Raw genomic sequence first — 112,985 nt, 5'->3', positions numbered from 1 at the left:
AGTTGACTGACAGTTAACACACTTATAATTCGGGCCATTGACGGTGCCATCAAGAGCGCCGCAATCACGCCCTACGGGCGTGGCGCGTACTAGCCATGCACTCCCATAGCGCGAGTGCGAAGGTCCCCGCAGCGGGCGCCGCGCAGTCCTAACCAAAAAGTGTTCCTTCCCGCCGCCGCCGGCGCCTTTGTGCTGCGCGTCGCCTCGGCTCGCGCCGAAAAAAGGCACGCCCACGGCCGGCCGGACCAGGAACGCCCCGAGTCGCAACTGCGGAAGTATTACAGATGCAAAACAGAGGATCGACACCCCTGGGTGCCGTTGGACCGAGACTGAGCCTGCTGGCGGCTTGCGCCATCCTGGCTCCAGCCATGGCGCTGGCCGGCCCCGGCAACGACTACGACGCCTTGATCGCCAGAGCGCGCGCCGGCGACTACGAGCCCGCGCTGGCGATGCTGCGCCAGCAAGGTCCGGCCGGCGGCAGCCGCGCCATCTACGACCACATCATCATCGCCGGATGGGCCGGCAAGCCCGCCGAAGCCGTCGCCGCCTACGAGCAATTGCCGCAAGGCGCGGCGCTGCCCGGCGACATCCAGCTTTCCGTCGCGCGCGCCTACCGCGACCTGCAGCGCTGGCCCGAGGCGCTGGCCGCGTACCAGGCGGGCGCGCGCCGCCATCCCGGCCAGTCCGCTTTTCGCGCCGGCGAAATCATGACCCTGGCCGATGCCGGCCGTTACCCCGAGGCGCGCGAGGCCGCGGCGCGCTGGCTCAAGCGCCATCCCCGCGATGTCGACGCCCGCCTTGCCCTGAGCTACGTCCACGCCCGCCAGGGCGAGCCATATGAAGCGCTGCACCAGGCCGACCTGGCCCTGGCCGCCGCGCCCGGCACCCCTTACGTGTTGCGCGAGTACATCTGGGCGCTGCAGCGCGCGCGCATGGCGGACGTGGCGCTGGAGCTGGCGCGCCGTCACCAGGATCTGTTCGACGCTGGCCAGATGCGCGGCTTCGAGGCCGACGCGCTGGCCCAACAGGTGCGGCTGGCGGCCATGCCCACGCGGTCGGAAGCTGAACGTTTCGTGTTGGCCGACAAGGCTTTGGCGCGTTACGACGAACTGATCCCCGTCTGGCAGCAGCAGGAAGACGCCCGCGCCGACGCGCTGCGCGCCCGTATCGACCGCTTGCACGCCCTGCACGTCCGCGTGCGCATGGCCGATCTGGTCCGCGAATACGAAGCCCTGCTGGCCGAGGGCGTCACGGTGCCGCGTTACGCCTTGAACGACGTGGCATCGGCCTACCTGTACGTGCGCCAGCCCGAACGCGCCCGCGACATCTATCGGCAGGTCGCGGCCGACGACGCCCTGCGCGGCGACGATGCCGAGCAGCGCCTGGCGACCGAGACCGGCCTGTACTACTCGCTGGCCGAGGGCGAACAGTTCAACGAGACCAGCGCCGTCACCGAAGGCGTCGAATCGGGCTACGCCCCCTGGCTGTACTACAAGGGCCAGGCCACCCGCATGCCCAACGACCTGAACCTGGAAAGCCGCCAGACCCTGGCGTCGGCTCGCCTGCAGGCCAACGACACCGTCGCCGCCCGGCAGCGCCTCGAAGAGATGGTCGAGAACGCGCCCAACAACTCCGGACTGCGCAGCGACCTGGCCACCGTCTACCGCGCCCAATCGCTCCCCCGCGCCTCGGAGGTCGAATTGAAGATGGCCGAGACCCTGGCCCCGCGCAGCCTGGGCGTGGAGAACGGCCAGGGCTTCACCGCCCTGGACTTGCAGGAATGGCGCCAGGCCGAAGCGCTGTCGCAGGACACCATGGCCCGCTCGCCCGAAAACCTGACCAGCCGCCGCCTGGCGCGCGAATGGGAAGTGCACAACAAGGCCGAGCTGCGCATCAACGGTTACCGCGGCCTGGCATCCGACAGCCCGGTCACCGGCAGCGGCGACTTCGGCATCGACGCCGTGCTGTACTCCGCGCCGCTGGACTACAACTGGCGAGTCTTCGGCGGCGGCGGCTACGCCTCCGGCGACTTCGAGGAAGGCCGCGGCAACTACCGCTGGCTGCGCACCGGCGTGGAATGGCGCGGCCGCGACCTCACGATCGAAGGCGAAGTCTCCACCCACGACTATGGCCACGGCGTGAAGCCGGGCGCGCGCCTGTCGGCCGCCTACGACCTGGACGACCATTGGCAGGTGGGCGGCTCGGGCGAAATCATGTCGCGCGAAACGCCGCTGCGCGCGCTGACCAGCGGCATCTATTCCAACAGCCTGTCGGCCTACGTGCGCTGGCGAGCCGACGAGCGCCGCGAATGGACGCTGGCGCTGTCGCCTTCGCACTTCAGCGACGGCAACAACCGTTGGGCGCTGGGCCTGGCCGGGCGCGAGCGCGTCTACACCTCGCCGCACCTGCTGGCGGACCTGGAGTTCGAGGCGTCCACCCAGCGCAACAGCCACGACAACAACGTGCCCTATTTCAATCCGCGGTCGGACCTGATGCTGCTGCCCGGCGTGCGCCTGACGCACACCCTGTACCGCCGCTACGAAACCGCCTGGGAGCAGATCGGCACCCTGGGCGCAGGCGCTTACACCCAGCAAGGCTACGGCACCGGCGGCGTGATCGCGCTGGGCTACGGCCAGCGATACCGCGCCAACGACGTCCTCGACATGGGCGCCATGATCACCGGCACCAGCCGCCCGTACGACGGCGAACGCGAGCGCGAACTGCGCATCGTGTTCGACCTGACGTACCGCTTCTGAACCCGGATCCGAGTAACGCCATGATGCTTAAAACCCATACCCGCCTGATTCTCGCCGGCCTGCTGTTGCTTGCGATCCTGGCGCTGACCGCCTGCGCCAAGGACATCCCGGTCTACACGCCGCCGGACCAGCGCCCGCTCGCCCCCGCCGAACAGCCCTGGGTGCAGGGCCAGTTCCTGGCCCTGGCCTACCACGACGTGGAAGACGAAGACCCCGACCAGGGCTTTCTCAGCGTGCGCACCGACCGTCTGGTCGAACAGCTGGCCTGGCTGCGCGCCAATGGCTACCAGGCCGTCACCGTGGATCAGATCCTGGCCGCGCGCCAGGGCGGCAAGCCGCTGCCCGAGCGCGCCGTGCTGCTGTCCTTTGACGACGGCTACCGCAGCTTCTACACCCGCGTGCTTCCCATCCTGAAAGCCTATCAATGGCCCGCGCTGCTGGCGCCGGTCGGCGTCTGGATGGACACGCCGGCCAACCAGCGCGTGGACTTCGGCGGCAGCCCCGAAGACCGCAAGCGCTTCCTGAACTGGGACGAGATCCGCGAGATCTCGCGCTCGGGGCTGGTCGAGATTGCTGCGCACACCAATGCCTCGCACTACGGCGCGCTGGCCAATCCCCAGGGCAATACCGAGCCCGCCGCCGCGATCCGAGCCTACGATGCGCAGACCCGCCGCTACGAGACCGAAGCGGAGTTCGACGCGCGCATGGGCGGCGACGTCGCCGCCATCACCGAAAAGATCCGCCGCGCCACCGGCAAGAAGCCGCGCGTCTGGGTCTGGCCTTATGGCGCCGAAGGCGGCTCCACCCTGCGCATTACCGCCGAGCACGGTTATCAGCTGGCGCTGACGCTGGAGGACGGCCCGGGCCGCGTCGGCCGCCTGATGTCCACGCCGCGCCTGCTGCTGTCCAGCGACCCGACGCTCAAGCCCTTCGCCAACAGCGTGGTCGGCATGGAAGCCCAGCCCTTCATGCGCGTGGCGCACGTGGACCTGGACTACGTCTACGACCCGGACCCGGCGCAAACCGACCGCAACCTGGGCGAGCTGGTGCAGCGCATCCTCGACATGCAGATCAACACGGTGTTCCTGCAGGCCTACTCGGACCCCGTGGGCGACGGCCTGGTGAAGTCCGTCTACTTCCCCAACCGCTGGCTGCCTATGCGCGCCGATCTCTTCAACCGCGCCGCATGGCAGCTGCACAACCGCGCCAACGTGATGGTCTACGCCTGGATGCCGGTGCTGTCCTTCGACCTGGATCCCGCCCTGCCCCGCGTCACGCGCTGGCAGGAAGGCCAGGCGCAGCCAGAGCCGGATCCCGACCAGTACCGCCGCCTGTCGCCGTTCGACCCGACCGTGCGTGCGCGCATCGGCGATCTGTACGAGGACCTGTCCCGCTACGCGATCTTCGACGGCATCCTGTTCCATGACGACGCGCTGCTGTCGGACTTCGAAGACGCCAGCCCCGGCGCGCTGGCCGCCTACCGGGCCGCGGGCCTGCCGGGCAGCATCGCCGAACTGCGCGCGGATCCGGACACCCTGCAACGCTGGACCCGCTACAAGAGCCGCGCGCTGGTGGACTTCACCGCCGAACTCACGCAGCGGGTGCGCGCGGTGCGCGGCCCGCAAATCAAGACGGCGCGCAACATCTTTGCCGAACCCATCCTGAACCCCGGCAGCGAAACCTGGTTCGCGCAGAACCTGGACGACTTCCTCGGCGCCTATGACTGGACCGCGCCGATGGCGATGCCGCTGATGGAGAACGTGCCCGCCGGCAAGGAGAACGCCTGGCTGGACCGGCTGGTCGATACCGTCGCGCAGCGCCCCGGGGCGCTGGACAAGACGGTATTCGAACTGCAGGCCCGCGACTGGCGCACCGGCCCGGGCCGTCCCGAAGCCACGCCGGTCGACACCGCCGTGCTGGCCGGCTGGATGAAGCGGCTGCAATTGCGCGGCTCGCGCAGCTTCGGCTACTACCCCGACGATTTCTCGCAAGACCAGCCCCGGTTGCAAGGCATCCGGCCCGCCATTTCCGAAGCCTGGTATCCGATCAAATGATAGACCGACTGATTGCCCTGCTGATTCTCTGCGCGGTGCTTGGCGCGCCCTTCGGCTTCACCCTGATGCTGACCGGCGAAGCGCTGCTGGGCTTCGTATTCTTCTACCCCCTGTTCATGTCCGGCATGTGGATGGCTGGCGGCATCTATTTCTGGTGGCATTGGGAGCGGCACTGGAAATGGGGCAAGGACAGCCAGCCGCCGGCCCTGGCCGGCAATCCGCTGGTGTCCATCCTGGTGCCTTGCTACAACGAGGCCGACAACGGCGAAGAGACGCTGCTGGCGGCGCTGGGCCAGAACTATCCGCACATCGAGGTCATCGCCATCAACGACGGCTCCAGCGACGGCACCGCCGACATGCTGGACCGCATGGCCGCCGCCCATCCGCGGCTGCGTGTGGTGCACCTGGCGCAGAACCAGGGCAAGGCCATGGCGCTGCGCATGGGCGCCATGGCTGCGCGCAGCGAGTACCTGGTCTGCATCGACGGCGACGCCATGCTGGACCCGGACGCGGCCGCCTACCTGGTGGCGCCGCTGATCGACAATCCGCGCGTGGGCGCCGTCACCGGCAACCCGCGCATCCGCACCCGCTCCACGATGATCGGGCGCATCCAGGTCGGCGAGTTCTCTTCCATCATCGGGCTGATCAAGCGCACCCAGCGCGTCTACGGCCAGGTGTTCACTGTATCCGGCGTGGTCGCCGCCTTCCGGCGCGCGGCGCTGGACCGCGTGGGCTACTGGAGCCTGGACATGATCACCGAGGACATCGACATCAGCTGGAAGCTGCAGCGCGACCACTGGTCGATCTTCTATGAGCCGCGCGGCCTGTGCTGGATCCTGATGCCCGAAACCCTGCGCGGACTGTGGAAGCAGCGGCTGCGCTGGGCCCAGGGCGGCGCCGAAGTCTTCCTGAAGAACCTGCGTTCGATCTGGGTCTGGCGCCACCGCCGCCTGTGGCCGCTGATGGCCGAGTTCTGCCTGTCCACCGCCTGGGCCTTCGCCTTCGGCGTGTCGGTGCTGCTGTGGGCCGTCAGCCAGGTGGTCACGCTGCCCAACAACATGCAGATCGCCAGCCTGATGCCGCCCGCCTTCACCGGCATGATGCTGGCCGTGGTCTGCCTGCTGCAGTTCGTCGTCAGCATCCTGATCGACCGCCGCTACGAGCCCGGCCTGGCCCGCTCGCTGTACTGGGTCATCTGGTATCCGCTGGCCTTCTGGATGGTGAGCCTGTTCACCACCCTGGTCAGTTTCCCCAAAGTCATGCTCCGCAAGCAGGCCCGGCGCGCGCGCTGGACCAGCCCGGACCGGGGCATCAAATCACCGGACGCAACGTCATGATCATCACCACGCAACGTTCCCGCGCAGGCTATCTGTTCGACCTCGTCCTGACCGCCGTCGGCTGGTTCGCCTTCGTCTATCTGTTCGGCGCCGGCATCCTGGCGATCCTGCGCGCCGCCGCGGGCGGCCCCGATGTCTCGCTCTGGCCGGTGTTCCTGCCCACCGTGCACACGCTGTGGGGCTATGCGCTGCTGGCGCTGATCAACGCGGGCGTGCTGGTGGGCTGGGCCGTCTACAACCACCGCAAGTTCGCAGGTAAGGACCGCCGCAAGCCCATCAAGCCGGTGGGCGACCGCCGCGTGGCGGCCAGCTTCGCGATCAGCCCGGCGCAGCTGATGCAGGTGCGCTCCGCGCACACCTGCGTCGTCCACCACGGCGCGGCCGGCGACATCACCGGCATCGACATCAGCCGCCCCCGCCTGAACGCGGTGCAGGCCGGCTGATACGGGCCCTGCCTGGCGCTGTGAGCCTCCTGGCTTGACGGCGCCAGGCCCGGCGCCCGCCTTCAGCGGCGCGCCTTCTCCACGTTCGGCAGCAGGATCGCCACCACGCCCAGCAAAGGCAGATAGGCGCAGACCTGGTACACATAGCCGATGCTGGTGGCATCAGCCAGCTTGCCCAGCGCCGCGGCGCCCACGCCGCCCATGCCGAAGGCAAAGCCGAAGAACAGTCCGGCGATCATCCCCACCTTGCCCGGCACCAGCTCCTGCGCATAGACCACGATGGCCGAGAACGCCGAGGCCAGCACCATGCCGATGATCACCACCAGCACGCCGGTCCAGAACAGGTTCACATAGGGCAGCAGCAGCGTGAACGGCGCCACGCCCAGGATGGACACCCAGATCACGATCTTGCGGCCGATGCGGTCGCCTACCGGTCCGCCCACCACCGTGCCTACCGCCACCGCGGCCAGGAACAGGAACAGGTAGAGCTGCGCCTCGCGCACCGACAGCGCGAACTTGTCGATCAGGTAGAACGTGAAATAGCTGTTCAGGCTGGCCAGGTAGAAATACTTGGAGAACACCAGCACGCCCAGCACCGCCAGCGCGCCCAGCACCTGGTTGCGCGACAGCCCGTTGCCCGCGCCCTCGCGCCGCGCGCGCGGCTTGAGCAGGACGCGGTTGGCGCTGTACCAGCGGCCGATGCCGGTCAACACCACGATGCCGAACAGCGCCGCCAGCGAAAACCAGGCCACGCTGCGCTGCCCGTGCGGGATGATGAAGAGCGCGGCCAGCAGCGGCCCCAGCGCCGAGCCCACGTTGCCGCCCACCTGGAACAGCGACTGCGCCAGGCCATGGCGTCCGCCGGAGGCCATGCGCGCCACGCGCGAGGATTCCGGGTGGAACACCGACGAGCCCGTGCCCACCAGCACCGCGGCCACCAGCAGCCAGCCGAACGACGGCGCCATCGACAGCAGCAACAGCCCCACCAGGGTGAAGCCCATGCCCACCGGCAGCGAGTACGGTTTGGGATTGCGGTCCGTATAGAAACCGATGAAGGGCTGCAGCAGCGAGGCCGCGAGCTGATAGACCAGCGTGATCAGCCCGATCTGCGCGAACGACAGGCTGAATGAATCCTTCAGCATGGGATAGATGGCCAACAGGATCGACTGGATCATGTCGTTCATCAGGTGCGCCACGCTGATCGCGCCCAGCACCTTGAAGGCAGTGGATGGGTCCGAGGAAGCGGCGGACGGCGGGACCGGATTGGCGTCGGCGACGCCGGCGGCGGAGTTCTGAGGGGGATTCATGGGCGATGGACGCAAGTAATGGGGATGGACATGTCCAGCGCCACGCCGGACCAGTACCCAGTGTAGGAATCCGGGACGGAACCGATCTGCCAATTTTCGTCGCTCAAGTGACAAAATATGGTGACAAAATACGCAAACCAGCCCTGAGCCGCCCAACTCATCCTTATGCCGGAAGTGACACGCATGCCCGCCCGACTCCTTTTGCCCGACCCCGCCCGCAGCGTCAATCCGCAGGACTACCAGCACCGGCCGCGCGCCGTGACGGCCATGGCCAAGGAATTCCTGCCAGGCACCCGCACGGGCACCCACTCGCATCCGCGCGCGCAACTGGTCTACGCGGTCGAAGGCGTCATGCGCGTCACCACGCCCAGCGGCTTCTGGGCCCTGCCGCCGCTGCGCGCGCTGTGGGTGCCGGCGGGCGTGCCGCATGGCGTGGACATGGTGGGCGCGGTGTCCATGCGTTCGCTCTATCTCGAAGCCGAGACCGCCCGCGGCTACTGGCCGCAATGCCAGGTGGTCGAGGTCGGCGGCTTGCTGCGCGAGCTGATCCTGGCGCTGACCGCCGAACCCATCGACTATCCGCTGGACGGCCGCGCCGGGCAGGTCGCCGCCCTGCTGCTTTCCGAGCTGGCCGCCGCACGCGTCGCGCCGCTACAGATCCCCTGGCCGCGCGACCGGCGTCTGCAGACCATCTGCGCGGCGATCCTGGACGATCCGGGGCTGCAGCGCGGCATCGAGGACTGGGGCGACGAAGTCGGCGCCAGCGCCCGCACGCTGATCCGCCTGTTCCAGGCCGAACTGGGGCTGAACTACCGGCAGTGGGTCCAGCAGGTCCGGCTGGCCGAGGCGGTGTGCCGGCTGTCGCAGGGCGTGCCGGTCGCGCGCATCGCCGCTGACCTGGGCTACCGCAGCGCCAGCGCCTTCTCGGCCATGTTCCACCGTGCGCTGGGCGCGCCGCCCCAACGCTACCTGAACAATGGCTGACGCCTGCAACCGGATTTGCCGTCACTCGCGACGCAATTCATGTTTAGTTACTGAAACCTTATGACCCTCTGGGCGGTCCATCGTGTTCTGCCCTAGAATCGCCTGCAATGAGCACCCCCCAGCAATCCTCCGCCACCCCGGGCGGCAAACCGGGCCTCCCCTGGAAACGCATTCTCGTCAAGGCGGGCGTAGCCGCCGGCGGCGCCGCCGTGTGCGGCGGCATCGCGCTCGGCCTGGCGCTGGCCCTGGCCTGGCCCAGCCTGCCCGACCTGCACGCCATGACGGACTACCGTCCGCGGGTGCCGCTGCGCATCTATACGGCGGACAAGGTCCTGATCGGCGAGTACGGCGAAGAGCACCGCAACGTGCTGCGCTTTGACGAGATCCCGCCCGTGATGCGCCAGGCGGTGCTGGCAGCCGAGGACGACCGCTTCTACAGCCACGGCGGCGTCGACTGGATGGGGGTGGCGCGCGCGGTCGTGACCAACCTCGTCAAGGGCTCCAAGAGCCAGGGCGGCAGCACCATCACGATGCAGGTGGCGCGCAATTTCTACCTGTCGTCGGAAAAGACCTATTCGCGCAAGTTCTATGAATTGCTGCTGACGTTCAAGATCGAATCCGAGCTCTCCAAGGACCAGATCCTTGAGCTCTACATGAACCAGATCTACCTGGGCCACCGCGCCTATGGTTTCGCGGCCGCCTCGCGCACCTATCTGGGCAAGCCCCTGTCGGAAGTCACGCCGGCCGAGGCCGCCATGCTCGCCGGCATCCCCAAGGCCCCGTCGCGCTTCAACCCCATCACCAATTTCCCGCGCGCCGAGATCCGTCAGCACTACGTGCTGGGCCGCATGAAGACGCTGGGCTATCTCACGCCCGAACAGGCCGACGAGGCGCTCAAGCAGCGCCTGACGATTCGCGGCGCGGACGGCGCCAGCGCGCGCGGCTTCGCGATCCACGGCGACTACCCGGCCGAACTGGCGCGCCAGCTCATGTACGGCGTGTTCCAGGAACAGACCTACACCAAGGGCATCGACGTCTACACCACCATCGATTCCAAGGACCAGGAAGCCGCCTACCGCGCCGTGCGCGACGGCGTGCTGGACTACACGCGCCGCGCCGTGTATCCGGGCCCCGAGGACCAGATCGACCTGCCCGAGGGCGTCGAAAAGGACCCGGCCGCGCTGGATGAAATCCTCGACGGCGTGCAGGAAAAGACACCTGACAGCGAAGACCTGCTGACCGCCGTGGTGCTGGCCGCCAGCCCCACCGAAGTGACGCTGGCGCGCAGCGCGCGCGACATCATCACCATCAGCGACAAGAAGGCGCTGGCAGTGGTGGCGCGCGCGCTCAACCCCAAGGCCAGCGACAGCCAGCGGCTGCGCCGCGGCTCGGTCGTCTACATCCACAAGAACGGCGACAGCTGGGAAATCATCAACATGCCGACGCTGCAGGCGGCGCTGGTCTCGATGGTGCCCCAGGACGGCGCCGTGCGCGCCATGATCGGCGGCTTCGACTACAACCGCGGCGGCTTCAACCGCGTGACGCAGGCCTGGCGCCAGCCCGGCTCCAACATCAAGCCCTTCGTCTACGCGGCGGCGCTGGAACGCGGCCTGACCCCGGCCACGCAGATCTCCGACCAGCCCTTCATGCTGACCGCGGAGCAGACCGGCTCCAAGGCCTGGCAGCCCAAGAACGACGGCAACAAGTACGAGCCCATGCTGACGCTGCGCCAGGGCCTCATGCGGTCCAAGAACATGGTGTCGATCCGCATCCTGCAGGCCATCTCGCCGCAATATGCGCAGGACTACCTGACCCGCTTCGGCTTCGACAAGTCGCGTTGGCCGGCCGTGCTGCCGCTGGCGCTGGGCGCGGGCGGCGCCACGCCGCTGCAAGTGGTCAACGGCTACAGCGTATTCGCCAACGGCGGCTACCGCGTCACCCCGTATCTGGTGGACCGCGTCACCGACCGCTCGGGCAACGTGCTGATGCAGGCCCAGCCTGTCGTCGCCGGCGACGCCCTGGCGCGCGCCATCGATCCCCGCACCGCCTGGGTCATGGACGACATCCTGCGCGGCGTCACGGTCAGCGGCACCGCCGCCCGCGCGCACCAGGTGCTCAAGCGCAACGACATCGGCGGCAAGACCGGCACCACCAACGAGGCCGTGGACGTGTGGTTCTCGGGCTTCACGCCCAGCCTGGCCACCACCGTCTGGATGGGCTTTGACCAGCCCAAGTCGCTGGGCACCAACGAATTCGGCAGCGGCCTGGCCCTGAGCACCTGGCTGGACTACATGCAGCCGGCCTTGAAAGGCGTGCCCGAAGCCAAGCCCGCGCCGCGGCCGGACGGCCTGATCGTGGACAACGGCGAATACTATTTCTCGGAATTCCCGCCGGGCCAGGCCGTGGCCTCGCTGGACCTGTCCTCGGGCGACGCGTTGACCGATTTCCTGAACAACAACCGTTCGACGGACGGCGTGGACACCTCGGTCAAACCCCTGCCGCCCGGCGGCGGCGCAATGCCGCAAAGCAGTCCGGCCCAACCGCCGGTGGCCCTGCCGGTTCCCGTGGCCCCCGCGGGCGGCGCGCCGGCAGGCAACGCGCCGCCTGCCATCCCGCCCATCCCCGTGCCGCGCGTGGACGCCGACACGCCCGCCCGCGCCAGCGCCGTCAGCGGTGCCGGACCGGTGGCCGCCCGGCCGCTCTGACCGCGGCCGGCGACAGCCGCCGGGAATCCAGGCCTGGCTATTCCTGCTCCGCGAGTTCGGTCACGACCTCGCGTGGCCAGGCCCGCAGGGATTCCAGGTCCAGGAAGGTGAAGTAGCCGGATTTCCAGCCCTCGGTATCGATGTGGTAGACGTTGCCCAGCAGCAGCGGCGCCGGCACCGGCGTGTGCCCGGCCACCACTGCCCGCACCCCGCGGATGCCGGTGCGGTCCATCTGCCGCAGGCGGTCGCGCGACCACTGGCAGGCGGCGCTGGTGCGCCGGTAGCGGTCCTGCAAGGCGGATTCCAGCCGCGGCCAGAACAGCACCGGGCAATCCGCGTGCAGCAGCCCCACGGCGCCGTCCAGGGTTTCGACCTCGATGGCAATGGGCAATTGCGCGAAAGCCTCGGCAAAGACCTGCTGGCGATCAGAAGGCAGGTCCAGGAACCAGCCGCCGCCGTAGCCGCGCCAGTTGTCCACGTCCACCTGCCCCGTGCGCACGTGGCGGATCGCGTAATCCTCGTGATTGCCCTGAACCGCGTGGAACCACGGCCGCGCCAGCCACTCCAGCGCGGCCTCGCTTTCCGGCCCCCGGTCCACCAGGTCGCCGACCGAAAACAGGCGGTCCCGGGACGGGTCGAAGCCCAGCTCGTCCAGGCTTTCCTGCAGGCGGGAAAAATGCCCATGCAGGTCGCCCACCGCGAAATCGCGGCCTAGCTCGTTGCGCGGGACTTTGAGAAAACGCTGCTCCATGATGATCCGGGGGCTACCACTGGTTGATGCTCGATCCCTCTTTTTAACCCGCTTTCACGCCGCTCCGCCTGTCCCCCTTTGCCGCGCCGTGGTCAAAATTTGGTTACGAGAATCGATATTATTCGCGATAATATTCAGTTTTCCCCAATCCGCGCCTGCAAGGGCCCCGCCCTCCCCCATGACTGCCGCGTCCACCATCAAAACCTGGTATCTGGTCCATAAATGGACCAGCCTGGTCTGCACGATCTTCCTGCTCGTCATCTGTCTTACCGGCTTGCCGCTGGTGTTCCACCACGAGATCGAACACTGGCTCGACGACGGCAAGCCGTTGTCCGACGTCCCTGCCTCGACCCCGCGCGCCAACCTGGACAAGCTGGTCGACAGCGCCCGCGCCATGTATCCGGGCGAGGTCGTCGACTATCTGTTCTTCGATCCCGACGAACCTCAGGTCTATGTGGGCATGGCGAAAACGCCCGGCGACGGCCAGGTGTCCGGCCACGCCGTGCGCATGGACGCGCGCACCGGCGACGTGCTGCTGGACGGTCCGCTGTACACGGAGGACAAGTTTTCTTTCATGGGCATCATGCTGGCGCTGCACGTGGACCTGTTCGCGGGCCTGCCCGGCGAGTTGTTCCTGGGATTCATGGGGCTGCTGTTCTGCGTCGCAATCGTGTCCGGCGTGGTGCTCTACGGCCCCTTCATGAAAAAGCTGGAATTCGGCACGGTGCGCGCCTCCCGCTCCACGCGCCTGAAGTGGCTGGATCTGCATAACCTGCTGGGCATCGTGACGCTGGTCTGGGCCTTCGTGGTGGGCGTGACCGGCGTGATCAACGAACTCTCCACGCCGCTATTCCGCCTGTGGCAGTCCACCGAACTGGTGCGCATCCTGGAACCCTACAAGGGCCAGAACGTACCCACCGAGCTGGCCTCGGCCCAGGGCGCCGCCGACACGGCCAGGAAGGCCCTGCCCGGCAACGAGGTGTCGTTCATCGCCTTTCCCGGCAATGCCTTCGGCAGTCCCCACCACTACATCACCTGGATGCGCGGCGACACGCCGCTCACCTCCAAGCTGAACACGCCTGTGCTGGTGGACGGCAAGACCGGCGAACTGACCACCGTGGCCAAGATGCCCTGGTACCTGACCGCGCTGGAACTGTCGCGGCCGCTGCATTTCGGCGATTACGGCGGCATGCCGCTGAAGATCATCTGGGCGCTGCTGGACGTCATTACCATCATCGTGCTGGTCAGCGGCCTCTATCTCTGGCTGGCCCGCCGCCGCGCCACCGAGGCGCGCATCGCCGAACTCGTGCGCAAGCACCAGGCCGCCGCCATCCCGAAAAGGACTCCCGCATGAGCAAGACGGCCCGTGGTTTCATGTTTGTCTGGGGCGCGCCGATCCTGCTGGGCGTGCTCAGCGTGTTCGGCCTGCTGGCCGCGTTGCTGGGCACGGGAGGCTGGCACTGGGCGTCCTGGATCGCCCTGGCCATCCTGCTGGCGGTCATCGTGCGCTACTGGGTATTCCCGCTGCAGCGCTAGGCGCGACCGCCAGTTCCGTGCCGGCGTGCGGCATTATTTGCCGAAGGTCTCGGGGTCCGGCCCCAGGCGCGCGCCTTCCTTGATGCCGTCGATGGCGGCCATGTCGGCCGCCGACAGCTCGAAGTCAAAGACGTCGATGTTCTCGCGGATGCGGGCGGGCGTCACCGACTTCGGGATCACGATCAGATCGTGCTGCAGATGCCAGCGCAGCGTCACCTGGGCGGGCGACTTGCCGTGCTTCCTGGCCAGCTCCAGGATGACCTTGTCCTTGGCCACGCCGCCCTGGGCCAAGGGGCTCCATGACTCCGTCGCGATGCCGTGCTTGGCGTGGAAGGCCCGCAGCGCCTGCTGCGTGAAGCCTGGGTGCAGTTCGACCTGGTTCACGGCCGGCGTCACGCCGGACGCGTCGAGCAGCCGCTCCAGGTTGGCCTGGGTGAAGTTGGACACGCCGATCGAGCGCGCGCGGCCGTCTTCCTTCATTTCGACCATGGCCTTCCAGGCGTCCAGGAACTTCGTGCTGCCGGCCACGGGCCAGTGGATCAGGTACAGGTCCACGTAAGCCAGGCCCAGCTTTTCGAGGCTCTCGTCCATGGCCTTATGGGCCTCGTCGTAGCCGTGCCTGTCGTTCCAGAGCTTGGTCGTGACGTACAGATCCTTGCGCGCCACGCCGGCCGCGCGCAAGCCCGCGCCCACGCCAGCCTCGTTGCCGTAGATGGCCGCAGTGTCCACCGAGCGGTAGCCTGCCGCCAGCGCCTCTTTCACGCTTGCGGCGGCCTGATCGTTCGGCACCTGCCAGACGCCCAGGCCCAGCTGGGGAATCTTGCCGCCGTCGTTCAATTGCATTGCCGGTACTTTCGCCATAAGACCCTCCGTAGCTTGCGACGCGACGTCCGCGCGGCGAATATGCGCCGGGTCGCGCAACCAAGGGGCAGCCAGGCTTCATCCTTGGTTGAGACAGTAAAGAACGGGCCCGCCAGGCTGCGCCCGAGTCACCATGCCGGATTGAAAACCCCCGGGAGAGGTCTAAACATCCCAGGGGTCGTGAGGCCGATATTACCCCCAGAGCCGCAAAATCCCTGAATCCCCTCTGCCAAAGCAGGCGTTTCCGCCCCTGGGCGCGGTGCTGCGACAGAATTGCAGCCTGTGGCCGATAATGCGCTTCCGACGGCCCGACGGCCCATGCATCCCCCCAAGACCATGAACGCTCCTGACACGCGGCCCGCGCGCCGCGGCGGCTTTTCCACCCTGCGCACGCTCTTTCCCTATCTCTGGCCGCCCGGCGAGACGGGCCTGAAAACGCGGGTGATCGCGGCCCTGCTGTGCCTGTTCGCGGCCAAGGTGGCCACGGTCTATGTCCCCCTGCTGTACAAGCACGCCATCGACGAGCTGGGCCAGGGCGCCCCGGGTTCCGTCACCGTGCCGCTGGGCCTGATCCTGGCCTATGGCACGGCCCGGGTGCTTTCGCTGCTGTTCTCGGAACTGCGCGACGCCATCTTCGCGCGCGTCGGGCAGCACGCCATCCGCGCGGTTGGCCTGCAGGTCTTTCGCCACCTGCATGCGCTGGCGCTGCGCTTTCACCTGACGCGCCAGACCGGCGGCCTGAACCGCGCCATCGAGCGCGGCACCAAGGGCATCCAGACCCTGCTGTCGTTCCTGCTTTTCAGCATCCTGCCGACCTTCTTCGAAATCGGGCTGGTCTGCGTGGTGCTGTGGAAGATGTTCGACATCTGGCTGGCGCTGGCCACGGGCGCCACCGTCACGCTGTACATGGCGTACACGCTGCTGGTCACGGAATGGCGTGCCAAGTTCCGGCGCCAGATGAACGAAACCGACTCCGAGGCCAACACCAAAGCCATCGAGAGCCTGCTGAACTACGAAACGGTCAAATACTTCGGCAACGAGGAACACGAAGCGCGCCGCTACGACGCGTCGCTAAAGCGCTATGAACGCGCCGCCGTGCGCAGCCAGGTCAGCCTGTCCATCCTCAACATCGGCCAGGCCGCCATCATCTCGGTGGGCCTGACCCTGGTCATGTGGATGGCCGCCACCGGCATCGCCGAAGGCCGCTACACGCTGGGCGATTTCGTGCTGGTCAACACCTACCTGCTGCAGCTGTACCAGCCGCTGAGCTTCTTCGGCTTCGTCTACCGCGAAATCAAGCAGGCCATCATCGACATGGAGCGCATGTTCGAACTGCTGGGACAGGACCGCGAGGTGGCCGACCGGCCCGATGCCCAGCCCCTGCGCGTGGCGGGCGGCGCGGTGGAGTTCCGCGACGTGCATTTCGGCTACGACGCGCGCCGCCCCATCCTGAAGGGCGTCAGCTTCACCATCCCCGCCGGCAGGACCGTGGCCGTCGTCGGTACGTCCGGCGCCGGGAAATCGACCATCGCGCGCCTGCTGTTCCGCTTCTACGACGCCGACGGCGGCGCGATCCTCATCGACGGCCAGGACGTGCGCAACGTGACGCAGTCCAGCCTGCGCGCCGCGATCGGCGTCGTGCCGCAGGACACCGTGCTGTTCAACGACACCATCCTCTACAACATCGGTTACGGCCGCCCCGGCGCCAGCGAGGAAGAGATCCAGGCGGCGGCGCGCCTGGCCCATATCCACGATCTGATCATGGCCATGCCGGACGGCTACCAGACCATGGTGGGCGAACGCGGGTTGAAGCTGTCCGGCGGCGAGAAGCAGCGCGTGGCGATCGCCCGGACCATCCTGAAGAACCCGCCCATCTTCCTGTTCGACGAAGCCACCAGCGCTCTGGACACCCACACCGAACGCGAAATCCAGGCCAATCTGCGCGAAGTCAGCCAGGGCCGCAGCACGCTGATCATCGCCCACCGCCTGTCCACCGTGGCGGACGCGGACGAGATCATCGTGCTGGCCGAAGGCCGCATCGTCGAGCGCGGCCGCCATGCCCAACTGCTGGCGCAGGACGGCATCTACGCCGGCATGTGGGCCCGCCAGCAGCAAAGCGCCCTGACCGGCTCGCCGGATTGACAAGCCCGCGCCCCTGTCCGAACATCGCACCCTTTGATTTCCAGGCCCACCATGCAGGATTCAGCCCCCGTCCCCGCCGTCCGCGTCTGCGCTTCCTCCGACCTCGCCAACGGCGGCCTCGGCGTGAAGATCCCCGTGTCAGATGCCGCCGGCCGCACCACGGCCTTCTTCGTGCGCTACCAGGACCGCGTGCACGGCTATCTGAACCGCTGCGCCCACGTGGGCGTGGAACTGGATTGGGAAGGCAGCTTCTTCACCCGCGCCGGCGACCTGATCATGTGCGCGCGCCACGGCGCCACCTACCAGCCGGACACCGGGCTATGCGTGGGCGGCCCCTGTAAGAACGGCCGCCTGACCGTGCTGACGGTCGAGGAACGCGAGGGCGCGGTCTACTGGCAGCCGGCCGGCAAGATCCGCCCTTTGGAAGATACGCCCGCCTAGGGGGCTACGCTCAAGCAAGAGACTTCAAGCCCGCGCCGCCGCCGCTTCAGCCGGCGCCTGCCGCTCCGCGTAGCGGCGCGCCAGCACCGCGCAGACCATCAGCTGCATCTGGTGGAAGATCATCAGCGGCAGCACTACCACGCCCATCTGCGAGGTGCCGAACAGCACCGTGGCCAGCGGAATGCCCGAGGCCAGCGACTTCTTCGAGCCGCAGAACACCAGCGTGATCTCGTTTTCCTTGGACAGCCCCAGCTTGCGGCTGCCCCAGGTCGTGACCAGCAGCACCGTTCCCAGCAGCAAGGCGTTCACCAGCACCATGGACGCAAGGTCGATGGCCGGGAACGCGTGCCAGATACCCTGCGCCACCGCCTCGCTGAACGCCGTGTAGACGGCCAGCAGGATGGAGCTGCGGTCCACTTTCGACAGCGTGCGGTTGTTGCGCTGGGCCCAGGCGCCGATCCAGGGCCGCAGCAGGCTGCCCACCGCGAACGGCAACAACAGCTGCAACAGGATGCGGCCGGCGTCGGCCAGCCCATGGCCTCCGCCCTGGCGGTGCAGCAGCACCGCCACCAGCAGCGGCGTCAGCACGGTGCCCAGCAGGTTGGAAGCCGTGGCCGCGCAGATCGCGCCCGGTACGTTGCCGCGCGCCATGGAGGTAAAGGCGATAGACGACTGCACGGTGGAAGACAGGGTGCAGACGAACAGCACGCCCAGCCACAGCGAAGGCGTCAACAGGCCGGGAAACAGCGCCCGCAGGCCCAGCCCCAGCGCCGGAAACAGCAGGAAGGTGCAAGCCAGGATCAGCGCGTGCAGGCGCACGTCCTTCACGCCAGCCACGATGGCGTCCGTCGACAGCCTGGCGCCGTGCAGAAAGAACAGCAGCGAAATGGCGATGTTGCTGGCCACGGTCATGAACGCCGCGCCCTTGCCCACGGCAGGGAAAAAGCTGGCGAAGACCACCGTGGCGATCAGGATGAGCGTGAATTGGTCGGGCAGGAAGCGGCGCATGGCAAAGATTTCCGTAGGGATTGCGGAAACTATAGGCACGGCGCTTGCCATCGTGAAGCCCACTGGGTACTTTAACTGTCATCGGACTTTCCTATGACCAGGCCGCTATGCTCAATCCCTTGTGGCTCAAGACCTTCGCCGCGGCCGCCGCCGCGCCCAGCTTCACCGAGACCGCCCGGCGCCTGGGCCTGACCCAGCCCACGGTCAGCGAACACATCCGCCAGCTGGAACAGGCCTTGAACCGGCGTCTGTTCCAGCGCGACACGCATTCGCTCGCGCTCACCAGCGACGGCCGCAGCCTGCTGGTGCATGCGCAGATCATCCTGGACGCGCACGAGCGGGCCGAGCGCCTGTTCGACGCGCCGCGCCTGCGTGGGCGCGTGCGCCTGGGCACCTCGGACGATCTGGCAATGGGACCTCTGCCCGACGTGCTGGCCGCCTTCCGGCTGGCCCACCCGGAGGTCGAACTGGACCTGACCATCGGCGTCACCAGCGAGCTCTACAAGCTGCTGGACGACAACGGCCTGGACGTCATGATAGGCAAGCGCCGCAAGGGCGACCGCCGCGGCCAGACGCTGCACAAGGAAGCCCTGCTGTGGCAGGCCAAGGAAGGCCTGCGGGTGGCGCCGGACGAACCGCTGCCGCTGATCCTGCTGCGCGAACCCAGCGTGACCCGCGGCCTGACGCTGGACGCGCTGGCCCGCGCCGGCCGCAGTTGGCAGATCGTCTGCACCAGCACCAGCTATGCGGGCTGCCAGGCGGCCGCCCGCGCCGGCCTGGGCATCACGGTGCAGCCTTCGCACCTGTCCACGCTCGGCCTTGCCGCGCCAGCAGGCGCCGCGCAACTGCCCGCGCTGCCGCAGGTGGAATTCATCGTGATCTCGGCGCCCGCGCCCAACAAGCCCACGCGCGCGCTGACCGAGATCCTGATGCGCAGCACGCTGACTTGAGGCCTTTGCTTATTGCGCCGCCGAGCGGGTGTGCTGCACGCGGCCTTCCAGCGGCTGCGGCTGCTTGAGCAGGTTCAGGATCGGGCACCATTGCTCCACCGCCTCATGCACGGCGCGCACCGCGCTCTCGTCGGCCGGCGACACGATGTGCGCGGTATAGCGGATGTTGTGCGGAAAGAATGGCACCTGCTCATAGCCCGGCTTGCCGCCGCGCGGGTCCAGGTCGCCTTCGATCTCCACCTGCAGCGACTCCAGCGGCAATTCGAGTTCGGCCGCCTTGATCAGGAAGATATGCGTCAGGCAACTGCCCAGCGATCCCAGCAGCAGCTCGGGCGAACTCGGTCCCAGGTCATAGCCCGCGAAATCCGCGGGACTGTCGCTGACCACCTGGTGATCTCGGATCCGGATTCGGCGCACGCCGCTGCGGCCTTCGGCGCTGACCTGTGCGCGCAATTTCACCGGCGTCACGGTGTGCGGATCGCGCGCGTTGCGCGCCAGCACGGCCTCGCGTTTCTGGCCCAGATATTCGTTCAACGTACTCATGTTGCAGACCTCGCTTGGGGTTGATATGTGCTTGAGCAAGCGCCGCAGTCAATGTTCGCGGCGCATATCCGGAATGGCGATGGGCGCACGATCCATCGCCTGCAATAGTTGGCCCAGCCCGCGGGCCGTCGCTCCCTCCATCCGTCCTCCCGGCCCACAGACATCGTCCGCGCTGGTCCACGCCGGAGCCGCGCCTGGCAGGCGGCGCGCGCGCAGCCAGCCCTGGCGGTCGACCATGAACTGCGCGCCCACCAGCTCGTCAGGAGACACGCCGGCTGCCAGCGCATAGGCGTTCCAGGCCTCTACGCCTGCCGCCACGCAATCCGCGTCTACGCGCTGTGTGTGGCCACGCGTCAGCGCCACGGTGAGCAGGCGTGGATCCTGCGGTTCCTCGGCCGCGCCCTGCGCGTAGGCCATCACACGCAGGGGCAAGCCGCGCAAGCCGCTGAGCCGCGTCGCCCGGCCGTCGCGGCAGGCAAGCGCCACGACGGGTGCGGCGACCGCCGGCATGCCGCTGCCGCCGCTGACGCCATAGGCCCGCAGGCGCAGATAGTCCAGCACCTGCCAGATCTCTTCCGTGTTCAGCATTGCGCCAAACGCCGGCATCGCGGGGTTGGCCGCCGGTTCCTGGCCGCCCTGCGCGATGCGCCAGTGCAGCTCGCCTTCGAGCCTGTTCTGGAACAGGGCCGGTCCCAGCACGCTGGGCCACACCGGCAGGCTGGCCGCGCGCTCGCCCCGCCCATCTGCCGCCGCGCCGTGGCATGCGGCGCAATGCGCCTGGTACAGCCGTCCGCCCTGCAACAGATTGGCATCGGAAAACGGCAACGGCGACCGCTGATAGGAAGAACTGTGCGCCTCGACCAGCAACATCCGCGGGTTCGGCCAGTCAGCCAGCAGCGCCAGCGCGACGGCGGCGCCCAGCCATGCCAGCCGGCGGCGCTTGGCGAACAGCGCGCCGCACAGCAACGCCAGCGCCGCCGCCGACTGCGCCAGCGCCAGCCAAAGCTGGCGCCACGTGTGCGGGCTGACGGGCAGGTCCGGGTCGTAGCGCCACGCGAATGGCCAATACGCCAATGCCGGAGCCTGGCCCAGCGAGCGCCAGACCGCGGCGCCCAGGGCCAACGCCAATGCGGCCAAGCCGACCGTCAACAGCGCCGCCATGCGCCGCCGGGCCCACCGCGCCGCGCCAGCGGCATCCGCCGGCCGGCGTTGCACGATGCTCACCACGTCGCATCCAGCCCCAACAAGGCCAGCGCGCGATGGCGCAACGCGGCCAGGCGCGGATCGCCGCGATGCCTGGGGTACGGCAGGTCGTTGACGATTTCGTCCTTGATCCGCGCCGGCCGCTCGCTCAGCACCACGATGCGCGTGGCCATGAACAGCGCCTCCTCCACATCGTGCGTGACCAGCAAGGCCGTGTAGCCTTCGCGTTGCCACAGGTCCACCAGTTCGGACTGCATGGCGATGCGGGTCAGCGAGTCCAGCTTGCCCAGCGGCTCGTCCAGGATCAGGATGCGCGGATCGTTGACCAGCGCCCGCGCCAGCGCGGCGCGCTGCGCCATGCCGCCGGACAGCTGATGCGGATAGGCCTGGCTGAACGCCTTCAGGCCCACGCGCTGCAAGGCCTCGTCCACCCGGCTGCGCTGCGTCTTCAACAGCCCGCGCGCCTGCAGTCCCAGGGCCACGTTGTCCCAGACCGTGCGCCACGGATATAGCGTGGGGTCCTGGAACACCACGATGCGCGAAGGCGAAGGCCCCGTGATCGGCTCGCCGTCCGCCAGCAGGCCGCCCGCGGCGGGCGGCTCCAGGCCCGCCACCAGGCGCAGCAGCGTGGACTTGCCGCAGCCGCTGGGTCCCAGCAGCGCCACGAACTCGCCCGGCTTCACGTCCAGGTCTATGCCGTCCAGCACCGGCAGTTGCGCGCCGTCCAGGTCGAAGTGATGGTTCACGCCGCGCACGGCCAATGCGGCGCCGGCCGCATCCCGCTTGTCAGGCACCGCTGCCGCTACCATTTCACGACTCCCTTCTGCCAGGCCAGGAGGCGGTCGCGCCCCAGGAACAGCAAAGTAATGAGGCCCGAGAACACCAGCGCCATCACGATCAGCGCGCCGTACATGTTGGCGTAGGACGCCCAGCCCTGGGCCCATGACAGGTACCAGCCCAGCCCGGACTTCACGCCCATCATCTCGGCCGCCACCAGCACCGAAAACGAGGCGCCCAGGCCCATGAACAGGCCCACGAAGACCTGCGGCAAGGCCGCCGGAATCGCCACGCGCAGCACCAGGAACCACTCATTGGCGCCCATGGTGCGCGCCACGTCGTAGTAGGCCCGGTTGACGCCCGCCACGCCCGACCAGGTCAGCACCGTGACCGGAAACCAGGTGGCCAGGGCGATCAGGAAGACCGCTGCCGACCAGCTCGACGGAAAGAAGAAGAACGCCATAGGCAGCAAGGCCGTGGAAGGCACCGGCCCCAGGAAGCGCAGCACCGGATGCACCCAATAGCCCAGGCCGCGCGACCAGCCGATCGCGACCCCGGTCAGGAAACCCGCGGCCGCGCCCAGCAGAAAGCCGTTGGCCAGCAGCCAAAGCGAATTCGCCAGACTGTCGGCCAGCCGCTTGTAGTCGGAGACGTAGACTTCGATCAGCGACTGCGGCGGCGCGAAGAACGGGCTGGGCAGCAGCGCCAGCTTGGCCGTCGCGATCTCCCAGGCGCCCACCGCCACGGCCAGGGCCGCGAGCCAGGGGCCGGCGCGGTGCAAGGCGCGCACGGCGCGCAACTGCCCCGCCCCCGGCGCCGCCGCCAGTAACAGCAGCAACGCCAGCGCCAAGGCCGCCGCGCCGAATTCGCGCGTGTAGCCCCAGGACGAGAAGCCCACCTCGACGTTCGGCCATGCCAGCGTCACGCCGCCCACGCCCGCCCACAGCGCGGCGGCGGCGATACCGGTCTTCCACAAGCGCCAGTCGCGCGCGGGCCGATTCACGCCCGCGGCCGGGGCGTGCAATACGTCAGCCGAGGACATTGGGCACCACCGCTTGCGCGTATTTGTTGACGTCCAGGCCCGCGCTCAGCACCTTGATCGTCTTCAGGTCCCGGGCGTAGCCCACGATCTCTTCGCGCAACGCGGCGCCCGTCGAGGCATGGCCATGGCTATGGCTGCGCAGGATCGCGGCCACGCGTTCGGCCGGCACCTTGCCGGGCACATACGGCGCGAAGATGCGCGCGGTCTCGTCCGGGTTGGAAGCCGTCCAGCGCTGCGCGTCGATCACCGCGCGCGCAATGGCCGCGGCGGCCTCTGGATCCTTGCGCACCAGATCGCCGCGCAGGCCCAGCACGCAGCAGGTACGGTTCTCGTAATCGCCCTCGATGTTGGTGGCGATCTCTCGCAGCTTGTTGTCCTCGCGCAGCGTGTAGATCAGCGGATCGTCACCCGCAATGGCGTCGACCTCGCCCTTGCGCAGGACTTCGCCGAACAGGTCCTGCGGGTACTGGCGCCAGTCCACGGATTCGGGATCGATACCCAGCTGCGCCACGCGGATCGCGAAGAAGTTCTTCACCGGACTGGCCTGGTCCGACACGGCCACGCGGCGTCCCTTCAGGTCGTTGACGCTCTTGATCGGCGAATCCTGCGCCGTCAGCAAGCGCATGCAGCCGCCATGCGTGCCCACCGCCAGCTTGACGTCGAAGCCCTGCTCCAGCGGCTTCAACCAACGCAGCGCCATGCCGATGCCGCCATCGGCGTGGCCGGTGGCGATCGCCTCCAGCAGCTGGTCGGTGGAGCCGCTGAAGTTGATGCGTTCGACCTTGAGGTTGTACTTGTCGAAGAAGCCGCGCTCCAGCGCCACCGACACGGGCGATTGGCAGACTGCGGTCTGGCTCCATGCGATCTTGAACGTGCGCGGTGCGGCGTTGGCGGCCAGCACGCGCGAGCCCAGCATGCCCAGCGGCGCCGCAAGGCCTGCGGCGCCTGCCGCGCGCAGCAGCGCACGGCGCGAAATTCCCCGCGTGGAGATGGCGCGGGAATGGACGTTCGTATTCATCAACCTTCCTTTTGAGCAGACTGTGAATGGCGATGATTGCCATGCGGCATCATCGACCTGCGCTCAGGGGTTAGACAAATACAAAGTCGGGATAACAATATGGGCGACGCATGGCCGCCCAGGGGCTGGACTATTCGGGCAAGTGGTCCGGAACGCCGTCCTCGTCGACCTGCTTGACGCGGTCCAGCGCGTTGCGTGCGGCCGACATGGCCTCGACCGTGCTGCGGAAGCGTCGGCTGATGAAGATCTCGAAAGCCTGGGTGTCGGGCTCGGCTTCCTGCTGCACGGCGTCATCCGGTGGCGCTGGCGCATCGGCCTGGGCTGCCGCTTGCGCGTCCCGTTCGGCCTGGCTCTTTTTCTTCGGCAACCGCCGCGTTTCGATGAAAGCGCGCGGCGGCACGCGCCCCTCGGGTTGGGTCGCGTACGCGAGCACCGAAAATCCGTTGATGATCTTCTCAGCCATTGCGGTTCCGTGTGGCCGCGCCCAAAAAAGCGCGGTTCCTTGTTACCGACTACGGCCCGCCGCGGGAAAACTTAAGCCAGCGCCGCCTGGCGCGCACGCACGTAGGCCGCCACCTGGGCCAGCACGTCGGACAGGTCCGCCTGCAGCGGCGCGAAGCCGGCGTTGCGCTCGCGCGTGGCTTCGTCCATGTACAGCGGACGGCGGATCTCCACCTGCAAGCTGTGCCGATTCAAGGCCGGCTGGCCGATCTGCGCGATCAACTGCACGCCTTTGTAGGGGTCGTTGCGCGCCACGGTGTAGCCCTTGCCGCGCAAAGCGGTCTCGATCAGGGCGATGAACTCCGGCTCGCAGGTGGTGCCGTCGCGGTCGCCCAGCACAAAGTCCGCCAGCGGATGCTCGCTCTTGCGGCCCAGGCGCTCGTAGGCGTCGTTGGGCATCGAGTGCAGGTTCAGGTGCCAGACCGCGCCAAAACGCTGCCGCACCTGCTGGATCGCCTGCGACAGCGCCGCGTGGTAAGGCTCGTAATACGCCTGGATGCGGTGGCGCACTTCGGCCAGCGTGAGCTTGCGGTCGTAGATCGGCGTGGACCTGTCCATCCTGCGCCAGATCAAACCCTTGCCCAGGCGGGTCTTCTCGCCCGGGTCCAGCGGCTCGGGCCAGGGTTGCGCCAGCAGCTCCGGGTCCAGGTCCTGCAGCGTGCGGTTGGGATCGATATAGACGCGCGGAAAGTTCGCGGCGATCAGCGTCGCGCCCAGGGCCGGCGCCGCCGACCACAATGCGTCCACGTGCGTGTCCTCGCCCTGGCGCAATTGCGCCAGGGTGGCCGCGGCGCCGAAATCGTCGGGATAGCGCTCGCCGCTATGCGGCGAATCGCAAACGAGCGGCAAGCCCGGGCCCGTGGGCTCGTGTACGGAAACAGCGTCGAAGTCGGCGTGGGTCATCGTCAATCAGCCTGAATGTTGGCAGTCTTGGCGACATTGGCGTAGCGCGCCAGGGCCTGCTGGATCTGCGCCTCGAATTCCTGGGGCGTGGTGCGCACCAGCGTACCACCCACTTCCTCGGCCTTCTTGCGGAATTCCGGATCGTCCTGGGCCGCGCGCACTGCCTTGTTCAGGCGTTCGATCACGGCCGGCGGGGTGCCGGCGGGCGCCACCAGGCCGAACCAGCCGCCCGTACCCATGTCGGGGTACCCCAGCTCGATGTAGGTCGGCACGTCGGGCAACAGCGGCGAGCGTTCGGCGCCCAGCACGGCCAGCGCGCGCAGCTTGCCGCCCTGCACCTGCGGCAGGGTCGAGGACAGGTTGTCGGTGATAGCATCCACCTGCCCGCCCATCACGTCATTCAACGCCGGACCCGCGCCGCGGTACGGCACGTGCAGCAGCTTGATGCCGGACAGCATCATGAAGTTCTCGATGTTCACATGGCCCAGCGAGCCCACGCCCGGCGAGGCGAAGCTATAGCGCTCCGGCTGTTTTTTGGCCAGGGCCACGAACTCGGCCATGTTCTTGGCCGGCAAGCCCGGATTGATCGCGAAGATGCTGGGCACGGCGACCACGTTGGCCACCGGCACGAAGTCCTTCACCGGGTCGTAGTTCATCTTGCGGAACACGGCCGGGTTCGAGCCGTGCGTGCTCATCGTGGCCATGCCGATGGTGTAGCCGTCGGGCGTGGCGCGGGCCACCTGCTCCATGCCCATGGAACCGCCGGCGCCGGCCTTGTTCTCGACCACGATGGTCTGCTTCAGGTCGCGGCCGGCGTACTCGGCCACCAGGCGCGCCACGATGTCGGTCGAACCGCCAGCGGCGAACGGCACCACCAGCTTGATGGGGCGGGCGGGATAGTCGGCAGCTTGGGCGATGCCGGCAAAGGACAACGTGGCGAACATGCCGGCGAGCGCGAAGCGCGCGGACCGGCCCAGGAGGCGGCGGGACATGGGGGATGACTCCGAAAGTTGAAGGTCAGTCGACAAGGCCGCCAGTGTCCGAACTTTACGATCCCCTTTCAAACGACTATATTGCACGGCTTCATTACCAATGGTCATGCTAGATGCGACTGCACTCGCCCTCCATGTCCGAACTGCACGCCTTCGTGACGGCGGCACGCCTGGGCAGCTTCACCCGCGCCGCGGAGGTCTTGTGCGTCACCCAGGGCGCCGTCAGCCGCGCCATTTCCCGACTGGAAGCGCATTTCGGCCAGCCGCTGATGCATCGCAACGCCCATGGCCTGACCCTGACTGAAACCGGACGCCGCCTGTACGACGGCACGCTAGGCCCGCTGCAGCAGATCGAGTCGCTCAGCGCCGGATTGCGCGCCAATGACCGTCGCCTGCGCCTGACGCTGTCGACGGTGCCGACGCTGGCCAGCGCCTGGCTGGTGCCCCGCCTGTCCGACTTTCATGCGCGCCATCCGGATATCCATCTCAGCTTCGCGGCCTACCGCCGCAACGAAGATTTTTCGGGTGAGACGCCCGATGCCAGCATCCTGTCCGGCATGCCGGAGCAATGGCCGGGCTGGCAGGTGGACTACGTGATCGGGCGCGAGTTGGTCGTGATCTGCCACCCCGCCCGTCTGGCGGCCCGGCGCGCGCAGGGACTCTGGGACACGCCAGCCGGCCTGCTCGGGGAACCGCTGCTGTATCACTCGAATGGCATGGACAACTGGGCGCAGTGGCTGGCCGCCGCCGGCGTGCCGCGCGCCTCGGTCCAGCTGTCCAATGGCTTTGACCAGGTTTCCATCCTGGTTCGCGCCGTCATGGCCGACATGGGCATCGCCGTGCTGCAGCGCTGCCTGGTCCGCGACGACCTGCAGGCCGGACGCGTGGTGGCCCCGTTTCCCGACCTGCCCATCCGCATCGACCGTGGCTACCATCTATGCGCCCCGGCCCAGCGCCGCGACCATTACGCGCTGGCTTGTTTCCGGCGATGGCTGCTGGAAACCGCCGGGCAGGATCCCGACGTGATCGCCGCCAGCCCAGGCTGAGCGCCTAGCCTGCGGACACAACCGGTTGCCGGCGTCCGGCGCGGGAATACTACAAAATGAAAACGGGCTCCCGATCTGGAGCCCGCTGCGGGGGTCTGCGCCATGCTGCCGGCGCGGTCGAAAATGCTCAGGGTGCGAGCTTGAACCCGAGGTCCACGCCCCATTTGTCGGTCTCGCGCAGCCATTTCGCGCCGCAATTCAGGCAGCGGAAATGGTCTTCACGGCTTTCTTCACGGCCTTTCTGCGTGGGATTGGTGAACCCCTGGTGTCCCAGATGGGCATGCGGCGCAACGCCTGCAAGCCCGGGGTTAATGCGTTGGCAAGCCAGGCACATAACGCTCATTGGTGCTTCCCTACAATTTTAGTAACTAAATTGTAAGGGATTCCACCAATACTTTTCTATCGAATCAGGCCCCTAAATCCAAAAAATATTGTTAACGCCACAATTAAACAACAGTGGGCAGGGCCGCCAGGCAGGTTGCCAGGTGATACGGAGAGGTCGACGGCATGTCCTTGCGCACCACCGCTCCTTCCGCGTCCAGGCATTCGTACCAGCCGCCGGGGTGCAGGAAACGCGCGCGGAACATGGACAGGCCGGCCTCCAGCGCGGGCAGGTCGCCCAGCACGCCGAGCACCCGCAGGTACTCGGTCTGCGCCCAGATCCGGCGCGTATCGTCGATCACGGCGCCGGACTCGTCCAGCGACGCCACCACTCCGCCCGCGTCCACACCATGGCGGCGCGACCAGCGCACAGCGCGCGGCAGCGACTCCGTCAGCTCCAGGCCGTCGAAAACCTCGGCCGAGCCTTGCACCAGCGACAGCCACTCGAACTGATGCCCGGGCTCCAGCCGGTTGCCGGTCGAGCCTTGCCGCTCTTCCGCGATGCACTGCGAGGCCGCATGCACGAAGAAATGGCTGATGCCTTGCGCCAGGCCGCGCAGGCGCTGCGCGTACAGCGCCGGCTCCGCGACCTGGGCTGCGGCCAGGTAGGCCTCGGTCAGATGCATCATGGGATTCTGCGCGGGCGCGCGCAGAGGCTGGCTCAGGTCGGCGCTGAGCGCCGCGTGATACAGCCCGTCGGCGGTCTTGAAGCGCGCCTCGATGGTCGAGGAAGTCGACAGCATGAGCTTGCGCGCATCGGCATTGCGGCTGCGGCGGAAATAGGCGGCGCAGGCCAGCACGATGAACGCGTGGGTGTACAGGTCCTGCGTGTCATCGAGCGGATGCGCCGCGGCGTCCACGCTATAGCGCCAGCCTCCGTGAAGCTCGTCGCGGAATACGCGCCGCAGCGATTCGAACAGCACATCTGCATGCGCGCCCGCAGCGTCGCCCGGCGCTTCCGAAAAAACGTAGAGCTGGCGCGCGCAAGCCATGGCGCGGTAGCGCTCGACCGGCAGCGCGACGCCCGTCGCCGCGTCCAGCGATTCATAAGGCAGACCCAGCGCGCCATTGAAACCCTGCCCCATCCAAAGGGGCAGGACAACGGAATCAAAATGGTCGCGGAATGCGCGGATGTGTTCCGCAAGTGAAGAGTTGGTCTGTGCGGCAGTCATCTTGGAACGGCGCATACCCAATGAGGGCCCCAGATTTTGGAGCAGCAACGATAACCGAAATTTTCGTCGCAAACCTTTGAGTATTCTCCGAAGCGTCATGCTCACACAGACCGGTCCCGCCGATCAGCTCCGTCCAGGGCGTGGCGCCCTATCGGAAGATGTTTTCCTCTACCCAGTTCTGCGCGAATACTTCCGCGCGATCGCGTGCTTCGTCCAACGAAGCGCAGTTGCCCAAGTGGGAAAACGCGGCATCCACTTCGGTGCCGCCCTCGGCCGTAACCGTCAGCAGTACGCCATATCCGCCGGTATCCATGGCCGCTGTGGAAACGTCGATCAGAACTTCCTGGTCACGATGCTGCATGTGCTACCTCCCAGTCGGTTACCTAAACGCGTGAACCACGCGTGACGTTGCGGGGGCAGAATCCCCGCGCAAATGAATAGACCTGCAAACGTCACGCAAGTTCATCTTACTGGCGACTCGTGGGTCGCGATACGTCGAAAAGCAGCCAAATCGCGCATTCCGTCTCAGGAAATTCCCGTAGCACGGCCCTATTGGTCGCGAACTCGCGAAATACTGCGAAAACATTCGCAAATTGTGTGGAAATCCCCGCGCCAAACGGTCAAGACGCGGCGAAACGCGGAGGGCGGCCCCGGGCCGCGCCTGCTGTCGACATAATTGGATTTTGCGGGTTAGCGCAAATGGATGGCGCCCGGCTCTTCCATGCGCAGGGCGAGCTTGCCCTTCTCGGTGATCAGCCAGCGGCCGTCGGCGTCGGCTGCAATGCAACGCAACGTCTCCAGCGCCTGCGCCACGTGGGCGGGCACTTCAGTCTGGGCAGCGCCGGGCTCGCAATTGTCGGCCACGATGCGCAGCCAATGTCCCAACTCGCCTTTCTCGAAACGGTGCAATGCCATGCGGTGATTCTCTCTTGAATACCCAACGATAGCATGTTGCCATGCCCCGCCCTGGCGACCTGTAAAAGTCGCTAGGCAAGCAGCTTGGGCAAGGACGACGCCAGCAGCGCCACGCCCGAAACGGTCAGCAGGCCCAGCACGATGCGGCGAAACGCAACGTCGCTGATGCCCACGTAGACGCGCGTGCCCCACAAGGTCGGCACCAGCATCGCCGGCACGATCACCGCAAAGAGCGGCAGCATGTCGCGCGTCACCACGCCGGTGTAGACATAGCTCGCCATCGTCACGACCAACATCGACAGGTTGAAGTTCTGGATCACCGCGCGCTGCACGTCGCGGTCAAAGCGACGCAAGGTGCACCACAAAGTCGGAATGACGCCGGTGAAGCCGCCTATGCCGCCCATGACGCCGCCCATCGCTCCCACCACGCCGTCGGCCCATCGTCCACCCGCCGTGATAGGCGGCAAGCGCGTCGCGAACAGCATCACCGGACACCAGACCGCCAGCAGTCCGCCGACCAGCGCCTTGAACATCAGCGGATCCAGATAGGGCAGCAGCTTGACGCCCAGCGGAATCCCCAGCAATCCGCCCGCCACGAAGGGCAGCAGGTGCGCCATCGTGAATCCGCGGCGCATCGTGAACGCGGCCAGCAACTGGCCGGTCAGCGAGCCGAACACCACCATGGCGGCAGCGAGTTTCGGATCTATCGTCCAGGCCCAGAACGACATGGCCACCATGCCGAAGCCGAAGCCCGAGAGGCCCTGCACGAAACCGGCGGCCATGGCGCCCGCCGCGACCAGCACATATAAGGAATCCATACCCGCCGCACGCCTGCAAGAGAAGCCGGAACGATTCCGGCGCTCGACATTCTAGAACGCGCCGATGGCCGGTTTCGCGCCTGCGGCGTACTGACGGGCTAGGAAGCCCGCAGCGCCAGCGGCCGCTTCAGGCGCGTCGCCGCCGCCGACGCCGCCACGCTGGCGCCGATCAGGGCCAAGCCCAGCGCCAGGTCGGCCGAGATGCGCTCCTGGAACACCAGCGACGACACGATCAGCCCGATCACCGGCACGCACAGCATGGCGATCGAGGTCGCCACCGGCGGCATCTTCTGCGTCATGCCCAGCACCACGATGAAGGTCAGCGCGGTAGCCAGCGGACCGGTGTACAGGATCACGGGCCATGCCTCGGGCTGCGCCAGGAAAACGGGCGCGCCATCGCGCATCCACGCCAGCGCGGCCAGCGGCAGCGCCGCGATGGCGGTCTGCCAGGGAATCATGTCCGCGCCCAGGCGGATATGCCGGTAGCCGCGCAGCTGGATGATATTGCAGGCCCACGCAAAGGACGCACCCAGCAACATGGCCAGGCCGACCACGGTGTGCGCCTGCCAAGGGCTGAACGCGGGCGCGACGATGACGGCGATGCCGGCATAGCTCAGCCCCGTCGCCAGCCATTGCGCCATCGACAGGCGCTCCTTCAGGATCAGCGAGGACAGCGGAATCACCCAGATGGAAGTGGCGTAGGCGATCACGGACGCGCGTCCCGGCGCCACGTATTGCATCGCCCATAGCGCCAGCGCCGTGAACGCCCCCATCTGCAGCAGCGCCACACCCGCCACCAGCGGCATTTCCTGCCGTGTCGGCAGGCGCAGGCGGCCCAGCATGCCCAGCACCAGCGCGCTGATCAGCGCGGCCGAGCCGAACCGGCTGGCGGCCAGCCACAGCGGGCTCATGTGCGTCAGCCCCAGCTTCATGACGGGCCAATTGCCGCCCCAGATGGCGACCGCGCCGACCAGCGGCAAAAACCTGCCCAACGTGCTCTGCTGACTCATTACTGCCCAATCTACTGCTTGAATATTCCGCGCTTTGGCACAATTACCAAATGATGGAATAGTCTATAGGGTTAACCCCAGCATATTTCACTGCATTCAAGGGAGATACCCGTCATACTCAGCACAGATGAATTGCTGAATGACCGTAACTGGGTGACTTATGCCGGAAATCAACCTGGATGCCACCGACATCCGTATCCTCAACGAACTCCAGCGCGATGCGCGGCTGACCAATGTCGAACTCGCCGCGCGCGTGAACCTGTCTGCCTCTCCCTGTCTGGCGCGCGTGCGCCGGCTCGAAACCGAGGGCCTGATCGACCGCCGCGTCACGCTGCTCAACGCGCGCAAGCTGGGCCTGAAGGTCAACGTATTCATCCAGATCTCGCTGGACAAGCAGCGCAAGGCGGCGCTGGACGTGTTCGAACGCGAAATCGCGGTCCTGCCGGAAATCATGGAGTGCTACCTCATGTCGGGCGACGCCGACTACCTGATACGCGCCCTGGTGCCTGACGTGGACGCGCTGGAGCGGCTGATCGTCGAACACATCACCCGCATCCCGGGCGTCGCCAGCATCCGTTCCAGCTTCGCCTTGAAGCAGGTGCTGTACACCACCGCCGTCCCGCTCGCGTGAAGCCCGCGGCGGCAACTTGCGGGATCCGTGGCGCCCCTCCACAATGAAAGCGCCGCGCCCCGCGCCGGCGCCCCTCCCATCGCCTAGCAAGGAGAACACCATGCCTGAAACCGACTGGTTCCCCGGCGGCACGCTACCCGATCGTCAGGGCTACTTCGAAGTGGAATTCGAAACGGGTCAAACCGAAATCACGCGCTACGGCCTGCTCGGCTGGGAGCCCGAACAGGATCGCGGCCGGATCAGACGCTGGCGCGGCCTGGACCCGGACATCGAAGCCGCCGAAATGCAGCGCGAGAGCTCGGTGCGCAACAACGGCGACACGCTCATGGGCTGAAGCGCCGGCAGACGCGCCAAACAAAAACGCCGCGGAGAACATCCGCGGCGTTTTGCTTGGCAGGCCCGTTCAAAGATTCAGTTTGGAGATCTTGGTACCGGCCAGGGACACGCCTGCCATCAGGCCGCCGTTGTTCATCACGAAGCCGACGATGGGTTGTTGTGCCGTGTTGGTGTCGATGCGGCCGTTGGCGCCCACATTGACAACCGCAACCGTCGCATCGGCGCCCACGGTCCAGCCGCTGCTGTTGCGGAACTTGGCAAGCGCCTCATCCGTCATGAACAACAGCACCATCGCCTTGGACTGCGCCCCCGCCTGGAAGCCGACGGAACCCGCCGTGGTGCTGTAGTAGCCGGCGGTGGAACTGCCCACGCGCAGCACGCCCTTGCCATGCTCGGCCCCGATGATGAAGCTGCCGCTCAACACATCAGGAAAAATCAGCACGCCTCGGGCGCGGGCGACCAGTTCCCTGGACTGCGGCGACGCTTGATAGAGCTTGCCCAAGGTGGCGTCGGCCGCACTGTTCAACGATTGGCGCTGTTCGGTCGCGGTGGCCTCTGACTTGGAACTGTTGGTGGTGCAACCCGTGAACATCAGGCCGGCCACGCCGATCGCCGCGGCGGCCAGGCCGACACGACGCAAGACAGGAAAAGTATCAAACATGGAACTCTCCTTTGTTGTTGTCACCCTACACCAATGTACCGGGCAAATCCGCCAGCGCAAAGCACGCGATTGTGTGAAAAGAAACAAAACCCTGCCTGCCGCTGCGGGTCCGGCCCGCCGCTACAGAATGCCGTAGCGCGGTTCGCCCGTGGCTTCGTCCACCGACACGATGCCCGACAGCACCAGTTCGGCGTGGCGTCTTGCCGTCCCAGGATCCTCGAAGGTCACGAAACGCGGCAGCGACCAACGCCGCTCGAATTCGCCTTCCACCCTCCGGCACACCGCTACCTCGATCGCCAACATGCCGGTATCCAGCCGGATGACCTGACATTCCACCTCGAATCCATCAATATGACGCTGTGGCCACGCGCCCATTCCTTGCTCCTCGAAATTGTTTTTCCCGGCCGCAATATGCCAAAAAATTTTTGGCTTGAAAAGTAATGTTTTCAAGGAGTTATGAAGTACTAGAGCAGGTAGTGCGAACGCATCTTGAAGCTCATCCAAATGGCCGAAAATCGGTCCAAATCCTGGCCTTTCGCGCTCGCCGCAAGAACGGTGCGAGCAGCATCTTTCAGCCGCCCGGCGGACGTATCCATTGCGCGTCCCACAAGCCTTCGCCCCGCTCCAGAGCCGCGCCCAAGGCCTGTTTGCTGCGCTGCGCAACCGCCGCCAGCAAGGCATTGCAGACGGAAAAGGCCGCGGTATAGGAATCAAAAGGCGACGCGCTGGAACTGCGCGCTATCAGCACGTGGTGTGCCGAGGCCGCGGCGGGCGCCGACGCCGAATCGGTGATCAGAATCACCTTGCCGCCTCGCTGCCGGAAATACTGCACCGCCTTGGCCGCGGCAACCGAATAGCGCCTGAAGGTAAACGCCAGCAGCACGTCGGCCTCGTCGATCCAGAGCAGTTGGTCTTCCAGGAACAGCGGACCGGCGGCGACCATGGGCTTGACCGAAGGCAGGCACAGGTTCAAGTACAGCGCCACGTGGCTGGCCAGCGGCGCGGCCTGGCGTAGCCCCAGCACATGCACCCGCCCCTTGCGCTGCGTCAGCAGTCGGACGGCAGCCTCGAAGGCGGCCACGTCGATCGACGCGTAGGTCTCCTTCAGGTTGTGCTGGTCATGCAGCAAGGCGTTATGCAGGCAGGCGCGCGCCGACGGTTTGTCCGAGCCCACCGCGTCCGCGCGCTCGCCGGGCGAGGCCAGGCGCGCCGTCACTTCCGTGCGCGCCTCCACCTGGGCCTGCGCGTAGCTTTCGTAGCCGAGCTTGGCCAACAGGCGCACCACGGTGGAAGCGCTGGTGCCGACCTGCCTGGCCAGCGCCGTCGCCGATTCCAGCAGGCTTTGCGGATAGCGCGCCTGCATCTCCTCGACCAGCAATTGTTCGCTCTTGCTGAGCTTGCGGCCGTAGCCGGCAATACGTTGGTGCAGGTTCATCCTTGCATGGCCCTAGGTGATAACCCCAAATTTCACAATACACATTGCATCTTATATTGCTGCCTGCAATCTTCATTGCAAATTAGACCAAACCCGCAGTCACCACAAGAGAATTCCATGAAGCATCAATCGCAGGGACCGTCCTCGATCCGCCGCAGCCTGATCCTGGCCGGTCTGGGCGCCGCCTTGCTGCCGCTGGCCGCGCGCGCCGACGCCTATCCTTCGCGCCCCATCACGCTGGTCGTCCCCTTCCCTGCGGGCGGCTCCGTCGACCTGATCGGCCGACTGTACGCGGACGCCCTGGGCAAGGCGCTGGGTACCAGCGTCATCATCGAGAACCGCGACGGCGCGGGCGGCGCCATCGGCAGCAAGCGCGTCGCGCGCGCCGCGCCGGACGGCTACACGCTGGTCGCGTCGTCGCAAAGCTCGCACCTGGCCAATCCGCTGATGCGCAATGACCTGGGCTACGACCCGATCAAGGACTTCGTCTCGATCTCGCAGCTGTCGCGCACGCCCAATGTGCTGGTGACCAATGCCGCCGTGCCGGCCCGCAACCTGGCGGAGTTCGTGGCGCTGCTGAAGGCGCGCCCCGACCAGTTGCACTATGCCACCGCAGGCATCGGCAGCATGGGCCAGCTCAACGCCGAACTGCTGAAGAACACCCTGCAGCTGCAGGCCGTGCACGTGCCCTATCGCGGCGGCGCGCCGCTGATCAACGCGCTGCTGTCCGACCAGGCGCAGTTCGCGCTGGACAACCTCGCGCCCTTCCTGCCCCACATCCAGGTCGGCAAGATGCGCGCGCTGGCGGTGGCCGCGCCAAAACGCCTGGACTCCCTGCCCGACGTGCCGACCTTCGAGGAACTGGGTTACCCCGTGCTCAATTCCATGTCGTGGATCGGCCTGGCCGCGCCCGCAGGCACGCCGCCCGACATCGTCCAGAAGCTGCTGGCCGCCGTGCGCACCGCCGCCACCGAGGACGGCATGCCGCAATCCCTGGAAAAGGCCGGCGCGCTGCCCCCCGAGAACCAGACCCCGCAACAGTTCACCGCCATGATGTCCGAGCGCCTGGCGTTGTACAAAGACCTGATCGACCGCGCCGGCATCCGTCCTGAATAGGCCCTACTCCCATGAAAAATCCCGCTTTCGAACCCGACACCGCCCCGCTCGAAGTCCTGCCGCGCGATCTCTCGGCCTATCGCGAGGGCAATGTCGGCATCCCCTACGTGCACCGGTTCGAGTCGGGCCGTCCCGGCCCGCACGTGCTGATCAACGCCATCACGCACGGCAACGAAATCTGCGGCATGGTGGCTGCGACCCATCTGCTGGACTCGGGCGTGCGCCCCAAGATCGGCACGCTCACCGTCAGCTTCGCGCACGTCGAAGCCTATGAAGCCTTCGATATCGAGAACCCCTACGAGAACCGCCAGCTCGTCCACAACCTGAACCGCATCTGGTCCGCAGCCATGCTGGACGGCCCGGAAGACAGCCCAGAACTGCGCCGCGCCCGCGAGCTGCGTCCGGTGCTGGACGCCGCCGACTTCGTGCTGGACATCCATTCCACGCGTGCGCCGGTGCAACCCTTCTGGGTCTACACCGAGATGGACCGCAACACGGCGCTGGCCAGCGCCGTCGGCGTGCCGCAGGTGCATCTGGTGATGCCGCCCGACCTCTTCCCCGGCACTGGCGTCATGGGCTACGGCCGCCACGGCGATCCGCACTCCGACAGCAGCGGCTCGCTGGTGGTCGAATGCGGCCAGCACTTCGCGCAATCCGCCGCCGACCTGGCCACCGACGTCACGCTGCGCTTCCTCGCGCACACGGGCCTGATCGACATGCCTGCCGGCACGCCGCCCCCGCCCGCGCCGCAGCGCTACCGCCTGCTCGAAGTGCATATGGTGAAGTCCGAGGACTTCACCTTTACCCGTCCGGTGATCGGCTTCGAAACCTTCGCCAAGGGTGAACTCATCGCCATGAACGGCACCGAGGAAATCCGTTCGCCCTGCGACGACTGCACCATCTTCATGCCCACGCGCATGCCCATCGTGGGTCGCGAAGCGGTGTACCTGACCGTGGCGATCTGATCGCCATCCGCAAGCGTCTGATCGGGATCCGTCAAAGGTCCGGAATCAGGCGCTTGCCCAGGCTGATGACCTCGTCCTGCTGAAAGCCCAGGGTCGCGTAGAAGTCCTTCACCGCAATATTGCCCGACCGGATCAGCAGATTGATCTTGGGGCAACCCATTTCCAGCAGCCGGCGCTCCACCGCCTGCATCAGTGCGGTGGCATGACCGCGGCGCTGATGCGCGGGCGATACCGCCAGGTAATTGATCCAGGCGCGATGGCCGTCATAGCCGCCCATCAGCGTCGCGACGATCGCGCCGTCCGCCTCTCCCACCAGAAACAGGTCCGCCTGCACCGCAAGCTTGCGCGCAATATCCTTGCGCGGGTCGTTCCATGGGCGGGTCAGGCCGCAGTCATGCCACAGCTGGATGATGGCCGCTTCGTCGGTCGAATGGTAGGGCCGGATGGCGAGGTCTTGCGCACTCATGCTTCGTTCCTTCAAGGATGGCAACGAAAGCCTTGCGATACGCCTCGACAGCGGGACCAGCCAGAAACAGAAAAGCCACGAGGGGTATCGTGGCTTTCAGGATATGGCGCCGATGGTTTGGCGCCGGGACGTGACCAGCCACTCAACGTAAGCGTCGAGTGATTCGTCGGTAGGCTGCGCCAGACATTGGCGCGAAATGCTTTGCGTTCATGAGGGCAAGCATACACGAGGCGGCGAAGCGCAGCCAACGTCAGGACGCGTCAGGCGCCTCCAGCGTGCCTTCCATGACCACCACGGCCTCGCCCGCCACGCCCGCCCATACGCCATCGGCGCGCGGTTCGGCGTGAGCCAGCAGCACGCTGGCACGTCCCATGTCCACGCCCTGCTCCACCCTCAGGCGCATTGCGCCGGCGCCGCGCTGGGCTGTGCGCAAGGCCGTCATGGCCGCCGTAGCGCTGCCGGTCGCGGGGTCTTCCGTCATGCGACCGGTGAACATGCGGGCCTGGACATCCGCCCCGCCCGCCCCCGTGTCAGTGGTGTAGGCATAGATGGACTTTGCGCCGTCCAGCGGCAGCAGGGCCGCGTAGCCCGCCGGATCTGGCACCGCCCGGCGCAAGGCGTCGCGACTGGCCAATTGCACCACCAGGAAGATCAGGCCTACCGACGCCACCTGCGGCGCATGCGTGGAGGTATCGATGTCCGCAGGCTCCAGGCTCAAGGCCCGCGCAACCGCGGCGGCCGGCGCCTCGCTGGCGCGCGACAGCGGTTGCGGCGCAAGCAGTTCCGCACCCGCCGCGCCGTTTGCGCCTGGGCGCAGCGCAATGCGCACCAGTCCCGCCTCCTCCTCAAACGCGAAGGCATCCGGCACGGTCAGGCCCGAGGCAGCCATTTCGCGCGCCAGCACCACGGCCGTGCCCACATTGGGATGTCCGGCGAACGGCACCTCGCGGTCGGGCGTGAAGATGCGCACCCAGGCCGTATGGGCAGGATCCCGCGGCGGCAGCACAAAGCTGGTTTCGGAATAGTTGAATTCGCGCGCGATGCGTTGCATCTGCGCCGTGCTCAGGCCCTGGGCGTCGAACACGACCGCCAGCGGATTGCCGCCGTACGCTTGGCTGGTGAACACATCGGCGGTGACATAACGGTAGCGCATGGAACGTCCTCTCAGGCCACGCGGACTGCGCGGCGACCCGGGAAGTGTGCGGGGCCGGCGCGCGGCCCACCAGACACAGAGGCGATGAATCGGGACCGTAACAGCGGGTGGATCTGGCATAGACTATGCTGGCCCGGCGCTTTCCGCCCCCCAAGCCGGTGCATGACGATTTGCGCTCACCAGGAACCCGCCACATGTCCACGGTACGCACCTACTTCCAGAACCGCCTGCCTGCAGGCGAACTTGCCAGATTGATGCGAGTCCAGGAGCCGTTCTTTCTGGAGAACATCGTCGACATCGACGAAACCGCGGCAGCGCTGCAGGCGCTGTGCCGCGAACATGGGCTGACCGTGCGGACGGTCAAGCAACCCTATAACGCCAGCGTGTCGGGCTGGGATCTGGCCAGCTTTCTTCCCGCCTGGTTCGGCGCGCTGGCCCTTGGTTTCTTCGCCGCCACTACGCCGGGCGGGCAGCGTACGGACGTCACCCTCAAACTGCGCAGCAACAGCTTGCTCGAAGTCTGTTTTTCCCGGCCAGCACCCCATCCCGGCGCCGCCTTGCCTTGATCCGCGCGGGGTGTGCCTTGCATCAAGGTAGCGTCCACTCAGGCCTAGTACAATGTCCCATATATGGGGACGCTAAACATGAAAGACAGTGCCAGACCCGCAGAGGCGCTTACCGTCGAAGCCGCGATAGGCTTGGCTGAAAATTGGGCCCGCGCGCATCACGCGGACGCTGATCGAAGCAGGAAGTTCGCCACCCAATGGCATGGAGACGCCAGCCCCGATGACAGGCAAGGCGACGTGCTCCTGAGGGATCTCGCCTTCTTTTTCCAGGCCGCATCCAACGACGCCGCCTACTGGCGCTCGGTCGGAGACTTCACCGAGGAAGCCACCGGCCCCTGGGGAGTCCAGGCGCTGAAAGCCTTGGCCGGCCTGAACCTCATCGGCCTGGCGGCATCCCTAATCCTGTTCGCGGCGCGCGACAGCTCGGCCTTCACGGCAGGCGCAATCAGCGCCTGCGCCTTGTTCCTGGCCGGGCTGCTGCTGGCCTATCCGGCGCTGCGGCTCACCCGCATTTCCCGCTCCACGGCGAACGCCGCGTCGGCCCTGCAAAGCCGCGAAGCGGGAGCCGCGTCGACCTGGGAACAACTGCGGTCCGCCAACGTCGGCAACCCCAACGTCGGCCGCAAGGAACGCAAGATCGCCTTGCGCCTGGCCGCCATCATGGCAGCCACAGCCACGGCGGGCTGCGCGCTGCTGATTGCGACAGTGTGGTTCTAGCGGGTAGCCCGACGTCCGGCTACGCCACTGGCGTAACCGCCCTCCCCGTCGTAAAGAACGACACCAGGTTCCGCATCGCCAGCTCCGCCATCTGGCGGCGCGTCTCGTGCGTGGCGCTGCCGATATGGGGCGCCAGGATCACGTTCGACAGGCGCCGCAGGGGGCTCTCGCCCAGCGGCTCGCTTTCGAACACGTCGAGCGCGGCCCCCTGGATGATGCCGTTGGCCAACGCATGGCACAGGTCGGCCTCATTGATCACCGAGCCGCGGGCGACGTTGACGACCACCCCCTCCGGCCCCAGCGCACTCAACACGGCGGCGTCGACGATGTGGCGCGTTGCCGCCCCGCCGGGACATGACAGGACCAGCACGTCCACATGGCGGGCCATGGCAGGCAGAGAATCAAAATGCCGCCACGGCGTATCCTGGGGCGTGCGGCCGAAGTAGCTGAGGTCCACTTCGAACGGCACGAGCCGCCGGACGATCTCTTTGCCGATGCGCCCTAAACCGACGATGCCGACCTTCCTGCCCGCCAGGCTCGCCCCCAACGGAAAGGGCGAGGCCTCCCATGCGCCCGTGCGCACGAAGCTGTCGGCCGCAGGCAACTGGCGCAGCAAGGCGAGCAACAACCCCACCGCCAATTCAGCCACGGCCTTGTTCAACACGTCCGGCGTGTTGGTCACGACGATGTTCTTCTCACGCGCGCGGTCCAGCGCGATGCCGTCGTAGCCGACGCCGTTGGTGGCGATGATGCGCAGCCCCGGCAAGCGATCCATCAGCTCGGCGGAAATCCGGTAGTTCGAGCGCGTGACGATGCCGCCGATCGCATCGGCCTGCGCAGGATCGTTTTGCAGCGCCGCCTCGTCGATCAACGTGAACCTCGAGCGGAACTGCGCTTCCACCGACTCGGGAAAAACCCCTACCTTGAGCAGAGGGGGAAACTTGCCGTCCCCCTTGCCGGAGACATTTGCTGCTGCCTGGCGCGCTTGGGCCAGTTCATGCTCGATCATGGATTTCAACCTCGACGCTATAACATACGGAAAATTGGCGCGATAAGCCTGCAACCATCGCAGCCGGGTTCGTAGCGGTTCGTGCGATCTTCAACCTGAAGTTTCTCCTTTCAGGGCAATAGGCCCATCGCATCATGGACATCAAGTGCATGCAGAGCTTCGTCGCAGTCGTCGAAGCCGGTTCATTCGCCGAAGCGGCGCGCAAGCTCGATCTGACCTCGGCCGCCATCGCCGCGCGCATCAAGGCGCTGGAGATGGACCTGGGCGTGGCGCTGGTCAAGCGCTCGGGGCGTTCGGTCCGGCCCACCGAGAGCGGCATGCGTATCCTCGAAGGCACCAAGGCGGCCATCCGCAACATCCGCGATCTGCGCGCCATGGCCATCGACGGCGACCAGCCGGGCGAATTCCGCATCGGCTGTTTCGTGTCCGCATTGACGAACGTGTTGCCGCCGATACTGAAATCGCTGTACCGCAAGCATCCGGACGCCTCCGTCTTCGTCACGCCCGGCGGCTCCATAGACCTGTGCGGCAAGGTGGTCAACGGCGAACTCGACGCCGCCATCGTGGTGGAACCGCAGTTCGCGGTGCCCAAGAGCTGTCTCTGGCAGCCGTTCATGGAAGAACCTCTGGTCGTCGTCGCGCCGTCCCATCTTGCGGACCAGGACGCCCACACCCTGCTGTCGACCCAACCCTTCATACGCTACGACCGCAACATCTACGGCGGCCAGCTGGCCGACCGCTATCTGCGCGACCACCAGATCTGGCCCAAGCAGCGGCTGGAGATCGACGGCCTGCTCGCCATCGTCGCGCTGGTGCATGAAGGCCTGGGCGTTGCGCTGATTCCGGACTGGTCGTCCATGTGGAAGTCGCTCGACGTGGCGCGCATCCCGCTGCCCAACCGTGCGCCCGTGCGCAGGAACGGCCTGATCTGGAATACCCGCGGCCATCACGCCAAGATGGCCGCGTCGATATCCCAGGATGCCCGGACCCTCTTCGGCAACATGGAAGCACGCCGGGCAACGCCGTAGCCCTACTTCGACTTGCCCGGCACGCCGCGCAGGAAGTCGAAATCCACGCCCTTGTCGGCCTGGGTCACCGTATCGAGGAAGAGCTTCTTGTAGCCACGCTCGGCCGTGGGCGGCGTGACCGGCTGCTCGCGGCGGCGGCGGTCGAGTTCTTCGTCCGACACCAGCAGGGAGATCTCGCGCCGGCTCACGCTCAGGCGTATGCGGTCGCCGTTCCTGACATAGGCCAGCGGCCCGCCTATGGCCGCTTCCGGCGTGACATGCAGCACGATGGTGCCAAAGGCGGTGCCGCTCATGCGGCCGTCAGAGATCCGGATGATGTCCTTCACCCCCTGCGACGCCAGCTTCTTGGGGATCGGGATATAGCCCGCCTCCGGCATGCCGGGCGCGCCCTTGGGACCGATGTTCTTCAGCACCAATATGTCCTGCGGCGTGACGTCCAGGTCCGCGGCATCGATGCGGCCCGCCAGGTCCTCGGCGTTCTCGAACACCACGGCCCGGCCTTCGTGTTCCATCAGCCCGGCATCGGCGGACGACTGCTTGATGATGGCGCCTTCGGGGGCCAGGTTGCCCCAAAGGACGGCTATGCCGCCCTGTGGATAGATCGGGTTCTGCCGCGTCTTGACCACGCTTTGCGGGAACCCCGGCCCCGCGCGTTCGATCTCCTCGCCCAGCGTCCTGCCGGTCACGGTCAGCGCGTCGAGCTTCAACAGCGGCTTGAGTTCGCGCAGCAGCGTGGCCATGCCGCCCGCTTTGTGGAAGTCTTCCATGTAATGCTGGCCCGAAGGCTTCAGGTCCACCAGCACGGGCGTCTCGCGCCCCATACGGTCCAGCGCCTGCAGATCCAGGTCCAACCCCAGCCGGCCGGCGATGGCGGTCAGATGGATGATGCCGTTGGTGGACCCGCCGATGGCCAGCAGCACGCGCATGGCATTCTCGAAGGAATCCGCGGTCAGGATCTTCGAGACCGACAGGCGCTGCCTGGCGATCTCGACGGCCTGCGCGCCCGTGAGTTCAGCAATGCGCATCCGGTCAGCCGTGACGGCGGGCGGCGTAGCGCCGCCAGGCACGGTCATGCCCAGCGCTTCGGCAATACAGGCCATGGTGCTTGCCGTACCCATGACCGAACAGGTGCCCACGCTGGCGACAAGCTGGTTGTTGACGTCGGCGATCTCCTGGCTGTCGATCTCCTCGGCGCGGTACTTGCCCCAGTACCGGCGGCAATCCGTGCATGCGCCCACCCGTTCTGAACGGTGCGACCCCGTCAGCATCGATCCCGTCACAAGCTGGATCGCCGGTATGTCCGCCGACGCGGCGCCCATGAGCTGGGCGGGCACGGTCTTGTCGCATCCGCCTATCAGCACCACCGCGTCCATGGGCTGCGCGCGTATCAGCTCCTCGGTGTCCATGGACATGAGGTTGCGCAGGTACATGCTGGTGGGAAAGGAAAAGCTCTCGTGGATGGAGATGGTCGGGAAATCCATCGGCAGGCCGCCCGCGAACATGATGCCGCGCTTCACGGCTTCCAGCAGCTGCGGCGCGTTGCCGTGGCAGGGGTTGTAGGCGCTGCCCGTGTTGGCGATGCCGATCACCGGCCGGTCCAGCGCGCCGTCCGTGTAGCCGGCGCCCTTGATGAAGGCCTTGCGCAGGAACAGCGAAAAGCCGCTGTCGCCGTAGCTGGTGAGGCCTTTGCGCAGGCCGCCGGCCTCGCCCTGCGACGCCTCGGTGTTTTTCTTGCTCATCTTGTTCAAGCTGCTTCCAGTTAATTTACGGTGATGCCGCCGTCGCGGATGACCTTGGCCCACTGCTCGATTTCGGCGTTCAGGCGCGCCTTGGAGGCTTCGACGTCGAGCGCGTCGGCATAGACGCCTTGCTGCAGCAGCTGGGCCTTGGCATCGTCCTTGGCCAGCGCTGTGGTCAGCGCCTTGTTGATCTTGGCGACGATGGGAGCCGGCGTGCCGGCCGGCGCCATCACGCCAAAGAGCGAACTGACGTTGAAGCCGCTGAAGCCTTGCTCCTCGGCGGTGGGAATGTCCGGCAACATCGAGACGCGCTGCGGCGTCAGCACGGCCAGCGGACGCAACTGGCCGGACTTGATGAAGGAGATCGCGGCGGGCACCGTCTCGGTCATCGTCTCCACCTGGCCGCCGACCAGGTCGGTCATGGCCGGGCCGCTGCCGCGATAGGCCACGTGCACGATGTTGACGCCCGCGATCTGCTTGAAGAGTTCCATCGCCATGCGCTGCGGCGCGCCCGCGCCCGACGAGGCGAAATTGAGTTTTCCGGGATTCGCCTTCGCGTAGCTCACCAGATCGGCCAGCGATTTGATGGGCAGCTTGGGATTGACCACGGCCACCAGCGGCACAAAGCCGACCACCCCGGCGGGCGCGAAGTCCTTGCGCAGGTCGTAGGGGATGGTGTCCTTCTCCAGGGTCGCCATGACCGAATGCGAAGTCAGCGCCCCCATCAGCAAGGTATAGCCATCAGGTTGCGCGCGCGCCACTTCCGCCGCACCGATATTGCCGCCTGCGCCGCCGCGGTTCTCGATCACGACCTGGCCGCCGATCTGCTCGCTCAGGCGCTGGCCTACGATACGTCCGATCACGTCGGTCGCGCCGCCAGGCGGATACGGGATGATCAGGCGGATGGGCTTGTTCGGATAGCTGTCGGCGGCCTGCGCGGATGCATGGCCAGGAACGGTGAAAGCAGCAGCCGCGATGAAGGCGGCCGCGGCGATGTGAATGCGCTTGCGCGCGCCATTCTTACAGAACATTTTTGTCTCCCGATGCGTTCTTATGGCTTGAAAGCTCTAGGCGCATGTTCGCAAACTCCCGCCTGCGAAAAGAGAAAAAAATTTATGTTCTGTCAAAAAAATCCGTGAGAGTCCTAGGACGTATGGATGAGGAAAATCCGGGCTGTACTTCGGTTTGGTGAAGTAGAGTTCTTGAGTCGCCGGCGTCCGGACTGCGGGATTCCGATGCTCGCCCCGGTGGGGCTGCGCTTCGGATCCCTCCGTCCGGACACCGGCTCACGGTGTCTACCCAGGAACGTGGTCTGAAGCCACCGCATCAGGCGACTGCCAGCCGAGGACCCCGGAGCCATCCGAAGCGCAGCCCCGCCGGGGCGAGCATCGGAATGGCGCAGGGCAGCCTCGGCGGCTAAAGAACCCCGACATCCGCGAGCTCGAAGCCCTGCCGCCTCGGTTTTGTGAGGCTGGGTTCTTTTATGCGGCAGGGTTCTTGAGCCGCCGGCGTCCGGTCTGCGGGATTCCGATGCTCGCCCCGGCGGGGCTGCGCTTCGGATCCCTCCGCCCGGCCACCGGCTCACGGCATCTGCCCATGAACGGCGGCTGAAACCAACGCATTAGGCGACTGGCAGCCGAGGACCCCGGAGCCATCCGAAGCGCAGCCCCGCCGGGGCGAGCATCGGAATGGCGCAGGGCAGCCTCGGCGGCTAAAGAACCCCGACATCCGCGAGCTCGAAGCCCTGCCGCCTCGGTTTTGTGAGGCTGGGTTCTTTTATGCGGCAGGGTTCTTGAGCCGCCGGCGTCCGGACTGCGGGATTCCGATGCTCGCCCCGGCGGGGCTGCGCTTCGGATCCCTCCGCCCGGCCACCGGCTCACGGCATCTGCCCATGAACGGCGGCTGAAACCAACGCATTAGGCGACTGGCAGCCGAGGACCCCGGAGCCATCCGAAGCGCAGCCCCGCCGGGGCGAGCATCGGAATGGCGCAGGGCAGCCTCGGCGGCTAAAGAACCCCGACATCCGCAAGTTCGAAGCCCTGCCGCTCCGCGACAGTCTGCGTCAGGCCAGCGCCTCTTCATCCTTCAGGATCTGCATGGCCTTGCCCAAGGCGACCTGGTAGCGCCGCTGCTCCTGGGCGACGCGGTCCGGCGTCCATTGATAGAAGCCCTTCAGGGAAGGCGACTTGACGCCTATGTTGCCCTGCTCGACCAGCTCGCGCATGAGCGCGCTGGGCCTGTCGTCCGTACGCAGGTGCGGATACATCGTCGCGGCCGCCGCGCAATGGATGTCGATGCCGGCCAGATCCTTCTGCAGCAGCGGGCCGGCCGCGATGTAGCGGAATCCGAACCCGTAGCGCACGGCAGTGTCCACGTCCTCGGCGGACGCGAAGCCTTCCTCGACCAGCGCGATCGCCTCGCGCATCAGCGCATGCTGGATGCGGTTGGCAAGAAACCCCGGCACGTCGCGCTTGACCTGCACCGGCTTCTTGCCGGTATCGCGCATGATGCGGCTGACTTCCTGCGCCATGGCTTCATCGGTAGCCTCTCCGCGTATCACTTCCACGGCGGGCACCAGATGGGCCGGCATGAAGTAATGCAGACCCACCATGCGTGCGCGGGTCTGCAGGCCCTCGCCGATGGCGCTGATGGGAAAGCTCGACGAATTGCTGGTCAAGGGAATCGAAGCGGGCGCCAGCTGTTCCAGGCGAGCGAATACGGCACGCTTGGTTTCCAGCAGTTCGGGCACGCACTCGACCACGATGCGGGTATCGCTCCAGTCGATTTCTTCCATGGTTGCGCTGGTGACGATGCGCCCGGCGTCCGCCTGCCCGCCGATCATTTCGCTGGAGGCGTTCACGCGCCGCGTGGCCGCCGCGCGCGCCGCCGCGTCGGGCTCCACCAGCCATACACGCCAGCCGGCCGCATGAAAACCGGCGGCGACGTCGGCCCCCATGGTGCCCGCGCCCAGCACAATTGCCTGATCCATCTGTTCCGTCCTTTTGGTAGTTGGGGTATGTGGTACTCAGAGCGCCTGCGCGGCCGGCGCCGGCAGGTACATCGGCTTGCCCGCTACATCGAGTTCGACGCGCAGGATGCTGGCCGAACTGGACTCGGTGATGTAAAGCGTGCGGCCCGCGGCTCCCCCGAAGGCCAGGTTGGTGGTGTGCAGCCCCTCGGGAGACTGGATGCGCAGAGCCGGCTGGCCCAACGGATCCATGCACCAGACGGTGCCCAGACCCACGTGGGCAATGCACAGTCCGCCCTTCGCATCCAGCGCCAGGCCATCCGGGCCGCCGCCGCCCGACATCTGGATGAACGTGCCCACCTTGCCGACCTGACCGTTGCGCAGCAGCGGCACCTTCCAGATCGCGTTGGCCCGCGTCGCCGCCACATACAGCGCGTGCTCGTCCAGATCCATCACCAGGCCGTTGGGGCTGGGTATGCAATCAAGCAGGCAGTCCAGCTTGCCGTCCGGCCGCAGGCGGAACAGGCGGCCAGTCGGATCCTGCCAGCCGGTCATGCCCTGGTCGGTGAAATAGAGATCCCCCGCCTGCGAGAAGAACAGGTCGTTCACGCCCTTGAAGCGCTCGATGTTGTAGCGCTCGAGCACCGGGCGCACCTCGCGGCGCTCGAGGTCGAACTGCATGATGCCGTGCTTGTAGTCGGCGATGAAGATGCGGCCGTCGCGATGGAACTTCAGGCCGTTGGGCCAGCCGTCGTACTGTACGAGCGGCTCGAATTCGCCACGCGCATCGACCCGCAGGATGCGGCCGTTGATGACGTCCACGCAATACAGCAGGCCGTCTGGCCCGAAGGACGGCCCTTCCAGCAACGAGCGCGGCGGATTGCCCTGCGGCTGGCCAGCGACCCACTCGTTCAGGTCCTGGCCCTGCCACTTCAGCTCGTCGGGCAGCCGGGCGTATACGCTGGCTTGAATCCTGGGGACGGGATCGTAGAACATGCAGGTCTCCTCTGATTTACCGGACGGGAATCTATGCGCCCCGTTTCGAGCGAAATTCTAAGGAGAGCCGAGCATTTAAGGAAATGAAATATATCGAACGAGTCTTTCAATAAAACCGATCGTTGATTCCTGCCGTCGCGACGCCGCCGGCGTCTTGCCGCCAGGGGATTCACGCCAGCGTCCGCGCGGTGGACCCGGCCCACGATACGATGACGCGTCCCCTACCTGTTGCTTGCCGCCAAATGCTCCGTGTTGCCCTCCGCGCCATTCTCGTCCTCGTCATCGCCGGCGCCGCCTTGGTGCTGCTGCGAGGTACGGGCGGCCCCAAGCTGATCCACAGCGAAGATTCGCAGTTCGGCAAACTGCTCGTGTTCGAGGAAAACGGCGAGCGCTGCATGAACTTCAACTCCATGCACGACGTCGGCCGCCAGACCTGCATGAGCCTCGAGCATCCCGGGCAGCTGGTGTTTTCCTACACGCGCATGATGATGACCGCGCTCTACATTAATCCCAAGCCGCGCAACATCCTGATCGTCGGATTGGGCGGCGCCACACTGCAAAAGACCCTGGCCGCGCTCCTGCCCGATACCGTCATCGATACCGTGGAAATCGATCCCGCCGTGGGCAAGGTCGCGGCGGGCTACTTCGGTTACCAGGAAGGCCCCGCGCAACGCCTCTTCCTGGAAGATGGCCGCGCCTACATCGAACGCGCCCATCGCGACGGCCTGCAATACGACATGGTGATGCTGGACGCGTTCGACGTCGACTACATCCCCGAACATCTGATGACGCTGGAATTCCTGCAACACGTGCGCGGCATCCTCGCGCCGGGCGGCGTGGCGGTGGCGAACACCTTCACCGAGAGCCAGCTCTATGCACGCGAATCGGCGACCTATGCCGCGGTGTTCGGAGAATTCTTCAATCTGCAAACGGGCAATCGCGTCATCATGGCGGTCAACGGTGAACTGCCCGGCCGCGATCAGCTTGCCCGCAATGCCAAGGCGCTGGATGCCGTTCTCGGGCCGTTGGGCGTCAATACCGAGGAAGCCCTGGAGATGTACTCGCGCCGACAGGCGATTGCCGACGACGCACCCGTCTTGCGCGATTGAGCCTGGACGGCGCGCTCACTTCACGGCGGAGTTGCCACCATCCGCATAGAGCGCGGACCCGGTCACGAAGCTTGCCATCGGGCTGGCCAGGAACAGCGCCGCCGAGGCGATTTCATCGGCGCGCGCAATCCGCTTCATGGCATGCAGGCCGGCCGCCCAGTCCTTCTGCTCCTGGCTCCCGGCCATCTCGGTGTCCACTCCCCCAGGCAAGAGCGCATTGGCGCGGATGCCTTGCGCGGCATAGTCCGCAGTAATGCCCTTGACCAAGCCCATCAGCGCGGCTTTGGACGTGCCGTAGGCCGTCATGCCGGGCAGGCCCACGCTCGTCCCCACAAAACTGGACACGAAGACCAGCGCGCCGCCGCCCCGCTCCAGCATGGCCGGAATCTGATGGCACGCGCCCAGGAACGCCGCCGTGAGATTGACGCTCAGCGTATGCTCCCATTCTTCCAGGGCAACTTCCGCAAGCGGCTTGAAGGGCCCGATGGTGCCGGCATTGTTTATCGCGATGTCCAGGCCGCCGAACTCGCGCTGGGCGTACTGCACCGCCAGTCTGTGCGTGTCCGGCAAGGCGACATCTCCCGCAGCAACGCAGGCCCGCCCGCCGGCGCTCCTGATCTCATCGGCCACCCGCTCCAGCAGATCACGGCGTCTGGCCGTCAGCACCAGCGCCGCGCCCTCGGCGGCCAGGCGCAACGCCACGGCGCGCCCGATACCCGAGGACGCGCCCGTGACCAAAGCCACTTTTCCAGCAAGAGATAAAGACATCGGCGCTTGCTCCAGACATGAATGATGCCTGCATCCTACGAATGCGAACGCGCCTTGTCCTCCCGTTTATTGCTGCGTTTGCGTATGCCCCTGATCGCAGGCGCTAGCGCTCGCAACTCCAATAGGGGCAACCAGACCGGCTGATGACCGCCAGCGCGAGTTCACCTGGCCGCCGGAGTATCGCCTTCAAGGCCGCTGCCTGCGCCCGCAATTGCGCTGAATCGGTCCGGTACATTCCCCTCGTGTCGAGCAGGAAGTTCATCTTCAAACGTGTCTGGCGCGCCTTTTCAGGATCGAGCTCAGCGGCGTCTTTTTGAAAGACCGCGCCATAGAGCCGAGTCTGAAGTTCGCAGTACTGGTCTGCCGCGGTCAACGCCTCCTGCGCAGCGGCAGCCGGGTAGAGTTTCCGCAACCCTGCGATCTGCGCATGGCAGCGTTCGTATTGCTGCGGCATGAACCTCGCCAACAAGGCTAGATCCCTGTCGCCGGGTTTCGCGCAACCTCGCAGGTCCGGCGTTTGCGATCCGTCGCGCACAGCGGCGGACAACGCGCCGGCAATGCACTCATCCAGCGACGACGCTTTCCACAGCGCCCGATCCGAGCCCAGCAATCCCATTTTTCCCAGCGTGCGCCCAAACTGCGCGGCGGCAAGCTGTTCCTGCATGTCGCGATCATGACTGCCGAGCGTCACCGCAACCAGCGCTGCGGCGCCGAACATGCCCGTCGCGGCCAGGACCACCGCCGCCATGGTGGGCCGCAAGCGCTCGGCATACAGCGCGATGCCCGCGAGCAGCGCTCCCGACAGCAAGCCGCCCAGGTGCGCCGCGTTGTCGACGTCGAACGCGAAGCCCGCGCCGAAGGTCAGCACCAGGCTGAACAGCAGATTGCCGGGCGGGATGTGGGGCCGGCCCATACGCCGGTCATGCAAGCCGTAAACGATCGCGGCCCCGAAAATGCCCAGGATTGCGCCAGACGCCCCGCAGCTCAGGAAAAACTCGTCGCGATGCCATAACGCGGTGACCAGGCTGCCACATAGGCCCGACAGCAGATACACGCCCAGGAACACCCCGGAACGCATGCGCGCCTCCAGGATGATCCCCAGCGACCACAGCGCCAGCATGTTGATTGCCAGGTGCAGGAAGCCGATGTGCAGGAACATGCTGGTGAACAGGCGCCAGTATTCCCCGGACAAGGTCAAGGCCGGTACGTTGCCGCCCCAATCGATCAGGAACGAGGTTTGGCTCAGGCTCTCGAACGCGCGCGAGTCTAAAAATCCCGCCACGCCGTACACCGCGACATTGCAGGCAATCAGCAGAAGCGTGATCTTGCTGGCGAATATTCTTTTGAGCAGGGGCGTGCGTTGGAATGGAGGCATCAAATAGGCATATCGAAGAGTGGGCTTTATCTTAACCAAGCAGCGCGCCATGCTGCAGAAGGCCGAGGTAAGCGCGCCATGCATGGGTGCAGCAAACGATTCAGCCGCCAGTCTTGGGCGCCGGTTCCTCGTTGCGGCATCCCGCGTATTGATATCGGCCCGGCTTGCCGAGCTTTGCCGTAAATGTGCAGGGCTCACCGGAATACGCGTGCGTGGCCTGCACTTTCAAAACATTGCCGGCGACGAGTACGCTCTGCTTGCCCTGCCCGCAGCTCCAGAAGGTGGTCGAGAGTTCCTCGAAGGTCTGTTCCGCAACGAGCTTGGCGGGACGGCCTGCGGCCGTGGAAGCGCCCCATTGAATCCGTATGCGGCAGCTGACGTGCTCGAACCCTACCTCTTCCACGACGATCCGGTACGCGCCCGTGGCCGCGCCGTCGGTCCAGCGGCCGCCCTCCACCACACGCGAGATCGACGTGTCCGCTTGCGTTTCAGCGACAGCGCTGGCCGCCTGTAGCGCCAGCAAAAGGAGCACCGCAAGACTTCTCATGACTTTCATCCGCATACCGCCTGGAGTTATCACTGACCGTCAATCGCACCGCAATTGCGCTGCCGCGCACTTATACCATTCAGGCGCGTAACCGATCGCCGTCATACGGTCAGCGCAATCACCAGCGCGAGAACGGCGATCGTCATCAAGGCCCCTGCGATACCGGCAGACGGCCGATAGTCCGGCCCCGCGCCCTGCTCCTTGAACTGGAACGGCCGCGTCCAGAAGACGAACAGGCTGCCAGTGAATGCAGCTAGCGCCAACACGCTCCACAAGACCACGTACAGCACCGGCACTTCCTCCCACTCCACGTTTCCAATCTGGCGTTTAACGAGGTTCCGCCTGCCGCGCCGCTGCCTTGCGGGCGTTTCGCACAGCGACATGGCTGCAGTAACGCGTGAAGTCCTTCTTCGCCAATGCCAGATAGAACCCGGTCAGGACCATCGCAGCGCTGGCGACGTAAGCGTGCAACCACAGATGGGCGGAATACTTGAGCATGCCCGTCAGCAGGTAGAGATTCATCGCACCGATGCCGAGCAGCAGGACCATCAAAATCCAGCGCGCCCATTCGCTGCCCCGATACAGCCAATACAGCAGCAGCGCCGGGATCACCAGCCGTTGCGCCGGTCCGAATTGGCCTCGCAATGCATCCAGGATATCTGGGCTGCAGGTCACAATGATGCCCAGCAGGCTGATAAACCAAAAGCGGCGGCCGTCAGGCATGCGACGACGCGCCTTGTTCTTCACGGCATTCTGTTGCGCCATTTCTTTTCCTAGTCGAAGAGCGTCCCAGTGTACCCATTCGGGTTCGTCAATTTGACGCCGCAAAAAGAAATCAAATACGCTGCGAGGATGATTACGATAAGAACCTCCCGCCCCGACGAAGGCGCGCGCGCAGTCGAAATCTGGCGCAGCGCAGTAGACGCCACGCACGACTTTCTTTCACCCGAGGATCGCCAGGCCATCGACGAGATGGTGTGCGGTTTTCTCCCGCAAGTGCCGCTCTGGCTTGCGGTCGACGCCCGCGACTACCCCCAGGGATTCATGCTCATCGACAACGGCCACATGCAAGCGCTGTTCGTCGATCCCGCCTGCCGCGGAACCGGCATAGGCGCCGCGCTGGTGCGGCACGGCCTATCCCTCCATCCCAACATGACGACGGACGTCAATGAACAGAACGGCCAGGCGGTGGGCTTCTATGAAAGGATGGGCTTCAAGCGCACGGGCCGTTCGCCGCTTGATGATCAAGGCAGGGCCTACCCGTTGATCCATCTGGAGTATCGGAGCTGATCGGAAAAAACAAAGCCACCTGCGGGTGGCTTTTTCCATGGCTGACACTTTGCCGCCGTTTTACGCCGGCAGTTTTTTATCAGCCATTGGCATAACGCGCTTGCACCGCGCTCGCTGAAATCAGGCCAACAAAAATGAAAAGGCCGTCAGTGATTTCTCATTGACGGCCTTTGGAACTACTGGTCGGGACGGCGGGATTCGAACTCGCGACCCCTTGCACCCCATGCAAGTGCGCTACCAGGCTGCGCTACGCCCCGAAAGAAAAAGAGTATAGCAGAACAAAAAATTGTTTGCACGCATTCGTGCAAAAAAAGTGCTGAATACTCAAAAAAATTTTCGCGCTGCGTTCATCGATTGCATCAACCGCATGCGCATCGATGATTGCTGCGCGAGGTACTGCTCAATGCAACGCGCGGCTTGCGCCGCGCGTTGCTGGTACTGCGTTCAAACCATATGGGGAAGACGATGCGCCGACGATCAGGCCGCAGGGCTGACGTTGCTGGCGCTTGCGCCTGCTGCGTTTGCCGCCGTGCCCAAGGCTTCGGCCAGCATCGTCGAGACGTTGCCAAGTTCATTGCGCAAGGCTTGCATCTCGGCGCCCGACAGGCGCACTGCCGCGTCCTGATCATGCGGCACGTCGCGCGCATCGCCCAGGCGATTGCGCGCGCCGCTGATCGTGAAGCCTTGCTCATACAGCAGCGAGCGGATGCGGCGGATCAGCAGCACTTCGTGATGCTGGTAGTAGCGGCGGTTGCCGCGCCGCTTCACCGGCTTGAGCTGCGTGAATTCCTGTTCCCAATACCGCAAGACATGGGGCTTGACGCCACACAGGTCGCTGACTTCACCGATGGTGAAGTAACGCTTGGCGGGAATGGGCGGTAAGGTAACGGTGGATTCGGTACGTGTCATAAGGGGATTTTATGCCGCGATGCGTCAGGTGCCGATAACAATTGCCGACAAAGCGTATCACTCCTCGGCGTCGGGTGCTGCGGGCGCGGCCTGTTCCACCACGCTCTTGAGCTTCTGGCTTGCGTGGAAGGTGACCACGCGGCGCGCGGCGATGGGGATGGTCTCGCCGGTCTTGGGATTGCGGCCAGGGCGCGGCGGCTTGTCGCGCACCTGGAAGTTGCCGAAGCCGGAGAGCTTGACGGAATCACCGCGCGCCAAGGCGTCGCGGATTTCCTCGAAGAAGGTATCGACGATGTCCTTGGCTTCGCGCTTGTTCAGGCCGACCCGCTCGAAGAGCAGTTCGGCCAGTTCAGCCTTGGTCAGAGTGCGCGGCTCGGCAGCAAGCATACTGTTCCCCATGGTTCAAGCGCGTTGGCGAGCGCCGTGCGCAGCCACCAAGGCTTCCTTGATGCGTGCCAGGCAATCCGCCACGCGGGCCTCGTCCAGCGTGACCTCAGTGTCCTGTAGCCAGAAACGGAAAGCAAGGCTTTTCTCGGTGACGGGCTCGCTGCCGTGGGCCTTCTCGCGCCACACGTCGAACAGGCGCGCGTCCTGCACCACCGACAGTTGCGGATCCGCCTTCACGACCGCGGCGACGGTGTCGAGCATGGATTGCGCCGACACGTGGGCATCGACCCACAGCGCCAGGTCGCGCACCACGATGGGCTGGCGCGAGAGTTCGCGCACTTGCGGCAGTTCGCCTTCGGACAAGGCTGCGGCGTCCAGTTCGAACACGACGGGCGCATGCGCCAGGTCGGCCTGCTGAGCCCAGCGCGGATGCAGTTCGCCGATCCAGCCGACATGCTTGCCGTCCAGCTCGATGCGGGCGCTGCGGCCCGGATGCAGGGCGGGATGCGAGGCGGCTTCGAAGCGCAGGCGGCTGCCTCGCGCGCCGAACAGCGCCTCGACATCCATCTTCACATCATAGAAATCCACCTGGCGGGTCGCCACGCCCCACTGCTCTTCCACGGCCGGTCCCCAGGCCGCGCCAGCCAGCTTCATGGGCTGGCGCACGCCGGCCACTTCCAGCGGGCCGTCCTGAACGGACGCATCGCGCATGAACACGCGGCCCAGTTCGAACAGACGCACGCGCGTCTGCTTGCGGTTGGCGTTATGGCGGATGTTGGCGATCAGGCTGCCGATCAGGCTGGAGCGCATGACCGACAGATGGCTTGCAATCGGATTGACCAGGCGCACCGGCGTTTCGTTGCCGGCATAGTCGCGTTCCCAGTCGGCTTCAACGAAGCTGTAGTTCACGACTTCCTGGTAGTCCTGCGCGGCAGCCAGGCGACGCAGCGCATGGGCGCCACGACGGATTTCCGGCTGCGAGAACATCTTGGCGCGCGCCATCGGCGGCTCCACGGGGATGTTCTCGAAACCGTAGATACGGGCCACTTCCTCGATCAGGTCTTCTTCAAGCTCCAGGTCGAAGCGGTAGGAAGGCGGCGTGACGATGAAGTCGTCGCCCTCGATCTTGAAGTCCAGCCCCAGGCTGCCGAAGATCTTGGCGACTTCGGCTTGCGTGACGGGCACGCCCAGCACGCGGTGGCAACGCGCCAGGCGCATGCGCACGGGCTCGCGCTTGGGCAAGTTGATGATCTGGTCATCCAGCGGACCGGCTTCGCCGCCGCAGATGTCAATGATCAGGCGCGTGATGAATTCGATGTGCTCGGGGATGGTGGCGTAGTCCACGCCGCGCTCGCCGCGGTGGCTGGCTTCCGAGCTGAACTTGTAGCGGCGCGCGCGGCCGGCGAGCGACTGCGGCCACCAGAACGCGGCTTCCAGATAGATGTTGCGAGTGTCGAGCGTGACCGAGGTGGCTTCGCCGCCCATGATGCCGGCCAGGCTCTCCACCTGATCGCCAGCGACCACCACGCCCACCGTCGAATCCAGCGTGACGGTCTGGCCGTTCAGCAGTTCGAGCGTTTCGCCTTCGCGGGCCCAGCGCACGCTGAGGTCGCCGCGGATCTTGTCCAGGTCGAACACGTGCGACGGACGCCCCAGTTCGAGCATGACGTAGTTGGAGATGTCCACCAGCGCCGATACCGAGCGTTGGCCGGCGCGCTCCAGGCGCGTCTTCATCCATTCGGGAGTCGCTGCGCGGGCGTTGACGCCGCGGATCACGCGGCCGCCAAAACGGCCGCACAGATCAGGCGCCTCGACCTTGACCGGCAGGCGCTCGTCCAGCGTGACCGGCACAGCGACAGCGGTGGGTACCGACAGCGGCGCACCGGTCAGGGCGGCCACTTCGCGCGCCACGCCCAGGATGGACAGGCAGTCGGCGCGGTTGGGCGTCATCTTCAGCGTGAAGAGCGTGTCGTCCAGATTCAGCGCCTCGCGGATCGACTGGCCCGGCGTCATGTCGGCGGGCAGTTCCAAAAGGCCTGCATGGTCTTGCGACAGTCCCAGTTCGCGGGCCGAGCACAACATGCCCGAGGACTGCACGCCGCGCATATTGGCCACGCCGATCTTCATGCCGCCAGGCAGCTCGGCGCCGACGCGCGCGAGCGGCACCTTCAGGCCGGCAGCGGCGTTGGGCGCGCCGCACACGATCTGCAGCAGTTCGCCGGCGCCGTCGTCCACTTTGCAGACGCGCAGCTTGTCGGCGTCGGGATGGGGCGCGATTTCGACGATGTGGCCCACGACCACGCCGCTGAAGGCGGGCGCGGCGGGCACGGTGTCTTCGACTTCCAGGCCGGCCATGGTGAGCCGGTGTGCAAGTTCATCGGTGGCGATGGCGGGGTTGACCAGCGTACGCAGCCAGGATTCGGGAAATTGCATGATCAGCCGTCTGTTATTCGTTGAACTGGCGCAGGAAGCGCAAATCGCCTTCGTAGAACTGGCGCAGATCGTTGACGCCGTAGCGCAACATGGTCAGGCGCTCAAGTCCGGAACCGAAGGCAAAGCCGATGTAGCGTTCGGGATCGAGGCCGAAGTTGCGCACCACTTGCGGATGCACCTGGCCCGAGCCGGAAATCTCCAGCCAGCGGCCGCGGTTCGGCCCCGAGGTGAACATCATGTCGATTTCGGCGGACGGCTCCGTGAACGGGAAGAACGACGGGCGGAAGCGCACGGCCAGGTCGTCGGTTTCAAAGAAGCAGCGCAGGAAATCGGTGTACACGCCCTTCAGGTCGGCGAACGAAATGTCCTCGGCGATCCAGAGCCCTTCCACCTGGTGGAACATGGGCGAGTGCGTGGCGTCGCTATCGACGCGGTAGGTGCGGCCCGGTGCGATGACCTTGATGGGCGGCTTATGCATGCGGGCGTAACGCACCTGCATGGGGCTGGTGTGCGTGCGCAGCAGCAGCGGCTGGCCTTCGGCGTCCTGCATGTCGACGTAGAACGTGTCATGCATGGAGCGCGCAGGATGGTCCAGCGGGCTGTTCAAAGCAGTGAAATTGGTCCAGTCGTTTTCCACTTCGGGGCCGTCGGCCACGTCGAAGCCTATGGAACGGAAGATCTCTTCCACGCGTTCCCAGGTCCGGATCACCGGATGGATGCCGCCCGGCGCGCGGCCGCGGCCCGGGAGGGTGACGTCAATGGTTTCGGATGCCAGGCGGGCGTCCAGTTCAGCCTGTGCCAGCGCGGCGCGCCGCAGGTTCAGCAGCTCTTCGACCCTTTGCTTGGCCTGATTGATCCGGGCGCCCATCTCGCGCTTCTGCTCCGGGTCGAGCTTGCCGAGGGCTTTGAGCAGCACCGTCAGCGCGCCTTCCTTGCCCAGGAACCGAGCCTTTGCATTTTCCAGCGCGGCGGCATCGGAGGCCGCGGCGAAGCGTTCTTGCGCCTGGGAGACCAGGTCGTCAACCGTTTGAGTCATGAAATCCAGCCTTCAAAACGCAAACGGGGCCATTACAGCCCCGTTTGCAGCGATGCGCGATGAGTTAAAGCGCGATCAGGCAGCCAAGGCAGCCTTGGCTTGCTGCACGATGGCGGCAAAGCCGGCCTTGTCGCGCACGGCCAGGTCGGCCAGAACCTTGCGGTCGAGTTCGATCGAAGCCTTCTTCAGGCCGGCGATGAACACGCTGTAGCTGACGCCATGTTCGCGGACGGCGGCGTTGATACGCGTGATCCACAGAGCACGGAACGTGCGCTTCTTGTTACGACGGTCGCGGTAGGCGTATTGGCCAGCGCGCATGACTGCTTGCTTGGCAATACGGAACACATTACCGCGGCGGCCACGGTAACCCTTGGCGGCGGCAATGACTTTTTTGTGACGTGCGCGGGCGGTTACGCCGCGTTTGACGCGAGGCATAGTAGATCTCCCTTAGATCAAGCGAAAGGCATCATGGCCTTGACGGAGGCCACGTTGGAGTCATGGACCGCTGCCGAGCCGCGCAGTTGACGCTTGGCCTTGGTGGTCTTCTTGGTCAGAATGTGGCGCTTGAACGCCTGACCGCGCTTGATGGAGCCGCTGCCGCGAACCTTAAAGCGCTTGGAGGCGCTTTTCTTGGTTTTCATCTTGGGCATGTTGATTCCCTAAACTAAACACTCATTGTTGATATGCATGACGCCAGGTGCTTGACGCATGGACGGCCGATGAAACCTTCCATGGCGGCAAAACTTGGAGACCTGTTGCCACTTCTTGGGGGTACTTCCGGGACACTTCTGGATTACATCCGAAGCATTTCCGGGGTACGTTCCGCCAGCATTGCTGCCAGGCGGATTCTCCCCAGAAACAGATCAAATCTGATCCAGATCCGGGAAAGCCTTTGATTATATGGTGATTTCCCGCATTTTGTCGAGCCAGCCAGCCGGCAAAGCGCAACCCCAGGGGCGGCGAACGCCACAGAGGGGGTTTCATACGCCCGGCCGCCGGTACTGCACCGCCTGGGCAATGTGGCGGGCCCCCAGGGCGTCCTCCCCTTCCAGATCGGCGATCGTACGCGCCACCCGCAGCGCACGGTGCATGGCGCGGGCCGACCCCGACAGGCGGCGCATGGCCTGTAGCAGCAAGGCCTGGCCTTCGTCGTCCAGGCGGCAATGCTCGTCCAGTTCCGCCCCCGCCAGCGCGGCGTTGGGCTTGCCCTGGCGGGCCTGCTGACGCTGGCGGCAACGCGCCACGCGCTCCCGGACCGGGCCGGACGCCTCCCCCGGCGGCTTGCCCATCCATTCGGGGTCGGATGGCGGCAAGGCCACGTGCAGGTCGATGCGGTCCAGCAACGGGCCCGATATCTTGCCTGCATAGCGCGCCACCTGATCCGGCGTGCAGGCGCAGGGCCGCCCGGGATGCCCGCGCCACCCGCAAGGGCACGGGTTCATGGCCGCCACCAACTGGAAACGGGCGGGAAACTGCGCCGCGCGCAGCGCCCGCGCGATGACCACCCTGCCCGTCTCAAGGGGTTCCCGCAGGGCCTCCAACGTACGGCGGCTGAACTCTGGCAACTCATCCAGAAACAACACCCCATGATGCGCGAGGCTGATCTCGCCCGGACGCGGACGACTCCCCCCGCCTACCAGCGCCGCCGCCGTGGCGGAATGGTGTGGCGCGCGGAACGGGGGCTGCCCCACGGGCGCGTCGGACAAGCCAGCCAGCGCGGCAACGGCGGCCACTTCCAACGCCTCGCCGCGCGCCAGCGGCGGCAGCAGGCCCGGCAGGCGCGCCGCCAGCATGCTCTTGCCCGCTCCCGGCGGCCCTATCATCAACAGGCTATGTCCGCCCGCTGCAGCAACCTCCAAAGCCCGCCGCGCCCCCGGCTGCCCCCGCACATCCGACAGGCAGGGTCCGGGCGCAGCCGCCGGCCAGGGCCGGGGCACGGCGTTGGACAACAGGCAGGCACCGGTGGCGTGCGCTGCCACGTCGGCCAGCGTGCGCGCCGACAGCACGCGCAGCCCGGGAACCCAGGCGGCCTGCTCGGCGCTGCCCGCAGGCAGGATGAGCGTGGCGCCGGGCGCCTCCCGGGCGACGCTCAGCGCGATGACCAGCGGCGCCGCGACCGGCACCAACGCGCCGGTCAGGGACAGCTCCCCGGCCAGCACCAGGTCGGCCAAGGCTGGATCCCGAACGGGCGATTCCGGATCGCGAACGTCCGCCGGCGCGGCCAACTGGCCGGAGGCCAGCAGCAGGCCCAGGGCGATCGGCAGGTCGAAACGCCCCGACTCCTTGGGAATGTCGGCGGGCGAAAGATTGACCGTGATCCTGCCGGGCGGGAACTCGAAGCCGCTGTTCAGGATGGCGGCGCGCACGCGCTCGCGGCTTTCGCGCACTTCGGTATCGGGCAGGCCGACCACATTGAAGCTGGGCAGGCCCGGGCCCAGATGCGTTTCCACGCGCACCGCGTGGGCATCCAGGCCGCACAGGGCGCGGCTGGCAAGTACGGCTAGCGTCAAGGCGGCCTCCGAGCAAGAGTTGGGTCCGCCAGTATCCGCAAACGCGAGGCCCGCGCGGCGGCGGCCGTGACAGAAGCATCACTCCCGTCAACCACAGATGCGCACGCGGAAATGGAAAACGGCCGCTGATCGCGGCCGTTTCCGGAAAGCATTTCCTGCCGGCCGCGAGATGCGGCCTCCAGCGCTTACTTGTCCAGCGCGGACAAGCGCGACTCCAGCTGCTGCACCTGCGCGGCCAATTGGTCCACCCGGGCTCGGGTGCGCGCCAGCAGGTCGGCCTGGACGTCGAATTCCTCGCGCGTGACGAGATCCAGCTTGGAGAATGCCTGCGTCATCATCGCGCGCACATTGCGCTCCACATCCGCGGCCGGACTGCGGGCGATCAGGTCGGAGATGTTCTTCTGGATGTCTTCCATCCATTGGGTGCGATTGTTCATGACGGCCTCACTGTGTTCTTGATGCCTCAAGTGTAGTGCGTCGGAACGCCGTTTCCGGACTGACCGCGCAAAAAAAGGGCCGCCTCGATCCAAAAAAAGAGGGCGGGCCGCATGCGGTGACCGCCCTTCAAAGCACAGGAGAAAACCGGGCTGCCATGGCGGCAACCCCCTACCAACATCGTTACGGGCAACCCATCTGGCTTGCCGACTGCGTGAACGTATCCGACGACTGCTTGCATTGCGCCGCCAACTGCGTCTTGTCGCTGACCGCGCCCCATTGCGCCCTGGCCGCGTCTAGCTGCTCCTTGATCGCGGCGGCAGCCGGGTTGCCGCTGCCGAGCTTGTCCATGCAGGCATTGATCTTGGCGACGTAGGCCTCGCACTCGGCGGGAACGGACGCTGCAGTGCCTGCCGCCGGAGCAGCCGAGGAAGGCGAAGTCGCGGGTGGAGGCGGCGTCGCGGGAGCCGCAGGTGCGGTGGCGGCCGGCGTGGCGGCCTTTTCTTCACTCTTGTTGCAGCCGGCCAGCGCGGCAAGCGACGCGGCCAAGACCAAAGTGCAGAAAGCCTTGCGGTGGATTTTCATGACTACCCTTTCCCGTTCCTGCTTTCTTTTGGAGATCCGTCGACGCGGAGACTCCGCCTGCGGCCCAGCCTGTTCGGGGACAGGCTTGAACTGTTATCGATTCTTCTGCAGCCGCTCTTCGGCAACAAGCCGACGGGTGTAAACCCTCGTATCACGAGACCGCGCCGGCCGCGCCGATTCCGGCGCTCCTCTGCGTCTCGCCAACGGTCTGCCGATTTGCGCCAAAGGCGCGCCGCATATGGCTCAGCGGGCAGCAGGCGAGTCATCGATGACTCGATAAAAAAGCTGATATGCCAACATAAAACGCAATAAAACGCGCATCAATTTGCTACAAATATCGGACGCCAAACATATTTTGTTGCTTGCCCCAAGGGCTGGCGCTGCGCACCAACTTGAAGCTGACTTGCGGTGCATGAAGCACCAAACCGGTGCAATCAAGCACGCTTTGAGCGCGCCAACCTCCTTCGCTGGGCCATATCCGACATGGCATGGAATTTGCTTGATAGACGAAGCCAACGTGCAACCATGAGAGGAAATGCCATGAAACTCATCATCGCCATCATCAAGCCCTTCAAGCTCGACGAAGTGCGGGTGGCTCTATCCGGGATCGGCGTCCAGGGCCTGACCGTCACTGAAGTAAAGGGATTCGGCCGCCAGAAGGGCCATACCGAGCTGTATCGCGGCGCCGAGTACGCCGTCGATTTCCTGCCCAAGCTGCGTGTCGAGGCCGCCGTGCCCGACCATCTGGTGGATCAGGTCATTGAAGCCATCGAACAGGCGGCCCGCACCGGCAAGATCGGCGACGGCAAGATCTTCGCCGCCCCGCTCGAACAAGTGATCCGCATCAGAACGGGTGAATCCGGCGAAGCTGCGCTGTAAATAAATAAAGACTCAATGGAGCCTGAAAATGGATAAAGCAGATATCTCCTGGTTGCTCGTCTCTACCCTGCTTGTATTGATGATGGCCGTACCCGGTCTGGCGATGTTCTATGGCGGCCTGGTACGCAGCAAGAACGTGCTGTCCGTGTTGCTGCAAGTGCTGTGCACGTTCGTGCTGGGCCTGGTGCTCTGGTTCATCTACGGATATTCCCTTGCCTTCACCGAGGGCAACGCCTTCTTCGGCGGCCTGTCGCGCGCCTTCTTCTCCGGCATGTTCACCCCGTCCGACGGCAAGTACGCCATGTCGAACTCGCTGACCGAACTGCTGTTCGCCTCATTCCAGGCCACGTTCGCCGGCATCACCTGCGCGCTGATCGTGGGCAGCTTCGCCGAACGCGCCCGCTTCTCGGCGGTGCTGGTGTTCACGGTGATCTGGTTCACCTTCGCCTATGTGCCGATCGCACACATGGTCTGGTTCGCGTCCGAAACGGCGCCGGGCCTGCTGAATGCGAAGGGCGCGCTGGACTTTGCCGGCGGCACCGTGGTGCACATCAACGCTGGCGTGGCTGGCCTGGTGGGCGCCTACGTGGTGGGCAAGCGCGTAGGCTACGGCCGCGAAGCCATGCAGCCGCACAACCTGCCGATGACCTTCGTGGGTGCGGCGCTGCTGTGGGTGGGCTGGTTCGGGTTCAATGCAGGCTCCGCCTTGGCCGCCAATGAAAACGCCACGCTGGCCTTCTTCAACACCATGATCGCGACCGCCGGCGCCGTGCTGTCCTGGCTGTTCACCGAATGGGCCGTAAAGGGCAAGCCCTCGATGCTGGGCGCCGCCTCGGGCGCCGTCGCAGGCCTGGTCGGCATCACCCCGGCCGCCGGCCTGGTGGGCCCCGTGGGCGCGCTGGTCATCGGCGTCATCGCCGGCATCGTCTGCGTCTGGGGCGTGAACGGCCTGAAGCGCCTGCTGCGCGCCGACGACGCGCTGGACGTGTTCGGCGTGCATGGCGTGGGCGGCATCGTTGGCGCCCTGTTGACTGGCGTGTTCAATGCGCAGATCCTCGGCGGCCCTGGCCTGGCCGAGCCCGGCATGATCGGCCATCAACTGTGGGTCCAGCTGGAAGGCGTACTGCTGACCATCGTCTGGTCCGGCGTGGTGGCATGGATCGCCTACAAGATCGCCAACGCCCTGTGCGGCATGCGCGTGCCGGAAGATCAGGAGCGCGAAGGCCTGGACGTCACCAGCCACGGCGAATCGGCGTACCACAGCTAAACCTGGACCCCCTCCCCACCGGATGGCATAGGTGGGCGGGGATAAAAAAGGCGCCGGGGCATTCTGCCCCGGCGCCTTTTTTGATGCAGCGGCGAACCGCCTCAGGCCAGGTCCAGCGTGTCCAGATCCACCGGCAAGGCGCGGTTCAGGGCGCTGGCCACCTTCACGCGCAAAGCGTTGGAGTGCGCGCGCCGGACCTCGCGCTTGACGTCCAGCAGTTGCTGAGGGTGCATGGAGAACTCGGTCAGGCCCAAGCCCAGCAGCAGCCGGGTCATGCGCGAATCCCCCGCCATCTCGCCGCACACGGCAACCGGCTTGCCGGCACGCTCACCTGCATTGATGGTGTGCGCGACCAGGCGCAACACCGCGGGATGCAGCGGATCGTACAGGGACGCGACGTCGTGGTCGCCGCGATCGATCGCCAACGTGTACTGGATCAGGTCGTTGGTGCCGATGGACAGGAAGTCCAGCGCCTGCGCAAAGGGTTCGATGGCGATGGCGATGGCGGGCACCTCGACCATGGCGCCCACTTCCATGTGGGGCGCATAGGCCTGGCCGCGCGCGTCCAGTTCGCGCCGCGCCGATTCGATGGCCGCCTTGGTCGCCACCACCTCGTGCATGTGCGCAATCATCGGTATCAGCAGGCGCACGGGCCCGTGCGCCGAGGCCCGCAGGATGGCGCGCAGCTGTGTTGCGAACATCTCCGGGCGCGCCAGGCAATAGCGGATGGCGCGCTGGCCGAGCGCGGGATTGGTGGCCACCGTGGCCTCGCCATCCAGCGTCTTGTCCGAGCCGATGTCCAGCGTGCGGATCGTGACGGGCCGGCCGGCCATCACCTTGACCACCGACGAGTAAGCTTCGTACTGCTCTTCTTCGCCCGGCAGGTCCGGACGCCCCATGAAGAGGAATTCGCTGCGGAACAAGCCGATGCCGTGCGCGCCGGAAGCCAATGCCAGCGCCGCTTCGTCCGGCAGTTCGATGTTGGCGTGCAGCACCACATCAATGCCATCCAGCGTGACCGAGGGCTCGTCGCGCAGCAGGCTCAGTTCGGCGCGCTCGTCGGCATAGGCCGATTGGCGGCGGCGGTATTCCTCGAGAATGCGGCTGGACGGATTGACGATCACCGCGCCGGCTGCGCCGTCGATGATCAGCATGTCGCCGTCGCGGACCAGTTCCCGCACGTTGCCCATGGCGACCACCGCTGGCACGGCCATGCTGCGCGCCACGATGGCGGTATGCGAAGTGGGACCGCCCAGGTCCGTCACGAAGGCGGCAAAGCGGCCGCCCCGCAGGCGCAGCATGTCGGCGGGCGAAATATCGTGGGCCACGACCACCAACGCGTCGTCGCCGCCCATGTGGGACATGTCGGGCAGGATGGCCGAGGTGCCAGCCAGCACATGCAATACCCGTTCGATGACCTGGCGCACGTCGGCCCCGCGCTCGCGCAGGTACTCGTCTTCCATGGCGTCGAACTGCTGGCCCAGGATCTGCCCCTGCGTCGTCAGCGCCCATTCGGCGTTGTAGTGGCGTTCGGCAATCAGCGCCAGGGTCTGCTCGGCCAGCAGCGGGTCGCCCAATAGCAGGCTGTGCACGTTGAGCATGGCGCCGAGCTCGCGCGGCGCGTCGGCCGGCAAGGTATCGGCCAGCTGCAGCAGTTCCTGCTGCGCCGAAGCCAGGGCATCGGTGAGCCGGCTGCTTTCGGCAGGCACGTCCTCGGGCGAGATGCGGTAGTGCGCGACCTCCAGCGCCGCCGCACCCATGACGACCGCGCGGCCGATGGCGTATCCCTTGGCCACGCCTTTGCCGTACAGACACACAACGGGGCTGGCAGAACCAGCCCCGTTGTTGGGTGCGTCATTGAGGGTCGTAGACGAGCCGGCCTGGGCAACGCTCAGGCCGGCCGATTCGGAAGAAATTCTATTCCTGCTCACCGAATTTGCTGTCGAACAATGATTGAATTTCGGAAAGGGCCTGATCGGCGTCATTGCCGGAGGCCTCCAGCTTAACCGTCACGCCCAGCCCGGCCGCCAGCATCATGACGCCCATGATGCTCTTGGCGTTCACGCGCTGCGCGCCGCGCGAGATGAAGATCTCGCTGGAAAACTTGCTGGCCAGCTGCGTCAGCTTGGCAGCCGCCCGGGCATGCAGGCCCAGTTTATTGCTGATGACGATGTCTGTATTAGGCATAGGAAATATTATGGCTGCGGCATGAGGCCGCAGTGTTGATCACAGCAAACCGTCGAACCGTCAATCGGCCTGAATGGATAGCCGACATAATAGGGCAAACTTCCGCCCGTCAGTCTACACGTAAGACGCCCTGAAGCCCGCCAGCCAGCGCCTTCTCGCGGGTTTCGGCCAAGGGCAGATTGCGATAGGTCAGGGCCCGCAGCAGCATCGGGGTATTCAATCCGGCCAGCACGCAGCACTGGATGCCCTGGGCCTGGGCATCGGAGACGGCGCGCTTGGCGATATTGGCGGGCGTGGCGCCGATCAGATCGGTCAGCACCAGCACGCCCGCGCCATGTTCCTGCTCCAGGATGTCCTTCAGGACTTGCGGCGCCAGGTCGTCCGGCCGGTCTTCAGGCTGGATGTCGTGTATGGCCAGCATGCCGTCCAGGTTGCCCATGACGTGGCTGGCGCAATCGCGTATCGCCGCGCCCAGGGGCGCGTGCACGACGATGACTATACCGGTGGTCATGACAGGGATCCTGGCGGGTCAAGCGGCAGCGGCAGGGGTCGCCACGGCCTTTTCCAGCGCCTGGACGAACATGCCGGCAACGTCGAAACCGGTTTGCTCCGCGATTTCCACAAAACAGGTGGGGCTGGTGACGTTGACTTCAGTGACGTAATCGCCAATGACGTCCAGGCCGACCAGCAGCAGACCGCGGGCGGCTAGCTTGGGAGCCACGGCCTCGGCGATCTCGCGGTCGCGCGGGGAAAGTTCCTGGGCCACGCCGCGGCCGCCGGCCGCCAGGTTGCCGCGGGTTTCACCGGCCAGCGGAATACGGGCTAGGGAGTACGGCACCGGCACCCCGCCGATCAGCAGGATGCGCTTGTCGCCCTTGACGATGTCGGGAATGTAGCGCTGCGCCATGATGGTGCGCGCGCCATTGTCCGTCAGCGTTTCCAGGATGGCGTTGAGGTTGGGATCCTTGGGCTGCAGCCGGAACACGCCCGTGCCGCCCATGCCGTCCAGCGGTTTGACGATGACATCGTGATGCTCGTCGTGGAACGCCTTCAGGCGGGCCATGCTGCGGGTCACCAGCGTGGGCGCGGTGAACTCGCTGATTTCGGTGATGGCCAGCTTTTCGGGATGGTTGCGGATCGCCGCGCCGCTGTTGAACACGCGGGCGCCTTGCGCCTCGGCATATTCGAGCAGGTGCGTGGAATAGACGTATTCCATGTCGAACGGCGGATCCTTGCGCATGACCACCGCGCCGAATTCCGCCAGCGGCAGATCCCGGGCGGCAGACTCGCGCCACCAGTCCTGGCCGTGCAGATCGGCGTCCGCGACCAGTTCGATGGGGGTGGCCGCGGTCTTGACCGTGCCCGCCTCGATATAGAGATCGCCCTGCATGGCCACGCTTAGCGTATGGCCGCGCGCCACCAGGGCGCGCATCATGGCGACAGAGCTGTCCTTGTACGCCTTGAGCAGCGGCAAGGGATCCAAAACGAACAATACATGCATCGCGACACCCTGAACGGACACCGCCTTCCCTCGCGGGAAGGCGGCTTTATGACATCGTAGCGCAGAGCCGCCCAATTAGCGAACCCGCCGGCGCCATGGCAGGCGGCAGATCGCACAGGCGGCGTAGCCTCCCTGGGGAGACTACGGCAGGAGCTCAGGCAGCCGACTCAGGCTTGCCCGCAGGCACGGCCTTTTTCTTCGGCGCCAGCACCATGACCATCTGACGGCCTTCGAGCTTCGGCATGGCTTCGACCTGGGCAAGTTCCAACAGATCGTCGCGCACACGTTCAAGCACCCGCATACCGAGTTCCTGGTGGGCCATTTCGCGGCCACGGAAACGCAGCGTCACCTTGGCCTTGTCGCCTTCTTCGAGGAAGCGGCGCAGATTGCGCAGCTTGACCTGGTAGTCGCCCTCGTCGGTGGCCGGACGGAATTTGACTTCCTTGACCTGGATGACCTTCTGCTTGGAACGAGCTTCAGCTTGGCGCTTCTGCTCCTGGTACTTGAATTTGCCGTAGTCCATCAAACGGCAGACCGGCGGTTCGGCGTTCGGCGCGATTTCCACCAGATCCACGTCGCTTTGCTCGGAAAGACGGAAGGCGTCGGCAATCTTGACGATGCCGAGCTGTTCTCCGTCCAGACCTATCAGGCGCACCTCGGGGACGCGGATTTCACCGTTGATGCGATTGGCTTTTTCAGTGGCGATGTTGAAAGCTCCTAGAAATGTTAAGCAGCGCTGCTATCAGGATGAACGACGTCGCGACGGGTGGAAACGTCCTCGGACAAGCGCGCGACGAATTCGTCGTATGCGATGGCTCCGAGGTCCAATCCGCCCAGTCCGCGTACGGCTACAGTGCCGTTTTGCTTTTCCTTGTCGCCGACGACGAGGATGTACGGCACCTTTTGCAGGCTGTGCTCCCGAATTTTACGAGTGATTTTTTCACCGCGCAAATCGGACTCTACTCTAAAGCCTTGTTTTTTCAGGCTTTGCGTGATTTCAGCCGCATAATCGGCCGAAGGTTCGGAAATGCAGCATACGACGGCCTGCACCGGGGCCAGCCAGGGAGGCATGGCGCCGGCGTGGTTTTCGATCAGCATGCCGATGAAACGCTCCAGCGAACCGAGGATCGCGCGGTGCAGCATGACCGGCGGGCGGCGCTGATCGTTCTGGTCCACGTACTCGGCGCCCAGGCGCACGGGCATGGAGAAGTCGACCTGGATCGTGCCGCACTGCCAGTGGCGGCCAATGGCGTCCTTCAGGGTGTATTCCACCTTGGGGCCATAGAACGCGCCCTCTCCCGGCGAGATCTCGAATTCGCAACCCGTGCGGCGCAGGCTCTCCATCAGGGCGGCTTCGGCCGTATCCCAGACTTCGTCCGTGCCGATGCGCTTTTCAGGACGCGTGGCGACCTTGTACAGCACTTCCGTGAAGCCGAAGTCGCGGTAGACCTTCTGCAGCAGCGCGGTGAAGTCGGCGCACTCGTCCTGCAGCTGTTCTTCGGTACAGAAGATGTGGCCGTCGTCCTGCGTGAAGCCGCGCACGCGCATCATGCCGTGCAGCGAGCCCGAGGGCTCGTTGCGGTGGCACTGGCCGAATTCGCCATAGCGCAGCGGCAATTCGCGGTAGGAATGCAGGCCGGCGTTGAAGATCTGCACGTGGCCGGGGCAGTTCATCGGCTTCAGGCCGTAAACGCGGTTCTCGGACTCCGTCGTGAACATGTTTTCACGGTAGTTGTCCCAGTGGCCCGTCTTCTTCCAGAGCGAAATATCGAGGATCTGCGGTGCCTTCACTTCCTGGTAACCGTTGTCGCGGTAGACGGAGCGCATGTATTGCTCCACCTGCTGCCACAGCGCCCAGCCCTTGGGGTGCCAGAAAATCAGACCAGGGGCCTCGTCCTGAAAGTGGAACAGGTCCAATTCGCGGCCGATCTTGCGGTGGTCGCGGCGCTCGGCCTCTTCCAGCATGTGCAGGTAGGCTTCCTGTTCTTCCTTGGTTGCCCAGGCCGTGCCGTAGATGCGCTGGAGCATCTCGTTCTTGCTGTCGCCGCGCCAGTAGGCGCCGGCAACCTTCATGAGCTTGAAGACCTTCAGCTTGCCCGTGGACGGCACGTGGGGGCCGCGGCACAGGTCGATGAAGTCGCCTTCGCGGTACAGGCTGAGCGGCTCGTTCGACGGAATCGAGGCGATGATCTCGGCCTTGTACTTTTCGCCGATGCTCTTGAAGAATTCGACGGCGTCGTCGCGCGACCATTCCTCGCGCGTGACGACCTCGTCCTTCTTGGCGAGTTCGGCCATCTTTTTCTCGATGGCGGCCAGGTCTTCGGGCGTGAACGGGCGCTTGTACGAGAAGTCGTAGTAGAAGCCGTTGTCGATCACCGGACCGATGGTGACCTGCGCATCCGGAAACAGCTCCTTGACGGCATAGGCCAGCAAGTGCGCCGTCGAGTGGCGGATCAGATCCAGGCCGTCGGCGTCCTTGGCGGTGACGATGGCCAGGCGCGCGTCGCCCTCGATGCGGAAGCTGGTGTCGACCAGCCTGGAGTCCGAGCCCTCAAACGTCACGCGGCCGCCCAAGGCGGCCTTCGCCAGGCCCGTACCGATCGATTGCGCCACTTCGGCAACCGTTACCGGCCCCGGATATTGGCGCTGCGAACCATCGGGCAATGTGATCTGTACCATCGGGAGTGCTTCCTGGGGGGTTCTGGGAACTAAACAAACAAATTACGGAAACGAAAAACGCGGCCTGAGAGCCGCGTTCCTTGGATTGTCTTGCTGAGTCCTACCGCTGACCTGACACGGTGAAACCCGACGCACGAAAACTTAACGCGACATAGGGCGAAAGTTCCGGGTCGTAGTTCGTGCCAGCGGGAAAAACATGGTGTCTGGACCTAATGATGCTCGCCGCAGCGGACAGGGATCAAAAACAGCAAACAATGCACTGCGCAACAGAAGCTGTGCTTATCGTCGACGATTGTATCACTATTTACGCCTTTTCCGTGGCTAAAGCGCCACAGCGCTCCCTGGAGCGCGTGCGAGGTGCGCCCGGCCGCGCCATAACTCAAAAACTCATCTGCCGTCGCGGCCTAAATCCCGGCTGTTGCACGTGTGCTTCTCGCATATATGACAGGTCGACGGTGCAACAGTCTGATATTGGCGCGATTCATCTCCCGCGGGCCATGCGAAAACGTAATCTGCCTTCGCAAATTCAGGACACCCGCGACCTGCGCAATCGACCGCCGGCGTTCCCCCATCCTGCATGTGGAGCATCGATGAAAACTGTCTCAGCGCTCACCCTCAAAGCGCCCCCGCACATCAACCCCGAGCCCGCCGAAAGCGGCGACCGCCCGGGCACGCGCCGGCACCTGCTCCTGTCCCGGCCGCCGCCTCTCATCAAGGTGGCGATCCTGGACGACCACCCCGTGGTTGCCGTGGGCGTGGGCGCCTACCTGGAGAGCCGGCCGGGCTTCCGGGTGGTGCACCGGGAGACCTCGGCACGGTCCCTCCTGGAGAAACTTACCCACTCACCCTGCGAAGTCGCCCTGGTCGATTTCTACCTGCCCCTGGAACCCTGGGACGGCGTGAACTATCTGCGGCGCCTGCGCCGCTACCACCCCGGGATGGCGCTCATCACCTTCTCGGCGGGCAGCCGCCAGGAAACTCAGTACGCGGCTTTCCGCGCAGGCGCGAATGGCTACTTCGCCAAGGAATGCGGCATGGTGTTGCTGCCGGAGATGATCCGCGGCGTACTGGCGGGCAAGGAAGAGTTCCTCACGGTGCAGGACGGCAAGATCCGGCCGCAGCAGCCGACGCATCCTCACGCGGCATTGACGACTTCGGAAGTGGAGATACTGCGCCACATCAGCCTAGGGCTGTCCGTCACGCAGATCTCGGCGCGGCTGATGCGCAGCAAGAAAACGATCAGCACCCACAAGCGCCGCGCCATGCGCAAGCTGCAGTTGTCCGACGATTTGTCGCTGGCGCTTTATCTGCGGGAGAAATTCGCCGAATGAGCGCCGCCGGGCTCTGCGCGACGCCGCGGCTCAGATGATCCGCGAGTAGCTGGCCGCGGTGCCCGGCGCCCGCAGGTAGCCGTCGAACGCCATGGCGACGGCTCGCACGAAGTACCAGCCCAGGCCGGTCACCTGCAGTTCGCCGGGGTGCAGGTTGACCAGGCCCAGCTCGGCCAGATTCGCCATCTGCAGCAGTTCCGGGCCAAAGCTGTCGGCGAACCGCAATCCGTGGCGCGCCTCTATCCGGCTGTAGTCCACGCGGCCCTGGCACATGATGTCCATGATGATCTCGCGGCGAACCAGATCATCCGTGCTCAGCGCCAACCCTCTTTCGACGGCGAAGCGCCCTGCTTCGATTGCCGCGTAATACTCGTCCAGGACTTTGGCGTTCTGGCTGTAGGTATTGCCGATGCGGCCGATCGCGGACACGCCCAGCGCGACCAGGTCGCGGTCGGGCTGCGTGCTGTAGCCCTGGAAGTTGCGGTGCAGCTCCCCCTTACGCTTGGCGATCGCCAGCGCATCGGTTTCCAGCGCGAAATGGTCCATGCCGATATAGGCGTAGCCCTGCTTCAGAAAACCATCGATGGCGGCGCTGAGCAGCCCCACCCGCGTCTCCCTGTCGGGCAAGTCGGCCTCGTTGATGCGGCGCTGCGGCTTGAAGCGCGCGGGCAGGTGGGCGTAGGCATACAGCGCGATGCGGTCGGGCCGCAGCGCGATGACCTGAGCGATCGTGCGGGCAAAGGACTCCGTGGTCTGCAGCGGCAGGCCATAGATGAGATCCACGTTGACCGAGGCATAGCCCAACGCCCGGGAGCTCTGCATCAGCGCCCGCACGTCCTCGAACGACTGCATGCGGTGCACCGCGGCCTGCACCCGGGGATCGAAATCCTGCACGCCGAAACTCAGGCGGTTAAAGCCCAGTTCGCGCATATGGGCCAGGCGCTCGGGCGTGGCGGTGCGCGGATCTACCTCGATCGAGATTTCCGCGTCGGGTTCGAAGCGGAAGGCGCGTCGCAGGTTCTCCATCAGACGCGACAATTCCTCGTCGGACAAAAAGGTCGGCGTGCCGCCCCCGAAATGCAACTGCGATACGGGTACGCGCTCGCCCAGTTCGCGCACATGCAGCTCGATCTCGGCCGCCAGGGCGTCCAGATAGCGGGCGGCGCGGTCGTGGTGGCGAGTCACCACCTTGTTACAGGCGCAGTAATAACAGACCGATTCACAGAACGGGATGTGCACGTAGAGCGACAAAGGCTCGGCCGGCGCCGTCGCGCGGCGCTGCTGCAGCGCCTGCCGGTACTCCTGCTCGCCGAAGCCGCCGTGATACCGGTCAGCCGTGGGATACGAGGTATAGCGGGGCCCGTTCTTGTCCAGCCGCGCCAGCAATTGCGGCGGGAACAATGGGCTGGCGGCGGAGGGCTCGCGGGATTCTGTCTGTGACGGGCGTAGGGCGGCTTGCATACCTGGAATTATTCGCCTGTGCCGGCCAGTCCGGGTTGATCTTGCGCAAACGCCAGCGTGTTGCCCCCCGCCAGTCCACCTGCCCACCCAGAGAACACCCCGCGGCGCTGGCGGCCTCGCCCCCGTAAAATGCGCCTGTCACAAAGATGCACAACAAGGAAACCATCATGGGCACTGAACTGGACGGCCGCCTGCTCGCCATGCGCCAGGCGCTGGCGATCGCCATCGCCCTCTCGACCCGCAGCAGCCCCCAGGCCACCGACATGGCGCTGGAACTGCTTAATGACCTGAAGGCAAGCATGGACAACGCTCCTTCGGACAGCCCGTTCGAGAAGCCGGAATGGGTAGCGGGCGCGCACGACGAACTGGACGGCATCGCGCGCCTGGTGCGCGCCTTCACGCAGACGCCTGAACCGGACGACGAGGCGCAATAGCCTGCCCCTAGGGGCGAGGCACGCCAGACGCCGTGCCGCAAAGCCGGGAAGACGGCGTCACACGCCAGTGCAGCCCAGGAAAGTCCTTTCCGACGGCGACAAACCCCGCTCCGGACGTTCTCGGTTCCAGCTCCAGCTCCAATGCGCCGCAAGCCTCGGCCACGTCTTTCGGCACCCAGGGACTGAAACGGAGCTGTCCGTCTATCAGCACCAGCGGCTGTTCCGGCAGCCTCAGGGCCAGCGCGCCGGCCTCGGCCGGCGGCCCCGATATCACCCTGACCGGCCCGCCAAGCGCCGCTTTGGCGGGTTCGTGCACAGCCAGGGCCAGCGCCCGGGAATCGAAATAGCGCCAATCCGACGCCTTGCGCGCAAGCCCCGCCCCGCCCGGCGACGTCAGCCCGACCCGGACCATCAACAGCGCCTGGACCAATGCGAATACCGCCACGGCATCGCGCGGCCGCACGCGCTCCCAGACGCCGCCACGCATCAGTTCCATCATCGCCGGCGCCATGAACAGCAGATAAGGCGTGCCCCAGTGCAGTTGCACATGGGAACCGCTGGCAAGCGTCATGATGCTGACGAACACCAAGGGCGTAAAACCGAACGACAGCAGGATGGCGCGGCCCGCATCGCGCGGCGGCGCGTCTGCCGTCACAGCAGCCACCGCGGCGCGGCGGCGCGCCAACCAGCACAAGACGCCCAGGAACACCCACGCAGGCAGCGCGCGGTTCAGCATCTGATCGCCCCACCACCGCGCCACTTCTGCCGCGCGCTGAACCCAAGGCAGGCCGGCGGCCAGCGATGAAGTCATCGCGTAGTTCAGGGGTTCGAAGCCGTTGTACGCCAGCCACCAGAGATGCGGCGCGAAGACCGCCAGCGCGGTCAACCCCGCAACCTGCAGCCCGAACCGGTGCATGGAGTCGCGCCAGCCGCGCTGGCTCAGCCAGAAGACCAGCACGGCGGCGCCCGTCACCGCGCTTTGGTACTTGGACAGAGCCCCCAGGCCCAGGCACGCGCCCAGCACGATCCACCAACCGATCCGGCGCGTGGCCCAGGCTTTCCAGCACGCGACGGCGCAGCCCACCGCCAGGGGAATCAGCACGATCTCGTGGTTGTAGAAATGCAGACGACCGTTGTAGAAGGTGATGCACAGGCCGGCCAGCAACGCCGCCCGCGCATGGCCGCTGCCGCGCATGCCCCGCAGCCAGCGCCACAACAACGCGAAGGCGCCCAGGATGCAGAGCGCACCGACGATATAGCTCGTCCACGCCGACCAGCCCAGCAATTGCACCGCTGGCCACAGCAGCCAGGTCGGCAGAGGCGGATGCTTGTAATAGCCCCATTCCAGGCTGCGCACCCAGGTCAGTTGCTCGATATTGTCAGTCGGCGGCGCGAGGGCCGCCTTGTCCAGCAGCGTCAACCACGCCAGGGCGAAGACCGCCATGCCCAAGCCTATCCACCAGCCCTCGGGCCGGAACGCCCGCTTCGTCACTTCCTGCACGTCCTACCCCTTCCTGCCGCCGCAGCGCGCTGCCTTGCCACATGCCCGGTATCGGGCGCAACGGAGTATGGGATGGCGTCCGCCCGCAACAGCGGGGCTTCTGTGCGGGATTTGTCTGGAAACTGTAAAGCGCCCGAGACATTCCTAGCTGGCCTGACCACTTCAAAGAAAGAGGTGGAATCCCTGTGATCGTTTTCCCTTGAAATAGAAAATTTCCCTTCTTATTCAAGGATGAGATGCCTATATTTGGTGGCCTGACCACTTGGCTCTCCGTTCCCGCCCCTATCGTCGATGAACACCTTCCAAGCTGCCGCCGTCACCCGCCTGTACCGAGTCATCGCCGACCAGATCGCCGGCCGGATCCGGGCCGGGGAATTCCCCCGCGGCGGGCGCCTGCCTTCTGAGCGGGAGCTGGCCGAACAGCTGCAGGTCAGCCGCGCGTCTATCCGCGAGGCACTGATCGCGCTGGAAATAGAAGGCTATGTCGAGGTGCGCGTGGGCACCGGGGTGTTCGTCACTGCCATCCGGGAAGCCGCCGCTCCCGTGTACGCCGCGCCAGGACAGGACGGCATCGGCCCGTTCGACCTGCTGGAAGCGCGCATGCTGATCGAACCCGAGTGCGCGGGCATGGCCGCGCAGCATGGGTCGCCTGCCCAGATTGCCGCCATCCGCGACGCCCACGAGGGCATGTCGCTGGGCAACTCGCCCGGCCGCCACGACCGCGAATTCCACAACGCCATTGCCGCGGCTTGCGGCAACGCCGCAGTAGCGGCCTCGGTGGCCCATCTGTGGGAATTGACGCAGGCCAGCCCCGTGTACAGCCGCATGGAGGATTACTTCGTCGACACCAAGGTCTGGGCCATCGCCCATGCCGAACACCAGCGCATCCTGACGGCCATACAGGCGCGCGATCCGATCCGCGCGCGCCATGCCATGCATGCGCATCTGCTAGGCATCCTGGCCCGCCTGCGGGAAGACTTTGGCGACGAGAACGGCGCTCCGCAATGGTGCGCGGCACGCTGAAGAGCACCTGTACGAAGCATTGTTGTAGCGGCTCCACCCGTAGTACCCCTGAAAACACAGGTGGCATGAGGTTTGCTTGCCAGTGCACGGCATCCGCGACGCGGACACCTGTCAGACCCTTTCCAGCCCGGAGGCTCGCAGTGAAATCGAAGAAATGGTTCTCCCTAAGCATCGGCGCACTGGTCCTCGCGGCCGCGCTGCCCGCCACGCAAGCCCTGGCGCAGACCAAGGGCGGCACGCTGAACATGATCGTCCAGCCCGAACCGCCGGTGATTGTCACCGCCATCAATCAGCAGGGGCCCACGCAGTTCGTCGCCGGCAAGATCTACGAGAGCCTGCTGACCTACTCCACCGATCTGAAGCCCCAGCCCGGCCTGGCCAAGTCGTGGGACGCCTCGCCCGACGGCCTGTCCTACACCTTCCACCTGCAGGACAACGTCAAGTGGCATGACGGCAAGCCCTTCACGTCCGAGGACGTAGTGTTCTCGCTGGCGGACATGCTGCCCAAGACCCATGCGCGCGCCCGCGTGATCCTGAACAAGTTCGTGGAATCGGTGCAGGCGCCGGACGCGAAGACGGTCGTCGTCAAACTGAAGACGCCCTTCCCGGCCTTCATGCTGATGTTCGAACCGGGCTTTGCGCCCATGATGCCCAAGCACATCTATGCCGGCACCGACTACATGACCAATCCCGCCAACCAGAAGCCGGTCGGCACGGGCCCGTTCATGTTCAAGGAATGGAAACGCGGCGAATACATCAAGCTGACCCGCAACCCCGACTACTGGAAGCCCGGCAAGCCCTATCTGGATGAACTGGTGTTCAACGTCATCCCCGACTCGGCCTCGCGCGCGGTGGCTTTCGAGCGCGGCAGCGTGGACGTGCTGCGCGGCGGCGACGTGGACAACGTCGACATCAAGCGCCTGCGCGCCCTGCCCAAGGTCGAATACACCACGGCCGGCTGGGAGATGTTCTCGCCCCAGGCCTACCTGATCTTCAACATGCGCAAGCCGCCCTTCGACAACCTGAAGGTGCGCCAGGCCGTGATGGCGGCCATCAACCGCAACATGGTGGTCAACAACATCTTCTTCGGACTGGGCAAGGTGTCCACCAGCCCCTTCGTCACCACCGAGATGTTCTATGACAAGAACATGCCGCCGCTGGCGTTCGACATGAAGAAGGCGCGCACACTGATCAAGGAGTCCGGCATCAAGCCCGAGGACTACACGATCCGCCAGCTGAGCTTCCCCTACGGCTCCACCTGGGACCGCCTGGGCGAATACACCAAGCAGGCGCTGGAGCAGCTGGGCTTCAAGGTCAACCTGGAAGCGACCGACGCCGGCGGCTGGGCCAGCCGCACGGGCAACTGGGACTTCGACATGACGACCACCTTCACCTACCAGTACGGCGATCCCGCGCTGGGCGTGCAGCGGCTGTATGTCTCGTCGAACATCGTCAAGGGTTCGCCCTTCGCCAACGTGCAGGGCTACAGCAATCCGGAGACCGACAAGCAATGGGAGGCGGCCGCTTCCGAGGTGGATCCCGCCAAGCGCCAGGAGCTCTACACCAAGCTGCAGACCACGCTGGTCAATGAGATCGCCAACGGCTTCCTGGTGGACATGGAGTTTCCCACGCTCTACCGCGGCAACGTCAAGAATCTGGTCAAGACCGCCATCGGCCTGAACGAGAGCTTCGACGACGTGTACATCGAAAAGTAAGCGCCGCAGGACGCCGCCGCGGCAGGCTTGCCGCGGCGGCGGATGCCGGCCGGACAACGGCTGCCCCAGGCAGGCCGCGCCCGACCAGAGAGGACCCCGAGCATGAAATTCCTGTCTTTCCTCGTTTCCCGCATCGGCAAGGCCCTGGTGGTCGTGCTGGGCGTGGTGATCATCAATTTCTTCCTGATCCGCCTGGCCCCCGGCGACCCCGCCGCCGTGCTGGCGGGCCAGGCCGGCGCGGGCGACGCCGCCTACGTCGAACAATTGCGCGTGGCCTTCGGCCTGGACAAGCCCATCCTGACCCAGCTGATGCTGTACCTGAAGGGCGTGGTGCAACTGGACCTGGGTTTCTCGTACCGCAACCATGTGCCGGTGCTGGACCTGATCCTGGAACGCCTGCCCGCCACCTTCCTGCTGATGTCCTGCGCCTTCGTGTTCTCCATCGTGCTGGGCGTCTTCCTGGGCGTGGTGGCGGCCAAGGCCCGCTACCGCAACAAGCGCCGCTGGATCGACAGCTCCGTCATGACGGGCGCGCTGGTGCTGTACGCCACGCCGCTGTTCTGGCTGTCGCTGATGGGCATCCTGCTGTTCTCGGTGGTGCTGGGCTGGCTGCCGGCCTTCGGCATGGAGACCGTGGGCGCCAACCTGAAGGGCTGGGCGCGCGCGGGCGACATCGCCCAGCACCTGATCCTGCCCACCGTGACGCTGGGCTGCTTCTTCATGGCGGTCTACGTGCGGCTGACCCGCGCCTCCATGCTGGAAGTGATAGGCATGGATTTCGTCAAGACGGCGCGCGCCAAGGGCGTAAGCCCCGGCCGCGTGATCCGCGCCCACGTGCTGCGCAATGCGCTGCTGCCGGTCATCACCTTCGCCGGCATCCAGCTGGGGCAGATGGCGGGCGGCGCGGTGCTGACCGAAACCGTGTTCGCCTGGCCCGGCATCGGCAGGCTGATGTTCGACGCGCTGCTGCAGCGCGACTACCAGTTGCTGCTGGGCATCTTCCTGGTCACCTCCATCATGGTGGTGGTGTTCAACCTGCTGACCGACGTGCTGTACCGACTCATCGATCCGCGCATCGGCGCGGGCGCGCAGCAAGGAGCCGCCGCATGAAGTCATTTGCCCGGCGCTACATGCGCAACTACGGAGCGGTGGCCGGACTGGCCATCATGCTGGTCGTGATCGTCGTGGCCCTGGCCGCGCCGCTGCTGTATGAAGAATCCCCCTGGATGATGGTGGCGGATCCGCTGATTCCGCCGTTCACCAATGCCGACTACCCCTTCGGCACCGACATGCTGGGCCGCGACATCACGGCCGGGCTGGTCTGGGGCGCCCGGGTCTCGCTGATGGTGGGCCTCTTGTCGACCGCCGTGGCGCTGGTCTTCGGCATCGTGGTCGGCTCGGTGGCGGGTTACTGCGGCGGCCGGGTGGACGACGCGCTGATGCGCTTCACCGAGTTCTTCCAGACCATCCCGCAGCTGGCCATGGCCGTGGTGCTGGTGGCGATCCTGAGTCCATCCGTCTATTCCATCATGGGGGCCATCGCGGTGGTGTCGTGGCCGCCGGCCGCGCGGCTGGTGCGCTCGGAGTTCATGACGCTCAAGCAGCGCGAGTTCGTGCAGGCCGCCATTGTCATCGGGCAGACGCCGGCCCGCATCGTCGGCACGCAGATCCTGCCCAACGCCATGTCGCCCATCATCGTGTCGGCGTCGTTCATGGTCGCCACCGCGATCCTGACGGAATCGTCGCTGTCCTTCCTGGGACTGGGCGACCGCAACCTGATGAGCTGGGGCTTCATGATCGGCGCGGCCCGCACCATGATCCGCGAAGCCTGGTGGATGAGCGTCTGGCCCGGCGTGGCGATCCTGCTGACCGTACTGGCCATCAACCTGATCGGCGAAGGCCTGAACGATGCCCTCAACCCGCAGCTGCGCAAGCGCGGCGAATAGGAGGACGGCATGAACGCTTCCACTCCTTTGCTATCCATCCAGAACCTGAGCATCGCCCTGCCCAAAGGCGGCGACCGCCCTTATGCCGTGCAGGACGTGTCGTACGACATCCGCGCCGGCGAGATCCTCTGCATCGTCGGCGAATCGGGCTCGGGCAAGTCCATGAGCGCCAACGCCATCATGGGCCTGCTACCCGACTACCTGACGCCGCAGCAGGGCCGCATCCTGTTCCGCGGCCAGGACCTGCTGCGGCAGGACGAAGCCACGCTGCAAGCCATGCGCGGCAAGGACATGGCGATGATCTTCCAGGAGCCCCTGTCGGCGCTCAACCCGCTGATGACGGTAGGCGAGCAGATCAGCGAAGTCATGCGCGTGCATAACGCGTATCCGGGCGCGCAGCGCATGGCCCGCACGCTGGAGCTGCTGGCCTTCGTAGGGCTGCCCGACCCCGCCACGCTTTACCACGTCTACCCATTCCGCCTGTCGGGCGGACAGCGCCAGCGCGTGATGATCGCCATGGCCCTGGCGCTGGAGCCTGCACTCCTGATCGCCGACGAACCGACCACCGCGCTGGACGTCACCACCCAGGCGCAGATCCTGGCGCTGATCGCCCGCATCCAGAAAGAGAAAGGCATGGGCGTGATGTTCGTCACCCATGACTTCGGCGTGGTGGCCGAAATCGCGCACCGGGTCGCCGTGATGGAAAAAGGCGTCCTGGTCGAACAGGGGCCGGCGGACGAAGTGCTGAACCGGCCCCGCCACCCCTACACGCAACGCCTGATCGCGGCCGTGCCGCACCGCCGTGGCGCCGAGCGCGAGTCCGCCGCGCACGACCAGCCCGTGCTGGACGTGCGCGACTTGAAGAAGACCTACGTGGTGGGCCGCGGCTGGCTGGGCGGCAAACGCGAGGTTCACGCGGTCGACGGCGTCAGCTTCAGCGTGCGGCGCGGCGAGACGCTGGGCATCGTGGGCGAATCGGGCTCGGGCAAGTCCACCATCGGCAAATGCCTGCTCAAGCTGGTGGGCATCAACGGCGGGCAGTTGATCTTCAACGGCCAGGACATCGCCGCCATGCCGGAATCGCGCTTCCGGCCGCTGCGCCACGACATCCAGATGATCTTCCAGGATCCGTTCGCCTCGCTCAACCCGCGCCATACCGTGGGCCGCATCATCAGCGACGGCCCCGTCGCCAACGGCGTGCCGCGCGCCCAGGCCGAAGCGCGGGTGCGCGAGCTGCTGTCGCTGGTCGGGCTGGACCCGTCGGCCTTCGATCGCTATCCCAACCAGTTTTCGGGCGGACAGCGCCAGCGCATCGGCATCGCGCGCGCGCTGGCGCTGGAGCCCAAGGTGCTGGTGGCCGACGAATCAGTCTCGGCGCTGGACGTCTCGGTTCAGGCGCAAGTACTGCAGCTATTGCACGATTTGCAGCAACGCCTGAAGATCGCACTGGTCTTCATCACCCACGATTTGCGCGTGGCGGCCCAGATCTGCAATTCCGTGCTGGTCATGCATCGCGGCAAGGTGGTCGAGTACGGCTCGCCCGCGCAGATCTTCGACAACCCGCAACACGCCTATACGCGGCAGCTGATCGCCGCGGTCCCCGGCCAGCACTGGGACCCGACCAAGGCGCAAGCGGCCTGAAGCGCACAAGAATATTCATACTTCCAAGGAGAACGCCCCATGCAACGCCCCGCCGCCATACCGACCGTGCAGATCGACAATGACATGGTCACCGTCACCGAATGGCGCTTCCCGCCCGGCGGCGAAACGGGATGGCACCGCCATGGAATGAACTACGTGGTGGTCCCGCAGACCACCGGCCCGCTCTTGCTGGACACGCCCGACGGCGAAATCACCAGCCAGCTCACCACCGGCGTGGCCTACTACCGGACCGTGGGTGTAGAGCACAACGTGATCAATCCCGGCGACACGGAGTTCGTGTTCGTCGAAATCGAACTCAAGCACGCATAACGCCAGCGAGGGCAGCCATGAAGGCGTTTTTCTCGGAAGAGCAGCTGCTGCATACGCCGCGGCAGTTCATGCGGCTTGGGCGCATCAGCGCGCCCACCGATCTGCCGGCACGGGCGGAAAGCCTGCAAGGCGCGCTGGCCGCGCGCGGCATCCGCGTCCAAGCGCCGGCTGACTACGGCCGCAAGCCGCTGCAGGACATCCACAGCCCGGACTACCTGGACTATCTGGAATCGGCCTATGCGCGCTGGCAGGCCCTGCGCTCGCCTGGCGTGGATCCGGGCCCCGAAGTGCTGCCCAATCTTTCGCCGTACTACAACGGCCGCATCGAGCTGGCTGGCCGCGGCCCCTGCCCGTCGCCCTCCATCGTGGCCCAGACCGGCTACTACCTGAGCGATCTATCGTGTCCCATCGGGCCGCAGACCTGGCGCTCGGCGCTGCGCTCCACGCATAGCGCGGTGGCCGCCGCCGACCACGTCGCCAGCGCCGGGGGCATGGCCTATGCCTTGTGCCGGCCCTCGGGCCACCATGCCCACCGCGACCGCGCGGGCGGCTTCTGTTATCTGAACAGCAGCGCGGCCGCGGCCAGCCGGTTGCTTCAGACCTGGTCCAAGGTGGCGGTGCTGGACGTCGACGCCCACCATGGCGATGGCACGCAGAACATTTTTTATCAGCGCGGCGACGTCATGACGGTATCCCTGCACGCCGACCCCGCCGGCTACTACCCCTTCTATACCGGCTATGCGCATGAGCGCGGCTACGGCGCGGGTGAAGGGTGCAACCTGAACCTGCCGCTGCCGCACGGTTCGGGCAACGACACCTTCCTGCAGGCACTGGATACGGCGCTCGCCGCCCTGACCGGCTACGCGCCGCAGGCGCTGGTGCTGGCCCTGGGCTTTGATACCTACAAGGACGATCCCATCAGCGTGCTCAAGCTCGACATCGATGCCTACCGCGACATCGGCGCGCGCGTCGCCAGCCTGGGACTGCCCACCGTGATCGTGCAGGAAGGCGGCTACATGGTCGAGGCCATCGGCCCGGCTCTGGACGCGTTCCTGCAGGGCGCGGGCCAGGCGGCAGCCTGAGTCCTCCCGCCCACATGAGCTCCGTTCCCATCGCGTTACCCTCGCCCGCCGCCGCGCGCCAGACGGGCATCCTGCTGTTCTTCGCAGCGTTGGTGGCCTTTGCCACCTTCGATGCGGGGTCCAAGCACATGCTGGCGCGCTATCCCGCGCCCTTCCTGAACATCATGCGCTATTCGGCGGTGGCCGTGCTGGCGGTGGCGCTGTTGTGGCGGCACCGCGGCGGACTGCGTCTGCGCGATGCGCCCGAAAAGCCGCTGTTGATCCTGCGTGGCCTGCTGCTGGCCACGGTCGGTACCTGCTTCATGACGGCGCTGATCTGGATGCCGCTGTCGGAAGCCACCGCCATCTACTTCACCTCGCCTCTGATCATGGTGGCGCTGTCGCCCTGGCTGCTGGGCGAGCGGGTGCGACCCGCCCAGTGGACGGCGGTGGCGGCGGGCTTTGGCGGCATGCTGCTGATCGTGCGGCCGGGCTCCAACCTGCCGTGGCTGGGCACGCTGCTGATGGCGGTGTCCGCGGTCAGTTACGCAGTGTTCCAGGTGCTGACGCGCAGGCTTTCGGGCAAGGTGCCCGGGCCCATCCAGTATGCCTACACGGCCTTCATCTGCCTCGTCGTCACCGGGCTGCCCGCGCCCTTCTTCCTGCCGGATCCGTGGCCCGATCTTGCCGACATGCTTTTCATCGTCGGCTTGGGCGCCTGCAGCGGATTGGCGCAGATCTTTCTGATATCCGCCTTCCAGCGCGTGGCGGCGGCGACCCTGGCGCCCCTGAACTACTTCCAGCTGCTGCTGGCGGTGCTGTTCAGCACCTTTTGGTTCCAGCGCCCGCCCGATGGGCTGGCCCTGGCCGGCATGGGGCTGATCATCGCCTCCGGCGTATTCCTGGCGCTGCGCCGGGGCTGAGGCTTGGCGTTCAGCTGGTTTCGCGCTGCACCAGCTTGAAGCCCAGGTCCACATGGCGCTCGGCGACGGGCTCGCCGGCCAGATGGCGCATCAGCAGGCCCGCGGCCGATACGCCGATCTGGTAGCGCGGCGTGGCGATGGTCGACAGCGGCGGCGTGGTCCAGGCCGTGCCCGCTACGTCGTGGAAGCCGACGATGGCCATGCGTTCCGGCACCGGCACGCCCAGCCTTCCGCACTGGAACACCGCCCCCTGGGCCAGGTCATCGTTGCAAAAGAACAGCGCATCGCAGTCGGGATGACGCTCGCGCAGCGCTTCCAGCAGCGAGGCTCCCAGGCCGATGGATGATTTCTCCGGCGTCATGATTTCCAGCGCCGCGTCATACAGGCCCGCGTCCCGCAGCGCCTGGCGGCAGCCTTCGCAGCGGCGCAGCGACCTCGGATCCAGTTGCGCGCCGACGATGCCGATACGGCGGTAGCCCCGCTCCACCAGATGGCGGCCCGCGGCATAGCCGGAATCGAATTGCGAAAAACCCACGCTCATGTGCTCGCCGCCGTCCAGCGTCTCGATCGTGTGCACGGTGGGAATGCGCTGCGTGTCCAGCAGGTCCCATACGCCAGGGTTGTGGTCGATGCCGGTCAGGATCAGGCCGTCGGGCGCGTGCTGCAGGTACTTGCGCAGCAGAGCCTCCTCCTCGTCCAGCGAATAGCCGGTCACGCCGATCAGCATGTGGTAGCCGTGCCGGTCCAGCTCTTCCTTGATCCCCGCGATGATGTCGACGAACACCACGTTGCTCAGCGACGGAATCAGCGCCACGATGGTCTGCGAACGCGCCGACGCCAGCGCGCTGGCCGCATGGTTGGGCACGTAGCCCAGTTCCTGGCACACCCGCGCGATGCGCAGCCGCAGTTCTTCCGCCACCTTGTCCGGCGTGCGCAAGGCGCGCGATACCGTGATCGCGCTCACGCCCACGCGGCGCGCGACATCCTGCATGGTGACGCGGCCGGCGCGTGAACTGCGGGGTTTACGGATGGACATCGGTCCTCGGCATGGGTTGGTGAGCGCGTAGTCTGACGCAAAAAACTGGGGCTTGCCAAACGCAAAATGTTAGCGCTAACATTTCGCACAGCATAACCCTAAAAAATTCCGGGAAACGGATAGGAGACAAGCATGCAAGCTTCCCCACCGGGGCGGCCTGGCGGCACGCCGCTGGCCCGCGCCGCCAATTGGTGCTTCGCGCTGCAGACCTGGCTGATGGTGACCTGTCTGGCCGTCATGGTGGTGCTGCTGTTCGGCAACGTCGCGCTGCGCTACCTGTTCAACTCCGGCATCAACGTCTCTGATGAGATCTCGCGGCTGGCCTTCGTCTGGATGATCTTCCTGGGCTCGGTGATAGCGCTGCGCTCGCATCAGCACATCGGCGTCACCATGCTGGTCGAACGCTTCGGCCCCGCCGCCCGTCGCGCCTCGCACGTGTTCTGCCAGTTGCTGACGCTGTGGGTGCTGTGGCTGATGGCCGAGGGCAGCTGGACCCAGACCGTCATCGGCCTGGACACCGTGCTGCCTGTCACCGGCATGTCGCTGGCAGTGTTCAACGCCGCGGCCCTCTATGCGGCCGCCGCCATGGGCATCCTGACCTTGATCGATCTGGTGCGCGTCCTTGCGGGCGGGCCCTTGCCGGCGGAATCCAGCCCCGAAGACCCGCTGGTCTGACGGCTCCGCCTCCAACTCCCCTACCCCGCCCGGACGCCCGCAATGATCCTGACCGTTTTCCTGCTCGTGCTGCTGGGGCTGATCGCCCTGGGCATGCCTATCGCCTTCGCGCTGCTGCTCAGCGCGATCGCCATGATGTTCCAGCTGGACTTTTTCGATACCCAGATCCTGGCGCAGAACATGCTGTCTGGCGCCAACAGCTTCACCCTCATGGCGGTGCCGCTGTTCATGCTGGCCGGCGAACTGATGAACGCCGGCGGCATTTCGCGCCGTATCGTCAATCTGGCCAGCACCTTCGTGGGCCACATCCAGGGCGGCCTGGGCTATGTGGCCATCTTCGCCAGCGTGCTGCTGGCCGCGCTGTCCGGCTCGGCCGTAGCCGACGCCGCGGCGCTGGGCTCGCTGCTCATCCCCATGCTGCGCGAAAGGGGCTACGACGCGGGCCAGGCCTCCGGGCTGATCGCGGCCGGCGGCATCATCGCGCCCATCATTCCGCCCTCGATCTCGTTCATCATCTTTGGCGTCGCCACCAACGTGTCGATCACCAAGCTGTTCTTCGCCGGCATCGCGCCCGGACTGATGATGGGCCTGACCCTGGTCGCCGTATGGACCTGGGTGGCGCGCAAGCATGGCAGCATCAAGCCCTCGCCGCGCGAACCCTGGAGCAAGCGCTGGAAGGCGCTGCGCGAATCGCTATGGGCCCTGATGCTGCCCGTCATCATCATCGGCGGCTTGCGCGGCGGCATCTTCACGCCGACCGAGGCGGCCGTCGTCGCCGCGGTCTACGCGCTGCTGGTCAGCCTGTTCGTCTACCGCGAAATCGGCGTGCGCGACCTGGCGCCGCTCTTCATCAACGCCGCCAGCACCACCGCCATCGTCATGTTCCTGGTGGCCGCCGCCATGGTCTCGTCCTACATGATCACTCTGGCCGACATGCCGCAGGACCTGATCGCGCTGCTGGAACCCGTGCTGGACCAACCCAAGCTGCTGATGTTCGCCCTGCTGGTGCTGCTGACGCTGGTGGGCACGGTGATGGACCTGACGCCCACCATCCTGATCCTGGCGCCGGTGCTGATGCCGGTGGTCACCAAGGCCGGGATCGACCCCGTCTACTTCGGCGTGATGTTCGTCATGGTGGGTTGCGTGGGCCTGCTGACGCCGCCGGTGGGCACCGTGCTCAACGTGGTTTGCGGCGTCGCCCGCATCAATATGGAAACCATCTGCAGGGGCGTGTGGCGCTATGTCGTCGCCTACACGCTGCTGCTGATCCTGCTGGTGATCTTCCCCGAGCTGATCACCGTCCCCGCACGCTGGATGCATTAGAAAAACCCCAAGGAGGAACACCATGATCACCCGTTTCAAGACCCGCATTCTTGTCCTGGCGACGGCGCTGTCCTGCGCCGTCGCCGGCGTCGCGTCCGCCGCCGACGTCAAACCTCGCCTGATCCGTTTCGGCTATGGCCTGAACGAGGAAAGCGTCCAGGGGCGCGCCGCGCGCCACCTGGCGCAGGAGCTGGAAAAAATCAGCGGCGGCAAGCTCAAGATGAAGACCTTCGGCTCGGCCAACCTGGGCTCGGACGAGCAGATGCAAAGCGCGCTGGTGGGCGGCGTGCAGGAAATGATGGTGGGGTCCACCGCGCCCCTGGCCGGCATGGTCAAGGAGTTCGGCGTGTTCGACCTGCCCTTCCTCTTCAACAGCGAAAAGGAAGCGGACGCCGTGCTGGACGGGCCTCTGGGCCAGGACATGCTGAAAAAGCTGGAAGCCAAGGGCATCATCGGCCTGGTCTATTGGGAAAACGGCTTTCGCAACATGACCAACTCCAAGCGCCCCATCGCGCGCGCGGAAGACCTGCAAGGCATCAAGCTGCGCGTGATGCAGAACCAGATCGCATTGGGCGTCTTCAATACGCTGGGCGCCAACGCCGTGCCCATGCCGTTCTCCGAACTGTTCACCGCGCTGGAAACCCGCACCGTGGACGGCCAGGAAAACCCCATCACCACCATCCAGAGCAGCAAGTTCTACGAGGTTCAGCCCTATCTGACCATCACCCGCCACGTCTACACGCCCTGGGTGGTGCTGGCGTCCAAGAAATGGTGGGACACCCTGTCGCCGGAAGAACAGAAGCTGATCCGCCAGGCGGCCGCATCCTCGCGCGACTTTGAGCGCCAGGACAGCCGTGCGGACTCCCAAAAGGCCATGACCACGCTGGAAAAGGCCGGCATGAAGATCAACACGGTCTCGCCCGAAGAGATCGCGCGCATGCGCCAGAAGGTGCAGCCGGTGGTCGACAAGTACACGCAGGACCTCGGCCCAGAGCTGGTCAAGCAGCTCAACGACGAGATCCAGAAGGCGCGCAACTAAGCCTTTGCGGCCCGCACGCGCGCCGGGCCGCCACGCAACCGCTGTAAACGAGAATCCCATGTCCCAGACTCCCCGCAAGCTGCGCAGCCAGAAGTGGTTCGACGATCCGGCCCACGCCGACATGACGGCCATCTATGTCGAGCGCTACCTCAACTACGGCCTGACGCGCCAGGAACTGCAATCTGGGCGGCCGATCATCGGCATCGCTCAGACCGGCAGCGACCTGGCGCCCTGCAACCGGCATCACCTGGCGCTGGCCGAGCGCATCAAGGCCGGCATCCGCGACGCGGGCGGCATCCCCATGGAGTTTCCCGTGCACCCGCTGGCCGAACAGGGCCGGCGCCCCACCGCCGCGCTGGACCGCAACCTGGCCTATCTGGGCCTGGTAGAGATCCTGCACGGCTATCCGCTGGACGGCGTGGTCCTGACCACCGGCTGCGACAAGACCACGCCCGCCTGCCTCATGGCCGCGGCCACCGTGGATATTCCCGCCATCGTGCTGTCCGGCGGGCCGATGCTGGACGGCTGGCACGACGGCCAGCGCGTCGGCTCCGGCACGGTCATCTGGCATGCGCGCAATCTGATGGCCGCGGGCAAGCTGGACTACGAAGGCTTCATGACGCTGGCCACGGCGTCGTCGCCGTCCGTCGGCCACTGCAACACCATGGGCACGGCGCTGTCGATGAACTCGCTGGCCGAAGCGCTGGGCATGTCGCTGCCCACCTGCGCCAGCATTCCCGCGCCGTACCGCGAGCGCGGCCAGATGGCCTACGCCACCGGGCTGCGTATCTGCGACATGGTGCGCGAGGACTTGCGCCCGTCCCACATCCTGACGCGGCAGGCTTTCGAGAACGCCATCGTCGTGGCCTCGGCGCTGGGCGCCTCCAGCAACTGCCCGCCGCACCTCATCGCCATGGCGCGCCACGCCGGCATCGACCTGAGCCTGGACGACTGGCAGCGCTTGGGCGAAGACGTGCCGCTGCTGGTCAACTGTGTACCTGCGGGCGAGCATCTGGGCGAAGGCTTTCACCGCGCGGGCGGCGTCCCGGCGGTGTTGCACGAACTGGCGGCAGCAGGCCGCCTGCATACCGATTGCGGCACCGTGTCCGGCAAGACCATCGGCGAGATCGCGGCTACGGCCAAGACCAACAATGCGGACGTCATCCGCAGCTGCGACGCGCCGCTCAGGCATCGCGCGGGATTCATCGTCCTCTCGGGCAACTTCTTCGACAGCGCCATCATCAAGATGTCGGTCGTCGGCGAAGCCTTCCGCCGCGCCTATCTGTCGGAGCCCGGTTCAGAGAACGCCTTCGAGGCGCGCGCCATCGTCTTCGAAGGCCCCGAGGACTACCACGCGCGCATCGAAGACCCCTCCCTGAACATCGACGAGCACTGCATCCTGGTGATCCGCGGCGCCGGCACCGTCGGCTACCCCGGCAGCGCGGAAGTGGTCAACATGGCGCCGCCCTCGCATCTGCTCAAGCGCGGCATAGACTCTCTGCCCTGCCTGGGCGACGGCCGCCAGAGCGGCACCTCGGCCAGCCCTTCGATCCTGAACATGTCGCCGGAAGCCGCGGTGGGCGGTGGCCTCGCGCTGTTGCGCACGGGCGACCGCATCCGCGTCGACCTGAATCAGCGCTCGGTCACCGCCCTGGTGGATGAAACAGAAATGGAACGCCGCAAGTTGGAGCCGCCCTACCAGGCGCCGGAATCTCAGACGCCGTGGCAAGAGCTGTACCGGCAACTGGTCGGCCAGCTTTCAACCGGCGGCTGCCTGGAGCCCGCCACCTTGTATCTGAAGGTCGTGGAAACACGGGGCGATCCCCGGCATTCGCATTGACGCCGGCGGCTACCGCGCTTGTCCGCTGCCGGCCTGCGGCCCCTGCGGCGCCGGCCGCGTGACAACATAGGCCGCGCTAGCCAGGAAGAACACGGCCACACCGGCGGCCAGCATCCAAGACGGATGCGCGCCCCACCAGAACAGCATATAGCCCAGCGCCATGCCCAGGCAGGCGTAGGTCTTGCCCTTGCGCGATACGGCGCCCTGATCCCGCCAGGCGCGCAGGGCGGGACCGTAGGTCGGGCTATCCAGCAGCCATTTCTCGAGACGCGGCGAAGAGCGCGAAAAGCAGGCCACCGCCAGGATCAGGAAAATGGTCGTAGGCATGACGGGCAGAAACGCGCCGATCACACCCAATGCCAGCATCAGGCAACCCAGGCAGAGCCACAGTACTCTCATCATGATGGGCAGCAGGATATCCCAGGTTTTCCGCTCGCTTCAAACGCGCCGCGCAAAGCGCCGGTTTTCCGGCCGCCGGTATGGGGCGGATCACCTGGCCGCGTCGCGGCAACAGTAGAGAATAATTTGGAATATATATTCACAAATTGGAATTATTGAATAAAAATCGAACGTGCGCGGGTCCCCGCGCTTCCCGTAGCAAGGAACTGCCATGCGCAACGCAAGCGATTTGCTGGAAGACTCTTACCGCCGCACCGACCGGGCGATGCTGCCTCTGCTCTGGCTGCTGTTTGCCGTCGGACTGTGCTTGGCCCCTCAATACGGACGCTGGGGCGCCGCCATCGGCGTCGGCTTGGCCGCCGCAGGCATACCGTCGCTGTTGATACTCTGGCGGCCCGGCCGCTTGAGTACCCGCCTGGTCGTGGCCTGTAGCCTGATGGTGCTGGCCGCGCTCCATATCCATCTGATGTCCGGCATGGCCGAGATCCATTTCGGCATCTTCGTGCTGCTCTCGCTGCTGCTGGCCTATCGCGACTGGCGCACCATCCTGTGCGCGGCCGTCGTCATCGCGCTGCATCACCTGTCCTTCAACTTCCTGCAGCAATGGGGCTACGGAACAATTTGCTTCACCGAGCCGAGCCTGCCCATGGTGCTGTTGCACGCAGCCTATGTGGTGGTGCAGGCTGCCGCGCTAGGCTGGCTGGCCTGGAAAATGGAACGGGCCGCGGTGGCGGCCGAGGAACTGGCCCGACTCAGTGCGCATATCGGCCGTGAGGCTGGCGTGTTCGACCTGCGCTTTGGCGGCATGAGCATGGACAGCAGCCTGGGCCGCAGCTTCAAGGCCACGATGGACGCCGTGCACCGGACCCTGAGCGGCGTAAGGAACACCGCCACCGCCCTTTCCGCCGCCTCGCGCGACATCATGCAGGACAACCAGCAGCTCGAAGAACGCACCCGGACCCAGGCCGACTCCCTGGAGCGGACCGTTGCATCGATGCGCGACCTGGCCGCCAACGTCCATGACAACGCCGGCAACGCCTTGCAGGCCCGGCAGCTGAGCGACGAAGCGCGGCGCATCGCGGACACGGGCAGCGCCGCGGTAGCGGGCGTGGCGACGGTGATGGGAGAAATCCAGCAGGAAGCCAACAAGATCTCCGAAATCACCGGCTTGATCGACAGCATCGCATTCCAGACCAACATCCTCGCCTTGAACGCGGCGGTGGAAGCAGCCCGCGCCGGTGAAAGCGGGCGAGGCTTCGCGGTCGTCGCCACCGAGGTCCGCGCGCTGGCCCAACGCAGCGCCAGCGCCGCGCGCGAGATCCGCACCCTGATCGACGGCTCGCTGGAGAAGACCAGCAGCGGTTTCCGCCAGGCCGACCATGCCGCCGGCGTGATCCGCGAAGTCGTGGCCAGCATCGAGCGCGTGGCCACCATCGTCGGTCAGATCGGCGACGCGGGCCGGGCCCAGAGTACGGACATCGACGAAGTCAACCAGGCCGTGACGCAAATGGACGAACTGACCCGGCAGAACGCGGCCCGGGTAGCCCAGGCCGCCGACGCCTCGGCGGCCCTGCAATCGCAGGCGACCGAGCTGCTGCAAGCCGTGGGCGTATTCCGCCTGCAGGATGAACGGCAGCCGCAAGCGCAGTCCGCCCCGAGGGCGGCCGCTCCAGCGCGCACCGCGCCGCTGGCGCTGGCGAGCGGCTGAGACCCGGATTTGCGCGAAACGCCTGCCGCCAGCAGGCGCTTCACCGTCCTTTGCAGGGCCGGACTTTCATGGAAGAATCATTGTCTCCCATGGCTCCAGCCCCCAACGACCATGACTCCCTTTGCTTCCATACTCGCTATCCTCGGTGCGCTGTGGCTCGGAGCCATGCTGCCGGGACCAAGCTTCATCATCGTCGCGCGCAAGGCCATCGGCCAGTCCCGCTGGGACGGCCTGGCCTCGGCCTTCGGCATGGGCGCAGGCGGCATGCTGTTCGCCGGCCTGGCGCTGGCGGGGCTGTATTCCCTGTTGCAAAGCGTGGAATGGCTGTACGTCGCGCTGAAAATCGCGGGCGGCGCCTATCTGCTTTACGTGGCTGCCGGCATCTGGCGCAACGCCAGGCAGCCTTTTGCCATGCCCGGCAGCAGCGCGCCAGCATCACGCAATGGAGGTCGTTCCTTCTGGATCGGTCTCACGACCCAGTTGAGCAACCCCAAGACGGCCATCTGGTATGGCAGCATCTTCGCCGCGCTGCTGCCTCAGCATCCGCCGGCATGGACCTATTTCGCGCTGCCGCCCCTGGTGTTCCTGGTCGAATTCGGCTGGTATGCGATCGTGGCGCTCTGTTTTTCGACCAAGGGCCCGCGCGAGGTTTATCTACGGGCGAAGCAATGGATAGACCGGGCAGCGGCGGGCGTTATTGCCGCGCTGGGCTTGCGGCTGATTCTTAATGCGCCCAAAAACGGAATCTAGGAAAAGTCGGGTTTCCGATGCGCAACACGAGCAGCCGCAGCAGATAGAAGCCACGCCGCGGGTGGCGCTTCCCTGCAGACAGGCAAGAACTTACCGCAGCTTTTGCTGATAGAGCTCTTGCGCGCCTTCCAATGAGGCGCGCATTCCGTAAATCGTGCCTCCGCCGCCGCGGCTGAACCATAGTTCGTACTGCCACATCCCGTCCACGAAGACCCGGGAGATCGTCCAGCCCGCTGGCCCTTGCCAGTAATAGTCGTCCCGCTGCGTCCATTCCTCATCGATCATGCTTCGTCCCCTCTCGGCCGAAACCGGGCCGAATTGCGCTGCTGCCGACCTCAAATATACTGTATTTTTATACAGTATATTGAGCCGCAGCATGACGGCCTAGGGGGTATCGAGAAGGCTGACGGATGCAGGTATTCCCGGGCTCAGCCCGGCAGGCGGTTACGCAATCTGCATCTCACGCCGCGCCTGCTTGTCTGCATACATCAATTGATCTGCTTCCCTGAGGACGGCCTGCAGCGCGCTGGCCGATGGGTCGGCATTCACAATGCCAAAGCTCGCGCCGGCGTAGTGAAAACTGCAGTCGTCCAGGGTGTAGATGCCGCTGAGCAACGGGGCCAGGCGCGTGCGCATTGTTTCAACCACAGCATCAGCCGTCGGCCCTGACCTTGCGCCCAAGCCAACGACGACGAATTCGTCGCCCCCCCATCGACCCAGCACCTCTCCAGAACGCAGGCCTGCCGACAGACGTCGGCCAACCTCGATCAAGAATTTGTCGCCGATGTCGTGGCCGTAGGTATCGTTAATCGTCTTGAACCCATCCAGATCTATAAACGCGACTTGAACAGACCGCTGCGTCCGATTCGCCTCCGAGAAATACCGCTCCAACTCCGCCATGATCGCTCGCCGATTCGGCAAGCCGGTAAGCGCATCATGGTTGGCGGCATGCCGTTCATCTTGGCGGCGTCTCACCATTTGCGCGACCACATGGCTGGAGAGAAGGATCAGGACCAGACCGACCATCGCCACCAATCCCGTCGCCCAGATATGCCGCTTGCGCATGGGCGCCAAAGATTCCAGCGAGGCCAGCGTGATCAAGTGATATTGCCCATTAGCCAGCGCCTGCCGCCTCGCCAGATAGGGCCTGCCATCGATGAGCCAACGGCCGGATTGGATGGAGCCGGGTATGGCGCGAATATCCAGGGGTTCGCCGAGGTCTTCATCGCCATCGGAAGGCAGTACCGAATCGGCAGGTAAAAGGGCTGCGACATTACGCAGCATGAACGGCTCGGACGAAGCCGTGGTTACCCTTCCCTGGCGATTCACAACCAACGCGATATGTCGCCCGGCCAGGTAAAGCGCCACATCCGGCGCATCGAACTTTACCGTCACCGAGCCCTGCGGCATGTCATTCGAGTCTTCGATGCGGCTGGCGACGAAATACGATGGACTCTTGTTCAACCGGGCAATGCCGAAGTAACTGCCATAGCCATCACGCAATGCGTCTTCGAGATAAGCCCGACCCGAGTAGATCATGCCGACGATGCTGTCGGGTTCCGCCCAATTACTGGCCGTCACCGTATCGTCCGACATATTGTTCATATAAATGCGGGCGTATCGCAGATCGCTGGCCAGCTCATTCATGAAGTCGCCTACCCTGCGCACCAATGGATCCCGCGTAAACAGGGCCGCTCGCTGCTCTCGAGACAAGTCGGCTGCGCCGGGTGGATCCGTACGGTAACGGACGGCAAGCTGGATCACTTGGCCCTGGCGGGCCACCATGTTCGCTACGCTCACCATCTCGGTGAATAACCGATCCATGACGCGCGCAGTAATTCTTGCCTCGTATTCGGCGCTGGCGGCTAGGCTGTCCAGCCGCGATGCCTCCATTCCCTGCGACATCCAGCGTGCAATAGCTATCACCAACGCAAACCATGCCAGGGCCAGACCAAGCGTCACGCGACGCACGAGGAAATGGCCCTGCCGTTCACGTCTACCTTGTCGCGACAATTCTTCGCTCACAGGGTCCCCTGATTCAAACCAACGGCCTCAGGCAATCATCGGCCAATCCGCCAGTTGTACTGAAAGGAAATGTCTGGCGGCCGGTCAACGGAACTTGACCAAAATGTTCGGCCACGCGCTAATGAATCGCCATATTTCCATTATGCGTGGCTTACTTCAATATGATTCGGCGATTTACCGCGAACTGCGCAGAACGCACAGGCTTGTGCAAATGCAGGGCTAACGGCTGGCGTCGATAGCTGAAGAGTTTTCGCGCCTTTGCCATTGCCCTGCGAAACCATGCTTTGCGGCATGGCGCGCGCCATGCAACGGACGAAACCCAAACAAAAAAGCCGCCAGATCATTGATCTAGCGGCTTTCTCTTTGCCGTGCTTGACAGCACTTTGCAGGAATTTGGTAGGCGGTATTGGAATCGAACCAACGACCTCCACGATGTCAACGTGGCGCTCTAACCAGCTGAGCTAACCGCCTGCAAAGAAGAAGAATTATATAGTGCTTTTTTAAACTATGCAAATCGTCTGGCAAGATTTTTTGCATTATTTATTGCGCTTCGAAGTTTGCGGCGTTTGCGAGGTTTACTTTCGCATGCCTTCAAGCTTGTCTGCGCAACGCGTTTTGAAGTGCCAGTTCCCGGGAACCTTGGACGCCGCTTTTCAGCCTTGCCCCACTACTTCAAACCGCCTGCACCGCACTACTAATTTCCCTTCAGCTTCGCGTCTGCCGCTTGCGCCGCAGCAACGAAGAACGAGATTCTATCAGAACTTTTAATTCCTTGCTCAAGCTCCACGCCGCTACTTACATCGACCGCCCAAGGCCTGACCAATTCCACGGCCTGCCCGACGTTTTCCGCGTTCAAGCCGCCCGACAGGATCAGGGGCCGAGACACCGGATCGGCCCTCACTTCGTCGAGCAACGCGTAGTCGAAACCATGACCGCTGCCACCGTAGCCCGCGCTGTAGCTGTCGAACAGCCAGCCCGCGGCTTCGCCATAGGCGCGGCATGTGGAGGCCAGGTTTTCCGCGGTGTCCAGGCCGGGCGCGCCGGCACGGAATGCCCGCAAAAAACGATGACCGTAGTGCGCGCAGTCCTGCGGTGTTTCATCGCCATGGAACTGCAGCAGCTCCGGCTTGACCTGGTCCAGCACGGCCTGCACCTCGGCCTCTTGCGCATTCACGAACAAGGCCACCACGTCGACAAAGGCGGGCACCATGCGCCGCAACTGGGCTGCGCGCGTCGGCGTCAGGCAACGCTTGCTCTTGGGGTAAAACACAAAGCCGATCGCATCGACGCCCGCCGCGACGGCGGCGTCGATATCCTGTTCCCGGGTCAATCCACAGATCTTGATGCGTGTGCGCATGAAACTCTTCGCTGGCTTGGCCGCCCTGCGCGGCCGGTCGAATCAGTATATCCGGCGTGCAGGCAGCGCCTACGCGCCGGGCTGACCCACGGTGGCCACGAGATTGTCGAAGCTGCCCTCGGCCAGACGGAACCAGGGCGTTTCCTTGTCGCGAAACGCCGCCATGCTGTCGTACAGCTTCTTGAACATGGGATCCTTGGCGCTCATTTCCTGGTAGGCGGCCAGCGAGGCTTCGTAGCTCGCCTGCAGGACCGGCTTGGGAAACGCTTTCAACTGCGCGCCGCGCGACACCAGTCGGCGCAGCGCGTCCGGATTGCCCGCGTCGTACTTGGCGATCATGTTGGCAGTCGCCATACGGCATGCCAGCGTCAAAGCGGACTGATACGGCTTGGGCAGTTCGTCGTAGGCGTCCTGGTTCACATACAAGGATAGCTGCAGCGTGCCCGCCCACCAGCCCGGAAAGTAGTAATTCCTGGCAACTTTATAGAGCGCCAGGTTTTCATCGTCATAAGGGCCGATCCAAGCCACGGCGTCCACGACGCCCTGCTCCAGCGCGGCATAGGCTTCGGCCACCGGCACGTCCACGGGCGTGGCGCCCATCCGCGCCAGCACATGGCGGGCAAACCCGCCCGCCTTCACCTTGAGCCCGCGCAGGTCGTCCACGGTCTTGATTTCCCCGCGAAACCAGCCGCCCATTTGCGCGCCGGTATAACCGCAGGGAAAGTTCAGGATGTTGTACTTGTCGAACAGCACGCGCGTGAGCGCCAGGCCTTCCCCCTGCGTCATCCAGGCGTTCATCTGCCGCGTGTTCAGGCCGAACGGCACGCCGGCGTCAAAGCACAGCGCGGGGTCGACATCGAAGTAGCGGGTCGACGCCGTATGGCCACAATCGACGACGCGATGCTGCACGGCTTCCAGCACCTGCCCCGGCTGCACCAGGTCGCCGGCGGGAAAGATTTCGATGCTGAAGCGCCCGTCCGTCACCTCGTTCACGTAACGCGCCACGTCTTCGGCGCCGGCGAACAAGGTGGGAGACTCGTTGGGAAAACTGGAGGCCAGCCGCCAAGCGACCTTGGCTGGGGCTGCCACCACCGCCGGCGCTTCGGGCGCGGCGGCCGGAGCGGGCGGCGGGCTGGGCGGAGCCTCTTGCGGTCCCGCTGGCGGCGCCGACGGGGCCGGGCTGGCGTTTTCCTCGGCCAACGGAACTTCCTGCGCGAACGCCGGAGCGACCAGAGCGGCGCCGCCCAGGGCGGTCTGCTTCAAAAACGCGCGGCGTTGCATGACAAAAGCCTCCATCGGATACGGGCAGGCATCGCCGTTGCCGGCGGCATCCCTAATAGGTTTGAGTAAACGGCGACAGCAACTGCGATCCCCCGTCGAGCTCATCCAGGCCGAACTCTTCCGGATAATCGATGGCGGACAGGTACAGCCCATCGGGCGCGAAGGTCGGCGCGCCCCGCTTGCGGTCGCGCCAGGACAGCAACTGCGCCATCCAGTCCACCGATTCGCGCCCTTGCCCGATCTGCAACAGCGCGCCCATGATGTTGCGCACCATATGATGCAGGAAGGCATTGGCCTTCAGCGTGAACACCAGGAACGGCCCGCGCTCATCGATATCCAGCCGGTAGAGATGGCGCACAGGATGCTTGGCCTGGCACTGCGAGGAACGGAAGCTGGAAAAATCGTGCTCGCCCAGCAAGGCATTCGCCGCGGCCCGCATGGCATCGACGTCCAGCGGTTGAAAGCACCAGCCCGCCCGGCCAGCCCACAATGCCGGCCGCACCCGGCCGCGCCATAACAAATATACGTAGGTACGGGCGCGCGCGGAAAACCGCGCGTGGAATTCGTCCGATACCGGCTGCGCCCACTGGACTGAAATGCTGGGAGGCAGGAAAGCATTCACCCCCCGGACCCAGGACTCCATCCGGCGGTCGAGTTCAGTGTCCAGATGAATCACCTGCATCGCGCCGTGCACCCCGGTATCGGTGCGGCCGGCGCAGATCGTCGCCACCGGCCCTTCCACACCACAAAAACTGCCCAGGGCGGCCTCCAACGTGTCCTGCACCGTTTGCCGATGCGGCTGTGTCTGCCAACCCTGCCAGGCGGAGCCGTCGTACGCCAGCCCCAATGCAACTCTAGACATGTATCAAACCCGTGGCCCGCCGACACGGTGCGGTTCGTCCGTGGGCGGTTCGTCCAGGTCGAGATTGATGCTTCCGAGCTTGCGGTTCAGCGCCGCCGTATCCAGCGCTGGCTCGTTGAATTCGTAGGTTTCCTCGTCATCGTCCCCGCGCCGCGCACCGGCCCGGCGCAAGAGCCAGGCAATCGCGAATGCGATCAGCGCCAGCACTGCAGTGACGATAACGAGCAGATTGTCGGCCAGCCACCCGGGCATGTCCGAAGCGGAATCCTTGCCTGCCGGCGTGCCAGCGGCCTGATCTGGCGTAGATGCCCCAGAAGCGCCTGGGGCGCTCGAGGTGTTCGCAGGTCCTGCCGACCCTGTTGCGCCGGGCGTACCTGCTGCGCCCGGAGAGCCCGGCGTACCCGACGCGCCTGTCGCGCCCGAAGCGCCTGCCGCGCCCGACGCGCCTGTTGCACCCGAAGTGCCTGCTGCTCCCGAAGTGCCTGCTGCTCCCGAAGCGCCTGCAGCTCCCGAAGTGCCTGCTGCTCCCGAAGCGCCTGCAGCTCCCGAAGCGCCTGCCGCACCCGAAGCGCCTGCCGCACCCGAAGGACCTGCTGCTCCCGAAGCGCCTGCCGCTCCCGAAGCGCCTGCTGCACCCGAAGCGCCTGTTGCACCCGAAGCGCCTGTTGCACCCGAAGCGCCTGCTGCACCCGGAGCGCCTGTTGCACCCGAAGCGCCAGTTGCACCCGCAGCGCCAGTTGCACCCGGAGCGCCTGTTGCACCCGAAGTGCCTGCCGCGCCCGGCGACGCCGCAGTACCAGAAGCGCCACCAGCGGCGCCTTGCTGTGCCACCGCCTTGTTCAAATCGTCGACGTTGCTTTGCAACTGGCTCACGCGCCCCTGGACATCGGCCATGGCGCGCTCAGTCGACGTCTTGGCATCGGCCTGCGCCTCTGCTTGCGCCGATGCGCTGTCTTGCGCCTGCCCCGAGGACAGCCGCACGCGATCCTGCGGCGGCGATGCGCTGGCCGCCCCGGCATCAGCAGGAGGCGCGACGCTGCCCGAAGCCGCGCCCTGCCCCTGGACCACGGAGGGATTCGCGCCGGCCGCCGCGCCGATGCGGGCGCGGTACTTCGCGAACGCCTCGGCATGTTCATTGAAGATGCGCCGCGCCTCGGCCGGATCCACCGCGCGCACGGTAGCCGCATCGGGAATCGTCAGCCTCTGGCCGGCTTTCACCAGATTCATATTGTTCTGGATGAAGGCCTCGGGATTGGCGCGCCACAAGGCCACCAGCATCTGATAGACCGATGCGTTGGGCACCGCATTGCGCTGCGCGATCGCGAAAAGATTGTCGCCGGACTTCACGTTGACCGAACGCGATCCCGCCGCGCGCCCCGGCGTGCCGACCGCAGCCGGCGTCACGTCGGCCGTCGTGCCGCGCAACGGCACCAGAATGCTGACCTGCACCTGGCGCTGCCCGGAACTGGAGTTGATATTCAGCAGCAGATCAACCGCGCCGCTGGCCGGCGGCTGCGAGGCCCGCACGCGCAGATTCTTGCGCGTGGCGTCCAGGCCGTCCTCGACCCGGACCACCATGCTTGCCAGCGGAACCGGCGGCTTCAGACCTGCGCGTTGCCAGGAGGCCTCGTCAGCCACCGACACCTTGAGCGATGCGATTTCCTCGGGCGTGAGCTCCTGCAATCCCACCACCGCCTGCAGCGGCGCGCCCGGCACGGAAACCACCCGCGAATGCCCCACGCGCATGGCCATGGCGGTACTGCACACGCTTGAGCCAATCGCCAGCGCAATCGCCCACTGCAGGGCTTTTAAACGGCGGGCATGCTTCACTTGGCGCGAACGCTGGGTCATAAGCTGGAATTCCGTCTTGTAGTCGACTTGCGGGCTGGAGCCGGCTCACGCCATCTCGGTGAGAACAGGCATCAATTCACGGGAAAAGTGTAATGGATCATGCGCATTTCACAAACCTGAAAGGCCCGGCCGCGTTTGCTGGCGGGCCTGTCCGCCGATACAGCACAGACTCTGCGCAAACGGCAAGGGCACCCTGAGGTGCCCTTGCTTGCCTTGCGCGCCTGGTCAGGCGGCGCCGAACGCCGCCTGCGACGGCATCAGGCTTCGGCCAGCGCAATGCGCAGCATGCGGCGCAGCGGCTCGGCGGCGCCCCACAGCAACTGGTCGCCCACGGTGAAAGCGCCCAGGTATTGCGAGCCCATCGACAGCTTGCGCAGGCGGCCCACCGGAATGTCCAGCGTGCCGGTAACGGCGACCGGAGTCAGCGCGGAAACCGTGGCTTCCTTGGTGTTGGGCACGACCTTCGCCCACTGCGTGCCTTCGGCGATCAGCGCTTCGATCTCGTCCAGCGGCACATCGCGCTTGAGCTTGATGGTCAGCGCCTGGCTGTGGCAGCGCATCGCGCCGATGCGCACGCACAGGCCGTCGATCGGCGTAGCGGGCGTGCCGAAGGCTGCGCCGCGGCCCAGGATCTTGTTGGTCTCGACCTCGCCCTTCCACTCTTCCTTGGACATGCCGTTACCCAGATCCTTGTCGATCCAGGGAATCAGGTTGCCGCCCAGCGGCACGCCGAAGTGCTCGTGGGGAAGCGCCGGGTCCTTTTGCTTGGCCAGCACGCCGCGGTCGATTTCCAGGATGGCCGACGCGGGATCATCCAGCAGCGACTTGACCGATTGATTGATCTCGCCGAACTGGGTCAGCAGTTCGCGCATGTGTTGCGCGCCGCCGCCGGAAGCCGCCTGGTAGGTCATGGAAGTCATCCATTCGACCAGGTCGTTGTTGAACAGGCCGGCCAGGCCCATCAGCATGCAGCTGACCGTGCAGTTGCCGCCGATGAAGTTGCGCACGCCGCGCTTGAGCGCCGCGTCGATGACCGGACGGTTGACCGGATCCAGCACGATGATGGCGTCATCGGCCATGCGCAGGGTGCTGGCGGCATCGATCCAGATGCCGTTCCAGCCTGCGCCGCGCAGCTTGGGATAGACCTCGGAGGTGTAGTCGCCGCCTTGCGCCGTCACGATGATCGGCAGTTTTTTCAGAGCGTCAATGTTGTAGGCGTCTTGCAGCGGGCCTGCGCCAGTGGCCCAAGTGGGCGCGGCGCCGCCAGCGTTGCTGGTGGAGAAAAACACCGGTTCGATCAGTGCGAAGTCGTTCTCGTCGCGCATGCGTTGCATGAGCACCGAGCCGACCATACCGCGCCAGCCGACAAGGCCTACTGCTTGATTCATTTCAATCGCTCTTTAAAGGTGTGGAGACTAGGGTCCAGGGGAAAAAGCCGTGCAATTCAACAATTTATCAGAATGCACGGCCGGATGTTGCGGCGCAGCTAGAAATAATAGGGGCCGCAATGGATACAGGGCGCTTTCGAGGCGAGGCCACAACAGCAAAACAAGGGGCGGCCCAGCCGGGCCACCCCTTGTTTTACGGTGCTTCAACCGCCACGCGCGCTAGCGCCCGGCGGCTCGATCCCGAGAAGATCAGGCCAGCGCCTTCAGCACCGCGTCGCCCATCTGCGCCGTGCCAACCTTGGTCGTGCCCGGTTCGAAGATGTCGGCGGTGCGCAGGCCGTCGGCCAGCACGCGGCGCACGGCGGCCTCGATGCGGTCGGCCTGCGGCGCCAGATTCAGCGAATAGCGCAGCAGCATGGCCGCGGACAGGATGGTCGCCAGCGGATTGGCGATGCCTTGGCCGGCGATATCGGGCGCGGAGCCATGGCTGGGTTCATACAAGCCTTGGCCGCCTGCGTTCAGCGAAGCAGAAGGCAGCATGCCGATCGAACCGGTCAGCATGGCGGCTTCGTCGGACAGGATGTCGCCGAACAGGTTGCCGGTCACGATCACGTCGAACTGGCGCGGGTTGCGCACCAGCTGCATCGCGGCGTTGTCGACATACATGTGCGACAGCTCCACATCGGGATACTCCCGCGCGACTTCGATGACGATGTCGCGCCAGAACTGCGAGGTCTCCAGCACGTTGGCCTTGTCCACGCTGCACAGCTTCTTGTTGCGCTTGCGGGCCGATTCGAAACCGATGCGCGCAATGCGGCGCACTTCGGATTCCGCATAGCGCATGGTGTCGTAGCCTTCGCGTTCGCCGGCGAAGGCGCCGTCGGGTGAAGAACGTACGCCGCGCGGCGTGCCGAAATAAATGTCGCCAGTCAGCTCGCGGATGATCAGGATGTCCAGGCCGGACACGATCTCGGGCTTCAGCGACGAGGCGCTGGCCAGTTCCGGATACAGGATGGCAGGACGCAGGTTGGCAAACAGGCCCAGCGCCTTGCGCAGGCCCAGAATGGCCTGCTCGGGGCGGAACTCGCGCGGCAGGCTGTCGTACTTCCAGTCGCCCACGGCGCCGAACAGCACGGCGTCCGATTCCTTGGCCAGATTCAACGTGGCCGGCGGCAGCGGATGTTCGAACGCATCGAAGGCGGCGCCGCCCACGGGCGCTTGCTTGATATCGAAGGACACGTCCAGCGCCTTCAGGACGCGCACGGCCTGTTCGACGATTTCCGGGCCGATGCCGTCACCCGGCAGGACTGCGATGTTGTGAGTCATACGAAAACGATCCTGTAATCAGAAGAATGGTGGCGTCAGGCGATGGGACGGCTTTCCAGCCACGGATGGCGAGCCAGGCGCTCGGCCTCGAAGGCGCGAATCTTGTCCGACTGGCGCAGGGTCAGCCCGATATCGTCAAAGCCGTTGAGCAGACAGTATTTGCGGAACGGTTCGATGTCGAAACCCATCTCGCGCCCATCCGCCGCCACCACGACCTGGCGGTCGAGGTCGACGCGCAGCTTGTAGCCGGGGAAAGCCTTCACTTCGTCGAACAGGCGCGCGACTTCCAGTTCCGACAGAACGATGGGCAAGAGGCCGTTCTTGAAGCTGTTGTTGAAGAAAATGTCGGCATAGGACGGCGCGATGATGGCGCGGAAACCGAACTGCGTCAGCGCCCAGGGCGCATGCTCGCGGCTGGAGCCGCAGCCGAAGTTCTTGCGCGCCAGCAGCACCGAAGCGCCCTGGTAACGCGGCTGGTTCAGCACGAAATCCGGATTCAGCGGACGCTTGCTGTTGTCCATGCCGGGTTCGCCATGGTCCAGATAGCGCAGTTCATCGAACAGGTTCGGACCAAAGCCGGTGCGCTGGATGGATTTGAGGAACTGCTTGGGAATGATGAGGTCCGTATCGACGTTTTCGCGGTCGAGCGGAGCCACCAGGCCTTCGTGAGTGGTAAATGCTTGCATGATGTCGGTACTCGGTGCGTGACGCTTAACGGAAAGTGCGGACGTCGACAAAATGGCCGGCGACGGCGGCGGCGGCGGCCATGGCCGGGCTGACCAGATGGGTGCGCCCGCCCTGTCCTTGCCGGCCCTCGAAGTTGCGGTTCGAGGTGGAGGCGCAGCGTTCGCCCGGTTCCAGGCGGTCGGCGTTCATGGCCAGGCACATGGAGCAGCCCGGCTCGCGCCACTCAAAGCCCGCCTCGATGAAGATCTTGTCCAGGCCTTCGCGCTCGGCCTGCTGCTTGACCAGGCCCGAGCCCGGCACCACCATGGCCTGGCGCACATTGGAGGCCACATGCTTGCCGCGCGCGACCGCCGCAGCCGCGCGCAGGTCTTCGATGCGCGAATTCGTGCAAGAACCGATGAACACGCGATCCACACGGATATCGGTAAGCGGCGTGTTGGGCTTCAGGCCCATGTACTGCAAGGCGCGTTCCATGCCGCTGCGGCGCACGTCGTCTTTTTCGCGATCGGGGTCCGGCACGCGGGAATCCACCGGCAGCACCATTTCCGGGGACGTGCCCCAGGTGACCTGCGGCTTGATGTCGCGGGCGTTGACTTCCACCACGGCGTCGAACTTGGCGCCCTCATCGGTATGCAGGGTACGCCAGTAGCCCACCGCCTGATCCCAAAGCACGCCCGTGGGCGCGAAGGGACGGCCGCGGAAGTACTCGACGGTCTTGTCGTCCACCGCCACCATGCCCGAACGGGCGCCGGCTTCGATGGCCATGTTGCAGACGGTCATGCGGCCTTCCACGGACAGGGCGCGGATCGTGCTGCCGGCGAACTCGATGGCGTAGCCCGTGCCGCCGGCCGTGCCAATAATGCCGATGATGTGCAGGACCACGTCCTTGGCCGTACAGCCGAAGGGCAATTCGCCGTCGACCTTGATCAGCATGCTCTTGGCTTTCTTCATGAGCAGCGTCTGGGTCGCCAGCACGTGCTCCACTTCGGAGGTGCCGATGCCGAAGGCCAGCGCACCCAGCGCGCCGTGCGTGCTGGTGTGCGAGTCGCCGCAGACCACGGTCATGCCGGGCAGGGTCGCGCCCTGCTCCGGGCCGATCACGTGCACGATGCCCTGGCGCAGGTCATTCATGCGGAATTCGGTAATGCCGTACTTTTCGCAGTTGGCGTCCAGCGTGTCCACCTGCAGGCGCGAAATCGGATCGTCGATGCCCTGGGCGCGGTTCAGCGTCGGCACGTTGTGGTCCGCCACCGCCAGGTTGGCGCCCGTGCGCCACGGCTTGCGGCCGGCCATCGCCAGGCCTTCGAACGCCTGGGGGCTGGTGACTTCGTGCACCAGGTGGCGGTCGATATAGAGCAGACAGGTGCCGTCTGATTCCTGGTGGACGACGTGGGCGTCCCAGAGTTTGTCGTAAAGAGTTTGGGCCATGGATGCGCTCTGCAAATAGACAATCCGGCTCGTGCCGCGCGCGGTTCAAACAATGATCCCCGGGCGCCAGCCACTGCGGCATGAACGAATTATGCACAGGGTCTCAACCTAGTACAACTACACCTTATATACCAGTACTAACACTACCATGCTAGGACATGGCGAGGGTCACTTCGTCCTATTTCCACACCTCAATCGAACTGCAATCAAACAGTTACAGATACAAATTCAGGTATTTAAAACAGATACAAAATTATCAAACCGATATAATCGTTGTGCGCTGGATTCACCCAAACAACGAAATAAAGCGCAATAAACCGCATTTATCCTGCATTAAACCGGATCAAAAATCCGGGATATGGCGAAATTAGTGCAAATTCAAGCTAATTAAGAGATGATGCGCGAAGAAACTCAAACTGCCGACCGGAAAACTTCGTCAAGAATTAACAAATATTGACTCGTCAAATCTGACATTTCCACACAATATGGCGGCCATTAATTCCTAACTCGACTCGCGAATAATCACTATGGCTTCGTTTTTGCTCAAAAGCACGACTTCGGTCCTTGCCCTGGCATTCGTTCCTGCGGCATTTGCACAGTCAGCAGCTCCCGCCTCCGGGGCAGCTGGGGTCACACTGAACCAGGTCGTTGAGCAGACCCTGCTCAGCAACCCGGAAATCCAGGCCAAGTACCATGATTTCCAGGCTTCGCTGGAAGGCCAGGCCGTTGCCCGCGGCGCGTTCTTCCCGCAGATCAATGCGCAAGGCTATGTGGGTCGCGAGTACCGCAACAACGTGCCCGGAGTCGGGTCGCAAAGCTGGAGCCGTCCCGGCTACAGCGTGGAATTGCGTCAGCTGATTTTCGACGGCTTCCGTACGAGCAACGACGTCAAGCAAGCCGGCTTCGACAAGCTGGCGCGCTTCTATGACCTGTTGGCCACCAGCGACAACACCGCGTTCAGCGCAGTGCAGGCCTATATCGACCTGCAGCGCTACCGCGACATGGAACTGCTGGCCCGCCAGAACTACACCCTGCACGAAGAAACGCTCAAGCAGATCAACGAGCGCGCCGAATCGGGCGTGGGCCGCCGCGTCGACCTGGAACAGGCCGGCGGGCGCCTGGCGCTGGCCCAGACCAATCTGATGACCGAGACCGCCAACCTGCTGGACGTGCAGCAGCGTTTCCAGCGCGTCACCGGCGCCCTGCCGCCTGAAGCGATGCAGCCTACGCCCGATATCAGCGGCAAGCTGCCGGTCAAGCCCGCCGACTTCAACGAGTCGCTGCGCCGCAACCCCAGCTTCCTGTCCAAGCAGGCCGGGCTGCAGGCCGCGCAAGCGGGCGTCGCCTCGTCCAAGGGCGCCTTCTCGCCGAAGTTCGAATTCGTGGCCGCCACCGGCCGCGACCAGAACGATCCCACGCCGCAAAACCGCGACATCCAGAACTCCAGCGTCCAGGTTGTCATGAGCTACAACCTGTATCGCGGTGGCTCCGACTCCGCCCGCGTGCGCCAGACCTCCGCGCAGTCCTATGCTGCGCGCGACATCCGCGACTACACCTGCCGCAATGTGCAACAGGACCTGGCCGTGGCTTGGAACAACGTCGCCAGCCTGAACCAGAAGCTGCCCTTCCTGCGCGACCACGAAGTGGCCACCACCAAGGTGCGGGAAGCCTACCGCCAACAATTCCAGATCGGCCAGCGTTCGCTGCTGGACTTGCTGGACACCGAAAACGAATTGTTCGAATCGCGCCGCGCCCTGACCAACGCGCTGTATGACCTGCAGATCGCGCAATACCGCTGGCTGGCGCTGTCGCACGCACTGCTGCCGGCGCTGTCGCTGCAGCCCGCGCGCAACGAAATGCCCGAGGAAAACGGCAAGCTGGAAGTCTCCGACGAAGTCATCAAGCTCTGCAATTCGACGATCCCCGACTCGGCCCGCCTGGCGCCCGTGCGCGTGCAATACAACGAGGGCAATCTGCCGCCCACGTTCATCCCGGTAAACTCGCCCAAGGCCAAACCCTAGGTGACGCAAGCGCAAGGAGACCATATGCAGAAACAGGGCAACGACTTCTCACAACTGGATGCGGACTTCGTCCGCGTCCTGGAAGACCTGATCGACGCGCTGATAGCCAATGGCACCTTGCGTATGACCGACCTGCCTATCCAGGCTCAACAAAAGCTGACCCAGCGCAAGCAACAGCGCGCGCGCCTCTCCGAACACCTCGACCTGCTGGATGACGAAGATGGACAAGTTATCTGAAATGGCGGCCCGGGAGTGGCGCGCGGACGCGCGCGCGGCGCATGACGACCCGCTGCTCGATTGCCTGGTTGAAATCACCCGGCTCCATGGCGTGACGGCGACGGCCCAGGCGCTGTCGGCCGGCCTGCCGCTGGAAGAACACAAACTGACGCCGGCATTGCTGCCGCGCGCCGCCGCGCGCGCGCAGCTCTCCGCCCGCGTGGTCAAGCGCACGCTGGACAGCATTTCGCAGGACCTGCTGCCCGCGATCCTGCTGCTCAACGGCGAACGCGCCTGCCTGCTGCTGAAGAAAGACGGCGAAAACTACGTCGTCAGCCACCCCGAATTGGGCGGCAGCTCGATGGAAATGAGCGCCGCGGAACTATCGGCGCAATACACCGGGCTGGTGTGCTTCGTGCGCCCGCAGTTCCGCTTCGACGCGCGCGCGCCCGAAGTCGCCAAGGTGCGCGAGCGCCATTGGTTCTGGGCCGCCATCATGGAAAACCGGCGCCTGTACCGCGACGCGCTGATCGCCGCCCTGCTGATCAACATCTTCGCAATGGCGATGCCGCTGTTCACCATGAACGTGTATGACCGCGTCGTGCCCAACAACGCCGTCGAAACGCTCTGGGTGCTGGCCATCGGCATCACGTTGGTCGTGATCTTCAACATGATCCTGAGCACCGCCCGCTCCCACGTCGTGGACAGCGCCAGCAAACGGGTCGACGTGCGCCTGTCCGCGCAGATCATGGAACGCGTGCTGGACCTGCGCATGGAGGGCCGGCCGGTATCGGTGGGATCTTTCGCCGCCAACCTGCGTTCGTTCGAATCCATTCGCGATTTCATCGCGTCAGCCACCATCACCACCCTGGTGGACCTGCCCTTCATTCTGCTGTTCCTGCTGGCGCTGGCCTGGATTTCGCCCTGGATGGTGCTGCCGCCGCTGGTCGCGATCGTGTTGATCCTGCTGGTATCGCTGGCCGCGCAAGCCCGCATGGAATCCCTCACCATGGCCTCCTACCAAGCGTCGTCGCAGCGCAACGCGACCCTGGTCGAGGCCCTGACCGGCCTGGAGTCCGTCAAGACGCTCAACGCGCAGGGATCCATCCAGCGCAACTGGGAACGCGCCACCGAGTACATCGCCCTGACCGGCGGCAAACTGAAGCTGATTTCGTCCTCGACGGTCGGCTTCGTGCAGGCCGTCCAGCAACTGGTGTCGATCTCCGTCGTCATCATCGGCGTCTACCAGGCCCAGGAATCCGCCATTTCCATGGGCGGCATCATCGCCGCCTCCATGATCGCCGGGCGCTGCCTGGCCCCGCTCGGCCAGGTCGCCGGGTTGCTCATGCAGTACCAGAACGCTCGCACCTCGCTGGGCTCGATCGACAACTATATGAAGCTGCCGATCGAACGTCCGGCAGAAGCCGAATTCCTGCATCGTCCCGTCTTCCATGGCGGCATTGAATTCCGCGACGTGACCTTCAGCTATCCCGGCAGCAAGCAGCCGGTGCTGAAGAAAGTGTCCTTCAAGCTGAAGCCGGGCGAAAAGGTCGGCATCATTGGCCGCATCGGCTCCGGCAAGACCACGCTGGAGAAGCTGGCCCTGGCGCTGTACCAGCCCACCGAGGGCGCAGTCCTGCTGGACGGCGTGGACGTGCGGCAGATCGATCCGGCCGACGTGCGCCGCGCCATCGGCCACGTGCCGCAGGACCCGCTGCTGTTCTATGGCAGCCTGAAGCACAACCTGGCGATGGGCGCGCCCTACGCTGACGACGCCAGCATCCTGGCAGCCGCCAACATGGCGGGCGTCACCGATTTCGCCAACCTGCACCCCGACGGCTTCGACATGGTCATCGGCGAACGCGGCGAGTCCCTCTCCGGCGGCCAGCGCCAGTCGGTGGCGGTGGCCCGCGCCCTGATCAACGATCCGCCCATCCTGCTGCTGGACGAACCCAGCAGCAACATGGATCACCAGAGTGAAGCGCAGCTGCGCAAGCGGCTGGGTGAAGCCAGCGCCACGAAGACGATCCTGCTGGTCACGCACCGCACCGCCCTGCTGGACCTGGTCGACCGCCTGATCGTGATCGACAACGGCCATATCGTGGCTGACGGTCCCAAGGAGCAAGTGGTCGAGGCACTGCGTCAAGGACGCGTCGGACGCGGAAGCTGAGGAAACCATGCTGAACAATCCTGGCGAAACCCGGCACGGCCTGTTTGGAAGCCTGTGGCGCATGCTGCGCGGCGTCTTCGTGTTCTTCTTCGACCGCTTGCTGGACGGCGCCGAAAAAGGCAAGCCCCAGCAACGCTCCGACTACGTCGGCAACGCCGAATGGGTCATCCATGAATCGCAGGCGCGCGGTTCGCGCATCCTGTTGTGGGTCAGCCTGCTGGCCACCGGCGGCCTGCTGCTGTGGGCCGGCACCGGCAGCATTGACGAAGTCGTCCGCGGCGAAGGCAAGGTCGTGCCCTCGCGCCAGGTCCAGATCATCCAGAGTCTGGACGGCGGCATCGTCGAAGAAATCCTGGTGCGCCCGGGCCAGGAAGTCGAGGCGGGCGAGATCCTGCTGAAGATCGACTCCACCCGGTTCGCCTCGTCGCTGGGCGAGAACAACGCCGAATACCTTTCCCTGCTCGCCAAGGCCGCCCGCCTGCAGGCCCTGGCCACGGGCGAACCCTTCGTGGCTCCCGAGGAAGTGCTGACGCAGGCGCCCGGGCTGGTGGAAATGGAGCGCAATGCCTGGCAAGCGCGCACCACTGAATTGAACGCCACGGTCAACGTCGCACGCGAACAACTCAAGCAACGCCAGGAAGATCTGCGCGAAACGATCGCCAAGCGCGACCAGGCCGCGGCCAGCTGCGGCCTGACCTCGCGCGAGCTGCAGGTGACCCGTCCCCTGCTCAAGAGCGGCGCCGTGTCCGAAGTCGATCTGTTGCGCCTGCAACGCGACGTGGCCCGCTACTGCGGCGAACAAAAAGGCGCCGAAGCCCAGATCGACCGCTTCCAGGCCTCCATCAAGGAAGCCGAAAGCAAGCTTCAGGAAGCTGAGCTGAACATCCGCAACCAGGCCCGCAACGAGCTGTCGGAAACCAACACCAAGCTGGCGACCCTGCGTCAAGGCAAGCTGGCGCTGGCCGACCGAGTAAAGCTGGCCGAGGTCCGCGCCCCGGTGCGCGGCACGGTCAAGACGCTGTTCAACAACACGGTCGGTGGCGTGGTCCAGCCCGGCAAGGACATCATCGAGATCGTGCCAAAGGACGACACGCTGCTGCTCGAGGTCCGCATCCAGCCGCGCGACATCGGCTTCCTGCATGCCGACCAGAAGGCAGAAGTGAAATTCACGGCCTACGACTTCGCCATTTACGGCGGCCTCGAAGGCAAGGTGGAACAGATCGGCGCGGACACCGTGACCGACGAGAAAGGCAATTCCTACTATGTGGTGCGGGTCCGCACGGATCGCAGCACGGTAGGCGACAAACTGTTGCCCATCATCCCCGGGATGGTGGCGGAGGTTCATATCCTGACTGGCAAGCGCACGGTGCTGCAGTACCTGCTCAAGCCCATACTGCGCGCCAAGGCGAATGCCTTTACCGAACGTTAAAGGAGGGCTGCAAGGCCTTATGAAACCCGTTCCTGTCCTGTTGATTACGCACGACGACCTGTTGTGGCAGCATTGGCGCGGCCTGAATCCGGCCCGCTGGCTGGCGGCCCGCGGGCGCGGCCTGGCCGACCTGCAACGCTGGCGCGAACAGGGCCGCACTCTGGCGGTATTGGATGCGGACCTGCCCCGGCTGCCGTCCTGGCAAGATCCCATCTGGGCCGCGACCCTGGCGGACCTGCACGTGGTGGTCGCCAGCCCCAGTCCTAACGACGAGCAAGGCACCCGGGTGCTGGGCGCCGGCGCGCATGGCTATTGCCACGGCTATGCCTCGGCCGCCTCGCTGTCGCAGGCGCTGGAAGTCGTCGCCTCCGGCGGCATCTGGATGGGCCGTTCGCTGGTGTCGCGGCTGCTCAAGCTGGTCGCCGAGCGCGCCCAGGACGAGCACGCCTGGGATGGCGGCGTGCTGACCGAGCGTGAAATCACCGTGGCCCGCTATGCCTCCAGCGGCCAGGCCAATGCGCAGATCGCCGAAGCCCTGGGCATCACCGAGCGCACGGTCAAGGCCCACCTGTCAGCCGTTTTCGAAAAGCTGGGCGTAACCGACCGCCTGCAGCTCGCCCTGCTCGTCCACGGCATTTCTGCCCCCGCCGACGCCAAAATCAAAATTACTTCCTGATACTGTCCTTGAGGACAATATCCCGCGCCGGCGGCGCAATCTAGTATCTGGCCATCTTGGATAACTCCCTGAAACGGAACCAACATGGCCAACACCTCTCCCGCAGTCGTCAACGAAATCTCCGGTCGCGCGTGGATACGCAATAGCGACGGTTCCCTGACTGAACTGCATCAAGGCAGCAAGGTCCCCGCAGGCAGCGACGTGGTCACTGCCTCGGGCGCCACGGTTTCGCTTCAGGTCGAGAACGGCATGCCGATCGTCATCGGCGAAGGCCGCGAGGTTGCCGTGACCGGCGACATGACCGGCCCCCTGGCCGACCCGTCCGAAGCGGCTGTGGCTCCGCCCTCCGGCACCGACTCCGACCGCTTGCTGGCCGCCCTGCGCGACGGCCGCGACCCGTTCGATGAACTGGATCCCACCGCTGCCGTCGTGGCCGGCGGCGGCGATGCCGGCGGCAGCAGCTTCGTGCGCCTGGCCCGCATCCTGGAAACCACCACCCCGCTCGACCTGGCCTACCCGAACCCCAGCCGTGGCCAGGAGATCCTGCCCCGCCTGTCCGGCACCGGCGCCGGCGGCGACGATGAAGCCACTCCGGCCACCGTCAACACCCCGCCCAACGCGCTGAACGATACCGGCAGCGGCGAACAGAACAGCCTGGTGCGCGGCAACCTGCTGCTGAACGACTCGGATCCCGATGGCGACCCGCTGGCGATCGTCTCGGTCAGCGGCCGCCCCATGACCCCGGCCGGCATCACGGTCAACGGCAGCAACGGCGGCACCTTCACGGTCCTGCCCGACGGCAGCTACGTCTTCAACCCGGGTAACGAATACGGCCACCTGGCCGTGGGCGAAACGGCCACCAGTACCGTTTCGTACACCATCACGGATCCCAGCGGCGCCACCTCCACGGCGAACGTCGTCGTGACGATCACCGGCACCAACGACGGCCCGGTGTCCACCTCCATCGCCGACACCTCGGGCATCGACGCCCAGACCGGCGTGAGCTACAACGTCTCCAGCCATTTCTCGGACCCGGACACCAGCGACAAGCTCACCTTTACCGCCACCGGCCTGCCGCCCGGCCTGACCATCGACCCGAACACCGGCATCATCACCGGCACCATCGACCATTCCGCCTCGCAAGGCGGCAACAATGGCGTCTACACGGTGACGGTGACCGCCACCGACCCGTCCGGCGCCACGACTTCCCAGGACTTCAACTGGGACGTCACCAACCCTGCGCCGACGGCGGCCGATGATAACGGCACCACCGACGAAGACACCACGCTCAACGTCAGCGCCCAGAACGGCGTCCTGTCCAACGACGTGGACCCGGACGGCGACACCCTGACCGTGTCGCAAGTCAACGGCGCCACTGGCAACGTGGGCACGCCGACGGCCGGCTCCAACGGCGGCACGTTCACCCTGAATCCCGACGGCTCGTACTCGTTCAATCCCGGCAATGCCTTCCAGCACCTGGCCGCGGGCCAGACGGCGACCAGCTCGATCACCTATACCGTCACGGACGGCCAAGGCGGCACCAGCTCCGCCACGCTGACGGTCGAAATCACCGGCACCAACGACGCGCCGACCGCAGTTGCCCTGCAGAACCAGGACAACATGGACGGCGATGTCGTCAACTACAACCTGTCCGGCTTCTTCAGCGACCTCGACGACGGCGACTCCCTGGTCTACTCGGTCGACCACATCCCCGGCGGCCTGAAGTTCGACCCCACCACCGGCACCTTCACCGGCCAGTTCGCCAACTGGGCGTCCGATCACACCAACACGGGCGTCAAGGGCGAGTACCTCATCACCGTCACCGCCACCGACAAGTCGGGCGCAACCGTCTCCCAGACCTTCGTCTGGACCGTGGGCAACCCCGTCCCGGTCGCCACCAATGACGAAGGCACCACCGGTGAAGACAAGCCCCTGGTCGTTAACCACGTTACCGAAGGCGTGCTGGGCAACGATCGCGATCCGGACGGCGACACCATCCGCGTTTCGCAAGTCAATGGCGCCGACGCCGACGTCGGCAAGCCTGTCGTCGGTTCGAATGGCGGCACGTTCACGCTCAACGCCGACGGCACGTACACGTTCAATCCCGGCACGTCGTTCCAGTACCTGAACGACGGCCAGACTGCGCAGACGTCGATCACGTATACCGTGTCCGACGCGCAAGGCGCGACCAGCACTGCCACCCTGACCATTACGGTCACCGGCCAGACCGACGCTCCTCCGGTGATCACGCCTGAAGACAGCGACGGCGATGTGACGGCGGGTCATAACAATGTGGCCGAAGCGTCTGGCGCCACGGTCACCGGTTCCGTGACCGTCTCCGCCGAGGCCGGCGTCGACAAGGTCACGGTGGGCGGCAAGGACGTCAGCAACGCCAGCGCCGCCAACCCGGTAGTCATCGCCACCGACAAGGGGGTGCTGACCGTCACCAATTACGACGCCGCCACTGGCAAGATCACCTACTCCTACCAGGAAACTGGCGGAGCCGCCGATCACTCCAATGGCGACGATTCGGTCCGCGACCTCTTCCAGGTTTCCGTTACGGACTTTGCCGGCGAGACCCGCAGCAATGACCTGGTCATCCAGATCACCGACACGGCGCCCGAAGCCAAGCCCGACACCGCTTCCGTCACGGAAGACACCGCACTGACCGCCTCCGGCAACGTCATCACCGGCACCGGCGCCGACACCCTCGGCGCGGACGTCACCAACGTCGTCGGCGTGGCCAAGGGCACCGTCCCCGCCGGCCAGAACGTCACCGGCAACGTCAACACCGCCGTCAACGGCGAGTACGGCAAGATCGTCCTCAAGGCCGACGGCACCTACACCTACGAG

General features: G+C 65.5%; 106 protein-coding genes, 2 tRNA genes and 1 pseudogene. 45 read left to right on the top strand and 64 right to left on the bottom strand.

The window, feature by feature from the left end:
- Window positions 1-284 precede the first annotated feature (284 nt).
- The 4 genes from pgaA to pgaD are packed head-to-tail and all read left to right on the top strand — an operon-like array spanning window position 285 to window position 6,590.
- Window positions 285-2,756 carry a poly-beta-1,6 N-acetyl-D-glucosamine export porin PgaA gene (gene pgaA, locus DXK93_RS26655; protein ID WP_119451647.1) on the top strand — a complete coding sequence of 824 codons (2,472 nt, stop codon included), beginning with the start codon at window positions 285-287 and terminating at the stop codon, window positions 2,754-2,756.
- Window positions 2,757-2,776: 20 nt separating this feature from the next.
- Complete coding sequence (gene pgaB, locus DXK93_RS26650; RefSeq protein WP_119451646.1) at window positions 2,777-4,810, top strand: poly-beta-1,6-N-acetyl-D-glucosamine N-deacetylase PgaB; 2,034 nt, start codon at window positions 2,777-2,779, stop codon at window positions 4,808-4,810.
- On the top strand, window positions 4,807-6,147 hold the full coding sequence (gene pgaC, locus DXK93_RS26645; RefSeq protein ID WP_119451645.1) for a poly-beta-1,6-N-acetyl-D-glucosamine synthase: 1,341 nt from the start codon (window positions 4,807-4,809) through the stop codon (window positions 6,145-6,147). The genes pgaB and pgaC overlap by 4 nt, the downstream gene beginning before the upstream one ends.
- Window positions 6,144-6,590: a poly-beta-1,6-N-acetyl-D-glucosamine biosynthesis protein PgaD gene (gene pgaD / locus DXK93_RS26640; protein ID WP_054458203.1), complete on the top strand. Its 447-nt coding sequence runs from the start codon at window positions 6,144-6,146 to the stop codon at window positions 6,588-6,590. The genes pgaC and pgaD overlap by 4 nt, the downstream gene beginning before the upstream one ends.
- A gap of 62 nt (window positions 6,591-6,652) precedes the next feature.
- Here pgaD and DXK93_RS26635 read toward each other — a convergent pair whose 3' ends face one another.
- Entirely contained in the window at window positions 6,653-7,897 is a 1,245-nt protein-coding gene (locus DXK93_RS26635) for an MFS transporter (protein WP_054458204.1), read from the bottom strand.
- 183 nt (window positions 7,898-8,080) lie between these two features.
- Between DXK93_RS26635 and DXK93_RS26625 the strand changes: the two genes are divergently transcribed.
- Window positions 8,081-8,881, top strand: a complete 801-nt coding sequence (locus DXK93_RS26625; protein WP_054458295.1) for a helix-turn-helix domain-containing protein — start codon at window positions 8,081-8,083, stop codon at window positions 8,879-8,881.
- A 107-nt stretch (window positions 8,882-8,988) separates the two neighbouring features.
- Window positions 8,989-11,586 carry a penicillin-binding protein 1A gene (locus DXK93_RS26620; protein WP_054458205.1) on the top strand — a complete coding sequence of 866 codons (2,598 nt, stop codon included), beginning with the start codon at window positions 8,989-8,991 and terminating at the stop codon, window positions 11,584-11,586.
- A gap of 37 nt (window positions 11,587-11,623) precedes the next feature.
- Here DXK93_RS26620 and DXK93_RS26615 read toward each other — a convergent pair whose 3' ends face one another.
- Complete coding sequence (locus DXK93_RS26615; protein WP_054458206.1) at window positions 11,624-12,337, bottom strand: metallophosphoesterase; 714 nt, start codon at window positions 12,335-12,337, stop codon at window positions 11,624-11,626.
- 178 nt (window positions 12,338-12,515) lie between these two features.
- Between DXK93_RS26615 and DXK93_RS26610 the strand changes: the two genes are divergently transcribed.
- Together DXK93_RS26610 and DXK93_RS26605 are read left to right on the top strand one after the other, a co-directional pair.
- Window positions 12,516-13,691 carry a PepSY domain-containing protein gene (locus DXK93_RS26610; protein ID WP_054458207.1) on the top strand — a complete coding sequence of 392 codons (1,176 nt, stop codon included), beginning with the start codon at window positions 12,516-12,518 and terminating at the stop codon, window positions 13,689-13,691.
- The gene (locus DXK93_RS26605) at window positions 13,688-13,873 is read left to right on the top strand and encodes a hypothetical protein (protein WP_054458208.1); all 186 of its coding nucleotides are present in this window, start codon (window positions 13,688-13,690) and stop codon (window positions 13,871-13,873) included. Before DXK93_RS26610 ends, DXK93_RS26605 begins: the two co-directional genes overlap by 4 nt.
- Before the next feature lie 33 nt (window positions 13,874-13,906).
- On the opposite strand, the gene DXK93_RS26600 is transcribed toward DXK93_RS26605, so the two are convergent.
- Window positions 13,907-14,734, bottom strand: a complete 828-nt coding sequence (locus DXK93_RS26600) for an aldo/keto reductase (RefSeq protein ID WP_054458209.1) — start codon at window positions 14,732-14,734, stop codon at window positions 13,907-13,909.
- A gap of 336 nt (window positions 14,735-15,070) precedes the next feature.
- Here DXK93_RS26600 and DXK93_RS26595 point away from each other — a divergent pair, with 336 nt between their 5' ends.
- Window positions 15,071-16,876: an ABC transporter ATP-binding protein/permease gene (locus tag DXK93_RS26595; protein ID WP_192353209.1), complete on the top strand. Its 1,806-nt coding sequence runs from the start codon at window positions 15,071-15,073 to the stop codon at window positions 16,874-16,876.
- 51 nt (window positions 16,877-16,927) lie between these two features.
- Window positions 16,928-17,317 carry a Rieske (2Fe-2S) protein gene (locus DXK93_RS26590; RefSeq protein ID WP_054458210.1) on the top strand — a complete coding sequence of 130 codons (390 nt, stop codon included), beginning with the start codon at window positions 16,928-16,930 and terminating at the stop codon, window positions 17,315-17,317.
- Window positions 17,318-17,341: 24 nt separating this feature from the next.
- On the opposite strand, the gene DXK93_RS26585 is transcribed toward DXK93_RS26590, so the two are convergent.
- Window positions 17,342-18,325 carry a bile acid:sodium symporter family protein gene (locus DXK93_RS26585; RefSeq protein ID WP_054458211.1) on the bottom strand — a complete coding sequence of 328 codons (984 nt, stop codon included), beginning with the start codon at window positions 18,323-18,325 and terminating at the stop codon, window positions 17,342-17,344.
- Window positions 18,326-18,432: 107 nt separating this feature from the next.
- Between DXK93_RS26585 and DXK93_RS26580 the strand changes: the two genes are divergently transcribed.
- Window positions 18,433-19,275: a LysR family transcriptional regulator gene (locus tag DXK93_RS26580; protein WP_054458212.1), complete on the top strand. Its 843-nt coding sequence runs from the start codon at window positions 18,433-18,435 to the stop codon at window positions 19,273-19,275.
- Between the two features lie 9 nt (window positions 19,276-19,284).
- Here DXK93_RS26580 and DXK93_RS26575 read toward each other — a convergent pair whose 3' ends face one another.
- From DXK93_RS26575 to DXK93_RS26540, 8 genes are all read right to left on the bottom strand, one after another.
- Window positions 19,285-19,818, bottom strand: coding sequence for an OsmC family protein (locus tag DXK93_RS26575; protein ID WP_054458213.1), 534 nt, complete (start codon window positions 19,816-19,818; stop codon window positions 19,285-19,287).
- Between the two features lie 48 nt (window positions 19,819-19,866).
- Complete coding sequence (locus DXK93_RS26570) at window positions 19,867-21,042, bottom strand: c-type cytochrome (protein ID WP_233564617.1); 1,176 nt, start codon at window positions 21,040-21,042, stop codon at window positions 19,867-19,869.
- Complete coding sequence (locus DXK93_RS26565) at window positions 21,039-21,830, bottom strand: ABC transporter ATP-binding protein (protein ID WP_119451643.1); 792 nt, start codon at window positions 21,828-21,830, stop codon at window positions 21,039-21,041. The genes DXK93_RS26570 and DXK93_RS26565 overlap by 4 nt, the downstream gene beginning before the upstream one ends.
- Entirely contained in the window at window positions 21,824-22,840 is a 1,017-nt protein-coding gene (locus tag DXK93_RS26560) for an ABC transporter permease (protein WP_119451642.1), read from the bottom strand. Before DXK93_RS26560 ends, DXK93_RS26565 begins: the two co-directional genes overlap by 7 nt.
- Window positions 22,827-23,858: an ABC transporter substrate-binding protein gene (locus DXK93_RS26555; RefSeq protein WP_119451641.1), complete on the bottom strand. Its 1,032-nt coding sequence runs from the start codon at window positions 23,856-23,858 to the stop codon at window positions 22,827-22,829. The genes DXK93_RS26560 and DXK93_RS26555 overlap by 14 nt, the downstream gene beginning before the upstream one ends.
- Window positions 23,859-23,988: 130 nt before the next feature.
- Window positions 23,989-24,321, bottom strand: a complete 333-nt coding sequence (locus tag DXK93_RS26550) for a hypothetical protein (RefSeq protein WP_054458217.1) — start codon at window positions 24,319-24,321, stop codon at window positions 23,989-23,991.
- Between the two features lie 71 nt (window positions 24,322-24,392).
- Complete coding sequence (locus DXK93_RS26545; protein WP_119451640.1) at window positions 24,393-25,262, bottom strand: N-formylglutamate amidohydrolase; 870 nt, start codon at window positions 25,260-25,262, stop codon at window positions 24,393-24,395.
- 2 nt (window positions 25,263-25,264) lie between these two features.
- Entirely contained in the window at window positions 25,265-26,254 is a 990-nt protein-coding gene (locus DXK93_RS26540) for a tripartite tricarboxylate transporter substrate binding protein (RefSeq protein WP_119451639.1), read from the bottom strand.
- A 113-nt stretch (window positions 26,255-26,367) separates the two neighbouring features.
- Between DXK93_RS26540 and DXK93_RS26535 the strand changes: the two genes are divergently transcribed.
- Window positions 26,368-27,300 (top strand): LysR substrate-binding domain-containing protein, encoded by a 933-nt coding sequence (locus DXK93_RS26535; protein WP_119451638.1) that lies wholly within the window; start codon window positions 26,368-26,370, stop codon window positions 27,298-27,300.
- A gap of 127 nt (window positions 27,301-27,427) precedes the next feature.
- On the opposite strand, the gene DXK93_RS26530 is transcribed toward DXK93_RS26535, so the two are convergent.
- From DXK93_RS26530 to DXK93_RS26505, 6 genes are all read right to left on the bottom strand, one after another.
- On the bottom strand, window positions 27,428-27,643 hold the full coding sequence (locus tag DXK93_RS26530) for a hypothetical protein (protein WP_042792993.1): 216 nt from the start codon (window positions 27,641-27,643) through the stop codon (window positions 27,428-27,430).
- A 103-nt stretch (window positions 27,644-27,746) separates the two neighbouring features.
- Window positions 27,747-28,853, bottom strand: coding sequence for an AGE family epimerase/isomerase (locus tag DXK93_RS26525; RefSeq protein ID WP_119451673.1), 1,107 nt, complete (start codon window positions 28,851-28,853; stop codon window positions 27,747-27,749).
- A 148-nt stretch (window positions 28,854-29,001) separates the two neighbouring features.
- Window positions 29,002-29,214 carry a hypothetical protein gene (locus DXK93_RS26520; protein WP_008159938.1) on the bottom strand — a complete coding sequence of 71 codons (213 nt, stop codon included), beginning with the start codon at window positions 29,212-29,214 and terminating at the stop codon, window positions 29,002-29,004.
- Between the two features lie 329 nt (window positions 29,215-29,543).
- Window positions 29,544-29,768, bottom strand: a complete 225-nt coding sequence (locus DXK93_RS26515) for a hypothetical protein (protein WP_054458221.1) — start codon at window positions 29,766-29,768, stop codon at window positions 29,544-29,546.
- A 71-nt stretch (window positions 29,769-29,839) separates the two neighbouring features.
- Window positions 29,840-30,586: a sulfite exporter TauE/SafE family protein gene (locus tag DXK93_RS26510; RefSeq protein WP_054458222.1), complete on the bottom strand. Its 747-nt coding sequence runs from the start codon at window positions 30,584-30,586 to the stop codon at window positions 29,840-29,842.
- Window positions 30,587-30,684: 98 nt separating this feature from the next.
- A complete protein-coding gene (locus DXK93_RS26505; RefSeq protein ID WP_054458223.1) occupies window positions 30,685-31,596 on the bottom strand; it encodes a DMT family transporter in 912 nt (303 codons plus the stop codon).
- 160 nt (window positions 31,597-31,756) lie between these two features.
- On the opposite strand from DXK93_RS26505, the gene DXK93_RS26500 reads away from it, so the two are divergent.
- Complete coding sequence (locus DXK93_RS26500; RefSeq protein WP_006226939.1) at window positions 31,757-32,227, top strand: Lrp/AsnC family transcriptional regulator; 471 nt, start codon at window positions 31,757-31,759, stop codon at window positions 32,225-32,227.
- 100 nt (window positions 32,228-32,327) lie between these two features.
- Complete coding sequence (locus tag DXK93_RS26495; RefSeq protein WP_054458224.1) at window positions 32,328-32,561, top strand: hypothetical protein; 234 nt, start codon at window positions 32,328-32,330, stop codon at window positions 32,559-32,561.
- Between the two features lie 69 nt (window positions 32,562-32,630).
- On the opposite strand, the gene DXK93_RS26490 is transcribed toward DXK93_RS26495, so the two are convergent.
- The 3 genes from DXK93_RS26490 to DXK93_RS26480 form a co-directional block, all read right to left on the bottom strand.
- The gene (locus DXK93_RS26490; RefSeq protein ID WP_054458225.1) at window positions 32,631-33,224 is read right to left on the bottom strand and encodes a YSC84-related protein; all 594 of its coding nucleotides are present in this window, start codon (window positions 33,222-33,224) and stop codon (window positions 32,631-32,633) included.
- Window positions 33,225-33,344: 120 nt separating this feature from the next.
- Window positions 33,345-33,599 carry a hypothetical protein gene (locus DXK93_RS26485; protein WP_054458226.1) on the bottom strand — a complete coding sequence of 85 codons (255 nt, stop codon included), beginning with the start codon at window positions 33,597-33,599 and terminating at the stop codon, window positions 33,345-33,347.
- A 196-nt stretch (window positions 33,600-33,795) separates the two neighbouring features.
- Window positions 33,796-34,659, bottom strand: a complete 864-nt coding sequence (locus tag DXK93_RS26480; RefSeq protein ID WP_119451637.1) for a MurR/RpiR family transcriptional regulator — start codon at window positions 34,657-34,659, stop codon at window positions 33,796-33,798.
- A 117-nt stretch (window positions 34,660-34,776) separates the two neighbouring features.
- Here DXK93_RS26480 and DXK93_RS26475 point away from each other — a divergent pair, with 117 nt between their 5' ends.
- Window positions 34,777-35,775, top strand: coding sequence for a tripartite tricarboxylate transporter substrate binding protein (locus DXK93_RS26475; protein WP_054458228.1), 999 nt, complete (start codon window positions 34,777-34,779; stop codon window positions 35,773-35,775).
- A gap of 11 nt (window positions 35,776-35,786) precedes the next feature.
- Window positions 35,787-36,740 (top strand): succinylglutamate desuccinylase/aspartoacylase family protein, encoded by a 954-nt coding sequence (locus tag DXK93_RS26470; RefSeq protein ID WP_054458229.1) that lies wholly within the window; start codon window positions 35,787-35,789, stop codon window positions 36,738-36,740.
- A 31-nt stretch (window positions 36,741-36,771) separates the two neighbouring features.
- Here the strand turns inward: DXK93_RS26470 and DXK93_RS26465 are convergent, their stop codons facing one another.
- Window positions 36,772-37,206: a GNAT family acetyltransferase gene (locus DXK93_RS26465; protein ID WP_054458230.1), complete on the bottom strand. Its 435-nt coding sequence runs from the start codon at window positions 37,204-37,206 to the stop codon at window positions 36,772-36,774.
- Between the two features lie 250 nt (window positions 37,207-37,456).
- Window positions 37,457-38,359, bottom strand: a complete 903-nt coding sequence (locus DXK93_RS26460) for a PhzF family phenazine biosynthesis protein (RefSeq protein ID WP_119451636.1) — start codon at window positions 38,357-38,359, stop codon at window positions 37,457-37,459.
- Between the two features lie 194 nt (window positions 38,360-38,553).
- Here DXK93_RS26460 and DXK93_RS26455 point away from each other — a divergent pair, with 194 nt between their 5' ends.
- Together DXK93_RS26455 and DXK93_RS26450 are read left to right on the top strand one after the other, a co-directional pair.
- On the top strand, window positions 38,554-38,925 hold the full coding sequence (locus DXK93_RS26455; protein WP_054458232.1) for a hypothetical protein: 372 nt from the start codon (window positions 38,554-38,556) through the stop codon (window positions 38,923-38,925).
- 78 nt (window positions 38,926-39,003) lie between these two features.
- Window positions 39,004-39,642, top strand: coding sequence for a hypothetical protein (locus DXK93_RS26450; protein WP_147400280.1), 639 nt, complete (start codon window positions 39,004-39,006; stop codon window positions 39,640-39,642).
- Window positions 39,643-39,661: 19 nt separating this feature from the next.
- Here the strand turns inward: DXK93_RS26450 and DXK93_RS26445 are convergent, their stop codons facing one another.
- Complete coding sequence (locus DXK93_RS26445) at window positions 39,662-40,651, bottom strand: 2-hydroxyacid dehydrogenase (RefSeq protein WP_119451635.1); 990 nt, start codon at window positions 40,649-40,651, stop codon at window positions 39,662-39,664.
- Window positions 40,652-40,785: 134 nt separating this feature from the next.
- Here DXK93_RS26445 and DXK93_RS26440 point away from each other — a divergent pair, with 134 nt between their 5' ends.
- Window positions 40,786-41,679 carry a LysR family transcriptional regulator gene (locus tag DXK93_RS26440; protein WP_054458234.1) on the top strand — a complete coding sequence of 298 codons (894 nt, stop codon included), beginning with the start codon at window positions 40,786-40,788 and terminating at the stop codon, window positions 41,677-41,679.
- Between the two features lie 2 nt (window positions 41,680-41,681).
- Here DXK93_RS26440 and DXK93_RS26435 read toward each other — a convergent pair whose 3' ends face one another.
- From DXK93_RS26435 to DXK93_RS26420, 4 genes are all read right to left on the bottom strand, one after another.
- Window positions 41,682-43,418, bottom strand: a complete 1,737-nt coding sequence (locus DXK93_RS26435) for an IlvD/Edd family dehydratase (protein ID WP_119451672.1) — start codon at window positions 43,416-43,418, stop codon at window positions 41,682-41,684.
- Window positions 43,419-43,438: 20 nt separating this feature from the next.
- Window positions 43,439-44,449, bottom strand: a complete 1,011-nt coding sequence (locus tag DXK93_RS26430) for a tripartite tricarboxylate transporter substrate binding protein (RefSeq protein ID WP_119451634.1) — start codon at window positions 44,447-44,449, stop codon at window positions 43,439-43,441.
- 1,031 nt (window positions 44,450-45,480) lie between these two features.
- Complete coding sequence (locus DXK93_RS26425) at window positions 45,481-46,407, bottom strand: 3-hydroxyacyl-CoA dehydrogenase family protein (RefSeq protein ID WP_119451633.1); 927 nt, start codon at window positions 46,405-46,407, stop codon at window positions 45,481-45,483.
- Between the two features lie 36 nt (window positions 46,408-46,443).
- On the bottom strand, window positions 46,444-47,382 hold the full coding sequence (locus DXK93_RS26420) for an SMP-30/gluconolactonase/LRE family protein (RefSeq protein WP_119451632.1): 939 nt from the start codon (window positions 47,380-47,382) through the stop codon (window positions 46,444-46,446).
- Between the two features lie 242 nt (window positions 47,383-47,624).
- Between DXK93_RS26420 and DXK93_RS26415 the strand changes: the two genes are divergently transcribed.
- Window positions 47,625-48,491 (top strand): spermidine synthase, encoded by an 867-nt coding sequence (locus DXK93_RS26415; RefSeq protein WP_119451631.1) that lies wholly within the window; start codon window positions 47,625-47,627, stop codon window positions 48,489-48,491.
- 15 nt (window positions 48,492-48,506) lie between these two features.
- Here the strand turns inward: DXK93_RS26415 and DXK93_RS26410 are convergent, their stop codons facing one another.
- The 5 genes from DXK93_RS26410 to DXK93_RS26390 all read right to left on the bottom strand — a co-directional run bounded on the left by DXK93_RS26410 (window position 48,507) and on the right by DXK93_RS26390 (window position 51,946).
- The gene (locus DXK93_RS26410; RefSeq protein WP_119451630.1) at window positions 48,507-49,259 is read right to left on the bottom strand and encodes an SDR family oxidoreductase; all 753 of its coding nucleotides are present in this window, start codon (window positions 49,257-49,259) and stop codon (window positions 48,507-48,509) included.
- A 103-nt stretch (window positions 49,260-49,362) separates the two neighbouring features.
- Window positions 49,363-50,673 carry a rhomboid family intramembrane serine protease gene (locus DXK93_RS26405; RefSeq protein WP_158598577.1) on the bottom strand — a complete coding sequence of 437 codons (1,311 nt, stop codon included), beginning with the start codon at window positions 50,671-50,673 and terminating at the stop codon, window positions 49,363-49,365.
- A 61-nt stretch (window positions 50,674-50,734) separates the two neighbouring features.
- A complete protein-coding gene (locus DXK93_RS26400; protein ID WP_119451628.1) occupies window positions 50,735-51,181 on the bottom strand; it encodes a hypothetical protein in 447 nt (148 codons plus the stop codon).
- A 101-nt stretch (window positions 51,182-51,282) separates the two neighbouring features.
- Window positions 51,283-51,471, bottom strand: a complete 189-nt coding sequence (locus tag DXK93_RS26395) for a hypothetical protein (protein WP_054458306.1) — start codon at window positions 51,469-51,471, stop codon at window positions 51,283-51,285.
- A gap of 37 nt (window positions 51,472-51,508) precedes the next feature.
- Window positions 51,509-51,946, bottom strand: coding sequence for a hypothetical protein (locus tag DXK93_RS26390; RefSeq protein ID WP_119451627.1), 438 nt, complete (start codon window positions 51,944-51,946; stop codon window positions 51,509-51,511).
- Window positions 51,947-52,033: 87 nt separating this feature from the next.
- On the opposite strand from DXK93_RS26390, the gene DXK93_RS26385 reads away from it, so the two are divergent.
- Window positions 52,034-52,471 (top strand): acetyltransferase, encoded by a 438-nt coding sequence (locus DXK93_RS26385; protein ID WP_119451626.1) that lies wholly within the window; start codon window positions 52,034-52,036, stop codon window positions 52,469-52,471.
- 180 nt (window positions 52,472-52,651) lie between these two features.
- On the opposite strand, the gene DXK93_RS26380 is transcribed toward DXK93_RS26385, so the two are convergent.
- The 10 genes from DXK93_RS26380 to DXK93_RS26335 form a co-directional block, all read right to left on the bottom strand.
- A tRNA-Pro gene (locus DXK93_RS26380) sits at window positions 52,652-52,728 on the bottom strand.
- A gap of 220 nt (window positions 52,729-52,948) precedes the next feature.
- The gene (locus DXK93_RS26375) at window positions 52,949-53,380 is read right to left on the bottom strand and encodes a MerR family transcriptional regulator (protein WP_054458247.1); all 432 of its coding nucleotides are present in this window, start codon (window positions 53,378-53,380) and stop codon (window positions 52,949-52,951) included.
- A gap of 57 nt (window positions 53,381-53,437) precedes the next feature.
- Window positions 53,438-53,779 (bottom strand): integration host factor subunit alpha, encoded by a 342-nt coding sequence (locus DXK93_RS26370; protein ID WP_054458248.1) that lies wholly within the window; start codon window positions 53,777-53,779, stop codon window positions 53,438-53,440.
- Window positions 53,780-53,782: 3 nt separating this feature from the next.
- Window positions 53,783-56,200 carry a phenylalanine--tRNA ligase subunit beta gene (gene pheT, locus DXK93_RS26365; RefSeq protein WP_119451625.1) on the bottom strand — a complete coding sequence of 806 codons (2,418 nt, stop codon included), beginning with the start codon at window positions 56,198-56,200 and terminating at the stop codon, window positions 53,783-53,785.
- Between the two features lie 13 nt (window positions 56,201-56,213).
- Window positions 56,214-57,236, bottom strand: a complete 1,023-nt coding sequence (gene pheS, locus DXK93_RS26360) for a phenylalanine--tRNA ligase subunit alpha (RefSeq protein WP_054458250.1) — start codon at window positions 57,234-57,236, stop codon at window positions 56,214-56,216.
- A gap of 75 nt (window positions 57,237-57,311) precedes the next feature.
- Entirely contained in the window at window positions 57,312-57,671 is a 360-nt protein-coding gene (rplT, locus tag DXK93_RS26355) for a 50S ribosomal protein L20 (RefSeq protein ID WP_006218741.1), read from the bottom strand.
- A gap of 17 nt (window positions 57,672-57,688) precedes the next feature.
- Entirely contained in the window at window positions 57,689-57,886 is a 198-nt protein-coding gene (gene rpmI / locus DXK93_RS26350; RefSeq protein WP_008159912.1) for a 50S ribosomal protein L35, read from the bottom strand.
- A 330-nt stretch (window positions 57,887-58,216) separates the two neighbouring features.
- On the bottom strand, window positions 58,217-59,746 hold the full coding sequence (locus tag DXK93_RS26345; protein ID WP_054458251.1) for a YifB family Mg chelatase-like AAA ATPase: 1,530 nt from the start codon (window positions 59,744-59,746) through the stop codon (window positions 58,217-58,219).
- Between the two features lie 185 nt (window positions 59,747-59,931).
- On the bottom strand, window positions 59,932-60,183 hold the full coding sequence (locus DXK93_RS26340; RefSeq protein ID WP_054458252.1) for an accessory factor UbiK family protein: 252 nt from the start codon (window positions 60,181-60,183) through the stop codon (window positions 59,932-59,934).
- A gap of 181 nt (window positions 60,184-60,364) precedes the next feature.
- Window positions 60,365-60,766: a DUF5339 family protein gene (locus DXK93_RS26335; RefSeq protein ID WP_119451624.1), complete on the bottom strand. Its 402-nt coding sequence runs from the start codon at window positions 60,764-60,766 to the stop codon at window positions 60,365-60,367.
- A gap of 540 nt (window positions 60,767-61,306) precedes the next feature.
- Between DXK93_RS26335 and DXK93_RS26330 the strand changes: the two genes are divergently transcribed.
- Together DXK93_RS26330 and amt are read left to right on the top strand one after the other, a co-directional pair.
- The gene (locus DXK93_RS26330) at window positions 61,307-61,645 is read left to right on the top strand and encodes a P-II family nitrogen regulator (RefSeq protein ID WP_054458254.1); all 339 of its coding nucleotides are present in this window, start codon (window positions 61,307-61,309) and stop codon (window positions 61,643-61,645) included.
- A 28-nt stretch (window positions 61,646-61,673) separates the two neighbouring features.
- A complete protein-coding gene (amt, locus tag DXK93_RS26325; protein WP_013392915.1) occupies window positions 61,674-62,912 on the top strand; it encodes an ammonium transporter in 1,239 nt (412 codons plus the stop codon).
- Window positions 62,913-63,013: 101 nt separating this feature from the next.
- Here amt and ptsP read toward each other — a convergent pair whose 3' ends face one another.
- The 6 genes from ptsP to thrS form a co-directional block, all read right to left on the bottom strand.
- Window positions 63,014-64,723: a phosphoenolpyruvate--protein phosphotransferase gene (ptsP, locus tag DXK93_RS26320; RefSeq protein ID WP_054458308.1), complete on the bottom strand. Its 1,710-nt coding sequence runs from the start codon at window positions 64,721-64,723 to the stop codon at window positions 63,014-63,016.
- A gap of 106 nt (window positions 64,724-64,829) precedes the next feature.
- Window positions 64,830-65,099: an HPr family phosphocarrier protein gene (locus DXK93_RS26315; RefSeq protein WP_013392913.1), complete on the bottom strand. Its 270-nt coding sequence runs from the start codon at window positions 65,097-65,099 to the stop codon at window positions 64,830-64,832.
- A gap of 109 nt (window positions 65,100-65,208) precedes the next feature.
- The gene (locus DXK93_RS26310) at window positions 65,209-65,610 is read right to left on the bottom strand and encodes a PTS sugar transporter subunit IIA (RefSeq protein WP_054458255.1); all 402 of its coding nucleotides are present in this window, start codon (window positions 65,608-65,610) and stop codon (window positions 65,209-65,211) included.
- 18 nt (window positions 65,611-65,628) lie between these two features.
- A complete protein-coding gene (gene gshB / locus DXK93_RS26305) occupies window positions 65,629-66,600 on the bottom strand; it encodes a glutathione synthase (RefSeq protein WP_119451622.1) in 972 nt (323 codons plus the stop codon).
- A gap of 154 nt (window positions 66,601-66,754) precedes the next feature.
- Window positions 66,755-67,306 carry a translation initiation factor IF-3 gene (gene infC, locus DXK93_RS26300; RefSeq protein ID WP_080551054.1) on the bottom strand — a complete coding sequence of 184 codons (552 nt, stop codon included), beginning with the start codon at window positions 67,304-67,306 and terminating at the stop codon, window positions 66,755-66,757.
- A 20-nt stretch (window positions 67,307-67,326) separates the two neighbouring features.
- On the bottom strand, window positions 67,327-69,279 hold the full coding sequence (gene thrS, locus DXK93_RS26295; RefSeq protein WP_054458257.1) for a threonine--tRNA ligase: 1,953 nt from the start codon (window positions 69,277-69,279) through the stop codon (window positions 67,327-67,329).
- Window positions 69,280-69,869: 590 nt separating this feature from the next.
- Here thrS and DXK93_RS26290 point away from each other — a divergent pair.
- Window positions 69,870-70,610: a response regulator transcription factor gene (locus DXK93_RS26290; RefSeq protein ID WP_054458258.1), complete on the top strand. Its 741-nt coding sequence runs from the start codon at window positions 69,870-69,872 to the stop codon at window positions 70,608-70,610.
- A gap of 30 nt (window positions 70,611-70,640) precedes the next feature.
- On the opposite strand, the gene hemN is transcribed toward DXK93_RS26290, so the two are convergent.
- Window positions 70,641-72,071 (bottom strand): oxygen-independent coproporphyrinogen III oxidase, encoded by a 1,431-nt coding sequence (gene hemN, locus DXK93_RS26285; RefSeq protein ID WP_054458259.1) that lies wholly within the window; start codon window positions 72,069-72,071, stop codon window positions 70,641-70,643.
- 167 nt (window positions 72,072-72,238) lie between these two features.
- Here hemN and DXK93_RS26280 point away from each other — a divergent pair, with 167 nt between their 5' ends.
- Window positions 72,239-72,505 carry a hypothetical protein gene (locus tag DXK93_RS26280; RefSeq protein WP_054458311.1) on the top strand — a complete coding sequence of 89 codons (267 nt, stop codon included), beginning with the start codon at window positions 72,239-72,241 and terminating at the stop codon, window positions 72,503-72,505.
- 7 nt (window positions 72,506-72,512) lie between these two features.
- On the opposite strand, the gene DXK93_RS26275 is transcribed toward DXK93_RS26280, so the two are convergent.
- Complete coding sequence (locus DXK93_RS26275) at window positions 72,513-74,006, bottom strand: glycosyltransferase family 39 protein (RefSeq protein WP_119451621.1); 1,494 nt, start codon at window positions 74,004-74,006, stop codon at window positions 72,513-72,515.
- A gap of 291 nt (window positions 74,007-74,297) precedes the next feature.
- On the opposite strand from DXK93_RS26275, the gene DXK93_RS26270 reads away from it, so the two are divergent.
- From DXK93_RS26270 to DXK93_RS26235, 8 genes are all read left to right on the top strand, one after another.
- Window positions 74,298-75,029, top strand: a complete 732-nt coding sequence (locus DXK93_RS26270; protein WP_119451620.1) for a FadR/GntR family transcriptional regulator — start codon at window positions 74,298-74,300, stop codon at window positions 75,027-75,029.
- Window positions 75,030-75,169: 140 nt separating this feature from the next.
- Window positions 75,170-76,744: an ABC transporter substrate-binding protein gene (locus DXK93_RS26265; RefSeq protein ID WP_119451619.1), complete on the top strand. Its 1,575-nt coding sequence runs from the start codon at window positions 75,170-75,172 to the stop codon at window positions 76,742-76,744.
- 102 nt (window positions 76,745-76,846) lie between these two features.
- Entirely contained in the window at window positions 76,847-77,854 is a 1,008-nt protein-coding gene (locus tag DXK93_RS26260) for an ABC transporter permease (protein ID WP_054458263.1), read from the top strand.
- Window positions 77,851-78,690, top strand: coding sequence for an ABC transporter permease (locus tag DXK93_RS26255; RefSeq protein WP_059380519.1), 840 nt, complete (start codon window positions 77,851-77,853; stop codon window positions 78,688-78,690). Before DXK93_RS26260 ends, DXK93_RS26255 begins: the two co-directional genes overlap by 4 nt.
- Before the next feature lie 9 nt (window positions 78,691-78,699).
- Complete coding sequence (locus DXK93_RS26250) at window positions 78,700-80,331, top strand: ABC transporter ATP-binding protein (RefSeq protein ID WP_119451618.1); 1,632 nt, start codon at window positions 78,700-78,702, stop codon at window positions 80,329-80,331.
- A 39-nt stretch (window positions 80,332-80,370) separates the two neighbouring features.
- Window positions 80,371-80,661 (top strand): cupin domain-containing protein, encoded by a 291-nt coding sequence (locus tag DXK93_RS26245; protein WP_119451617.1) that lies wholly within the window; start codon window positions 80,371-80,373, stop codon window positions 80,659-80,661.
- Between the two features lie 17 nt (window positions 80,662-80,678).
- Window positions 80,679-81,743: a histone deacetylase family protein gene (locus DXK93_RS26240; RefSeq protein WP_119451616.1), complete on the top strand. Its 1,065-nt coding sequence runs from the start codon at window positions 80,679-80,681 to the stop codon at window positions 81,741-81,743.
- A gap of 14 nt (window positions 81,744-81,757) precedes the next feature.
- Window positions 81,758-82,645 carry a DMT family transporter gene (locus DXK93_RS26235; protein WP_119451615.1) on the top strand — a complete coding sequence of 296 codons (888 nt, stop codon included), beginning with the start codon at window positions 81,758-81,760 and terminating at the stop codon, window positions 82,643-82,645.
- Window positions 82,646-82,655: 10 nt separating this feature from the next.
- Here DXK93_RS26235 and DXK93_RS26230 read toward each other — a convergent pair whose 3' ends face one another.
- Window positions 82,656-83,681: a LacI family DNA-binding transcriptional regulator gene (locus DXK93_RS26230; protein ID WP_054458268.1), complete on the bottom strand. Its 1,026-nt coding sequence runs from the start codon at window positions 83,679-83,681 to the stop codon at window positions 82,656-82,658.
- Between the two features lie 132 nt (window positions 83,682-83,813).
- On the opposite strand from DXK93_RS26230, the gene DXK93_RS26225 reads away from it, so the two are divergent.
- Genes DXK93_RS26225 through DXK93_RS26210 form a run of 4 tightly spaced genes read left to right on the top strand, consistent with a single transcriptional unit; the run spans window position 83,814 to window position 88,558 of the window.
- Entirely contained in the window at window positions 83,814-84,356 is a 543-nt protein-coding gene (locus DXK93_RS26225; RefSeq protein WP_054458269.1) for a TRAP transporter small permease, read from the top strand.
- 42 nt (window positions 84,357-84,398) lie between these two features.
- Window positions 84,399-85,679, top strand: a complete 1,281-nt coding sequence (locus DXK93_RS26220; RefSeq protein WP_054458270.1) for a TRAP transporter large permease — start codon at window positions 84,399-84,401, stop codon at window positions 85,677-85,679.
- A 22-nt stretch (window positions 85,680-85,701) separates the two neighbouring features.
- A complete protein-coding gene (locus DXK93_RS26215) occupies window positions 85,702-86,718 on the top strand; it encodes a TRAP transporter substrate-binding protein (RefSeq protein WP_054458271.1) in 1,017 nt (338 codons plus the stop codon).
- A 58-nt stretch (window positions 86,719-86,776) separates the two neighbouring features.
- Complete coding sequence (locus tag DXK93_RS26210) at window positions 86,777-88,558, top strand: IlvD/Edd family dehydratase (RefSeq protein ID WP_054458272.1); 1,782 nt, start codon at window positions 86,777-86,779, stop codon at window positions 88,556-88,558.
- A 9-nt stretch (window positions 88,559-88,567) separates the two neighbouring features.
- Here the strand turns inward: DXK93_RS26210 and DXK93_RS26205 are convergent, their stop codons facing one another.
- Window positions 88,568-88,960: a YbaN family protein gene (locus DXK93_RS26205; protein WP_119451614.1), complete on the bottom strand. Its 393-nt coding sequence runs from the start codon at window positions 88,958-88,960 to the stop codon at window positions 88,568-88,570.
- Window positions 88,961-89,168: 208 nt separating this feature from the next.
- Between DXK93_RS26205 and DXK93_RS26200 the strand changes: the two genes are divergently transcribed.
- Together DXK93_RS26200 and DXK93_RS26195 are read left to right on the top strand one after the other, a co-directional pair.
- On the top strand, window positions 89,169-90,665 hold the full coding sequence (locus tag DXK93_RS26200; protein ID WP_119451613.1) for a methyl-accepting chemotaxis protein: 1,497 nt from the start codon (window positions 89,169-89,171) through the stop codon (window positions 90,663-90,665).
- 111 nt (window positions 90,666-90,776) lie between these two features.
- Window positions 90,777-91,415: a LysE family translocator gene (locus DXK93_RS26195; protein ID WP_119451612.1), complete on the top strand. Its 639-nt coding sequence runs from the start codon at window positions 90,777-90,779 to the stop codon at window positions 91,413-91,415.
- A 90-nt stretch (window positions 91,416-91,505) separates the two neighbouring features.
- Here the strand turns inward: DXK93_RS26195 and DXK93_RS26190 are convergent, their stop codons facing one another.
- From DXK93_RS26190 to leuC, 11 genes and pseudogenes are all read right to left on the bottom strand, one after another.
- Window positions 91,506-91,700 carry a hypothetical protein gene (locus tag DXK93_RS26190; protein ID WP_054458275.1) on the bottom strand — a complete coding sequence of 65 codons (195 nt, stop codon included), beginning with the start codon at window positions 91,698-91,700 and terminating at the stop codon, window positions 91,506-91,508.
- Window positions 91,701-91,859: 159 nt separating this feature from the next.
- Window positions 91,860-93,440: a sensor domain-containing diguanylate cyclase gene (locus tag DXK93_RS26185; RefSeq protein WP_199728335.1), complete on the bottom strand. Its 1,581-nt coding sequence runs from the start codon at window positions 93,438-93,440 to the stop codon at window positions 91,860-91,862.
- Between the two features lie 394 nt (window positions 93,441-93,834).
- A tRNA-Val gene (locus tag DXK93_RS26180) sits at window positions 93,835-93,911 on the bottom strand.
- 223 nt (window positions 93,912-94,134) lie between these two features.
- Window positions 94,135-94,803, bottom strand: a pseudogene (locus DXK93_RS26175) (phosphoribosylanthranilate isomerase); the annotation flags it as partial.
- A gap of 63 nt (window positions 94,804-94,866) precedes the next feature.
- Window positions 94,867-96,078: a TRAP transporter substrate-binding protein gene (locus DXK93_RS26170; protein ID WP_054458315.1), complete on the bottom strand. Its 1,212-nt coding sequence runs from the start codon at window positions 96,076-96,078 to the stop codon at window positions 94,867-94,869.
- Between the two features lie 52 nt (window positions 96,079-96,130).
- Window positions 96,131-96,940, bottom strand: coding sequence for a tRNA pseudouridine(38-40) synthase TruA (gene truA, locus DXK93_RS26165; protein ID WP_119451610.1), 810 nt, complete (start codon window positions 96,938-96,940; stop codon window positions 96,131-96,133).
- A 3-nt stretch (window positions 96,941-96,943) separates the two neighbouring features.
- Window positions 96,944-98,791, bottom strand: coding sequence for a FimV family protein (locus DXK93_RS26160; RefSeq protein ID WP_119451609.1), 1,848 nt, complete (start codon window positions 98,789-98,791; stop codon window positions 96,944-96,946).
- A 257-nt stretch (window positions 98,792-99,048) separates the two neighbouring features.
- On the bottom strand, window positions 99,049-100,179 hold the full coding sequence (gene asd, locus DXK93_RS26155; RefSeq protein WP_054458280.1) for an aspartate-semialdehyde dehydrogenase: 1,131 nt from the start codon (window positions 100,177-100,179) through the stop codon (window positions 99,049-99,051).
- A 249-nt stretch (window positions 100,180-100,428) separates the two neighbouring features.
- Window positions 100,429-101,505, bottom strand: a complete 1,077-nt coding sequence (gene leuB, locus DXK93_RS26150; protein ID WP_042792892.1) for a 3-isopropylmalate dehydrogenase — start codon at window positions 101,503-101,505, stop codon at window positions 100,429-100,431.
- Window positions 101,506-101,540: 35 nt separating this feature from the next.
- Window positions 101,541-102,191, bottom strand: a complete 651-nt coding sequence (gene leuD / locus DXK93_RS26145; RefSeq protein WP_054458281.1) for a 3-isopropylmalate dehydratase small subunit — start codon at window positions 102,189-102,191, stop codon at window positions 101,541-101,543.
- Window positions 102,192-102,216: 25 nt separating this feature from the next.
- Entirely contained in the window at window positions 102,217-103,620 is a 1,404-nt protein-coding gene (gene leuC, locus DXK93_RS26140) for a 3-isopropylmalate dehydratase large subunit (RefSeq protein ID WP_119451608.1), read from the bottom strand.
- Window positions 103,621-104,147: 527 nt separating this feature from the next.
- Between leuC and DXK93_RS26135 the strand changes: the two genes are divergently transcribed.
- From DXK93_RS26135 to DXK93_RS26110, 6 genes are all read left to right on the top strand, one after another.
- A complete protein-coding gene (locus tag DXK93_RS26135; protein WP_054458283.1) occupies window positions 104,148-105,641 on the top strand; it encodes a TolC family outer membrane protein in 1,494 nt (497 codons plus the stop codon).
- Between the two features lie 24 nt (window positions 105,642-105,665).
- On the top strand, window positions 105,666-105,878 hold the full coding sequence (locus DXK93_RS26130) for a hypothetical protein (RefSeq protein WP_042792889.1): 213 nt from the start codon (window positions 105,666-105,668) through the stop codon (window positions 105,876-105,878).
- Window positions 105,862-108,027, top strand: coding sequence for a type I secretion system permease/ATPase (locus DXK93_RS26125; RefSeq protein WP_054458284.1), 2,166 nt, complete (start codon window positions 105,862-105,864; stop codon window positions 108,025-108,027). Before DXK93_RS26130 ends, DXK93_RS26125 begins: the two co-directional genes overlap by 17 nt.
- 7 nt (window positions 108,028-108,034) lie before the next feature.
- Window positions 108,035-109,456, top strand: a complete 1,422-nt coding sequence (locus DXK93_RS26120; RefSeq protein ID WP_054458285.1) for an HlyD family type I secretion periplasmic adaptor subunit — start codon at window positions 108,035-108,037, stop codon at window positions 109,454-109,456.
- Window positions 109,457-109,475: 19 nt separating this feature from the next.
- On the top strand, window positions 109,476-110,132 hold the full coding sequence (locus tag DXK93_RS26115) for a response regulator transcription factor (RefSeq protein ID WP_054458286.1): 657 nt from the start codon (window positions 109,476-109,478) through the stop codon (window positions 110,130-110,132).
- Window positions 110,133-110,216: 84 nt separating this feature from the next.
- The coding region (locus tag DXK93_RS26110; protein WP_119451606.1) for a retention module-containing protein at window positions 110,217-112,985 on the top strand (2,769 nt) is incomplete at its 3' end.

Origin of the sequence: Achromobacter sp. K91, assembly GCF_003576205.1 — a bacterium.
Lineage (GTDB): Bacteria > Pseudomonadota > Gammaproteobacteria > Burkholderiales > Burkholderiaceae_B > Achromobacter > Achromobacter aegrifaciens.
This window is presented reverse-complemented; position numbering and strand designations above follow the sequence as displayed.

Excerpts from the sequence above, each read along its gene's own strand:
- pgaA (WP_119451647.1), top strand. The coding sequence starts at position 285 with ATGCAAAACAGAGGATCGACACCCCTGGGTGCCGTTGGACCGAGACTG.
- pgaB (WP_119451646.1), top strand. The coding sequence starts at position 2,777 with ATGATGCTTAAAACCCATACCCGCCTGATTCTCGCCGGCCTGCTGTTG.
- pgaC (WP_119451645.1), top strand. The coding sequence starts at position 4,807 with ATGATAGACCGACTGATTGCCCTGCTGATTCTCTGCGCGGTGCTTGGC.
- pgaD (WP_054458203.1), top strand. The coding sequence starts at position 6,144 with ATGATCATCACCACGCAACGTTCCCGCGCAGGCTATCTGTTCGACCTC.
- DXK93_RS26635 (WP_054458204.1), bottom strand. The coding sequence starts at position 7,897 with ATGAATCCCCCTCAGAACTCCGCCGCCGGCGTCGCCGACGCCAATCCG.
- DXK93_RS26625 (WP_054458295.1), top strand. The coding sequence starts at position 8,081 with ATGCCCGCCCGACTCCTTTTGCCCGACCCCGCCCGCAGCGTCAATCCG.
- DXK93_RS26620 (WP_054458205.1), top strand. The coding sequence starts at position 8,989 with ATGAGCACCCCCCAGCAATCCTCCGCCACCCCGGGCGGCAAACCGGGC.
- DXK93_RS26615 (WP_054458206.1), bottom strand. The coding sequence starts at position 12,337 with ATGGAGCAGCGTTTTCTCAAAGTCCCGCGCAACGAGCTAGGCCGCGAT.
- DXK93_RS26610 (WP_054458207.1), top strand. The coding sequence starts at position 12,516 with ATGACTGCCGCGTCCACCATCAAAACCTGGTATCTGGTCCATAAATGG.
- DXK93_RS26605 (WP_054458208.1), top strand. The coding sequence starts at position 13,688 with ATGAGCAAGACGGCCCGTGGTTTCATGTTTGTCTGGGGCGCGCCGATC.
- DXK93_RS26600 (WP_054458209.1), bottom strand. The coding sequence starts at position 14,734 with ATGGCGAAAGTACCGGCAATGCAATTGAACGACGGCGGCAAGATTCCC.
- DXK93_RS26595 (WP_192353209.1), top strand. The coding sequence starts at position 15,071 with ATGAACGCTCCTGACACGCGGCCCGCGCGCCGCGGCGGCTTTTCCACC.
- DXK93_RS26590 (WP_054458210.1), top strand. The coding sequence starts at position 16,928 with ATGCAGGATTCAGCCCCCGTCCCCGCCGTCCGCGTCTGCGCTTCCTCC.
- DXK93_RS26585 (WP_054458211.1), bottom strand. The coding sequence starts at position 18,325 with ATGCGCCGCTTCCTGCCCGACCAATTCACGCTCATCCTGATCGCCACG.
- DXK93_RS26580 (WP_054458212.1), top strand. The coding sequence starts at position 18,433 with ATGCTCAATCCCTTGTGGCTCAAGACCTTCGCCGCGGCCGCCGCCGCG.
- DXK93_RS26575 (WP_054458213.1), bottom strand. The coding sequence starts at position 19,818 with ATGAGTACGTTGAACGAATATCTGGGCCAGAAACGCGAGGCCGTGCTG.
- DXK93_RS26565 (WP_119451643.1), bottom strand. The coding sequence starts at position 21,830 with ATGGTAGCGGCAGCGGTGCCTGACAAGCGGGATGCGGCCGGCGCCGCA.
- DXK93_RS26560 (WP_119451642.1), bottom strand. The coding sequence starts at position 22,840 with ATGTCCTCGGCTGACGTATTGCACGCCCCGGCCGCGGGCGTGAATCGG.
- DXK93_RS26555 (WP_119451641.1), bottom strand. The coding sequence starts at position 23,858 with ATGAATACGAACGTCCATTCCCGCGCCATCTCCACGCGGGGAATTTCG.
- DXK93_RS26550 (WP_054458217.1), bottom strand. The coding sequence starts at position 24,321 with ATGGCTGAGAAGATCATCAACGGATTTTCGGTGCTCGCGTACGCGACC.
- DXK93_RS26545 (WP_119451640.1), bottom strand. The coding sequence starts at position 25,262 with ATGACCCACGCCGACTTCGACGCTGTTTCCGTACACGAGCCCACGGGC.
- DXK93_RS26540 (WP_119451639.1), bottom strand. The coding sequence starts at position 26,254 with ATGTCCCGCCGCCTCCTGGGCCGGTCCGCGCGCTTCGCGCTCGCCGGC.
- DXK93_RS26535 (WP_119451638.1), top strand. The coding sequence starts at position 26,368 with ATGCGACTGCACTCGCCCTCCATGTCCGAACTGCACGCCTTCGTGACG.
- DXK93_RS26530 (WP_042792993.1), bottom strand. The coding sequence starts at position 27,643 with ATGAGCGTTATGTGCCTGGCTTGCCAACGCATTAACCCCGGGCTTGCA.
- DXK93_RS26525 (WP_119451673.1), bottom strand. The coding sequence starts at position 28,853 with ATGACTGCCGCACAGACCAACTCTTCACTTGCGGAACACATCCGCGCA.
- DXK93_RS26520 (WP_008159938.1), bottom strand. The coding sequence starts at position 29,214 with ATGCAGCATCGTGACCAGGAAGTTCTGATCGACGTTTCCACAGCGGCC.
- DXK93_RS26515 (WP_054458221.1), bottom strand. The coding sequence starts at position 29,768 with ATGGCATTGCACCGTTTCGAGAAAGGCGAGTTGGGACATTGGCTGCGC.
- DXK93_RS26510 (WP_054458222.1), bottom strand. The coding sequence starts at position 30,586 with ATGGATTCCTTATATGTGCTGGTCGCGGCGGGCGCCATGGCCGCCGGT.
- DXK93_RS26505 (WP_054458223.1), bottom strand. The coding sequence starts at position 31,596 with ATGAGTCAGCAGAGCACGTTGGGCAGGTTTTTGCCGCTGGTCGGCGCG.
- DXK93_RS26500 (WP_006226939.1), top strand. The coding sequence starts at position 31,757 with ATGCCGGAAATCAACCTGGATGCCACCGACATCCGTATCCTCAACGAA.
- DXK93_RS26495 (WP_054458224.1), top strand. The coding sequence starts at position 32,328 with ATGCCTGAAACCGACTGGTTCCCCGGCGGCACGCTACCCGATCGTCAG.
- DXK93_RS26490 (WP_054458225.1), bottom strand. The coding sequence starts at position 33,224 with ATGTTTGATACTTTTCCTGTCTTGCGTCGTGTCGGCCTGGCCGCCGCG.
- DXK93_RS26485 (WP_054458226.1), bottom strand. The coding sequence starts at position 33,599 with ATGGGCGCGTGGCCACAGCGTCATATTGATGGATTCGAGGTGGAATGT.
- DXK93_RS26480 (WP_119451637.1), bottom strand. The coding sequence starts at position 34,659 with ATGAACCTGCACCAACGTATTGCCGGCTACGGCCGCAAGCTCAGCAAG.
- DXK93_RS26475 (WP_054458228.1), top strand. The coding sequence starts at position 34,777 with ATGAAGCATCAATCGCAGGGACCGTCCTCGATCCGCCGCAGCCTGATC.
- DXK93_RS26470 (WP_054458229.1), top strand. The coding sequence starts at position 35,787 with ATGAAAAATCCCGCTTTCGAACCCGACACCGCCCCGCTCGAAGTCCTG.
- DXK93_RS26465 (WP_054458230.1), bottom strand. The coding sequence starts at position 37,206 with ATGAGTGCGCAAGACCTCGCCATCCGGCCCTACCATTCGACCGACGAA.
- DXK93_RS26460 (WP_119451636.1), bottom strand. The coding sequence starts at position 38,359 with ATGCGCTACCGTTATGTCACCGCCGATGTGTTCACCAGCCAAGCGTAC.
- DXK93_RS26455 (WP_054458232.1), top strand. The coding sequence starts at position 38,554 with ATGTCCACGGTACGCACCTACTTCCAGAACCGCCTGCCTGCAGGCGAA.
- DXK93_RS26450 (WP_147400280.1), top strand. The coding sequence starts at position 39,004 with ATGAAAGACAGTGCCAGACCCGCAGAGGCGCTTACCGTCGAAGCCGCG.
- DXK93_RS26445 (WP_119451635.1), bottom strand. The coding sequence starts at position 40,651 with ATGATCGAGCATGAACTGGCCCAAGCGCGCCAGGCAGCAGCAAATGTC.
- DXK93_RS26440 (WP_054458234.1), top strand. The coding sequence starts at position 40,786 with ATGGACATCAAGTGCATGCAGAGCTTCGTCGCAGTCGTCGAAGCCGGT.
- DXK93_RS26435 (WP_119451672.1), bottom strand. The coding sequence starts at position 43,418 with ATGAGCAAGAAAAACACCGAGGCGTCGCAGGGCGAGGCCGGCGGCCTG.
- DXK93_RS26430 (WP_119451634.1), bottom strand. The coding sequence starts at position 44,449 with ATGTTCTGTAAGAATGGCGCGCGCAAGCGCATTCACATCGCCGCGGCC.
- DXK93_RS26425 (WP_119451633.1), bottom strand. The coding sequence starts at position 46,407 with ATGGATCAGGCAATTGTGCTGGGCGCGGGCACCATGGGGGCCGACGTC.
- DXK93_RS26420 (WP_119451632.1), bottom strand. The coding sequence starts at position 47,382 with ATGTTCTACGATCCCGTCCCCAGGATTCAAGCCAGCGTATACGCCCGG.
- DXK93_RS26415 (WP_119451631.1), top strand. The coding sequence starts at position 47,625 with ATGCTCCGTGTTGCCCTCCGCGCCATTCTCGTCCTCGTCATCGCCGGC.
- DXK93_RS26410 (WP_119451630.1), bottom strand. The coding sequence starts at position 49,259 with ATGTCTTTATCTCTTGCTGGAAAAGTGGCTTTGGTCACGGGCGCGTCC.
- DXK93_RS26400 (WP_119451628.1), bottom strand. The coding sequence starts at position 51,181 with ATGAGAAGTCTTGCGGTGCTCCTTTTGCTGGCGCTACAGGCGGCCAGC.
- DXK93_RS26390 (WP_119451627.1), bottom strand. The coding sequence starts at position 51,946 with ATGGCGCAACAGAATGCCGTGAAGAACAAGGCGCGTCGTCGCATGCCT.
- DXK93_RS26385 (WP_119451626.1), top strand. The coding sequence starts at position 52,034 with ATGATTACGATAAGAACCTCCCGCCCCGACGAAGGCGCGCGCGCAGTC.
- DXK93_RS26375 (WP_054458247.1), bottom strand. The coding sequence starts at position 53,380 with ATGACACGTACCGAATCCACCGTTACCTTACCGCCCATTCCCGCCAAG.
- DXK93_RS26370 (WP_054458248.1), bottom strand. The coding sequence starts at position 53,779 with ATGGGGAACAGTATGCTTGCTGCCGAGCCGCGCACTCTGACCAAGGCT.
- pheT (WP_119451625.1), bottom strand. The coding sequence starts at position 56,200 with ATGCAATTTCCCGAATCCTGGCTGCGTACGCTGGTCAACCCCGCCATC.
- pheS (WP_054458250.1), bottom strand. The coding sequence starts at position 57,236 with ATGACTCAAACGGTTGACGACCTGGTCTCCCAGGCGCAAGAACGCTTC.
- rplT (WP_006218741.1), bottom strand. The coding sequence starts at position 57,671 with ATGCCTCGCGTCAAACGCGGCGTAACCGCCCGCGCACGTCACAAAAAA.
- rpmI (WP_008159912.1), bottom strand. The coding sequence starts at position 57,886 with ATGCCCAAGATGAAAACCAAGAAAAGCGCCTCCAAGCGCTTTAAGGTT.
- DXK93_RS26340 (WP_054458252.1), bottom strand. The coding sequence starts at position 60,183 with ATGAACAATCGCACCCAATGGATGGAAGACATCCAGAAGAACATCTCC.
- DXK93_RS26335 (WP_119451624.1), bottom strand. The coding sequence starts at position 60,766 with ATGAAAATCCACCGCAAGGCTTTCTGCACTTTGGTCTTGGCCGCGTCG.
- DXK93_RS26330 (WP_054458254.1), top strand. The coding sequence starts at position 61,307 with ATGAAACTCATCATCGCCATCATCAAGCCCTTCAAGCTCGACGAAGTG.
- amt (WP_013392915.1), top strand. The coding sequence starts at position 61,674 with ATGGATAAAGCAGATATCTCCTGGTTGCTCGTCTCTACCCTGCTTGTA.
- DXK93_RS26315 (WP_013392913.1), bottom strand. The coding sequence starts at position 65,099 with ATGCCTAATACAGACATCGTCATCAGCAATAAACTGGGCCTGCATGCC.
- DXK93_RS26310 (WP_054458255.1), bottom strand. The coding sequence starts at position 65,610 with ATGACCACCGGTATAGTCATCGTCGTGCACGCGCCCCTGGGCGCGGCG.
- gshB (WP_119451622.1), bottom strand. The coding sequence starts at position 66,600 with ATGCATGTATTGTTCGTTTTGGATCCCTTGCCGCTGCTCAAGGCGTAC.
- thrS (WP_054458257.1), bottom strand. The coding sequence starts at position 69,279 with ATGGTACAGATCACATTGCCCGATGGTTCGCAGCGCCAATATCCGGGG.
- DXK93_RS26290 (WP_054458258.1), top strand. The coding sequence starts at position 69,870 with ATGAAAACTGTCTCAGCGCTCACCCTCAAAGCGCCCCCGCACATCAAC.
- hemN (WP_054458259.1), bottom strand. The coding sequence starts at position 72,071 with ATGCAAGCCGCCCTACGCCCGTCACAGACAGAATCCCGCGAGCCCTCC.
- DXK93_RS26280 (WP_054458311.1), top strand. The coding sequence starts at position 72,239 with ATGGGCACTGAACTGGACGGCCGCCTGCTCGCCATGCGCCAGGCGCTG.
- DXK93_RS26270 (WP_119451620.1), top strand. The coding sequence starts at position 74,298 with ATGAACACCTTCCAAGCTGCCGCCGTCACCCGCCTGTACCGAGTCATC.
- DXK93_RS26260 (WP_054458263.1), top strand. The coding sequence starts at position 76,847 with ATGAAATTCCTGTCTTTCCTCGTTTCCCGCATCGGCAAGGCCCTGGTG.
- DXK93_RS26255 (WP_059380519.1), top strand. The coding sequence starts at position 77,851 with ATGAAGTCATTTGCCCGGCGCTACATGCGCAACTACGGAGCGGTGGCC.
- DXK93_RS26250 (WP_119451618.1), top strand. The coding sequence starts at position 78,700 with ATGAACGCTTCCACTCCTTTGCTATCCATCCAGAACCTGAGCATCGCC.
- DXK93_RS26245 (WP_119451617.1), top strand. The coding sequence starts at position 80,371 with ATGCAACGCCCCGCCGCCATACCGACCGTGCAGATCGACAATGACATG.
- DXK93_RS26240 (WP_119451616.1), top strand. The coding sequence starts at position 80,679 with ATGAAGGCGTTTTTCTCGGAAGAGCAGCTGCTGCATACGCCGCGGCAG.
- DXK93_RS26235 (WP_119451615.1), top strand. The coding sequence starts at position 81,758 with ATGAGCTCCGTTCCCATCGCGTTACCCTCGCCCGCCGCCGCGCGCCAG.
- DXK93_RS26230 (WP_054458268.1), bottom strand. The coding sequence starts at position 83,681 with ATGTCCATCCGTAAACCCCGCAGTTCACGCGCCGGCCGCGTCACCATG.
- DXK93_RS26225 (WP_054458269.1), top strand. The coding sequence starts at position 83,814 with ATGCAAGCTTCCCCACCGGGGCGGCCTGGCGGCACGCCGCTGGCCCGC.
- DXK93_RS26220 (WP_054458270.1), top strand. The coding sequence starts at position 84,399 with ATGATCCTGACCGTTTTCCTGCTCGTGCTGCTGGGGCTGATCGCCCTG.
- DXK93_RS26215 (WP_054458271.1), top strand. The coding sequence starts at position 85,702 with ATGATCACCCGTTTCAAGACCCGCATTCTTGTCCTGGCGACGGCGCTG.
- DXK93_RS26210 (WP_054458272.1), top strand. The coding sequence starts at position 86,777 with ATGTCCCAGACTCCCCGCAAGCTGCGCAGCCAGAAGTGGTTCGACGAT.
- DXK93_RS26205 (WP_119451614.1), bottom strand. The coding sequence starts at position 88,960 with ATGATGAGAGTACTGTGGCTCTGCCTGGGTTGCCTGATGCTGGCATTG.
- DXK93_RS26200 (WP_119451613.1), top strand. The coding sequence starts at position 89,169 with ATGCGCAACGCAAGCGATTTGCTGGAAGACTCTTACCGCCGCACCGAC.
- DXK93_RS26195 (WP_119451612.1), top strand. The coding sequence starts at position 90,777 with ATGACTCCCTTTGCTTCCATACTCGCTATCCTCGGTGCGCTGTGGCTC.
- DXK93_RS26190 (WP_054458275.1), bottom strand. The coding sequence starts at position 91,700 with ATGATCGATGAGGAATGGACGCAGCGGGACGACTATTACTGGCAAGGG.
- DXK93_RS26170 (WP_054458315.1), bottom strand. The coding sequence starts at position 96,078 with ATGCAACGCCGCGCGTTTTTGAAGCAGACCGCCCTGGGCGGCGCCGCT.
- truA (WP_119451610.1), bottom strand. The coding sequence starts at position 96,940 with ATGTCTAGAGTTGCATTGGGGCTGGCGTACGACGGCTCCGCCTGGCAG.
- DXK93_RS26160 (WP_119451609.1), bottom strand. The coding sequence starts at position 98,791 with ATGACCCAGCGTTCGCGCCAAGTGAAGCATGCCCGCCGTTTAAAAGCC.
- asd (WP_054458280.1), bottom strand. The coding sequence starts at position 100,179 with ATGAATCAAGCAGTAGGCCTTGTCGGCTGGCGCGGTATGGTCGGCTCG.
- leuB (WP_042792892.1), bottom strand. The coding sequence starts at position 101,505 with ATGACTCACAACATCGCAGTCCTGCCGGGTGACGGCATCGGCCCGGAA.
- leuD (WP_054458281.1), bottom strand. The coding sequence starts at position 102,191 with ATGCAAGCATTTACCACTCACGAAGGCCTGGTGGCTCCGCTCGACCGC.
- leuC (WP_119451608.1), bottom strand. The coding sequence starts at position 103,620 with ATGGCCCAAACTCTTTACGACAAACTCTGGGACGCCCACGTCGTCCAC.
- DXK93_RS26135 (WP_054458283.1), top strand. The coding sequence starts at position 104,148 with ATGGCTTCGTTTTTGCTCAAAAGCACGACTTCGGTCCTTGCCCTGGCA.
- DXK93_RS26130 (WP_042792889.1), top strand. The coding sequence starts at position 105,666 with ATGCAGAAACAGGGCAACGACTTCTCACAACTGGATGCGGACTTCGTC.
- DXK93_RS26125 (WP_054458284.1), top strand. The coding sequence starts at position 105,862 with ATGGACAAGTTATCTGAAATGGCGGCCCGGGAGTGGCGCGCGGACGCG.
- DXK93_RS26120 (WP_054458285.1), top strand. The coding sequence starts at position 108,035 with ATGCTGAACAATCCTGGCGAAACCCGGCACGGCCTGTTTGGAAGCCTG.
- DXK93_RS26115 (WP_054458286.1), top strand. The coding sequence starts at position 109,476 with ATGAAACCCGTTCCTGTCCTGTTGATTACGCACGACGACCTGTTGTGG.